This is a genomic window from Amycolatopsis sp. FU40 (assembly GCF_021903635.1).
Classification (GTDB): Bacteria; Actinomycetota; Actinomycetes; order Mycobacteriales; family Pseudonocardiaceae; genus Amycolatopsis; species Amycolatopsis dendrobii.
In genome coordinates, this window is sequence record NZ_CP091381.1 from 564,928 (window position 1) to 680,270 (window position 115,343).

Sequence of the window (115,343 nt, forward strand, 5' to 3'; positions counted from 1 at the left end):
CTGCTGGTGTTGCTGAGCCTCGAATCGCTCCACGGTCTCGTCGGGCAGGCCTTCCTGGTGACCCTCGCTGGTTCCGTCGTCGCGACAGCGGTCGGCTGGCGCTGGGTGTGGCAGCTGGGTTCGGAACGCAGGCGGGTGCGGGCGCGCGAGGAGATGCGCAGGCGGGCGTACGAGAACATGCGCGAATTCGGGCGGGAGAACCTGCGCGAACCGCGGATAGCGGCGCGGATATGACCACCGTGCTGGCCGCCGCGCAGGGCGGCGGGCAAGGCGTGCCGGCTGCGGTGCTCGTGCTCGCTTTGATCGTGCTGATCGCGGTGGTCCGGGTGCTGCGCTGGATCGCCGGGCTGGCGGTGCGGCTGGCCGCCTCGGTCGCGGCGATCGCCGGTCTGGTCGTCGGGGCGGTGGGGGTCGGCGGGCTGGCGACCCTGACCGCGGTGGCGATGGCGGCCTCGAAGTGAGTGTGGACACCGGTTCCGCCGCGGGGCAGACTCGCCCGCATGCCCACGACCGGAAAGCGAATCCTCGCGGTGCTCTCCGTGGCCGCTCTGGTGTCCACGGCCGGGGCGGCCAGCGCCTCGGCCGCCGTTCCCACTCCCAAATCGCCTGTCGCGACCGGCTACCTCGGCGCGGTGTCGAGCATCGACGCCGACGCCACGGCCATCGGCACGCAGGTGCTGCGCGGCGGCGGAAACGCCGTCGACGCGGCGGTCGCCGTCGCGGCCGCGCTAGGCGTCACGGACCCGTTCTCGGCCGGCATCGGCGGAGGCGGGTTCTTCGTGTACTACGACGCGAAAACCGGCAAGGTCCACACGCTCGACGGGCGGGAGACCGCGCCCGAGACCGCGGACGAGAACCTCTTCGTGGAGAACGGCAAACCGTTGCCGTTCGCGGACGCGGTCACCAGCGGGTTGAGCGTGGGGGTGCCCGGTACTCCGGCTACGTGGCGCGACGCGTTGCGCAAGTGGGGGACGCGTTCGCTCGCGCAGTCGATCGCTCCGGCGGAGCGGTTGGCGCGCAAGGGGTTCGTGGTTGATCAGACGTTCCATGATCAGGTGGCGCACAACGCTGATCGGTTCGCTGCGTTTCCCTCGACTCGGTCGTTGTATCTGCCCGGGGGACAGCCGCCGGCGCCGGGGACGGTGTTCCGGAACCCGGATCTGGCCGCTACGTATGGGCAGTTGGCGCGGCGGGGGACCGATGTGCTGTACCGAGGGGAGGTCGGGGCGGATATCGCCCGGACCGTGCAGCGGCCGCCGGTGGATCCGGCTTCTTCGCTGAAGGTTCGGCCGGGGAAGCTTTCTGCTGCCGATCTCGCGGCGTATCAGGCTGTTGAGCGGGTGCCCACGCATACGCGGTACCGCGGGCTGGATGTCTACGGGATGCCCGCGCCTTCGTCTGGTGGGCTTACGGTGGGCGAGGCTCTGAATATTCTGGAGAATTACGATCTTCGGGGGGCGGGCAAGGCGGATTATCTGCAGTATTTTCTGGAGGCTTCGCGGTTTGCCTTCGCCGACCGGAATCGGTGGATCGGGGATCCTGCCTTTGTCGATGTGCCGGCTCGGGAGTTGCTCAGCCAGGAGTTCGCGGACAGCCGGGCTTGTCTGATCTCCAAGGACCACGCTGCGACCAGTCCGGTCGCGCCTGCTGATCCCCGGCGTCCGCAGCCTTGTGCGGCGGGGCCGACGGGGGCGCCCACGCCGTATGAAGGGGAGAACACCACTCACCTGACTGTGGCTGACCGGTGGGGGAACGTCGTTGCTTACACGTTGACTATCGAGCAGGAGGGTGGAAGCGGGATTGTTGTTCCCGGTCGTGGGTTTCTGCTCAACAACGAGTTGACCGACTTCTCGTTCGTGCCTGTCACTCCCGGCGTTCCCGATCCTAACCTGCCTGGTCCGGGGAAACGGCCTCGGTCGTCGATGGCTCCTACTGTGGTGTTGCGGGACGGGAAGCCGTTCTTCGCTGCTGGGTCGCCCGGGGGCGCTTCGATCATTACTACGGTGCTGCAGGTGGTTTTGGGGCGGGTCGATCGCGGGTTGTCATTGGAGGACGCGATTGCCGCGCCCCGGGCTTCGCAGCGGAATTCTGCCAAGGCTGATGTGGAGGCGGGATTCCTGGCCCAGCCGGAGACTGCGGAGCTGCAGCGGCGGGGGCAGGTGTTCTCGGCTTCTCCCGCGGAGATCGGGGCCGCTACCGGGGTTGAGTCTTTGCCGGACGGGCGGTGGGTTGCTGCGGCTGAGCCGGTGAGGCGGGGCCAGGGGGCGGCGCAGGTCGTGTTGCCTTGGCGGTGGCCTGGGGGCCGGTGATTCGGCTCGTCGCCTTGGCGGGCGACATTTGCGCTCGGGTGTGGGCCACCACCCCGAAGTTTGATTGTGCTGACGGGCGGCGGGTGCTGGTCAAGGCGGGAAAGATGCCTTGACCAGCACCCGCCGCCCGCAGGGAGCCTTCGGACCGGGGTCGGGGCGGTGTGGGTGCCTCGCTGGTTGGGTGCGTCGGCCGCGGTTGTGCGGTGGCGGGCCTAGCGCCCCGATGTGGCATTGGGTGCGTCAGATGCACCGAACGCCGCATTGGGGCGCATCCCGGCGGGGCGGCGGGAGGCGGCGGGGTGGGCTGGGAAGGGCTCCTTGCGGGAATCCAAGTCCGTGAAGGGGCCCCTCACCGCCGGGCGAGTGTCGTGAGGGGACCTCTGAGTTCCTGAAGGCGGCCCTCCCGGACAGGCCTCGCGGCCGAGGGGGCAGGCCAAGAGGGCGGCGGGCAAGAGTCAGTTGTTGGAGAGCTGGCGTTTTACCTCGGCTGCGACGCGGGAGCCTTCGGCGCGCCCGGCGATTTTCGGCTGCACGGCCTTCATCACCGCGCCCATTCCGGCCATCCCGGAGGCGCCGGTTTCCGTCACTGCCTCGGTGACCAGCGCGCGCAGTTCGTCGTCCGAGAGCTGGGCGGGCAGGTAGGCGGTGAGAACCTCTGCTTCGGCTCGTTCGCGCTCCGCTGACTCCGCGCGGCCTGCCTTGTCGAAGGCCTCGGCGGCGTCGCGGCGTTTCTTCACCTCTCGGGTGATGATTTTCAGTACCTCGTCGTCGGAGAGTTCGCGAGCGCTGTCGCCCGCGGTTTCTTCGTAGCCGATCGCCGAGAGGGTCAGCCGCAGCGTTGCCGAGCGCAGCTGGTCCCTCGCCTTGATCGCGGTCGTCAGGTCGTCGTGCAGGGTCGCCTTCAGCGTGGTCATGTACCCGATCCTGGCGCCCGCCGCGGCTGGCTGCCCGCGCCGCGCCGTCGATGCGGGGGTCTTCTAGACTCGCTTCCGATGTCCGACCAGCCTGAAATCCCCTTTTCCCTTCCGGAGGTGCGGTGATGCGTCTCGTTTTCGCCGGCACCCCGGAGCCCGCCGTGCCGTCGTTGCGCGCGCTGATCGAGTCCGAGCGGCACGAGGTCGTCGCGGTCGTCACGCGGCCGGACGCCCAGGCCGGGCGCGGGCGCAAGGTGCTGCGGTCCCCGGTGGGCGCGCTCGCCGACGAGCACGGCATCGAGGTGCTCACGCCCGCCCGCGCCGGCGACCCGGCGTTTCTCGCCAGGTTGCGCGAGCTGGCGCCGGACGTCTGCCCGGTCGTCGCGTACGGGGCGTTGCTGCCGCAGTCCGCGCTCGACATCCCGGCGCACGGCTGGGTCAACCTGCACTTCTCGCTGCTGCCCGCGTGGCGCGGCGCGGCCCCGGTGCAGGCGGCGATCCGGGCGGGGGACGAGATGACCGGCGCGTCCACCTTCCGGATCGTGAAGGAGCTCGACGCGGGCCCGGTGTTCGGCGTGGTGACCGAGACGATCGGCCCGGACGACACGTCCGGCGCGCTGCTCGGCAGGCTCGCCGAGTCCGGCGCGCACCTGCTGGTGTCCACCGTGGACGGCATCGAGGACGGCACGCTCCGCGCGGTCGAGCAGCCGGGCGAGGGCATGAGCTACGCGCCGAAGGTGACCGTCGAGGACGCGCGCGTGTCGTTCGCCGACCCGGCTTCCGCGGTCGACCGGCACATCCGTTCGGTGACGCCGGATCCCGGCGCGTGGGCGGAGTTCCGCGGCGAGCGGTTCAAGCTGGGGCCGGTCACCGTGCTCGACGAACCCGGTCCGCGGCCGGGCGAGCTGGTGGTCGAGCGCAAGCGCGTGCTCGTGGGCACGGCGACGAAACCGGTGCGGCTGGGCGAGGTCCAGGCGGCCGGCAAGAAACGGATGGCGGCCACCGACTGGGCGCGCGGCACGAGGATCGACGAAGGAGAGCGCCTCCAGTGAACGAGCGTGGAGAACGGCGGCCGTCACGGCCGCAGCGGGGCCGTCCGGCTCCGCGCAAACAGGGACCGCGGCGTCCGCCGGAGATCGACCCGGCCCGCCAGGTCGCGTTCGACGTGCTGCGCGCTGTCCGCGAGAAGGACGCGTACGCCAACCTCGTCCTCCCGCAGCTGCTGCGGGAACGCCGGGTGAGCGGCCGCGACGCCGCGCTGGCCACCGAACTGACCTACGGCACCGCTCGGGCGCAGGGCCTGCTCGACGCGGTGATCGCCGCGTGCGCCGACCGGCCGATCGAGAAGACCGACCCGGTGGTGCTCGACGCGCTCCGGCTCGGCGCCTATCAGCTGCTGCGCACCCGGATCCCGGAACACGCCTCGGTAGGGTCCACTGTGGACCTCGTCCGCGCCGAAGCCGGTTCGTGGGCAACGGGATTCGCGAACGCCATCCTGCGTGCGGTGTCGGCAAAGGACGAGACGCAGTGGCTCGACGAACTGACCCCGGACGAGGCCGCCGACCCGATCGGCGCTTACGCGCTCCGCACCGCGCACCCGCGCTGGGTCGCCCGGTCGTTCGCGGAAGCACTGGGGGACAAGGGCGCCGAGCTGAAGGCCGCCCTCGAAGCGGACGACGCCCGCCCCGCGGTGCACCTGGTCGCGCGCCCCGGCGAGATCAGCGCCGACGAACTGGCCGCCATCACCGGCGGCGACCCCGCGCCGTACTCGCCCTACGGCGTGCACCTGCCCGCAGGCGCGGGCGACCCGGCCGACGCGGAACCAGTGCGCGAACGCCTTGCCGCGGTGCAGGACGAAGGCAGCCAGCTGTGCGCCATCGCCGTCACGAAGGCCCCGCTGGAAGGCTCCGACGAACGCTGGCTGGACCTGTGCGCGGGCCCCGGCGGCAAAGCAGCGCTGCTCGGCGCGCTGGCCAAGATCAGCGGCGCGCACGTGGACGCCGTCGAGAAGGCGCCGCACCGGGCCCGGCTGATCGAGAACGCGACCGAGGGCCTGCCGGTCACCGTGCACGTCGCCGACGGTCGCGAGACCGGCCTCGAACCGGGCTACGACCGGATCCTGGTCGACGCCCCGTGCAGCGGCCTCGGCGCACTGCGCCGGCGCCCCGAGGCCCGGTGGCGCCGCAAGCCGTCGGACGTCGCGGACCTCACCAAACTGCAGGGCGAACTGCTGATGGCGGCACTGGACCTGGTGCGTCCGGGCGGCATCGTCACGTACGTGGTGTGCTCGCCGCACCTGGCCGAAACCGAAGGCGTGGTAGGCGAAACCGCCCGCCGGACCAAGTCCGAGATCGTGGACGCCCGCGAGTTCTTCCCGGACGTCCCGCAGCTCGGCGACGGCCCGTACGTCCAGCTGTGGCCCCACCGACACGGCACCGACGCGATGTTCTGCGCGGTGCTGCGCAAGCCGTGACGGATCTAGGTTTGGTCGCCAGCTCGTGCGGCGGACTGGACACCCGGTTCACCGACGAGCTGGCGAAACCCGCGGTCGCCCGAGGCTGGCGGCTCGCCATCACCCTCACGCCGACTGCCTGGGGCTGGCTGAAAGCGACCGGCGGACTGGGCGAACTCGAAGCCACGACGGATCTTCCGGTGCGCGCCGCGTCCCGGCTCCCCGGCGAACCCCGGCCGCATCCGGACCCGAAGGTGTTCCTCTTCGCTCCCGCGTCGGCGAACTCGGTGGCGAAGCTGGCGCTGGGGATCGCGGACAACCAGGCGCTCACGCTGCTCGGCGATGTCCTTGGCGCGCCGGGGAGCACCATCGTCGTGGCCTATCAGATCCAGCCGGCCCGGGAGCACCATCCGGCCTGGCGGCGGCATCTGGACACGTTGACCGAAGCTGGCGTCCGGCTGCACCGGCTGGACCCGCGCCGGCCTTGGTCGGAGCCTCTCGACTTGCTGCCCTCGCCTGCGTAAAAAGCCGGGAAGAGCTCCTTGCGGGAATCAGATTCCCGCAAGGAGCCCTTCCCGGACCTCAGCGGCTCAGCGCAGGCGAAGAGCGCGCTTCACCGTGCCGAACAGGTCGGTCTGGTTGGTCAGCCCGACGACATTCGCCGCCTGCGGCCCGTAAGCCGCGATCCGGACCTGCGTCCCGGTGTGCTCCATCGAGGAACCCGGCAGCGCAGTCCCGTAGTTGAGGGTCATGTTCGCGCCCTCGTTGGTGATCAGGGTGGCAGTCTGCCCCGGCGTCTTGGCGTCGTTGGACACGATCTGACTGGTGTGCCCGTGGTCCGCGGTCACCACGACCAGCGTGTCGGTGTGGCTGCGGGCGTAAGCGAGCCCGGCGGCGACGGCCGCGTCGAAGTCGATCGTCTCGCCGATCTGGCCGCAGGGGTCGGCCGCGTGGTCCTGCTTGTCGATCGAAGCACCCTCGACCTGCAGGAAGAATCCCTTGTTGCTGCGCCGGTCATCCAGCAGCTGCAACGCCTTCTGGGTCTGCGCCACGAGCTTCGGCTGCGTCTTCGGCAGCGCCGGGTTCGCGGTGCAGCGGGTCGGCGCGGTGCCGCCCTGCGCCGCCTTCGGGCCGGTCCAGTTCACCGGCATGTTGCCCGGCGCGAACAGGCCGAGCAGCGGCTTGCCGGGACGGGCCTTCGCCAGGTCGTCAGCGGTGTTGACCACGTTGTACCCGGCGGCCTTGGCCTGCTCCAGGACCGGCTTGCCGTTGAACTGCCCGGCGGTCGCCTTTTGGTCGAAGTACTTCGCGCCGCCGCCGAGGAGGACGTCCGGGCGGGTCTGCACGAGCTGCTCGGAGATCGAGCCCGCGCCGCCGTTCTCCTTGGCGTTCTGCGCGCACTTCTTGGTCGTCTCGTCCGGGCCCTTGCAGTCGCGGTCGACGACGTGCGCGCCGAGCACGGCCGGGGTCGCGTCCTGGACCTCGGCGGTGGTCACGTCGCCGGTGCGCAGGCCGCTGCGCTTGGCGAGTTCGAGCAGCGTCGGGACCGGGTTGCCGTAGGCGTCCACGGAAATCGCGCCGTTGTAGGTCTTCGTGCCGGTCGCCCAGCCGGTGCCCGACGCCGCGGAGTCGGTGACGTAGTCCGGCTTAGCCGGGTTGCCCTTCTCGACCGCGTACGTGGTGTAGTCGCCGGTCAGCGGGAACTCGTCCATCGCGAGCCGGCCTGCCGCGCCGCGCTCGTAGTTGCGCGCCGAGGTGATCTCGGACTGGCCCATGCCGTCGCCGATGAACAGGATGACGTTGCGCGCGTGCCCGCCCTGGATCGCCTGGCGGACCTCCTGCGTGCGGTCGCCCGCGCCGGCCGAAGCGGTGCGCGCGCCCTGGTCGTCCTGGTTGCCCTGCGCGGCGATCGCGACCGGGGCGGCGGCGACCATCGCGACGCCCAGCGCGCCCGCGGCCAGCCACTTGCGGCGGCCTGCCAAGACGGTTCTCATGATTCTCCTCGGGGTGCTTCTCGTCCGGAACTTCCGGAGGTGACCCATTAGTGCTCGCCGATGTGTTCGATACGGAGAATCCGGATGAGCGCCCGGTGTCCGGAAAGCGAACTCCGGTGCGGTCACGGCCGGTGAACAGGGCGGAACCGGGTCCTTTTACACTCGGCTCGTGGCTTCACCTCTCATCGCACCCAGCATCCTGTCCGCCGACTTCGCCAAGCTCGGCGAGGAGATCGCGGCCGTCGCGCACCCCGGGCAGACCCGGGCCGACTGGGTGCACGTGGACGTCATGGACGCGCACTTCGTGCCCAACCTGACCCTCGGCCTGCCGGTGGTCCAGTCGATTCTCAAGTCGACCGACCTCCCCGTCGACTGCCACCTGATGATCGACGACCCGGACCGCTGGGCGATCGGATACGCCGAGGCCGGCGCATACAACGTCACGGTGCACGTGGAAGCCGCCAAGGACCCGGTCATGCTGGCGAAGAACCTGCGTGCCGCGGGCGCGAAGGCCGGGCTGTCGATCAAGCCGGGCACGCCGCTCGAACCGCACCTGGAGACCCTGAAGCACTACGACACGCTGCTGGTCATGTCGGTCGAACCGGGCTTCGGCGGGCAGTCGTTCATCGCCGACGTGCTGGAGAAGGTGCGCACCGCGCGCCGGCTCGTCGACACCGGGCACCTCAAGCTGATCGTCGAAATCGACGGCGGGATCAACTCCGACACCATCGAACAGGCCGCCGAAGCGGGCGTCGACTGCTTCGTCGCGGGGTCGGCCGTCTACGGCGCCGAAGACCCGGGCCGCGCCGTCGCCGCACTGCGCGAACAGGCCGCCCGCCTCCGCGTCGGCTGACCTTCCGGCCCGGGAAGCTCCCGGGGCCGCGCGGGTGTTGGATGGAGGGGTCACCGAAGACGGTGGCCGGGCGAGGAGGCAGCAGTGTTCACGGGAATTGTCGAAGAGGTCGGCGAGGTCACCGCGGTCGAGCAGCTCACCGACGCGGCTCGGCTCACCGTGCGCGGCCCGCTGGTCACCTCGGACGCGGGCCACGGCGATTCGATCGCGGTCAGCGGCGTCTGCCTGACCGTCGTCACGGTCTCCGGCGGCGAGTTCACCGTGGATGTGGTGAACGAAACACTCCAGCGTTCGAGCCTCGCGAAGGTGGCCGTCGGCGACGCGGTGAACCTCGAGCGCGCGACCCCGGCGGGCGGACGGCTCGGCGGGCACATCATGCAGGGCCACGTGGACGGCACCGGCGTCTTCATTTCTCGCGACGAGCGCGGCGTGACGACGTTCTCCCTGCCCCCGGCCTTGTCGCGGTACGTCGTGGAGAAGGGGTCGATCGCCGTTGACGGCGTTTCGCTCACTGTCGCGAGCATCGCCGAGGACCGGTTTTCCGTCGCGTTGATCCCCACCACGCTCGAGGCGACGACTCTCGGCAGGCGGGAAGAAGGCGACCACGTGAACCTCGAAGTGGACGTCGTCGCGAAGTACGTGGAGAAGCTCACTGCGCCACACGTGGCGGCGAACGCGCACAATGTGTGACATCCACCCGGCGGCGGCAGCGAAGGAGCACCCGTGAGCGAGACGAAGGCGGCCGAGCCGCAGACCGGATGGACCCCGTGCGGAGCAGGCGCGGCGGTCGACGTGGACGCCATCGAGGCCGCGATCGCGGACATCGCCGCCGGGCGTGCGGTGGTCGTCGTCGACGACGAGGACCGCGAGAACGAGGGCGATCTCATCTTCGCCGCGGAGAAGGCGACGCCGGAACTGCTCGCGTTCATGGTGCGCTACACCTCGGGCTACGTGTGCGTCGCGCTGACCGAATCCGAGGCGGACCGGCTCGACTTGCCGCCGATGTACCACACGAACCAGGACCAGCGCGGCACCGCCTACAGCGTCACGGTCGACGCGGCCGACGGCATCACCACCGGTATCTCCGCCGCCGACCGCGCGCACACCACGCGGCTGCTGGCCGACCCCGAAGCCACCGCGAAGGACTTCCGCCGCCCCGGCCACGTCGTGCCGTTGCGCGCCAAGGAAGGCGGCGTGCTGCGCCGTCCCGGGCACACCGAGGCGTCGGTCGACCTGGCCCGGCTGGCCGGGCTGCACCCGGCCGGCGTGCTCTGCGAGATCGTGTCGCAGAAGGACGAGGGCGACATGGCCCGGCGCGACGAGCTGGAAGTGTTCGCCGCCGACCACGACCTGAAGATCATCTCGATCGCGGATCTGATCGCCTACCGCAGGCGCACCGAGAAGCAGGTCGAGCGCGTCGCCGAGGCGCGGATCCCGCTGGCCGCGGGCGAGTTCCGCGCGGTCGGGTACGACAGCCTGCTCGACGGGATCGAGCACGTCGCCTTCGTCTACGGCGAGATCGGCGACGGCGAGGACATCCTGGTCCGCGTGCACTCCGAATGCCTCACCGGCGACGTCTTCGGCTCGCTGCGCTGCGACTGCGGCCCGCAGCTGGACGCAGCGCTGCAGAAGGTGGCCGACGAGGGCCGCGGGGTCGTGCTGTACATCCGCGGGCACGAAGGCCGCGGCATCGGCCTCCTGCACAAGCTTCAGGCGTACCAGCTGCAGGACGCGGGCGCGGACACCGTCGACGCGAACCTGGCGCTGGGCGTCCCGGCGGACGCGCGCGACTACGGCACCGGCGCGCAGATCCTGTGCGACCTCGGCGTCCGGTCGATGCGCCTGCTCACGAACAACCCGGCGAAGCGGGTCGGCCTCGAGGGCTACGGCCTGCGCGTCACCGGCCGGGTCGCGCTGCCGATCTCGCCGAACCCGGAAAACCTGCGGTACCTGCGCACCAAGCGCGACCGGATGGGGCACGACCTCAGCCAGCTCGAGCACTACGACCAGGTCGGCGCGTCCGACGCGGGCACGGAGGAGGACACCACGCGATGAGCGGCGAGGGGCGGCCGGAAGCCGCGCTCGACCTGCGCGACTGCAAGTCCTTGCGGCTGGCGGTCGTCGCGACGCGGTGGAACGCGAAGATCACCGACGTGCTGCTGGAGCGCGCGCTCGCCGCGGCGAAGGACGCCGGGCTGGAAGAAGAGCCCACGGTCATCCGTGTCGCGGGCGCGGTGGAGCTTCCGGTCGCGGCGCAGGCGCTGGCCCGCAACCACGACGCGGTCGTCGCGCTCGGGGTCGTGATCCGCGGCGGCACGCCGCACTTCGAGTACGTGTGCGACGCGGTCACCGCTGGTCTCACCCGGGTCGCGCTCGACGAGAGCACCCCGGTCGGCAACGGCGTTTTGACCTGCGACACCGAGCAGCAGGCCCTGGACCGCTCCGGCATGCCCGGCTCCGTGGAGGACAAGGGCTACGAGGCGGCCGTAGCGGCGCTCGACACCGCGCACGTGCTGCGCGGCCTCGGCAAGCCATGGACCGAGCGGGGATTCGTGTGAGCGTGATGACCGAGCAGCAGGCCACTTTGGTGATCCGCCCGCGCCGGGCGCTGGTCATGTGCAGTGTGCTCGCCGTGGCGCTGCTCGCGGCGTTCGTGGTCGTGGCGGTCCTGCTGCGCAGTTCGCACACCGGCGTCGTGTTCGAGGCGTCGGACCAGATCGCGATGATCGGCATCGGCGTCGCGCTGTCGGCGGGCACGATGCTGTTCGGCAACGCCCGCGTCCGCGCGGACGCCACCGGCATCGAGGTCCGCAACGTCCTCGCGCGGCGGGTGTTCACCTGGGACCAGGTGCTGTCGATCAGCTTCCCGGACGGCGCCTCGTGGGCCCGGCTGGAACTGCCGGACGACGAGTACTTCTCGGTGATGGCCGTGCAGGCGGTGGACCGCGAACGCGCGGTGACGGCGGTGCGCGCGCTGCGGAAGCTGCACCGCGCCGCCACCGAGGCCTGAGTTCCCTTACAGCTCCAGATCCACGACGATCGGCGCGTGGTCGGACGGCTGCTTGCCTTTGCGGGCTTCGCGGTCCACGTAGGAATCGGTGACCGCTTTGGCGAAAACCTCGTTCCCGTAGACGAGGTCGATGCGCATTCCCTTGTTGTTCGGGAAGTTCCCGCCGCGGTAGTCCCAGTACGTGAACGGGTGGTCGTACTTCAGCGGCCGCGGGAACACGTCGGACAGCCCGGCGTCGCGCAGCTTCTTCAGCGCCGCCCGTTCGGGTTCGGTGACGTGCGTGGATTCGGCGAACAGCGAGATGTCCCAGACGTCTTCGTCCGTCGGCGCGACGTTGAAATCCCCGAGCACGGCGAACGGACGGGCATGCCGCAGTTCTTCGCCGACGAGGTCGCCGAGCTTCTCGAACCACTCGAGTTTGTAGGCGTAGTGCGGGTTTTCCGGCTCGCGCCCGTTCGGCACGTACACCGACCAGACGCGGATCCCGCCGCACGTCGCGCCGATCGCCCGCGCCTCGGCCTGCCCGTCGAAACCCGGTTCGCCCGGCAGCCCGCGCACCACGTCGTCGAGCCCGATCTTCGAGAGGATCGCGACGCCGTTCCACCGCCCCAGCCCGTAAGCGGCGACCTCGTACCCGCGCGCGGTGATCTCGTCGGCGGGGAAGGCTTCGGTGGTGTTCTTGAGTTCCTGGAGGCAGAGCACGTCCGGAGCGGTGGTGTCGAGCCAGTCGAGCACGCGGGGCAGCCGGGGAACGATGGAGTTGACGTTCCAGGTGGCGACGCGGACGGTCATGGCTGCTCCCTGATCGTTCGGCGGGCCGGCGAGGCCAGGCTACGGCAGGCCGGTTTCTTCCGGCGAAGACGGGGAGAAGCGATGGCGGAAGTCAGAGTCACCTACGACCGGGCAGCCGACGCGGCCTATATCTATTTCGTGGCTCCGGGTGATTCCGCGAAGTCGGCGTACATGTATCCGTGCGACCCGGTCGCGGTCGACGGGATGATCAACCTCGATTTCGGCGAGAGCGGGCAGTTGGTGGGCGTCGAGGTCCTGGCCGCGAGCAGCAAGCTGCCGCGGTACCTGCTGGACTCGGCGGAGCAGCTTTCCTGAGAGGTCGGAGCCGCCCGCATCAAGGGGTCTCACGGAAACTGTCGGACCCTCGCCATACAGTGGGGCACGTGGCTGATCCGACCACCTACCGACCTCAGCCGGGGAGCATCCCGGACTCGCCTGGCGTGTACAAGTTCCGCGACGACGCCAAGCGGGTCATCTACGTCGGCAAAGCGAAGAGCCTGCGCAGCAGGCTCAACTCGTACTTCGCCGACCTGTCCGGCCTTCATCCGCGCACGCGGCAGATGGTCACCACCGCGGCGAGCGTCGAGTGGACCGTCGTCGGCACCGAGGTCGAGGCGCTCCAGCTGGAGTACAACTGGATCAAGGAGTTCGACCCCCGGTTCAACGTCCGCTACCGCGACGACAAGAGCTACCCGGTCCTCGCGGTCACGCTGAACGAGGAATTCCCCCGGCTGCACGTCTACCGCGGCGCGCGCAAGAAGGGCGTCCGCTACTTCGGGCCGTACTCGCACGCGTGGGCGATCCGCGAGACGCTCGACCTTCTCCTGCGCGTTTTCCCTGCCCGCACCTGTTCCGCGGGCGTCTTCCGGCGGCACGGGCAGATCGGGCGGCCGTGCCTGCTCGGCTACATCGACAAGTGCTCGGCTCCGTGCGTGGGCCGGGTGTCCGCCGACGAGCACCGGGCGATCGTCGAGGACTTCTGCGACTTCCTCGCCGGGCGCACGGACGCGATGGTGAAGCGGCTCGAACGCGAGATGGCGCAGGCGTCCGAAGAGCTGGAGTTCGAGCGGGCCGCGCGGCTGCGGGACGACCTGGGTGCGTTGCGGCGTGCGATGGAGAAACAAGCCGTGGTCTTCGGCGACGGCACGGACGCCGATGTCGTCGCCTTCGCGCACGACGAACTGGAGGCCGCCGTCCAGGTGTTCCACGTGCGCGGCGGGCGCGTGCGCGGGCAGCGCGGCTGGGTGATCGACAAGGCCGAGGAAATGGACGTCCCGGCACTGGTCGATCATTTCCTCACCCAGTTCTACGGCGAGGAATCCGACCGCGCGGGCCGCGACGACGTCGAGACCGGTCCGGTCGTCCCGCGCGAGGTGCTGGTGCCGGAGCTGCCCGGGGACGCCGACGCGGTCGCCGAATGGCTGTCCGGCCTGCGCGGGTCGCGGGTGCGGCTGCGGGTCGCGCAGCGCGGCGACAAGAAGGCGCTCGCGGAAACGGTGGAGCGCAACGCCAAGGAAGCGTTCACCCAGCACAAACTGCGCCGCGCGGGCGATCTCACCGCGAGGTCCGCGGCGCTGCAGGAACTTCAGGACTACCTCGCGCTCGACAGCGCGCCGCTGCGCATCGAATGCATCGACATCAGCCACATCCAGGGCAGCGACGTCGTGGCGTCGCTGGTGGTGTTCGAGGACGGCCTGCCGCGCAAGTCCGAGTACCGCAAGTTCGCGCTGCGGGAGGCGGCGACCGAGGGCGACGTGGCATCCATCGCCGAGGTCGTGCGCCGGCGATTCCACCGCTATCTCAAGGAAACGGCCGAAAACGCCGCTGAGGCAACGGAAACCGGCTCGGACACCGCTTCGGACACCGTGGCGGGAGCGGGGGACGAGGCAATCCGGCCGGTGCGCGCCGGGATCGACCCGGAGACCGGCCGCCCGCGCAAATTCGCGTACCCGCCGAACCTGCTGGTCGTCGACGGCGCGGGCCCGCAGGCCACCGCGGCCGCGGACGTGCTCGCCGAACTGGGCATCACCGACATAGCCGTCGTCGGGCTCGCGAAGCGGCTCGAGGAGGTGTGGCTGCCGGGCGAACCGGATCCGATGATCCTGCCGCGCACGTCCGACGCGCTGTATCTGCTGCAGCGGCTTCGCGACGAGGCGCACCGGTTCGCCATTCGCTACCACCGCGAAAAGCGCGCCAAGCGCATGCAGACGTCCGAATTGGACAGTGTGCCCGGACTCGGGCAGGCTCGGCGCACCGCGCTGATCAAGCACTTCGGCTCGGTGAAGAAGCTCAAACAGGCCCGGGTCGAGGAAATCGAAGCGGTGCCCGGTTTCGGCAGGCGCACTGCCGAGGCCGTGGTGGCGGCACTGGCCGGGGAGACCGGCGCCGCACCGCGGGCAGTACCGGGAGGGGACCAGGGGTCGTGATCGGGAAGGAAGCACAGACGTGAGTGCGGAAGAGGAAAAACGGGGCAGCGGGATGGAGGTCGCGGTCGTGTCCGGCCTGTCCGGCGCGGGCCGCTCCACGGCGGCCAAATGCCTGGAGGACCTCGGCTGGTTCGTGGTCGACAACCTGCCGCCGGAGCTGATCGCCACGATGGTGGAGCTCGGCGCGCAGGCGCGGGGGGCGATCACCAAGGTGGCGGTGGTGATGGACGTGCGCTCGCGCGCGTTCACCGACGACCTGGCCTCGGTCATCAAGGACCTGGACGCGCGCGGGTACAAGCCGCGCGTGCTGTTCCTGGAGGCCACCGACGCGGTGCTGGTGCGCCGCTTCGAATCGGTCCGCCGCGGACACCCGATGCAGGGCGACGGCAGGCTCGCCGACGGCATCACCGCCGAGCGCAAACTGCTTTCGCCGCTGCGCGAGGAAGCCGACCTGGTGCTCGACACGTCCGCGCTGTCGGTGCACGACCTGCGCGCGAAGATCGAGGACGCGTTCGGTTCCGAGGCCAGCACGCAGACCCGCGTCACCGTGCTGTCCTTCGGCTACAAGTACGGTTTGCCGATGGACGCCGACCTGGTGATGGACGTGCGGTTCCTGCCGAACCCGTTCTGGATCCCGGAGCTGCGCGAGCACACCGGCCTCGACGGCGAGGTGCGCAATTACGTGCTGTCGCAGGAAGGCGCCGAGGAATTCCTCGACCGCTACCACCAGCTGCTGCGGCTCATCGGCGCCGGCTACAAGCGCGAGGGCAAGCGGTACCTGACGCTCGCGGTCGGCTGCACCGGCGGCAAGCACCGCAGCGTCGCGATCTCCGAGGAACTCGCCCAGCGACTGTCCAATGAGGACGGCATGGCAGTAAAGGTGGTGCACCGGGATCTTGGCCGGGAGTGACGTGCGCGCGGTGGCGCTGGGCGGAGGACACGGGCTGCACGCGACGCTGACCGCGCTCCGGCGGATCACCCGCGCCGTCACGGCGGTGGTGACGGTGGCCGACGACGGCGGGTCGTCCGGCAGGCTGCGGCGCGAACTGGGGCTGCTGCCGCCGGGCGACCTGCGCCAGGCGTTCGCCGCCTTCGCCGCGGAGGACGGCGGGCGGCTGTGGGCGGAGGTGTTCCAGCACCGCTTCGGCGGCGACGGCGCGCTCGCCGGGCACGCGGTCGGGAACCTGCTGCTCGCCGGGCTGTTCGAGGTGCTCGGCGACCCGGTGGCCGCGCTGGACGAGGCGAGCAGGCTGATGGGCATCTCCGGCCGGGTGCTGCCGATGTCGCCGGAGCCGCTGGAGATCGAAGGCGAGGTCAGCGGCCTGGACAGCGAGGACCCGGACGCGATCCGGCGGATCCGGGGCCAGGTCGCCGTCGCCAGCACGCCCGGCCAGGTGCACCGCATCACGCTGCACCCGGCCGGACGCCAGGAGCGCCCGCCGCGCGGTTGCGCGGAGGCGATCGAGGCGGTGCTGGAAGCGGACGTCGTTTTCCTCGGCCCCGGCTCGTGGTTCACCAGCGTGCTGCCGCATGTGCTGGTCCCGGATCTGCACGACGCGCTCGTGCGCACCACGGCGACGAAGGTCGTCGTGCTGAATCTTGTCCCCCAACCGGGGGAAACCGGCGGATTCTCCCCCGAGCGGCATCTGGACGTACTCTTCGAGCACGCGCCCGCGCTGCGGGTCGACGCCGTCGTCGCGGACCGTGATTCCGTCCCTGACCCGGCAAGCCTGCGCCGGGCGGCCGAACGCCTCGGAGCCAGGGCCTGCCTGGGGGCGGTGGCCGACCCGGTCGTGGCGGGACGGCATGATCCTGGTGCGCTCGCCCAGTGCATGCGAGAGGCACTCGGCCTCGGCGGGGAGCACTGTGGGTGACGGCGGGCGCGCAGCGAAAGGCAGGAGGGGCAGTACATGGCGATGACCGCCGCGGTGAAAGACGAACTGAGCCGGCTCGAGATCACGAAGATCGGGCCGCGCCGGGCGGAGGTCGCGTCGCTGCTTCGCTTCGCGGGCGGGCTGCACATCGTGGCCGGCCGGGTGGTGGTCGAAGCGGAGCTGGACACGGGTTCGGTCGCGCGGAGGTTGCGCAAGGAGATCCACGAGCTGTACGGACACCATTCGGACGTCCACGTGATCACCGCGAGCGGCGGCCTGCGCAAGGGGACGCGGTACGTCGTGCGCGTGGTGAAGGACGGCGAGGGCCTGGCGCGCCAGACGGGTTTGATCGACCAGCGCGGCCGCCCCGTGCGAGGACTGCCCGCCGCCGTGGTGTCCGGCGGAGTGGCCGACGCCGAAGCAGCCTGGCGCGGTGCCTTCCTGGCCCACGGCTCGCTGACCGAACCGGGCCGCTCGTCGTCGCTGGAAGTGACCTGCCCCGGCCCGGAAGCGGCCTTGGCCCTGGTCGGCGCGGCCCGGCGGATGGGCATCCAGGCGAAGTCCCGTGAGGTGCGGGGCGCGGACCGCGTCGTGGTCCGCGACGGCGACGCCATCGGCGCCCTGCTGACCCGCCTGGGCGCGCACACGAGCGTGCTGCAGTGGGAAGAGCGCCGGATGCGCCGCGAGGTGCGAGCGACCGCCAACCGCCTCGCCAACTTCGACGACGCGAACCTGCGCCGCTCGGCCCGCGCCGCGGTCGCGGCGGCCGCCCGGGTGGAACGCGCCCTGGAGATCCTCGGCGACACCGCCCCGGACCACCTGCTCGCCGCCGGCCGTCTGCGCCTGTCGAACCGCCAGGCGTCGCTCGAGGAACTGGGCCAGCTGTCCGATCCGCAGATGACGAAAGACGCGGTGGCCGGCCGGATCCGCCGGCTGCTGGCGATGGCGGACAAGCGGGCGAAGGAACTGAGCATCCCGGACACCGAATCGGCGGTAACCCCGGAAATGCTCGAAGAAGAAGCCTGACGCGGCGGTCGGCGGGGCGCTGCCGCTCGGCGGCCCGCCGGGATCAGCGCCGCCGGAAGTCTCGTGAGTGCCTATGCCGGTGGGAACCGGCCTGAACACTCACGAGGGTGCGCCTGCCGGCGGATCCCCGCCGCGCTGGACGGGCCCGGGACCATCGCTCGTCCCGCGAGCGTTCTGCTACGCCTTCCGCGGCGCTGACTGCTCCGTCCTGCGCTTTCCGCAAGGCACCCGCCCAGTGGGCGCCCCTCCAGGCACGCGCCCCCGGCCCCGCGGCGCCCGCCCCGCCGTCAAGAGTGCGTCCACAGTGGACAAATCACCCCCGCCACACCACCGTGTTCGCTACCGTAGGGGGCATGATCGATCTGCCGCTCTCCGTACTTGAACTCGCGCTGGTCGAGGCCGGGCAGTCGGCCACCGCGGCGCTCGAACCGCTCTCCGCTGTCGCGCGCAGGGTTGACGAGCTGGGCTACCGCAGGCTCTGGTTCGCCGAGCATCACGGTTCGCCGGCCATCGCCAGTGCCTCCCCGCAGGTGCTCGCGGCGCACGCGGGCGCGGTGACGTCGCGGGTCCGGGTCGGGTCCGGCGGGGTTCTGGCGCCCAATCACGCGCCGTTCGCGCTGGCCGAGCAGTTCGGCACCTTGTCGGCGCTCAACGGCGGCCGGGTCGATCTCGGCGTGGGCCGCGGGCCCGGTGCGCTCGATCCGGACATCATCCGGGCGCTGCGCCGCGGAGCGGAGCCGGCTCAGGAAGCCGACTATCACGCGGACGTCGACGAGCTTCTGCAGCATCTCGGCAGCGACAAGGTGCTCCCCGGCGGCGTGACCGTGCCGGAGCCGTGGCTGCTCAGTTCCAGCCCGGCGGGGGCGGAGGTGGCGGCCGAGCGCGGGTTGCCGATCGCGTTCGCGCATCACATCCGGCCGGACAACACCGCGGTCTCGCTGGAGCGTTACCGGGAGAAGTTCCAGCCGTCGAAGTGGCGTTCAGCGCCGTACGTGCTGCTGTGCGTCGAGACGATCTGCGCGGACACCGAGGCCGAAGCCGAGTACCTGTCCGGGCCGATGAACGTCCTCAAATCGCACCTGCTCGCCGGCGGCGGGGGAGACCAGCCGATGCTCACGCCGGAAGAGGCCGCCGGGTACGAGTTCGCGCCGGAGATGGTGCCGCAGCTCGAACACTTCCGCGCGGCTCAGGCGTACGGCGAGCGGGAGCAGGTCCAAGCGCGGCTCTCGGAGCTGGCGAAGCAGACCGGCGCGGACGAAATCATGGTCACGGTGCCCGTTTTCGACGCGAAGGCGCGCATCCGCTGTTACGAACTGGTGAAAGAATGAGGTGCGGCAGGGGTGACCGGCGCCGCTCCGGTCACCCCTGCCGCGGCTTTATCCGGCGAGCCCCGCGCCGGGGAACTTCAGCTGCACCACCACGTTGTCGATGGTGTCGGGCGTGCCGCCGAGCTTGTCGTTGTTCGTCGAGGTCACCCACAGGTGCCCGTCCGGCGTCTTGGTCACCGAGCGCAGCCGGCCCCAGCGGCCGGAGAACACCGCGGACACGTCGCCGACGCTGTCGCCCTTGATCTGCGTGACGAACAGCTGCTTGCCGGTCACCGCCGCGATGTAGATCCAGTCGTTCACGATCTCGATGCCCGACGGCCCGGCCTGCGAGGTCGGCCACGTCTTCTTCGGCGCGATCGTCCCCTTGCAGTCGCCGATCGTGCCCTCGCAGGCCGACCAGCCGTAGTTGCCGCCCTTCTGGATCAGGTTCAGCTCGTCCTGGCTGCTCTCGCCGAACTCCGACGACCACAGCCGCCCCTGCGAGTCCCAGGCGAGGCCCTGCGGGTTGCGGTGCCCGTAGCTCCAGACGTACCGGGCGTTGCCGCCGGTGGCGTAGAACGGGTTGTCGCTCGGCGCGGAACCGTCCGGGTTGAGCCGCAGGATCTTGCCGTTGAGCGAGCTCTTGTTCTGCGCGTTGGCCTTGACCTTCGCGTCGCCGACAGTGGCGTACAGCTTGCCGTCCGGGCCGAACGCGATCCGGCCGCCGTTGTGGTACTGGTTCTTCGACATCCCGGTCAGCACCGGCGTGGTGGTCTTCGACAGCGTGGTGCCGTCGTAGGTGACCTTCACGATCCGGTTGTCGCTGGAGGACGTGTGGTACAGGTACACCGCGTGATCGGTGTTCCACTGCGGCGAAATCGCCAGCCCGAGCAGCCCGCCCTCGCCGTTCGTGGTGACCACGCCGGGGATCTTGCCGAGCGTCGTCTTCTTGCCGTCCGGGGTGATCTGCAGCAGTTCGAACCGGTCCCGTTCGGTCACCAGCGCGTTGCCGTTCGGCAGGAAACCGACCGCCCAGCCGAGGTCGACCTTCGCGATGTCCTTGTCGTACGACGGGATTCCGCCGCCCGCACCGCTGCTGCTGGTCGTCTTCGCGGTGACCGCGTTGCTCGCCGCGGAGGCGTTCCCGTTGGGGTCACGCGCCTTCACGGTGAATGTGTAGGACGTGTTCGGCTTGAGGTCGGTGACCGTCGCCGAAGTCTGCGAGGTGGTCGAGACGATGTCGTTGCCCTGGTACACGTCGTAGCCCGCGATCGAGCCGCTGTCGTCGGTGGAAGCCTTCCAGGACAACGAAATGCTGTCCGAAGTGCTGCCGGTGACCTTGAGCGAACCGGGCACGCTCGGCGGGGTTTTGTCGTCGCTGGGCGGGGTTTTCACGCCGACCACGTTGCTCGGCTGCGACGGGTTGCCCGCCGCGTCGTAGGCGATCACCGAGATGTCGTAGGAGGTGTTCGGCGTCAGCTGGTCGACGGTCGCCGAGGTGGTCTTGCCGTCCACGACCTTCAGCGTGTTGCCGCCGCGGTTGATCTCGTACCGCGTGACGCCGACGTTGTCCGTCGCCGCGTCCCAGCGGAAATCGGCCGCGGTCGGCCGGATGTTCGACGCCTGGAAGTTCTTCGGCGGCGTCGGCGGCTCGGTGTCGGCCGGGGCGGAGAAGCTGTCGGTGATCTTGTCGGTGTTGGGCCCGCCGTTCGCGGACGCCGAAACGGTGCGCACGTGGTTGACGCCCGCGGTGAGCTGGACGGTCGCGGTGACGGTCTTCCACGTCGTCCAGGAACCGGTGCCGGGGAAGGAAACCGTGCCCTTGTCGCCTCCGTCGACCACGAGCTTCATCGGCCGGTCGTCGGCGGTTCCGTTGGCGTAGCGGAAAGTCAGCGTGTGCGTGCCGGCCTGTGCCGCGTTGACCGAGTAGTCGGCGTAGCTGCCGACGAGGTTGTCGAAGTCCACGAATCCCTTGCCGGAGTAGCCGGAGTGGTTCGTGGCGATCTTGGCCTGGGAGAGCGTCGCGTCCTCGGACTCGTAGTCCCCGGTGGCCGCGGTGGCGGTCACGGGGGTCAGCAGTGCGCAGCCGAGCGCGGTCGCCGCGGTACCGGCGAACAGCGCGCTCAACGTCGAGCGTCGTGCCACGGGGGCCTCCTGCTTGAGGGGGATCGGGGCGGCGGCGGGGAACTGCACAGTCTTCGTTAGGAAACTTTCCTATTTATCGGGACAGATCACACACCCTCGGCAGGTGCGGTGTCAATAGTGCGATCGCGGCATTACGCTCCGCAGCCGTGGCCGCGGAGCGTGCGCCGAAAGAAGCGACGGGTCAGAACCCGGCGATGTCCGCCCGCGCGATCACCTTCGTGATCCTCGCCCGGACGAGGGATTCTTCCGGGACGGCGTTGCGCCTGCCGTAGGCCAGGCCGTTCTCCTCGCCCATGTACCGCGCGCCGAGCCGGGTGGCCCACTCCAGCATTTCGTCGAGGTCGTGGTGCAGTTCGGCCTCGGCGGTGAACTGGACGTACGAGAACGGCGGCCGCTGGTCGTCCACGGCGAGCGAGATCCGCGCGTCGCGGCGCAGGGCCTTGCCCTTGAGCGTGTCCGTGCCGGTGGTGAAGATCAGCTCGTCGCCGTCCGGGCCCTCGTTCAGCAGGAACCACACGGGCGTGACGACCGGGGCTCCGCTGGCCCGCACGATCCCCAGCATCCCGGTCCGCGTGCCCTCGCTCGCGAACTTCCACCACTCCGCCCTGGTCATCTCCCGCATGCCCGCCACGCTAGCCGTCCGCGTGTGCGGGCGCTCGGGCAGGCCGACTAGCCTGACCTGCTGTGCGATACGACGAGATGGGCGCCGCTGGGCTCGCCGACGAGGGGCTGACCCGTCGGCTGAAGGCGCTCGCCTGCACCGCGCCGTTGCACGACCTCGACGCGCGCAAGGCGAAGCTCGACTGGGCCGACGCCACGGTGTACCAGATGGCCGAGATCGCGCTGCACACGATCGACCAGGTCACCATCGCGATGGACTTCGACACCGGGGCGGGCCACGACCAGGTCATCGACCGGCTGCTGCCGTTCATCTCGCTGCAGGCGCCCTCGCGGATGCCGGAAGAGCACGTGCGCGTCGCGAAGTGGGTGCTGGACAACCTGATCAACGTCGGCACGACCGACCGCGGCTTCCGGCGCGTGTACGGCTCGCTCGGCCCCGGTGGCTACCAGCGCCGCCAGTTCGACTTCAAGCTCCTGGTCGAACTGGCCGCCCCGGACGGCGAGGTGTACCTGCGCGCCACCGACGAGGCGATCAACGTGCTGGTCGGCGCGCTGGACACGGACGTCGAATCGGCGCAGATCGCGGCCGAGGTGAAGCTGGAGAACCTGATCAACCGCGGCCGCCTAGCCGACGCGAAGCTCGCCGCGGAGCAGGCGCGCTACCGCACCGTGCAGTACGGCGAGACGCTGCGCGCGAAGCTGGACGCCACCCGCCGCGACGTGCGCGCGGTCGACTGGGAGAGCGAGGTGCCGGAGCTGATCGAATCGGCGCTCGGGCACATCGAGTCCCGGTTCCGCGCGGAGAACGCGATCCTGAAGAACATCACCACCGCGCGCGACGAGTCCGAGGACGCCGACCACAAACGCCGCGCGGCCGAACTGGTCGACATCGTCGCCGACTGCATCCGGCGGCACACCAAGCTCCAGTCGCGGATCGCCGACGCGGGCGCGGTCTTCCGCGCCGAACAAGACCGCCAGCAGTTCTCCGGACCGCCGCAGCGGGCCACGATCGACCTGTTCGGCCAGCTCCTGATGCCGACGCTCGGCCTGCCGCTCGCCGACGCCACCGCGCCCGCCGAGCACTTCTTCCACGCCGTCGCGGGGATCGCGACGCCGGTCGTGCCGTCGCTGTCCTCGCTGGTGTCGCTGCTGCTGCGGCCCGCCCCGGAACGCGACCAGCTGGTCGGCGAGGTGCCGGAGCCGGAGCTGGTGCCCGCCGAGGTGACCGACCGCTTCGGCGACGACGTGTGGCGGCTCGCCGACGAACTGCTCGACCTGCCCGATGTCCCGCGCCGGCTGTCCGGGCTGCTGGAGGACGCGCGCCGCTCCGGGCAGCCGCACCTGGCGTCCCTGGTCGCGCTGCGTGCCCTGCACGCTTACAGTCCCGAGGTCGGCGCGGCGCGCCGGCAGGGGGAACGCCACGTGCTGCTCGCCGTCGACGACGGCACCCTGCTCGACGACCCGGAGTTCGGCGGGGCCGATCTGCTGCTGTCCACCGCGGAGGTCGAACGAGCTGACGACGAGACCGAGGAGGTCGCTTGAGCACCTTTCTCTCGGAGCGCCTCGAACGCCCCAATGTGGCGTTGGGTCCATGTGACGCACCCAATGCCACATTGGGGCGCTTTGCGGCAAGCCGCGACGAGACCGAGGAGGTCGCCTGATGCCGGTGACGCACACGAGCGTCGACGCCGAGGCCGCCGCGCGCCTCGTCGCGTTCGGGATGCGCCCGAAGCAGCTGCCCGCCCGCGACGTCGTGTACGGCGAGCTGGTGCGCCGTTACGGCGAGGACAACGCGTTCAAGGCGCTCACCCACGCGGTCGCGTCCGGTCTCGGGCTGATGGTGCTGGAGGTGACGCAGCAGGCCGGCTGCGTGCTCGCGGCCACCGACGAGTCCGTCTTCGAGATCAAGATGGACAGCTACGCGCGGCAGGCCAAGATCCGCGAACGGCGCGAGACGGAAAAGGTGCTGCACGGCCTGATCCATCTCGCGACGGCCGCGCTCGGCTATCCGCGGCCGGACGACCTGGCCAACGACACCTACATCGGCCGGGTGAGTGTCGAGCAGGTCGACGCGATGGTTCGCGAAGCGGCGCGTGTGCTCGACGAGCGCGCGCAGTTGGCCGAGGCGAACAACGACCCGCTCGCGGACGCGCCGGAGCTGGAGCAGGCGTGGCGCGCGTACGCTCGTCGGCCGGCCGCCGCGGCGACGAAGGACGGCCGGATGGCGGCGGACACGACGCGCGGCATGGTGTCGCGCGCGCTGCGATTCCTTGCCGATCAAGGCTTTTTGGTGCAGGTGAGCGACGAGCAGGGCGGCACTTACCGCACGACGCCGCGGTACCAGATCCAGGTGCGCGAACTGGCCGCGGACGCCGCGTTCGACGACCTGCTCGCGCTCGACGTCGTCGCGGTCGCCGGGGCCGGGGGAACGCTGCGCGCGACAGCCTCGGACACGCTGCAGTAAGAGGGGACGGGAATGTACGAGCTTTCGCGGGTCCGCCTGCATTCGGTGGGCCCGGCGGGCGCCCGGTACCAGGACGTGGTGCTGGACTTCAGCGGCGTCGGGGCCACGATCACCGCGCCGAAGCAGGACGCGCTGTTCTCCGCGGGCATCCACGCCGGCGGCCCGGTGCGCCGCCCGTCGCCGGCGAGCGTGCTGTTCCTGGAGAACGGCGGCGGCAAGTCCGTGCTGATCAAGCTGATCTTCTCGGTGATGCTGCCCGGGCGGCGCCAGGTCGTCGGCACCACGAGCACGAAGGTGCTGGAGAAGTTCGTGACGGCCAAGGACGTCGCGCACGTGGTGCTGGAGTGGCTGCACGTCGAGACCGGCCAGCGGGTGATCACCGGCAAGGTGTCGGAGTGGCGCGGGCACGTGACGTCCGCGGACTCGGAGAACCTCGTCGACTCCTGGTACTGCTTCCGCCCGACCGCCGACGTCGCCCTCGATTCGCTGCCGCTGACCGAGGACGGCAGGCTGCTCACCATGTCCGGGTTCCACGACCGGATCGCGGGCGCGGCGATGGCCGAACCGGAGCTGGAGCTGTTCTGGACGCGCCGCCATCACGAATGGACCGGGCGGCTCGACCAGCTCGGCCTCGACACCGAGCTGTTCCGCTACCAGCGCGCGATGAACGCGGGCGAGGGCGAGGCGGCCGATGCGTTCCAGTTCTCCACCGACGAGGCGTTCGTGGAGTTCCTGCTGCGCGCGGTGCTGTCCGAGGACGAGCCGAAGGACCTCGCCGAGGTCGTGTCGACGTACGCGAACAACCTCGCGCAGCGCGGCGATCTGATGGCGGAGAAGGAATTCGTCGAGGGCGCGCTGGAACTGCTCGGTCCGCTGGCCGAGGAGGAAGGCGTGGCCGCGGCTTCGCGGCGGATCGCGGATTCGGCGCGCGAGGATCTCGGCGAGCTGGCCGGGCGGATCCACGCGCGCAACGAGCTCGAGAACGCGCGGCTGTCGGGGCTTGAAGAGCACGTCGAGGAAGTGCGGAGTGCGGAAAAGCTCGCCGAGGGCGATCATCGGCGGCTGACCGCGGGTGTGACCGAGCTGCGTCGGCTGGTCGCGGTGCTGCGGTTGGAAGAAGCACAGATCGAACGCGAGCGCGTCGACGGCGAGCTGGCCGAGGCGAAGACGCAGGCTGAAGCGTGGCGCGAAACCGCGACGGTGCTGAACCGGTTGAACGCGGCGCGCAAGGCGAAAGACCTGCGTGAACTGGTCGGAAACCGCGAAGAGAAGGCGAAGCCCGCGTTGGCCGCGCGGGATGCGGCGGCGGTCGCGTTGGGGCGCGGTTTGCTTTCGCTGGCGCGTGACGCGCAGCGGCAGGCGGACAAAGCCGAGGCGCACGCGGACGCGTTGCGCGCCGAAGCGGAGAAGGCGCAGACCGAGCGGGACGAGGCGGCGAACCTGGCTGCTGGCCGCCGGGCCGAGGCGCGCGGGTTGTCGTCGCGGATCGCTGAGCTGCGCGAGGAAATCTCCGAGTCGGTCCGAAGCGGACTGTTGACCTCTGGGGCGGACGTCGCGGAGGCGGCTCGGTCGGCGCGGGCGGAAGCCGAGGCCGCGGCGGCGGAATCCGTTCGCCGGGAACAGGAACTCGACCGGGTCGGCGAGGATCTGCAGGCGGCGCAGCGTTCGGTGAACGAGGCGCACCAGCTCGCCGGGTCCACTCAGGATCGTCTCGTGCGGGCGGCTGAAGACCTCGAACGCGCGCATCGGCGGACCGACGCGTTGGCCGCGGAACCGCGGTTGATGGAGTTGCTCGGCGCGGACGACGTCAAGCTGGAGAGCGACCTTCCGGTGCTGCTGCAGCGTTTGCGCGACGCGAGCGCGGCGGTGGAGAAGGAACAGACCGCGCTTCGGATGGAGGAGTCTGCTGACGAACGGGCGCTGGCCGCGCTCGGGTCGGGCGGGCTGCTGCCGCCGCCGGAGGACGTCCAGGCGGCGCTGGACGCGTTGGAGCAAGCCGGGATCACCGCGTGGTCGGGCTGGCGTTATCTGTCCAAACTGGACTCCGTGCGGCGTGACGAAGTGCTGGAGCGGATGCCGCAGCTCGTCGCTGGCGTGCTGCTGAACGATGCGGCACAGGTCAAGCGGGCGCGCGAAGTGCTGGCGGCGTCGCGGCTGTTGCCGAGCGCGGTGATCGCGGTGGGGACCACCGATGCGTTCCAGAAGGACGGTCCGGCAGCGGCGGGCGTTGAGTTCCTCGTGCCGCCGAACCCGGCGATGTACGACGAGGAAGCCGCCGACACCGAGCGGGAAGCCGTAGCGCAGCGGCATGCCGAACGGCAGCGTCGGCTGGAGCAGCTGTCGGAGTCGCTGGCGGCCGACGGCGCGTTGACGTGGAAGCTCACCACGTGGCGCGAGGACTATCCGGCCGGCGCGATCGGGACGCTCGCTGAGCAGGCCGAAAGCGCTCGCGTCGCCCGGGAGACCGCGCAGGCCGCGCTCGCGCGGGCCGAGGCGGAATTCGCCCGGTTGAGCGAAAAAGTCACCGCCTTGCGTGAGCGAGTCCCGGCGTTGCGGACCGCTTCGGCGGAGGCCGAGGAGAAGGCGCGTCGGCTCGGCGAGCTGTCCACGCGGGCCGCGCGCGTCGCCGAATGGACCGAAGAAGTCGAGCGGGCAACGGAAATCGCGGAACGCGCGGAGACGTCGGCGGCCGAAGCGTCGGCCCGTGCGGCTCGGTTGCGCGAGCAGGCGGCGGAGGAACAGCGGACCGCTGACGGACACCGTCGCACGGTCACCACCGCGCGGTCCGAGCTGGCCGAGGTGCCAGGTGCATCCGAGCTGCCGGAGGACGTCGAGGCGCCTTCGGAACCGGTGGACGCGTTGCGGCGTACCTTCGCGTCGGCTTCGGAGGCGTACGCGAAGGTCGAGGTCGGCAGCGATCTCCGGGCCGAGCTGGAGCAGGCCGAATCCGCCGAAGCGGCGGCGTCGTCCGCGTTGGAGGCGCTGGACGAACAGGTCCGGGTGCGCGCTGCGGCATTGCTGGAGACGCCGGACGGTTCGGACGCTTCCGCCCGGGCGGCGGCATTGGCGCGGGCGCGACGAGTCGTCGATGCTTTGGAAGAGGAACGCACCGAGGCGATCGGCCAGGTGTCGACGCGTCGGGCGGAGCTGGACGTGCTGCCGTTGCAGACCGGTGTCGCCTCTCCGGCCGAGCGCCCGCGCGATATCGAGCACGGCCTCGAGCTGATCGACGCGGCCTCGCTGGAAGTGTCCGCGGCGGCCCGGAAGTGGGAAGAGCTGCAGGAACGCCGAGCGGCGGCGGAAGCGACGCTGGACGCGGCCAAGGCTTCGGCGTCCGGTTTCGGGCTGCTGTCGGAATCGCTGGCGCACTTGCGCTCGGACGAGCCAGCGGAAGCCTACGACGGCGATGTCGAGTCCGCGCGGACCCGGTACAACCAGCTCAACACCGTCCTGAACGACGCGCAGTCGGCGGCCGATTCCGGCGACCGCAGGGTACGGGCGGCGGCGGACCAGCTGGCGCAGTACGCGACCGAGAAGCGGTTCGAAAAGCTCAGCACGCCGGTGCGGCAGCAGGTGATTTCCGTGAAGCGGGACCAGCTTCCCGCGCACGCGGCGGAATGGGGCGAGGCGCTGCGGCCCCGGCTGCGGACGCTCACCGACGACCTCGCGCAGATCGACCGCCACCGCGGCGGCATCATCACGCGGCTGCAGGGGATGGTCGAAGGCGCGCTGCGCACCCTGCGGTCGGCGCAGCGCGTCTCGCGGCTGCCGGACGGGCTCGGCGACTGGTCCGGCCAGGAATTCCTGCGGATCCGGTTCACCGAGCTGGAAGACCACGTGCTGGCGGAAAAACTGGGCGAGGTCGTCGACGAGGCAGCCGCGGGCAAGACCGCCGACGGCCGCGACGTGAAGCGCGACGGGCTGTCGCTGGTGCTGCGCGGGGTGCACGTCGCCGCGCCCAAGGGGTACCGGGTCGACATGCTCAAGCCGGATTCCGTGCTGCGCACCGAACGCCAGCGGGTGTCGGAAATCCGCGACGTGTTCTCCGGCGGCCAGCAGCTGACCGCGGCGATCATCCTGTACTGCACGCTGGCGGCTTTGCGCGCCAACAACCGGGGCAAGGCGCGGAACCGGCATTCGGGCGTGCTGTTCCTGGACAACCCGATCGGCCGGGCGTCCGCCGGGTATCTGCTGGAACTGCAGCGGGCCGTCGCGGAGGCGCTGGGCGTGCAGCTGATCTACACGACGGGCTTGTTCGACGCGGGCGCGCTGGCGGAATTCCCGCTGATCGTGCGGCTGCGCAACGACGCGGACCTGCGGGCCGGGCGGAAGTACCTGTCGGTGGACGCGACGATCCGGAATTCCCTCGACGACCTCGGGGATCCGGACGGGGTGGCGCGGCTTTCGGCGACGCGGATGTTCAGCCGTTCGTCTGTCGTGGCGGATCCGGCTGCCGAAGAAGAACAACCGGCTTGACGGCTGGCGCGCGGTCTGCTCGGATGGCATACCGCGCGCCGGACCCGTCAGTCGACGGGCAGGTACGCCAGCCCGTGGCCGCCTGCTTCGGTGTCCAATGCGGTCACCAGAGCGCGGGTCTCGGATCGACAGCCTCCGCTGGCGCGGCCCGCCACTGTCAAGGTCCACAAAGGACACGAACGGCGCTTCCTTGTCCGCCGGGGCACGCGACAAGGCGCGATCGACGCCGCACTCGCCCAGCTGAGCTTGCGCCGCTGGGTAGCCGTGGTCGTGCCCGAGGCCTCGCGCCTTGGTCTTGGCGAGCGAAAGCGACCTGGTGACCATCGGCATCGCAGGCTGGCCGGATCCTGGCTGCTTTGGACCCGCGAACCTTCCCGCTCCCGCTCGTCCGGCCATGCGTCGAACTGGGCCTCGCACCCCCCCCCTTGCCCGGCCCGGGTCGGGTTCCGGAGCCCCGTGTGCACCGCGCTGCTCGCGTGCCGCTGACCAGCACAGATCCGTTTTTGTCGGACCTTGCTGGTAGGAATCAAGCCGTGAAGATGACCCTCGCCCAACGCCGGGCCCGCCTCGGCGTACGCCACCATCTAGCGGCACGGGCGACGACCGTCGAGGAAGCAGTCGACGGCGTCGTCGCGCTGCATGCCACCGATCCCGCTTCCGTGTACCTGTCCGTCTGGTCGCGCGTGCGCGACGTCTCGGTCGCCGACGTCGAGGACGCGCTGTACTCCCGGCGCACCCTGCTGCGCATCCTCGGCATGCGGCGCACCGTTTTCGTCACCGACGTCGCCACCGCCGGTTCGGTGCAAGCCGCGTGCTCGTACGACATCGCCGCCCGCCAACGCCGCCTGCTGGAAAAGCAATTGGGCACCCTCGGTCATCCGGAGAATGTGCCGCGTCCCGCCGAATGGCTGGACGAGGTCATGGCGAGCGTCGAAAAAGCCTTGCGCGCCAGGGGATCGGCGACCGCCCAGCAGCTGGCGGAGGACGAACCGCGCCTGCGGCAGCAACTGCTGATGGCGAAGGGAAAACCGTACGAGTCGATCGGCAACGTCACCAGCCGGGTGCTGTTCCAGCTGGCCGCGGAAGGCCGCCTCGTACGAGGACGCCCGCGGGGGAGCTGGCAAAGCACGCAATACCACTGGTCCCCGCTGACCGATTGGCTTGAGAGTGCTTCCGGCTCTGGCACCGGAACCAAGTCCAGCGTTGCTGCCGACTGGCCCGGCCTCTCCGAAGACGAAGCCCGAGCCGCCTTGGCCCGGCGATGGCTGCACGCCTTCGGCCCCGCGCCGGTGGCCGACCTCCGCTGGTGGACCGGCTGGACCGCGGGCCAAACGAAAAAGGCACTGACCGCCGTCGCCCCCGCCGAGGTCGACCTGGACGGCGAACCAGCGATCGCCCTGCCCGGCGACCTGGCCCCGGTCGGCGACCCCGCCCCATGGATCGCCCTGCTGCCAGCCCTGGACTCGACCGCGATGGGCTGGCAGTCCCGGGACTGGTACCTGGGCCAGCACCGAACCGCCTTGTTCGACCGCAGCGGCAACATCGGCCCGACGGTCTGGAGCGACGGGCGGATCGTCGGAGCATGGGCCCACCGGCCGTCGGGCGAGGTGGCTGTGCGCCTGCTGGAGGACATCGGAACCGAGAAGACGGCAGAGGCGGAGTCCGAGGCGGCACGGCTGAGCGCATGGCTGGGGGAGGCGCGGGTGGTGCCGAAGTTCCGCACTCCGGCGGAGAAGGAGCTGGCCGGGTAGCCACAGGTGTGCACGCCGCCGCCAAGACCGCGGTCGGGCGGCGGGAGGGATCACTGGCCGAATGCCTCGGCGGCCCGGCCTGCCCGGTGGCTGGGCTGCTTGGCGATCGGGTTGCTGGTGGCTGGGCAGCCTGGCGATCGGGTTGCTGGTGGCTGGGCTGCTCGGCGATCGGGCTGCTGGTGGCTGGGCAGCCCGGCAGTTCGTGTTCCGCGCAGTTCTCTCTCCGGCGCCGGAGAGAGAACTGCCGTCCTCCCAGCGCCGGAGAGGTGAGCGCCGGACTGATGCCGTCGCCGAAGCCAGTCGCCCTCTGCTCAGCGCCGCCTGGTCGCTCTCGGCCGTTCTTAGCCTCGACGGCCTGACTGCCCGCCCTCATGCCTGGTCAGCCCCCGGCTGCCCGCGCCCAGCCTCGGCCGCCTGCGGTGCCGTGCCCCATCGCGATCTCCGGGACCGGCCCGTCCGCGCCGAGCCTGTCCGCTTCGTCCCAGCCATTCGCCCGCGCGGTCTCCGAGGAGCAAGCCGCGTTCGCGCCGAGCCTGTCCGCTTCGTCTCGGCCATTCGCCCGCGCGGTCTCCGAGGAGCAAGCCGCGTTCGCGCCGAGCCCGTCCGCTTCGACCCAGCCACTTGCCCGCGCGGCCTCCGAGGACCAAGCCCCGTTCGCGCCGAGCCCGTCCCGAACCCCGCCCCGCCGAGCCCTCTCGGCCGAAACCCCCGCCGCACCCCGCGCGCCACCTCGCCCGGCGAAACCGTCCCGACAGCGTGAACCGGGGCACCAAGACCGATCAAGCCACTGGTCCGCTCCCGCCGCCCGGCCCCGGGGGAGCGCTCGCCCCGTTTTCGCCCCTCACCCGGCTGAGCTGGGTTCTTAATCGATTCTTGACGTCTCCCGGCAGTGGTGGAAGTCTCGTCAGGGCAGTCCGGGGCAACGGGGCCCGCACGCTAGGGTTGCACCGATTCCGGAAGTCGCAGAAGTCGTCCGGGGCGGGCGCCCCGGGGAACTTCCGCAGTGACCAACTTCAGCGGTCGGCGGCCGGCGCGCCGCCGCCGTGATCAACACCAGAGGAGTGGCAGCAGTGACCGTTCGCGTAGGTGTCAACGGCTTCGGCCGGATCGGCCGCAACTTCTTCCGTGCCGTGAAGGCGAGCGGTCACGACATCGAGGTCGTCGCGTTCAACGACCTCGGCGACGTCGCCACCATGGCCCACCTGCTCAAGTACGACTCGATCCTCGGCCGCTTCCCGGGCGAGGTCAGCGTCTCCGACGAGGGCATCGTCGTCGACGGCAAGACCATCAAGGCCCTCGCCGAGCGCGATCCGGCCAACCTGCCCTGGGGCGACCTGGGCGTGGACGTCGTCGTCGAGTCGACCGGCTTCTTCACCAACGCCGACGCCGCCAAGGCGCACATCGCGGGCGGCGCGAAGAAGGTCATCATCTCCGCGCCCGCCAAGGGCGAGGACCTGACCGTCGTCCTCGGCGTCAACGACGACAAGTACGACGGCTCGCAGACGATCATCTCGAACGCGTCCTGCACCACCAACTGCCTCGGCCCGCTGGCCAAGGTCCTCAACGACGCCTTCGGCATCGAGCAGGGCCTGATGACCACGATCCACGCCTACACGCAGGACCAGAACCTCCAGGACGGCCCGCACAAGGACCTGCGCCGCGCCCGCGCCGCCGCCCTGAACGTCGTCCCGGCCTCCACCGGCGCGGCCAAGGCGATCGGCCTCGTGCTGCCGGAGCTGCTCGGCAAGCTCGACGGCTACGCGCTGCGCGTCCCGGTCCCGACCGGCTCGGCCACCGACCTCACCGTGACCCTCAAGAAGTCCGCCACGGTCGACGAGATCAACGCGGCGTACAAGGCCGCTGCCGAGGGCCCGCTGGCCGGCATCCTGAAGTACTCGGTCGACCCGATCGTGTCCTCGGACATCGTCACCGACCCGGCGTCCTGCATCTACGACTCGCCGCTCACCAAGGTGATCGGGAACCAGGTCAAGGTCGTCGGCTGGTACGACAACGAGTGGGGCTACTCCAACCGCCTCGCCGACCTGATCAAGCTCGTCGGCTCGAAGCTCTGAACCTGATGAGCGTCAAGAACCTCGACGACCTGCTGGGTGAGGGCGTTCAGGGCCGCTACGTGCTGGTGCGCAGCGACCTGAACGTCCCGCTCGACGGGTCGGCCATCACCGACGACGGCCGGGTCCGGGCCGCGCTGCCGACGATCAAGAAGCTCGCCGACGCGGGCGCGAAGGTCGTCGTCACCGCGCACCTCGGCCGCCCCAAGGGCGAGCCGGACCCGAAGTTCACGCTCGCGCCGGTCGCGAAGCGGCTGGGCGAACTGCTCGGCTCCGAGGTCCCGCTGGCCGGCGACCTCGTCGGCGAGTCGGCGAAGGCGCTGGTGGCCGGACTGGCCGACGGCGATGTCGTCCTGCTGGAGAACGTGCGCTTCGATGCGCGCGAGACCAGCAAGGACGCGGTCGACCGGTCCGAGCTGGCGGCTGAGCTGGCCGCGTTGACGCCGGGCGGGGCATTCGTCTCCGACGGCTTCGGCGTCGTGCACCGCAAGCAGGCCTCGGTCTACGAGATCGCCGCGGTGCTCCCGGCGTACGCGGGCGGCCTCGTGCTGGCCGAACTGGACGTGCTGAAGAAGCTCACCGACGACGTCAAGCGCCCCTACGTGGTCGCGCTCGGCGGCTCGAAGGTGTCGGACAAGCTCGGCGTCATCGCGAACCTGCTCACCAAGGTCGACCGGCTGCTCATCGGCGGCGGCATGGCGTACACCTTCCTCAAGGCCAAGGGCTACGAGGTCGGCACGTCGCTGCTGCAGGAGGACCAGCTGGAGCAGGTCAAGGGCTTCCTCGCCGAGGCCGAGAAGCGCGGCGTCGAACTGGTGCTGCCGGTCGACGTGCTCGCCGCCGACGGGTTCGCGGCCGACGCGGCGCACGAGGCCGTCGACGTCACCGCCATCCCGGCCGACCGCATGGGCCTCGACATCGGCCCGCGCAGTGCCGAGCTGTTCGCGCAGAAGCTCGCCGACGCGGCGACCGTCTTCTGGAACGGCCCGATGGGCGTCTTCGAATTCGAGGCGTTCGCGGGCGGCACCCGCGCGGTGGCCGAGGCGCTCGTGAAGAGCGACGCGTTCACCGTGGTCGGCGGCGGAGATTCGGCCGCCGCGGTGCGGCAGCTGGGCCTTCCCGAGGACGGCTTCTCGCACATCTCCACCGGCGGCGGTGCCTCGCTGGAATACCTGGAAGGCAAGGAGCTGCCCGGCGTGGCGGCGCTGGAGGGGAAGAACTAAGTGGCACGCAAGCCCCTGGTGGCAGGCAACTGGAAGATGAACCTCAACCACCTCGAGGCCATCGCCCTGGTGCAGAAGATCGCCTTCGCGCTGCCGGAGAAGTACTACGCGAAGGTGGACGTGGCCGTGCTGCCGCCGTTCACCGACATCCGCAGCGTGCAGACCCTGATCGACGCCGACAAGCTCTCCCTGACCTACGGCGCGCAGGACCTGTCGCCGCAGGACTCGGGCGCGTTCACCGGCGACATCTCCGGCCCGATGCTGGCGAAGCTGGGCTGCAGCTTCGTCACCGTCGGGCACTCGGAGCGGCGCGCGATCCACGGCGAGACCGACGAGCTGGTCAACAAGAAGGTCAAGGCCGCGCTCAAGCACGGCATCACGCCGATTCTGTGCGTGGGCGAGGAACTCGAGATCCGCGAGGCGGGCGAGCACCTCGAGCACACCCGCAACCAGCTGATCGAGGGCCTCAAGGGGCTCAAGGCCGAGCAGGTGCAGGCCGTCGTGATCGCGTACGAGCCGGTGTGGGCCATCGGCACCGGCAAGGTCGCGACCGCCGCCGACGCCGAAGAGGTCTGCAAGTCCCTGCGCGGGACGCTGTCGGAGAAGTACGGCGACGAGGTCGCCACCGCGGTCCGGGTGCTCTACGGCGGCTCGGTGAAGTCCGGGAACGTCTCCGAGCTGGTGGCCGCGGACAACATCGACGGCGCGCTGGTCGGCGGCGCGAGCCTGGACGGCGAGGAGTTCACCAAGCTCTGCGCGCTCGCCGCCGGTGGCCCGCTGCCCTGATCGTGGGCACTACCGGGTAGCCTGTGTGTTCGGTCCGTCACTAGAGCAGTGGACGAGTCCAGGGGTACGGTGAAGATCCGCACGCTGGTGCGGGTCCGGCCGTACCCCTGCATGCTCCGACAAGCACAGAGGATGACATGAAGCTGTTCCTGCAAATCCTGTTGATCGCCTCCAGCGTGCTGCTGGTGGTGGCCGTGCTGCTGCACCGCGGCCGGGGCGGCGGCCTGTCGTCGCTGTTCGGCGGGGGGATGCAGTCGAGTCTCGCGGGGTCCAGCGTCGCCGAGAAGAACCTCGACCGGATCACGCTGCTGCTCGGAGCCATCTGGCTGATCAGCATCGTGGGTCTCGGCCTCCTGCTCAAGGTCTGACCGGGTCCCCGGAAGGGGACTTGCGATCGGCGTGCCTATTGGGGGGCGCGCCGCCGATTCCAACGGGTGAGGATTCATGGTTGGCGGTAACGCGATTCGCGGCACCCGCGTGGGTGCCGGTCCTTCGGGCGAATCGGAGCGGGGTGAATCGGCGCCACGGCGCCGGGTGTCGTATTGGTGCGCGAACGGGCACGAGGCTCGCCCGTCGTTCGCGATGGACGCGGAAATCCCCGACGAATGGGACTGCCCGCGCTGCGGGCTCCCGGGCGGTCAGGACGAGCAGAATCCGCCCGCCGCGCCTCGTACCGAGCCGTACAAGACGCATCTGGCTTACGTGAAGGAACGCCGCAGCGACGCCGACGGCGAGGCCATCCTCGCCGAAGCGCTCGAGCGCCTCCGCCAGCGCCGCGAATTGATCTGAGGCACGGTTTCTCCGGGACCACCGGCTTCCCCGTCCGCGAGGGCGAGGGCCGGTGGTTTTTTAGTTCCCGAGGCACTGGGGCGGCCTGACCGGGGCAGGTCCAGACCACTGCGGCACGGTCAGGAACCGGTTGCGGTGCGTGAGAGGAACCCTGAGGGAATCAGATTTCGTCAGGGTTCCCCTCACGTACCGCCAAAGAGGCTCAGTCCGGCGGAGACACTCCCGTTCGGGGCGTATCGCTCAAGTGGTCCAGACCGGCGAGGAGCAGGTCTAGACCTTCGGAAGGCCGGTTTCCGGCCGGGCGCGAGCAAGCTCTCGGCAGGGCCAGGTTTCTTGACCGGTCCGGACCAATTTCAGGGTCCGGCCAGGCTCAGCGATCCAGCGGATACCGCGCCCGAACCCGGAATCCGCCGTCCTCCGTTCCGGACGTTTCGAAGCTTCCGCCCAGGAGCCGGGCGCGTTCGGCGAGGCCCGTGAGCCCGTGGCCGCCCGACGGGAAAGCCTCGCCCGCGCGGCAGGCGCGGGCGTTCTCGACCTCGATGTCCAGCGCGCCGCTCGCCGCGTGGATGCGGATCGTCGCCGTCGCGCCGGGGGCGTGTTTGTGGACGTTCGTCAGGCATTCCTGCACCGTCCGGTACGCCGCCGCCGAGACCTGGCTCGGCAAGGTGTCCGGGAGCTGCTCGACGGTCAGCTGCACCGGGACGTCGCACTCGCGGATCAGGTGGTCCAGCTCCCCGATGCCGGGGCGCGGGCCGTCGTCGCCGGAGCCGGAGCGCAGGACGCTCACCAGCGAGCGCAGTTCCTCGAGCGTCCGCGTCGACAGCTGGCGGATGACCTGCGCCGTCTCCAGCGCCGGGCCTTCCTTCGCCTGCGCCTGCAGCGCGCCGGCCTGCATGGCGATCAGCGTGATCTGGTGCGAAACCACGTCGTGCATCTCGCGGGCCAGCCGGGCGCGTTCCTCGGCGCGCACCGCGTCGGCGTGGAAGCGGCGTTCGCGGTCGCGGCTCTTCGCCAGTTCGCGCAGTTTCGCCGAGATCTCCGCGCGCGCCCCGATCAGCAGGCCGATCGCGATCGGCATTCCGGCCACCAGCACGCCGTAGATCCCGTCGAGGACGTGTTCGCGCCAGCTCAGTTCCGCGAACTCCGGCAGCGGCCACCGCACGAACCGGCAGGTGAACACCAGTCCGGCGCCGACCCAGGTCTGCCAGTGCAGTTGCCGCCGCGTCGCGAGCATGCCGAGGTTGAGCATCGACGCGAGCTGCGCCCATCCGGCGAAGAATCCCGGCACCGCGGCGAGCACCGCGAGGAACGGGAACCGCCGCCGCACCACGACCGCGAGGCACGCGGCGGCCGACAGGTACAGCGAATAGGGCTGTGCTTTGGGCGGCACGACGAGCCAGACGTCGAGCACCGCCAGCAGCACGACCACCGCTTCGACGGCGATCGTCGCGACGAGGGGCTTCCGGAACACGGCGAACGCCCCGGTCAGGCTGGCACGCCTGGCTCGCCGGGCGGCTCCCGCGGCGGAGCTGCTCATCGAGATGCCAGGAATCGAGAGTCCCTCAGTGCTCATCGCGGCGACCCCATTCGTCTTGTGGACTTAGTGATGAGATGCTCCGGCCACCCGATCGGGACGCGCGGCGGTGAACAAATGTGCGGATGCTAACGGGAACATGTGTGTTGCCAGTAAGTTTCACCCAGAGTGGTTCTAGTGGTGTTGTAATCTCCACGACTGCTCCAACAGGATGAACGAAGCGCGGTCGACATCACCTAGTGTCGATCACATCACCTTATGTTCACCATACGGCGGTTCCCACATACTGGTGAGCCGCTTTTTGGCCGAGTGTCAGTTGCTCCGTTTGCCGCCCAGGTCGACGCTGAGTCCGTGCCACGCGTACAGGGGAGAGATCACCCGTGCGGGTGGGAGGAAAGTGTCGCTGCGCAGTCGAAGGCCGCCGCGTCGTGGCGAGCACGGACGCGGCGGCCGGAGTGAGCGGGCGGCTGGGGTTTACGCAGGCGTCTCCGCCGTCGCGACGAGAACCGCACGGCCGAGCACGTGGCCGAACATGGTGAACCCGAGTACGGCGGGGGTCGCGTCCGCCGGGACGCCGATCGATGCGACATCCAGGGCGTGCACGACGACGAAGTAGCGGTGTTCGCCGTGGCCGGCGGGCGGGGCCGCGCCGATGAAGCGTGCGGCGCCCGCGTCGCCGCGCAGCTGGAAGGCACCCTCGGGCAGAGCGGAGCCGATGTCGTCGCCCGCGCCTTCCGGCAGGTCGGTGACGGCGGCGGGGATGTCGGCGACTGCCCAGTGCCAGAAGCCGGAGCCGGTCGGCGCGTCGGGGTCGTAGACCGTGACGGCGTAGCTCTTCGTGCCTTCCGGGGCGCCGGACCAGGACAGCTGCGGCGAAATGTCCTTGCCGCCGGGCACGCCGAAGATCCCCGAGAACTGCTCGGCGGACCAGGCCGCGCCATCGGCGACGGTCGTGCTGGTGACGGTGAAGCTCGGCGCCTCGGGAAGGCGCGCGAACGGGGAGTTGGCGGACATGGGTTCCTCTCGATGGAAGCGGGATACTATCGACTATAGCACTAATAATCGATGATTTTAGGGATCGTCTATCCTGAGACCATGAAGCAGATGCTGTCCGAGCAGATCTACGACCAGGTCCGCGACGCGATCATGCGCGGCGAGGTCGAGCCGGGGCAGGCGCTGAAACCGCAGGAACTGGCAGCGCGGTACGAGGTCAGCCTGGCCGTGGTGCGGGAGGCGCTGGTGCGGCTGGTCGGGGAGGGGCTGGCGGAACGGCTCGCGAACCGCGGCTTCGCGGTGCCCGCGATGGCCGATCGGCGGTGGCAGGAGATCGTCGAGGCGCGTCAGACGGTCGAGCCCGCGATGCTGCGGTTGTCCGTCGCGCGCGGAGACCTGGAGTGGGAGACGCGAGTGCGCGCGGCGGGGCACCGGCTCGCCCGGACGCCGATGTATGTGCCGGACGAAGGCAGCTACTACTCCGCTGCTTGGGCTGAGGCGCACCGCTTGTTCCACCGCACGCTGCTCGACGGCTGCGGGAACGCGGTGCTGTTGGAGAATTTCGACCGGATGTGGAGCGCGAGCGAACTGGCCCGGCGCTGGACGGTGCACCCCGCGTACCGGCTGCCGGCGGAGGACGTGCTCGCCCAGCACGAGGAACTGGAGCGGGCCGCGCTGAGCCGGGACCCGGAGGAGGCGGCGGGGTTGCTGATGGATCATCTGGCGGCAACGGCGGAGCTGTTGACCGGTGCGGGGGACTCGTGAGTGTCTGCGCCGGTTCCAACCCGGCGCGAACACTCACGACCGCCCGCCCGCTTCCCTTGCCCCGCAACGAAAAAGGCTCCCCGCGTCATCACGCGAGGAGCCCTTCCCGGCAACCGTCTTACTCAGCCGGCGGCTGGTACACCTTCGTAAGCTTCCCGGCCGCCTCGCGATCGAGGAGCCACAGCGTCCGCCGGTACCCGCGGGCGCCCGAGACCGGGATCTGCGTTTCCGGCGCACCCGCCAGTGCCTGCGCGACCGCGTCCGCCTTGGCGGTGCCCGCCGTCATCAGCCACACCTCGCGGGCACGGCGGATGGCAGGCAGCGTCAGCGACACGCGCGTCGGCGGAGGCTTCGGGCAGTCGCGGACCGGCACCACCGAACGCTGGGTTTCGCGCACCTCGGCGGTTTCCGGGAACAGCGACGCCGTGTGGCCCTCGCCGCCGAGGCCCAGCAGCATGATGTCGAACTCCGGCACGTCCGCGCCGGGGCCCGCCGCGTCGGAGAGGACCTTCGCGTAGGCCTCGGCGGCCGCGTCGACGTCGTCGCCGAATTCGCCGTCCGACGGGGCCATCGCGTGCACCCGCTCCGGAGCCAGCGGAACGTGGTCGAGCAGGGCTTCGCGCGCGCCCTTCTCGTTGCGCTCGTCCGAATCCGCCGGGACGAACCGTTCGTCGCCCCAGTAGATGTCCAGCCGCGACCAGTCGATCGCGTCCCGTGCGCTCGATTCCCGCAGTTCCCGCAGCACGGCGATACCCGTGCCGCCGCCGGTGAGCACCACCGACGCCGCACCGCGGGCTGCCTGCACGTCGACGATCCGCGTCACCAGGCGAGCCGCGGCGGCCGCGGCCAGCAGGTCCGGGTTTTCGTAGACGACGACCTCGGTCCGGCTCATGACGTGCTCTTTTCCGCGGTCTTGCGGGGCGTCTTCGGCTTCGCGGCGGCAGCGGGCTTGGCCGAAGCCTTGGCGGCAGCGGGCTTGGACCCGTTGGACGCGGCGATCTTGTGCAGCCCGTGCAGCGCCGCCTCGTAGATCTCGTCCGGGTCGAGCCGGCGCAGTTCCTCCACGAGACACTCCGGGTTGCTGCGCCGCTGCAACGCGATCCGCCGCGTCGGCTGGCCGGGCTGGGTCAGCGTGCCGACCCGTCCGTCCGGCCGCGTCAGCTCCACCGCGCCCGATTTCCGCTCCAGCTTCACCGAGATGATGCCCTGCGCGCTCGAGCTCTTGACCCGGTGCACCGGAGCCTTGAGGTACTCGGCGAGCCAGCCCGCGAGCAGTTCGGTGGACGGCGAATCGGCCTCGCCGGTCACCGTCGCGCTCGTGATCTTCTCGTACGGCGGGAGATCCAGCGCCGACACCAGCTGCGCCCGCCAGCGGGTCAGCCGGGTCCACGCCAGGTCGGTGTCACCCTCCACATAGGACTTCGCGCGCGTGGTGAGAGACCTTATCGGGCTCTTTTCCGCGGCGGAGTCGGTGATCCGCCGCTGTGCCAGCTGGCCGAGCGGGTCCTCCGCGGGGGCCTTCGGACCGGCACCGGGCCACCAGGTGACGATCGGCGCGTCCGGCAGCAGCAGCGGCACGACGGCGCTCTGCCCCTGCGCGGCCAGCGGGCCGTACAGCCGCAGCACGATGACCTCGCTCGCGCCCGCGTCGCCGCCGACGCGGATCTGGCCGTCTATGCGCGGCGCGGCCGTGCGCGCGCCCTTCGCCACGACGATCACCCGCGACGGGTGCTCGCGGCTCGCGTCGTTCGCGGCCTCGATGGCGTCCTCGAGCTTGGCGTCGTCGTCCGCGACGATCACCAGCGTCAGCACCCGGCCGAGCGCGACCTGGCCGCCCTGCTCGCGGATCTCCACCAGTTTCTTGTTCAGCGCCGACGTCGTGGTCGACGGCAGGTCGATGATCACGGACGCCTCCAGTGCCTGCCGGTACGCTCCAGCATTTCGTCAGCCGATTTCGGTCCCCAGCTGCCCGGCGGGTACTGCTCCGGCGCGGTGCCGAGCTTCGCCCAGTGCGCCAGCACCGGGTCGAGGATTTCCCACGACAGCTCGACTTCCTCGTTCACCGGGAACAGCGACGGCTCGCCCAGCAGCACGTCCAGGATCAGCCGCTCGTAGGCTTCCGGCGAGGATTCGGTGAACGCGTGGCCGTAGCCGAAGTCCATCGTGACGTCGCGGACCTCCATCGTGGTCCCCGGCACCTTCGAGCCGAACCGCAGCGTGATGCCCTCGTCCGGCTGCACGCGGATGACCAGCGCGTTCTGCCCCAGCTCCTCGGTGGAGGTGGAATCGAACGGCAGGTGCGGCGCGCGCTTGAACACGACCGCGATCTCGGTGACCCGGCGGCCGAGCCGCTTGCCGGTGCGCAGGTAGAACGGCACGCCCGCCCAGCGTCGGTTCTGCACCTCCAGCGTCACCGCGGCGTACGTCTCGGTGGTCGAGTCCTTCGCGAACCCGGCCTCCTGCAACAGGCCCGGCACCTTGGTGCCGCCCTGCCAGCCGCCCGCGTACTGCCCGCGCGCGGTGGTCTCGTCCAGCGGCAGCATCGGCTTGGTCGCCGCCAGCACCTTGGCCTTCTCCGACCGCAGCGCCTTCGGCTCGAACGACAGCGGCTCGTCCATCGCGGTGAAGGCGAGCAATTGTAGCAGGTGGTTCTGGATGACGTCGCGTGCGGCGCCGATCCCGTCGTAGTACCCCGCGCGGCCGCCGAGGCCGATGTCCTCGGCCATGGTGATCTGCACGTGGTCGATGAAGTTCGCGTTCCAGATCGGCTCGAACAGCTGGTTCGCGAAGCGCAGCGCCAGGATGTTCTGCACCGTCTCCTTGCCGAGGTAGTGGTCGATGCGGAACACCGACTCCTCGGGGAAGACGTCGTTCACGATCGCGTTGAGCTCCTTGGCGCTGCGGAGATCGTGCCCGAACGGCTTCTCGATGACCACGCGCCGCCAGGTGTTCTCGTCGGCCTGCGCGAGGCCCGAACGCGCCAGCTGCTTGGTCACCACCGGGAACGCGCCCGGCGGGATCGACAGGTAGAACGCGGTGTTGCCGCCGGTGCCGCGTTCCTCGTCCAGTTCGCGCACGGTCTTCGCGAGCCGGTCGAAGGCTTCGTCGTCGTCGAAAGTGCCCTGGACGAACCGGATTCCTTCGGCGAGCCGGTTCCACACCGACTCCTTGAACGGCGTCCGCGCGTGCTCGCGCACCGAATCGTGCACGAGCTCGCCGAAGTCCTGGTGCTCCCAGTCCCGGCGGGCGAAGCCGACCAGCGAGAACCCGGCGGGCAGCAGCCCGCGGTGCGCGAGGTCGTAGATGGCGGGCATGAGCTTCTTGCGCGCCAGGTCGCCGGTGACGCCGAAGATCACCAGGCTCGACGGCCCGGCGATCCGCGGCAGCCGCTTGTCGCGGGGGTCCCGCAGCGGGTTGCGCCAGGTGGTCACTGAGCGGCCTCCTGCACTGCCCGCACGAGCTCGGCGAGCCCGGCGGCGCGGTCGGTCAGGTGCAGCCGCAGCACCGGGCGCCCGTGCTCGGCGAGCACCTGGCCGTCGCCGAGCGCCTGCGCGTGCTGGAGCTGCCCCAGCGTGTACGGGCGGTCCGGCACCGACAGGTCCTCGTCGACGGCTCCGGTGATCTGCAGGAAGCTGCCGTTCTGGTGGCCGCCCTTGTGGTACTGCCCGGTGGAGTGCAGGAACCGCGGGCCCCAGCCGAACGTGGTCTGCACGCCGGTCCGCTTGGCGATTTCGCCGCGCAGCAACGAAGTCGACGCGTCGTCCAGCCGGTCCAAGTAGGCCTGCACCGCGATGTAGCCGCCGTCGGCCACCGAACCGAAGAACGCGCGCAGCACGTCGGCGAGCTTGCCGTCGGTCGAAACTCCTTCGCTGCCAAAGACTTCGACCGCACCGTCCACAGTGGCCGGCGCCTCGCCGCCCTTCAGCTTCTCCGGGTCGTCCAGCAGCGCGCGCGCCGCCTTCTTGGCCGCTTCGACGTCCGGCTGGTCGAACGGGTTGATCCCGATCAGCCGTCCGACGAGCGCGGTCGCGAACTCCCACAACAGGAACTGCGCGCCGAGCGGGCCGGTCACCGAGATCTGCGCCGCACCTTCCGCGGCGCCGATCGCGACGGCGGTCGCGTCCTTGCCGTGGTCGGCGAACCCGGGCGCGTCCGGGCCGTCGACCGCCACCGGCAGCAGGCCGGTGCCGAGCTTGCCGGTGGACTCGGCGATCAGCTGCTCCGCCCAGTCCGGGAATCCCTTGATGCCGGAACCGGTGTCGGCCAGCACCACCTTCTCCGCGCCCGCTTCGTGCGCTGCGCCCCAAGCCGCCGCGAGCTGCACGGCCGGGTTCTCCGCGGTGTCCTCGGCGAGCGTTTCCGCCACCGACGCGGCCTGGTCGAGCAGCCGCGCGACGTCCGCGCCCGCGAGACCGGCAGGCACGAGGCCGAACGCGGTCAGCGCGGAGTATCGGCCGCCGACGTGCGGGTCGGCCAGGAAGGTCTTGCGGTAGCCCTCTTTCTCCGCCAGTTCGGAGAACGGGGAGCCGGGATCGGTGACGACGACGATGCGCCGCGCCGCGTCGATCCCGGCGTCCGCGAACGCCTTGGCGAAAATCCGGCGGTGGCTGTCGGTTTCGACGGTGCCGCCGGATTTCGACGACACCACGATGACGGTGCGCTCGAGGTCGCCCGCGAGCGCGTCGGCCACCTGGCCGGGGTCGGTCGTGTCGAGCACCGTGAGGGGGACGCCGGCGGTGGCGGTGATGACCTCCGGCGCGAGCGACGAGCCGCCCATGCCGGCGAGCACCACGCGGTCCACGCCTTCGCTGTGCAGTTCCGCGCGCAGCGTTTCGATTTCCCCGATCAACGGACGCGACGACTTGTGCAACGTCGTCCAGGACAATCGGATCGACGCTTCGGACTCGGCGTCCGGACCCCACAAGGCGGAGTCCTTGGCGGCGAGCTTGGCAGCGGCGCCGTCGGCGGCCAGCCGCTGCGCCAGCGGCGCTGCCTTTTCTGCCAGTTCGGCGTCGACGATCACGACGCCGGTTTCGTCCCCGCTCATGGTCTCTGGTTCAGCCCCTCGCTTTGTTCAGCTGCCCGGTCACCGTGTCCAGCAGTTCCTGCCAGGACTTCTCGAACTTCTCGACGCCTTCGGTCTCCAGCGTCACGAACACGTCGGGCACGTCGATGCCCGCCGCGGACAGCTTGTCGAAGATCGCCTGCGCCTGCTCGCCCTTTCCGGAAACCGTGTCGCCGGTGATCTCGGCGTGGTCGGCGACCGAGTCCATGGTCTTCTCGGGCATCGTGTTCACGACGTCGGAGACCACGAGCTGGTCGACGTAGCGGGTGTCGGAGTAGGCCGGGTCCTTCACGCCGGTGGAGGCCCACAGCGGACGCTGCGCGTTCGCGCCCGCCTCGGCGAGCGCCTTCCACTGGTCCGTGGCGAACAGCTTCTCGAAGGCCGCGTACGCGAGCCGCGCGTTGGCGATGGCCGCCTCGCCCAGCAGCGCCTTGGCCTCGTCGGTGCCGATCGCGTTCAGCCGCTTGTCGACCTCACTGTCCACACGGGACACGAAGAACGACGCGACCGAGTGGATGCCCTTGAGGTCGTGGCCGTTGGCCTTCGCCTGCTCCAGACCGGCGAAGAAAGCCTTGATGACGGCCTCGTAGCGCTCGACGGAGAAGATCAGCGTGACGTTGACGCTGATGCCCTCGGCGAGCACCGCGGTGATCGCGGGCAGGCCCTCTTCGGTCGCCGGGATCTTGATCATCACGTTCGGCCGGTCGACGGTCTTCCACAGGTCCTTGGCCTCGGCCACCGTCTTGTCGGTGTCCTTCGCCAGGCGCGGGTCCACCTCGATGGACACGCGGCCGTCGACGCCGTTCGTGGCGTTGTACACGTCGCGGAACAGGTCCGCGGCGTTGCGCACGTCGGTGGTGGTCAGCTCCCGGACGGTGCCGTCGAGGTCCGCACCGCGCGCGGCGAGGTCGTTGACCTGCTCGTCGTAGGCGGCGCCCTTCGACAGGGCGTTCGCGAAGATGGTCGGGTTGGTGGTCACGCCGACGACGTGCTTGTCGCGGATGAGCCCGGCGAGGTTGCCCGAGTTCAGGCGCTCCCGCGAGAGGTCGTCCAGCCAGATCGAGACGCCTGCTTCGGAGAGCTGCGCGAGTCGGTCAGTCATGAGTGCACTCCCTTCAATTCAGTTCTTGGTGTTGGCGATCGAGCGGCGGGCGGCGTCGACCACGGCTTCGGCGGTGAAACCGAACTCGCGGAACAGCGTCGCGGCGTCGGCCGAGGCGCCGTAGTGCTCGATCGACACGTTCTCGCCGGCGTCGCCGGTGAAGCGCTGCCACGGCATCGCGATCCCGGCCTCGACCGAAACGCGGGCCTTGACCGTCGGCGGCAGGACGGCGTCCTTGTAGTCCTGGTCCTGCGCGTCGAACCACTCGACGCACGGCATCGAGACCACGCTGGTGGGGATGCCGTCGGCCTCCAGGGTCTTGCGCGCCTCGACCGCCAGCTGGACCTCGGAACCGGTCGCGATCAGCACGACTTCCGGGGCGCCGTTGGACGCCTCGGCCAGCACGTAGCCGCCCTTCTTGACGCCCTCGGCGTTCGTGCCCTCGAGCACCGGCACGTTCTGCCGGGTCAGCGCGAAGCCGGACGGGTGGTGCACGTCTTCCAGAACGGCCTTCCACGCGTACGCGGTCTCGTTGGCGTCCGCCGGGCGGACGACGTTGAGGCCCGGGATGGCGCGCAGCGCGGCGATCTGCTCGATCGGCTGGTGCGTCGGGCCGTCCTCGCCGAGACCGATCGAGTCGTGCGTCCACACGTAGATGACCGGGGCCTTCATCAGCGCGGCGAGCCGGACCGGCGGGCGCATGTAGTCGGAGAAGGTGAGGAAGGTCGCGCCGTACGGGCGGGTGCCGCCGTGCAGCGCGATGCCGTTGAGGATCGAGCCCATCGCGTGCTCGCGGATGCCGAAGTGCAGCGTGCGGCCGTACGGGTTGGTCTTCCACATGTCGGTGCCGGCCTCGGCCGGGCCGAACGAGTCGGCGCCCTTCATGGTGGTGTTGTTGCTCTCCGCGAGGTCCGCGGAACCGCCCCACAGCTCGGGCAGCGGCTCGGCCAGCGCGTTGAGCACCTCGCCGGAGGCCTTGCGGGTGGCGATGCCCTTGGCGTCGGGCTCCCACGACGGCAGGTTGTCCGCGAAGCCCTCGGGCAGCGTGCGGGTCGACAGCCGGTCGGCCAGCTTCTTGCGCTCCGGGTTCGCCGCGGCCCACGCCTCGAAGCGCTCCTGCCACTCGGCGCGCTGCTTCTCGCCGCGCTCGATCGCCTGGCGGGTGTGCGCGAGCACGGCCTCGTCGACGTCGAAGTTCTTCTCCGGGTCGAAGCCCAGCGCCTTCTTGACGCCCGCGACCTCTTCCGCGCCCAGCGCCGCGCCGTGCGCCTTGCCGGTGTTCATCTTCGTCGGGGCCGGGTAGCCGATGATCGTGCGGAGCTGGATGAACGACGGGCGCTCGGTCTCGGCCTGCGCCGCCTTGATGGCCGCCTCGATCGCGACGACGTCCTCGCCGCCCTCGACGGTCTGCACGTGCCAGCCGTAGGCCTCGTACCGCTTCGCGACGTCCTCGGACAGCGCGATGTTGGTGTCGTCCTCGATGGAGATCTTGTTGTCGTCGTAGAAGACGATCAGGTTGCCCAGCTGCTGGCGGCCCGCGATGGACGAGGCCTCGGAGGTGACGCCCTCTTCGATGTCGCCGTCGGAGGCGATCACGTAGATGTGGTGGTCGAAGATGCTCTCGCCGGGGGCGGCGTCCGGGTCGAGCAGGCCGCGCTCGCGCCGGGCCGCCATCGCCATGCCGACGCCGTTCGCGAGGCCCTGGCCCAGCGGGCCGGTGGTGGTCTCGACGCCCTTGGTGTGGCGGTACTCCGGGTGGCCCGGGGTCTTGGAGCCCCAGCGGCGCAGTTGCTCGAGGTCTTCCAGCTCCAGGCCGAACCCGGCCAGGTACAGCTGGATGTAGAGGGTCAGGCTCGAGTGCCCGGCGGAGAGGACGAACCGGTCGCGGGCGGGCCACTCCGGGTCGGCCGGGTCGTGCCGCATGGTGCGCTGGAACAGCGTGTACGCCAGCGGCGCCAGGCTCATCGCAGTGCCCGGGTGCCCGCTGCCGCAGTTTTCGACGGCGTCCGCGGCAAGCACGCGGGCGGTGTCTACGGCGCGGGTGTCGGTCTCGGTCCAGTCGGCCGGCACGTTGCGCCGGAGCAAGGGGTTGGTCTCGCTGCTAGAGGTTTCGGACACTGAACTCGAACTCCTGCGTCGGTGAAGTGGTGGCTGTATTCCGTGCGTGCCGCTCAAGTGCTGCGGTGTGCGCCCTCAGTTATCTCAATCGATCCCGAAGGGACGATATTCCTGCTGGCGGCGCTGTGCAGGCGGAGCGAGCGGCCCGTCGCTGTCACCCTAGTGCGTACGCGTGCGCGCGAGCGCGGGCGCGCACCCTGCGGGTGAGGTGATCCTGCCCGCCTGTCCTTCCCCGGCTACCCGCCGAAGGCCTTCGCGACTCACGGGGCGACGTGACGGACGAGACACCGCCGGGCGTGTCCCGGACCCGCGGGCGCTGAGCCAGTCCGCCACGTCTAACATCGATCGCGGGCCAGGCACGGGAGTTCCCCATGAGCACCACCTCTTCTTCCGCGCCGCCCGGCCCAGGACTGACTCAGGGAGAGAAATGTCGTTGGTGAACGCTGCGCACGGACGCAGTGAAGACACCAGCGCCGTACCCCCGGACGGCGGACGGCCGAGCGGGGCCCGGCGAAGCTTCCGCCAGGTGGCCGGCGCGTACGCCGCGCTGGCGAAGCCGCGCGTGATCGAGCTTCTCCTCGTCACCACGATCCCCGCGATGTTCCTCGCCGGGCGCGAGGTGCCGAACCCGTGGCTGGTGGTCGCGACGCTGGTCGGCGGCACCATGGCCGCGGGCAGCGCGAACGCGCTCAACTGCGTGATCGACAGCGACATCGACAAGGTCATGAACCGCACCAAGCGGCGCCCGCTGGTGAAGGACGCGGTGCCGCGGCGCAACGCGCTGATCTTCGGCCTCGTCCTGGGCATCGCGTCGTTCGCCGTCCTGTACTTCACGGTGAACCTGCTGGCGGCGGTCCTCGCGATCGCGACCATCCTGTTCTACATCTTCGTCTACACCCTCGGCCTCAAGCGGCGGACGTCGCAGAACGTGGTCTGGGGCGGAGCCGCGGGCTGCATGCCGGTGCTGATCGGCTGGGTCGCGGTCACCGGCACCGTGCAGTGGCCCGCGTTCGTGATGTTCGGCGTGATCTTCTTCTGGACCCCGCCGCACACGTGGGCGCTGGGCATGAAGTACCGCGACGACTACGAGCGCGCGGGCGTGCCGATGCTCCCGGTCGTCGCGACCGCCGAGCACGTGGCCCGGCAGATCGTCATCTACTCGTGGGTGATGGTCGCCTGGACGCTGCTGCTGCTCCCGGTCACCAGCTGGCTGTATGCGACCTTCGCGATCCTCGCCGGCGGCTGGTTCCTCTTCTACGCGCACCGGCTGCAGGCCGCCGTGCACCGCGGCGAGGAGACCAAGCCGATGGCGCTGTTCCACCGGTCGAACACGTACCTGATGATCGTGTTCGTCGCGCTGGCGGTCGACTCGGCGATCGGCTTGCCGGTCCTCGGCCTCCCGTTCTGACCCGTTCTCCGACCCGTTCCGCGCCGGGCAGGAATGGCCCGGGATCCTCGCCGGTTGCACTCTTCCGGCCCCGATCCCGACCTGAAAGCAGGACCTTTCCTTGCCCGAGGAACCGGCCTACGAAGCCGAGCTGCGCCACGAACAGGCCTACGTCGACGCCCTGTTCGCGAAGCTCGACGCCGAACGCACCCAGACCCAGCGCCGGCTGGACGAGACCCTGCGCCAGACCGGCGGGACGCCGCAGGCGCGGACCGAACGCGAAGCCGCCACGACCCTGCACAGCGACCGGCTCGCCCAGCTCGGGTCGGTCGAGCAGGGCTTGTGCTTCGGGCGGCTGGACTTCGTGCCCGGCAGCAGCGACGAGGAAACCGCCTACATCGGACGGCTCGGCCTGTTCGACGAGGACGACGACTACCGGCCGCTGCTGATCGACTGGCGCGCCCCGGTCGCGCGGCCGTTCTACCTCGCCACCGCCGCTTCGCCGGACGGCGTGCGCCGCCGTCGCCATCTGCGGTCGCTGAGCCGTCGCGTCACCGGCTTCGACGACGAGATCCTCGACCTGACCGCCGCCGACCAGGGCCAAGACCTCGGGCTGGCCGGCGAGGCCGCGTTGCTGGCCGCGCTGGAGCGCCGCCGGACCGGCGAGATGGCCGACATCGTCGCCACCATCCAGGCCGAGCAGGACCGGATCATCCGCGCGCCGCTCGGCGGGGTGATGGTGGTGCAGGGCGCGCCGGGCACCGGGAAAACCGCGGTGGCGCTGCATCGCGCGGCGTATCTGCTTTACACGCACCGCCAGCAGCTGACCACGCGCGGCGTGCTCGTCGTCGGCCCGAACTCGACCTTCCTGCGCTACATCGGCCAGGTGCTGCCGTCGCTCGGCGAGACCGGCGTGCTGCTGTCGACCATCGGGCAGCTGTGGCCGGGTCTGGACGCGGACGGCGCCGAGTCGCCGGAAGCGGCCGAGGTGAAGGGCCGCCTGGTGATGGCCGAGGTGCTCGCCAAGGCCGTCCGGGATCGGCAAGGTGTACCCGATCCGGTGATCGAGATCGAGCACGAACGCGAGATCCTGAAGCTCGACCGGAAGACCTGCACGCAGGCCCGGGCCCGGGCCCGCCGTTCGCGGCGCCCGCACAACCTCGCGCGGCGGCTGTTCGTCTCCGACGTCCTCGACGCGCTCACCCGGCAGGCCGCCCGCGCTTTGGGCGAGGACCTGTTGGACGCCCAGGACGTCCAGGACATCCGCGCCGAGCTGGCGTCGAGCCCCGCGGTGGCCGCCGCGCTGAACTCGCTGTGGCCGAAACTCACGCCCGCGGGCCTGCTGGACGACCTGTTCGCCGAGCGCGAACACCTCGACCGGGCGGCGGGCGAGCTGCTGTCCGAAGAGGACCGGAAGCACCTGGAGAGCGGCCGCGACGCGAAGTGGACGCCCGCCGACGTGCCGCTGCTCGACGAACTGGCCGAACTGCTCGGCAGCGACGACTCCGAGGAGGAGGCCGAGCAGAAGCGCCAGGAACGCGTCGAGCGGGCGTACGCCGAGGGCGTGCTGGACATCCTCGACCAGGATGAGGAAATCCAGGACGAGGAGGTCCTGCGGGTGTCCGACGTGCTGGACGCCGAACTGTTCGCCGAACGGCAGCAGGCGCGCAGCCAATTGACCGCGGCGCAGCGGGCGGCGCAGGACCGGACGTGGACGTTCGGGCACGTGATCGTGGACGAGGCGCAGGAACTGTCCGCGATGGACTGGCGGCTGCTGATGCGCCGCACGCCGAACCGGTCGATGACACTGGTCGGCGACGTCGCGCAGACCGGGGCCGCCGGGGGAGCACGGACCTGGGACGAGGTGCTGTCGCCGTACGTCGCGGACCGCTGGCGGCTGGAGCAGCTGACGGTGAACTACCGGACCCCGGCGGAGATCATGGCGGTCGCGGCGGGCGTGCTCGCCGAACTCGACGTCGATCTGGCCGCGCCCGCTTCGGTGCGGGAGACCGGGGTGCCGCCGTGGGGCGTGGAAGTCGTTTCGCTGGACGAGGAACTGCCGTCGCTGGTGGCCGCGGAACTGTCCGCTGTGGACGGTGGGACCGTGGCGGTGCTGGTGCCGGGCGGTCGCTTCGACGAGGTGCGGAAGCTGCTTCCGGAGGACGAGCGGCTGAGCGTGCTGACGGTCGATCGTTCCAAGGGGCTGGAGTTCGACGGGGTCGTGCTGGTGTCGCCGGACGAGATCGTGTCGGGGTCAGCGCGTGGGCTCAACGACCTGTACGTGGCGTTGACTCGGGCTACGCAACGGCTCGGCGTGGTGCGGACTGGTCCGGCGGTGCCCGCGCTCGGCGGGCTTGGTTAACCCGGACCCCGCCCCGCCGCCACCCTCAACGGAACGGCTGCGCCGTGCGGATACATTCAATCATGCAGAACATCGGCAGGACAGCCGTCATCGGCGCGGTCGCGGCAGTCGCCGCGTTCGGCCTCACGGCCTGCGGCGGCGACAGCAGCGCGGCTCCGGCGACCCCGAGCCGCGAGTGCACCGCGGACGACATCAAGACCACCGGGAACTTCGGCCAGGTGCCGACGATCACCGTCCCGGACGACTGCGCCCCGCCGAAGAAGCTGCTCACCAAGGATCTGTCGGAGGGCACCGGGAAGGCCGCGGCCGCCGGGTCGAAGCTGTCGATGAACTAGCTGGTCGTCACCTGGTCGAACAAGAAGAAGCTGGACAGCTCGTTCGACCGCGGCGAGCCGTTCGGCCTCGACCTCGGAGCCGGCCAGGTCATCGACGGCTGGGATCGGGGCCTGGTCGGCGTCAAGCAGGGCGGACGGCGGCTGATGATCATTCCGTCCGCCCTCGCCTACAAGGACGGCGGACGCGGCATCGCGCCCAACGAAACGCTGGTGTTCGTGACCGACGCCCTCTCCGTTTCCTGAGTCAGGGGATCAGCAGCAGCTTCCCGGTCGTCCGGCGGCCCTGGAGGTCCTCGTGGGCCTTGCGGGCGTCGGCGAGCGGGTAGCGGCCGCCGATGCGGACGTTCAGCGAACCGTCCTGCACGGCGGCGAACAGTTCGCCTGCGCGCCAGTCCAATTCCTCGCGCGTGCGCAGGTAGTGGCCGAGCGTCGGGCGGGTCAGGAAGAGCGAACCGCCGGAGTTGAGGCGCTGCGGGTCGAGCGGCGGCACCGGGCCGCTGGCCGCGCCGAACAGGGCCAGGGTGCCGCGGATCTTCAGGCTGGCGAGGCTGCCGTCGATGGTGTTCTTGCCGACGCCGTCGTAGACCGCGGCGACGCCTTCGCCGTCGGTCAGCTCGCGGGTCGCGGCGGCGAAGTCCTCGCGGTCGTAGCGGATCACGTGGTCCGCGCCCGCGCCACGGGCCAGCTCGGCCTTCTCGTCGGTGGACACCGTGGCCAGCACTCGCGCGCCGCGCGCCTTCGCCAGCTGCACCAGCAGCAAACCGACGCCGCCGGCCGCCGCGTGGACGAGGATGTCGTCGCCTTCCTGCACTTCGTAGGTCGAACGCACCAGGTAGTGCGCGGTCAGGCCCTGCAGCATCGTGGCGGCGGCGATCTCGTCGGACACGCCTTCGGGCACCTTCACCGTGGCGCCGGCCGGGACCACCGCGCGCTGGGCGTAGCTGCCGAGCACGCCCTGCCAGGTCACGCGGTCGCCGGGGGCGAATTCGGTGACGCCCTCGCCGGTCTCCACGACCGTCCCGGCGCCCTCGGAGCCGAGGACGAACGGCAGGTCGATCGGGTAGATGCCCTGGCGCTGATAGGTGTCGATGTAGTTGACGCCCGCCGCGGCGAGGTCGACCAGCAGTTCGCCCGCGCCGGGCGGGCCGGGCTCGATCTCGGCCAGTTCCAGCACTTCCGGGCCGCCGGTCCGGGTCACCTGCACTGCGGTCGGCATGGTTCCTCCTCGAGATGTGCGCGTCTGGCGTCCACTATGGCCGAGAACACGGTCGGGCCGCGGGGGCGGGGGTCTCGGGTTAAGCTCCGGACGTGGCTGAGGAGACCGAAAACACGCCGACCGCGCCGACTGCCCGCCAGCTGGCCTCCGCCCGCGGTTTCGTGGCGAAGCACGGCAAACCGTCGCGCGCCGTGGTCGAGAACATCGGGCTGGCCGGCGCACGCGTCGTGCTCGTGGGCCCGGACGGGGCGATGGGCGACGTGCTGGTCGCCGGGGTCGAGACCGGGACCGCGCTGGTCGAGCAGGTCGACGACCTCGAGGCCGCGGAGTGGGACAGCGAAACCGTGAAGACGGTCAAAATCGGTGCCGCGCACCGGCGCAAGATGGCCGGGCCGCGAGCGGGCCGGTGACCCGTTCGGCGATTTTCGTCGGCTGCGCCGCGCTGCCCGAGGGCGACGGCGACGAGGCCGCGGTGCTGCCCGCGCTCGCGGACCTCGGATTCGCGGTGAGCTGGGCGGCCTGGGACGCGGCCGCCGATTTCGCTTCGGCGGACATCGTCGTGCTGCGTGCGGCCTGGGACTACCCGGAGCGCCGGGAGGAATTCCTCAGCTGGTGCGAGGACGTGCCCGGGCTGAGCAATGCGGCCGCGGTCGCGCGGTGGAACACGGACAAGACGTATCTCGGCGAACTGCTCGACGCGGGTGTGCCGACGGTGCCGGTCGAGATCGTGCCGCCGGGGGAGAAGCCGCGCTGGCCGAAGAAGCCGTTCGTGGTGAAGCCTTCGGTGGGGGCGGGAGGTCGCGGCGCCGCTCGGTTCGCCTCCTCCGGTGCGGACGCGGAGCGGCATCTGCGCGCTTTGCACGAGGACGGGCGCACCGGTCTGATTCAGCCGTATCAGTCCAGTGTGGACACTCAAGGCGAGATCGCGGTCGTGTACTTCGGCGGCGTTTATTCGCACGCTTTCACGAAATTCGCACCGCTGGAGTCCGAAGTGGACGCTTCCGGGCTGTACCGGGAAGAGCGGCTGGCGGCCGCTGTTCCGGCTCCCGAGGTGCGTGCGGTGGCCGAGGACGCGCTGGACGCCGCTTGCGGGTTGCTCGGTATTTTGCGGGCGGAACTCTTGTACGCGCGGGTGGATCTGGTCCGCGGGGACGACGGCCGTCCGTTGGTGCTGGAGCTGGAGCTGACTGAGCCGTCGCTGGGGTTCCGGCACGCGGACGCGGGTGCTCCGTTGCGGTTCGCGTCCGCGGTGCGGCAGCAATTGGCCTAGCTCGTTCGCCGCTTCGCCGCCAACCGTTCTGCCCGGGGCCAGCGGACGTCGCTTGCCCAGCCGAGCCGTTCGAACGCCCAGATCACCCGGGCCGAGACGTCCACCTGTCCGCGCAGCACGCCGTGCCGGGCGCAGGTCGGGTCGGCGTGGTGGGAGTTGTGCCACGACTCGCCCATGGACAGCAGCGCCAGCGGCCAGAAGTTGGCCGCGCGGTCGCGGCTCGCGAACGGGCGGTCGCCGATCAGGTGGCACACCGAGTTCACCGACCAGGTCACGTGGTGCAGGAACGCGATCCGGACCAGCCCGGCCCAGAAGAACGCCGTCAGCGCGCCCTGCCAGGTGCCGCTGAAGGCCCAGCCGAGCGCGGCGGGCAGGGCGAGGCTGAGGGTGATCCACAGCCAGAAGAACCGGTTCACCAGCCGCAGGTCGCGGTCGCTGACGAGATCCGGCGCGAAGCGGTCGGCGTTGGTGACCTCGCGCTGGAACATCCAGCCCATGTGCGCGTGCCAGAACCCGCGCAGCAGCGCCGACGGCGACGTGCCGAACAGCCACGGCGAATGCGGATCACCGTCGCGGTCGGAGAACGCGTGGTGGCGGCGGTGGCTCGCGACCCAGAAGATCACCGAACCCTGCACGGCCATGCTCCCCGCGATCGCGAGCGCGATCCGCAGCGGGCGGCTCGCTTTGAAGGCACCGTGGGTGAAGTAGCGGTGGTACCCGACGGTCACGCCGAGCGTCGCGAGCACGTAGAAAACAGTCGCGAGGATCAGGTCGGTCCAGCCGATGCCCCACCCCCACAGCAACGGCACGGCGGCGATCAGCGCGGCGAACGGCACGAGCAGGAACGTCTTGAGCACGATCATTTCGGCGGTCCCGCGCCTGCCGGATAGAAGGGGCTTGGCGGCACGGGCAGGGGCGGTCGGCATGGCGGCACCTCGGGCTTTTCGGGGCTTTCGGAAAGCCGGTCGGCGACGACGGTAAGCCGCCGACCTGTCCGCCGGGCCGACGCGCAGTTACGCCCGGATGACCGTCAGTTCGCGGTGGCGAGTTGGTCGTCGAGAGGAGGCCGAGCGGAGAGCGGGCGTTTTTGTCCCCGCTGTTTCCGGCTGATGCTCGGCAGCGCGAAGCCGTCGGTTTCGCGATGGCAAGTTGGCTGTGGCCTGAACACCAAGAGGCGAGGCCGAGCGGAGAACCGGCGCTTGGGCCGATGGTTCCCGGGCCGATGCCCAACGGCGCGAAGCCGTCAGTTCGCGGTGGCGAGTTCGCGCTTCTCCGCGGGCTCCAGCGACGTGACCGGGCCGCGGTCGCGGGTGCCCGTCCACAGCACCGCCGTCACCACGATCACGAGCGCCGAGCCGAGCACGTGGAACGACACCATCGCCTCGGGCACGCCCAGCGCGTACTGCACCGTTCCCAGCACGCCCTGCAGCAGCGCGACGACCCACGCCCACGCGTACCGCTGCCACACGCTCTTCGGCGCGCCGACGCGCATCAGCGTGAGCCCGAAGACCCCCAACACGACCAGGTACGCGATCAGCAGTCCGCTGTGGATCCGCGCCAGCTGCTCGATCGGGGCGTCGAGCCGATGCGTGTTGACGTCGCCGCCGTGCGGGCCCGCTCCGGTGACCGTCGTGCCGGCGATCAGGACCGCCCACATCAGCACCGTCAGCAGCACCAGCATCTGCCGTCCCAGCTTCGGGACCAGCGGGCGCGCCGGTTCGTCTCCCTCGCGGAAGGCCTTCAGCAGCAGGACCGCCAGCCATACGAGCGGCGTCGAAGCGAGGAAATGGATCGCGACCGTCCACCATTCCAGTTTCGCCAGCACCGTCAGCCCGCCGATGACCGCTTGCAGCACGACGCCGCCGGGCATCGTCCAGGCGAGCTTCACCAGGCGCTTGCGCTCCGGGTGGTCGATCTGGATCCGCCACGCGGTGAGCACGGCCAGCGCCGCCACCACGATCACGACGCCGGTCAGCATCCGGTTCGAGAACTCGATCCACTGCGTGACCGCGTCGATGCCGGAGCGCCGCACCGGCACCAGGCTGCCCGCGACGCACTGCGGCCAGGTCGGGCATCCCAGCCCGGACCCGGTCACCCGCACCACGGAACCGGTGACGCCGATGCCTGCCTGCGTGACCACCGCGGCGATCCCGACGCCGCGCTGGACCGCGGCGGAGGGATACGGCAGGCGGGCGATCAAACTGCGAAGGGACACGCGGAAAGAATACTCGCGCGCGTTTTCCCGCCTTCACGCGGCGGTATTGTTCCGCCCGGATTTGCCAGCGTGCGCAAGGAATCGGGTGCGGCGGCGGTCACATTTCCCGGGGATTTCCGTGCGGTGTTCCGGAAATCGGCGGGTGAGATTCAGGTGAGTTTCGTGGTCCGCGTCGCCAGCACTCCGGCCACCGCCGCCCACACCACCAGCACCGCCGCCGGACCGAGCGGGAACTGGCCGTCCACCAGCGCCGCGCGCATGCCTTCCGCCAGCGCACCGGAAGGCAGCAGCGACACCACCAGACCGACCCCGGACGGCAGCGCCGACGGGGCGAGCAGAATCCCGCCTGCCAGCAGCAGGACGAACCACACGATGTTCGCCAGCGCCAGCACCGCTTCCGCCCGCAACGCGCCGCCCAGCAGCACGCCCAGCGCGCCGAAAGCCAGCGTCCCCAGGATCAGCAGCACCACCGCCGAACCGATCCCGGCGGCCGACGGGGACCAGCCCAGGAAGGCCGCGACGACGCCGAGCACCACGGACTGCAGCGCCACCACGACGAGCGCCGCCACGACCCGTCCGGCCACCAGCAGCCAGCGCGGCAGCGCCGTCGCCGAAAGCCGCTTCAGCACGCCGTACCGCCGGTCGAAGCCGAGCGCGATCGCCTGGCCGGTGAAGGCCGACGACATGACCGCCAGCGCGAGGATCCTCGGCGTCATCCAGTCCACTTTGGACGTCGAACCGAGCTGGCTCGCGGGAAGGATGTCCAGCAGGCTCAGCCCGATCAGCAGCGCGAGCGGGATGATGAGGGTGAGCAGCAGCTGCTCGCCGTGCCGCAGGGTCAGCGCGGCCTCGACGCGTGCGTGCGTGCGCAGCATCTTGCCGAGCGAACCGCGGCCGGGCGCGGGGGCGAAAGTGCCCGCGGGGAACGGAGAACTCATGCGCGCAGCTCCCGTCCGGTGAGTTCGAGGAACACTTCTTCGAGCGTCCGCCGTCCGACTTGCAGTTGTTCGGGCAGTACGCCCTGTTGCGCGCACCAGGCGGTGACGGCGGAGACCACCTGCGGGTCGACCGCGCCCTCCACCAGATACGAACCGGGTGCGGTTTCGCTGACCCGGTACCCCTCCGGCAGCGCGGCTTCGAGCAGCGTCGTGTCGAGTTTCGTCCGGGCGCGGAACCGCAGCTGCGCCGCCTCGCCCGCCTCCAGGGTCAGCGAATGCGGCGTGCCTTCGACGACCACCTTGCCGTGGTCCACGATCACCACCTGGTCGGCCAGCGTCTCCGCTTCCTCCATCAGGTGGGTGGTGAGCAGGACGCTCACGCCGTCCGCGCGCAAGGCCGCGAGCAGGTCCCAGACCAGCCGCCGCGCCTGCGGGTCCATGCCCGCGGTGGGCTCGTCCAGGAACACCAGCTCCGGACGGCCGACCAGTGCGCATGCCAGCGAAAGCCGTTGCTGCTGCCCGCCGGAGAGCCGTTTGAACGGGGTCCGCTTCGCGCCGGCGAGCCCGAGCACGTCGAGCAGCCACGCCGGATCGTGCGGGTTCGCCGCGCAGGAAGCCACTAGCCGCAGCATTTCCTCCGCGCGCACGCCCGGGTACGCGCCGCCGCCTTGGGGCATGATCCCGACGCGCGGGCGGAGCCGGGAACTGTCCGCGACGGGGTCGAGGCCGAGCACGCGCACCTGGCCCGCGTCAGGTCTGCGGAAACCCTCGCAAATCTCGACAGTGGTCGTTTTTCCGGCGCCGTTCGGCCCGAGCAGGGCCAGCAGGGAACCACGCTCCATGCGCAGGTCGATGCCGTCGACCGCGGTGGTGGAGCCGTAGCTTTTCGCCAAGCCGGAGATCTCGACGGCGGGGTTGTCCACAGCGAATCACGATACGACGTCAGCGGGCGCGCGCGGTGCTGGGGACGCCGGAGGTGTCCTGGACAACAGCAGCGGCGAAACCCGGTACACGATCGCGAGGCCGCCGAGGGTCACCAGAGCGGCCGCGCCGTAGGCCCACGGCAGGACGTACGAGCGGCCGTCGAAGGTGCCGCCGGTGGGCGGCAGCAGGAACGGCAGCCCGGCGCTGATGACCGTGGCGACCACCCGGAACCGCGACGTCCCGGCCGCGGCGGCGAGCGGGATCACCGCCCACAGCAGGTACCAGGGCTGGAGGTTGATCTGCAGGATCATCGCCGCGCCCAGCGAGACGCCGAGCCCGATGATCGGCCGGTACCGCCATTTGAAACTGGCCCACAGGAATTTGATCGTCACCGCCGCGGTGATCACGTTGCCGAGCGTGCCGAGGATCGGCACCAGCGCGTCGGTGTGGTTGCCCAGCCCGAGCGTGATGCCGAGGACGCCGCTGAGGTTCGCGATCTCCGCGGTGGGGGAGATGAACGACCGCACCAGTCCCGGCGTGCTCGCCGTCGCGCCGATCCAGCCGAAGCCCAGTCCGGTGCCGACGCAGATCGCGGTGAGCACCACGCCGAACAGCACCGCCATCGGCGTGCCCGCCCACACCAGGTCCTTCAGCCGCCCGTGCCATCTGCGCGCGACCATCACCGACAGGAACGGCAACGCCAGCACCGCCGGGATCTTCACGGTGGCACCGATCGTTATGATGACGACCCCGAGCGCGATGAAGAGCAATTCGCCCTTCGCCAGCGGCGGCGGGCTGTCCCCCTTCACCCGCACCGGCAGCCGCCGGATGCCGATCTCCAGCCCGGCCACCATGAGCCCGATGGCCAGCGAATCGTTGTGCGCGCCCGCGACGAAATGGAAGATCAGCAACGGGTTCGCCGCGCCGAGCCACAGCGCGGTGGCCGGCTGGACGCCGAACCGTCGGGCCAGCCGCGGCACCGCCCACACGATCAGCAGCACGCCGACCATCGCGAGGCCGCGCTGCAGCAGCACGCCGACGACGATGTTGTTGCCGCCGACCGGGGCCAGCCAGCCGCCGAGCCGCAGCAGCAGCGGTCCGTACGGGGCGGGTGTCTCGCGCCAGATGTTGGTGACGCCCGCGGTGAGCGGGTCGGCGACGCCGAGCGCCTGCGCCGGGCCCAGCTGGTACGGGTCCATGCCGCGGTGCACGATCTCGCTCTGCGCGAGATAGCTGTAGACGTCGCGGGAGAACAGCGGCGGGATCAGCAGCAGCGGCGCGACCCACATCGCGACGGTGCGGGCGAGCTGCCCGCTGGTGGCCAGCCGCGCGCTCGCCGGACGGGCGAACCGGGCGAGCATGAGCCAGCTCAGCACCAGGATGCCCATCCCGGAGAACGCGATCGCGAGCGAGACCGTCGGGATCCGGACGAACAGCCGCAGCACCGGCAGGTCCTGCACCGGGTTGATCACCGGCGCGGCCCCGGCCCCGAGCGAGCCGAGCGCGAGGAACAGGGAGCCGACGGTGCCGAAGCGGCGGACCACGTCGAGGCCGCGGGTCTCGGCGGCGTTCAGCGGATCGGTGCGGCGCGGGCCGACCGGGGACGGCGCGGCTTCGGGGGCAGGGGGAGCGGCCACGGCGCCGTCAGCGTCGCCCGGTTCGCCGGATAAGTCCGGTTCCGGTGCCCGCTGCTCCGGGTGTTCGCCGATTGCCACGCCCGGAAGCGTATCGACTCCGGTTCACGCGGCGTATCGAGCCATTCGGTCCCCCGGCGACGGGATCGCTCCCGTTGGGCCGGGCGCCGCGGTGGCGAGGTGAGTCGGGTCACTGGGCGGCACCCCGCCTTTGCCCGGCGGCCGGAAATAAGACACACTTGTGTTGTGAAAAAGAACGGGACCGTCGGCGAGGGGCGCGGCGAGCAGCCGCGCACCGCGGCCGTCGGCGTTCCCGTGCAGGTCAGCGCCGCGAACGTGGCCGAGGGCCGCACCCGGCACGAGGTCGCCCGGCTGTTGCTGGAGCAGGGCCCGATGACCGCCGTGGTGGTCGCCGAGCAGCTCGGGATCAGCCCGACGGCGATCCGGCGGCACCTCGACGCGCTCCAGGCCGACGGCGAGGCCGAGACCCGCGACGCGCCGCGCAAGGGCCCGCGCGGACGCGGCCGCCCGGCCAAGCTGTTCCTGCTCACCGAAGCGGGCCGGGCCCGGTTCGGGCACGCCTACGACGACCTCGCGGTCTCGGCCATCCGCTTCCTCGCCGAGCACGCCGGCCCGGACGCGGTGCGCGCGTTCGCCGAGCGCCGCGTCGAAGGGCTCGTCGGGCCGCACCGGCAGGCGATCACCGGATCGGCTGATCCGGTCGAGCGCGCCGAGGCCCTCGCGGCCGCGCTGAGCAGGGAGGGCTACGCTGCCTCGACCCGCCAGGTCGGCGCGGAGAACCCCGCCGCGCACGTGGGCGCGCAGCTGTGCCAGCACCACTGCCCGGTCGCGCACGTCGCCGCGGAATTCCCGCAGCTGTGCGAGGCCGAAACGGAAGCGTTCGCGAAACTGCTGGGCACCCACGTCCAGCGGCTGGCGACCATCGCGCGCGGAGACAACGCGTGCACCACACACGTACCCGCCGGACCGGCGGGTATCCCGGCCCATCCCGAGCCGGACCGCACGACGCCCGGACAAGCGGCCCCGCCGCCCGAAGGGCACGCACCACGGATCCCGAATGGAGGGAAACCCGCATGACTGCCGCTGCCGAGCAGCGCACTCCCACCACCGAGCCGTTGAGCCAGGAAGAGACCATCGCGTCCCTTGGCAACTACGCCTTCGGCTGGGCGGACTCCGACGAGGCGGGCGCCAGCGCGCGCCGCGGCCTGAACGAGGATGTCGTCCGCGACATCTCCGAGAAGAAGTCCGAGCCCGAGTGGATGCGCGACGCCCGATTGAAGGCGCTCAAGCTGTTCGACCTCAAGCCGATGCCGAACTGGGGCGCCGACCTCTCGGGGATCGACTTCGACAACATCAAGTACTTCGTGCGGTCCACCGAGAAGCAGGCGGCCAGCTGGGAAGACCTGCCCGAGGACATCAAGAACACCTACGACAAGCTGGGCATCCCCGAGGCGGAGAAGCAGCGCCTCGTGGCGGGCGTCGCGGCGCAGTACGAGTCCGAGGTCGTCTACCACCAGATCCGCGAGGACCTGGAGGAGCAGGGCGTTCTCTTCCTGGACACCGACTCCGCGCTCAGGGAGCACCCGGAGATCTTCCAGGAGTACTTCGGCTCCGTGATCCCGGCGGGCGACAACAAGTTCTCCGCGCTGAACACGGCGGTGTGGTCCGGCGGCTCGTTCATCTACGTGCCGAAGGGCGTGCACGTCGAGATCCCGCTGCAGGCCTACTTCCGGATCAACACCGAGAACATGGGCCAGTTCGAGCGGACGCTGATCATCGTCGACGAGGACGCCTACGTCCACTACGTCGAGGGCTGCACCGCGCCGATCTACCAGTCGGACTCGCTGCACTCCGCGGTCGTCGAGATCATCGTGAAGAAGGGCGCCCGCTGCCGCTACACGACGATCCAGAACTGGTCGAACAACGTCTACAACCTGGTCACCAAGCGCGCCAAGTGCGAAGAGGGCGCGACCATGGAGTGGGTCGACGGCAACATCGGCTCCAAGGTGACCATGAAGTACCCGTCGGTCTTCCTCATGGGCGAGCACGCCAAGGGCGAGGTTCTCTCGGTCGCGTTCGCGGGCGAGGGCCAGCACCAGGACGCCGGGGCCAAGATGGAGCACCTCGCGCCGCACACCTCCTCGACCATCGTGTCGAAGTCGGTCGCGCGCGGCGGCGGCCGGACCTCCTACCGCGGCCTGGTCAAGGTCGCGAAGCGGGCGCACCACTCGCGCTCCAGCGTGGTCTGCGACGCCCTGCTGGTGGACACCATCTCCCGGTCGGACACGTACCCGTACGTGGACATCCGCAACGACGAGGTGTCCATGGGCCACGAGGCCACCGTGTCCAAGGTCAGCGAAGAGCAGCTGTTCTACCTGATGTCGCGCGGCCTCGACGAGGCCGAGGCGATGGCGATGATCGTGCGCGGGTTCGTCGAGCCCATCGCGCGCGAGCTGCCGATGGAATACGCGCTCGAGCTGAACCGCCTGATCGAGCTGCAGATGGAAGGGTCCGTCGGCTAAATGTCCGTGGCAGAGAACAACGTTTCCGAGTCGCTCCGCGAGGGGGCCGTCATTCCGGCGGCCTCCCGCGCGGAGCGGTTCACCTCTTACGACGTCGAGGCCTTCGAGGTCCCGGGCGGGCGTGAGGAAAACTGGCGCTTCACTCCGATGAAGCGCCTGCGCGGCCTGCACGACGGGTCCGCCGTCGCCTCCGGCGAGATCACGCTGGAGACCGAGGCCGCGCCCGAGCTGAAGATCGAGACCGTCGGCCGCGACGACGCGCGCCTCGGCGAGGCGGGCGTGCCGAGCGACCGCATCGCGGCGCAGGCGTACTCGTCCTTCGCCAAGGCCACGATCGTCACCGTGCCGAAGGAGACCGAGGCGTCGAAGCCGTCGGTGCTGCGCATCCACGGCCCCGGCGAGGGCAAGGTCGCCTACGGCCACCTCCAGGTGCGCGCCGAGGCGTTCGCCAACGCGGTGATCGTGCTCGACCACGTCGGCTCCGGCACGTACGCGGACAACGTCGAGTTCGTCATCGGCGACTCGGCCAAGATCACCGTGGTCAGCGTCCAGGACTGGGCCGACGACGCGGTGCACGTGTCCGAGCAGCACCTGCGGCTCGGCCGCGACGCGACGCTCAAGCACACCGTGGTCACCCTCGGCGGCGACCTGGTGCGCGTGTCCCCGACGGCGACCTTCGCCGACCGCGGCGGCGACGTCGAGATGCTCGGCCTGTACTTCGCCGACGCGGGCCAGCACCAGGAACACCGGCTGTTCGTGGACCACGCGGTGCCGAACTGCAAGTCCAACGTGATGTACAAGGGCGCCCTGCAGGGCGACGACGCGCACACGGTGTGGATCGGCGACGTGCTGATCCGGGCGGCCGCCGAGGCCACCGACACCTACGAGCTGAACCGCAACCTCGTGCTCACCCCCGGCGCGCGCGCCGACTCGGTGCCGAACCTCGAGATCGAGACCGGCGAGATCGAAGGAGCGGGCCACGCGAGCGCCACGGGAAGGTTCGACGACGAGCAGTTGTTCTACCTCCAGTCGCGCGGGATCGGCGAGGAGGCCGCGCGGCGGCTGGTCGTGCGCGGGTTCTTCCACGAGATCCTGGCCCGCATCGGCGTGCCCGAGGTGCGCGAGCGCCTCGAAGCCGCGATCGAGGCCGAGCTCGAAGCCGTGGGCGCCTGAGCCCGTCGTCCGTCCCCTTCAGACTCTTTAGGAAAAGCAGAATGGCTACCCTGGAAATCAAGGACCTGCACGCGTCGGTGAACACCGACGAAGGCGCCAAGGAGATCCTCAAGGGCGTCAACCTGACCATCCGGTCCGGCGAGACGCACGCGATCATGGGCCCGAACGGCTCCGGCAAGTCCACCCTGTCCTACGCGATCGCCGGCCACCCGAAGTACACGGTGACCTCCGGCGAGGTGCTGCTGGACGGCGAGAACGTGCTCGAGATGAGCGTCGACGAGCGCGCCCGCGCGGGCCTGTTCCTCGCCATGCAGTACCCGGTCGAGGTGCCCGGCGTCTCGATGTCGAACTTCCTGCGCACCGCGGCCACCGCGGTCCGGGGCGAGGCTCCCAAGCTTCGCCACTGGGTCAAGGAGGTCAAGGAGGAGATGGGCAAGCTCGGCATCTCGAGTGAGTTCGCCGAGCGCTCGGTGAACGAGGGCTTCTCCGGCGGCGAGAAGAAGCGCCACGAGATCCTGCAGCTGGCGCTGCTCAAGCCGAAGTTCGCCATCCTCGACGAGACCGACTCCGGCCTGGACGTCGACGCGCTGCGCGTCGTGTCCGAAGGCGTCAACGAGTACAAGGCGGGCAACGAGGTCGGCGTCATGCTGATCACGCACTACACCCGCATCCTGCGGCACATCACCCCGGACTTCGTGCACGTCTTCGCCGACGGCCGCATCGTCGAGTCCGGCGGCCGCGAACTGGCCGACGAGCTGGAGGAGAACGGCTACGTCAAGTACGTCGGCTCCGCCGAGCCCGCCAAGGCCTGACGTTCCCCGCGCCCCGTTCCCGACGACACCGAGAGAGAGGAGTTGGCTCGATGACCACCACGGCTTCGAACAGCCCGACCAACTCTGTTCCCCTTGACGTGGCGGCACTGCGTGCCGACTTCCCGATCCTGACGCGCACCGTGCGCGACGGGAAACCCTTGGTGTACCTGGACTCCGGAGCGACCTCGCAACGGCCGGTGCAGGTGCTCGACGCGGAACGGCGGTACGTGTTCACGTCGAACTCGGCCGTGCACCGCGGCGCCCACCAGCTGTCCGAAGAGGCCACCGACGCCTACGAATCCGCGCGCGCCAAGACCGCGGAATTCGTCGGCGCGGACCCGGAAGAGCTGGTGTTCACCAAGAACGCGACCGAGGGCATCAACCTCGTGGCGTACGCGATGAGCAACGCCGCCACGGCCGGTCCGGAGTCCGAACGGTTCCGGATCGGCGAAGGCGACGAAATCGTCATCACCGAGATGGAGCACCACGCGAACCTGGTGCCGTGGCAGCAGTTGTGCCAGCGCACCGGGGCGACGCTGAAGTGGTTCAAGGTCACCGCCGAGGGTCGGCTCGATCTGTCCGATCTGGACAGTGTGATCACGCCGCGCACCAAGGTGGTCGCGTTCGCGCACCAGTCCAACGTGCTCGGCACGGTCAACCCGGTGGCGAAGCTGGTGGCCAAGGCGAAGGAGGTCGGCGCGCTGACCGTCCTCGACGCCTGCCAGTCGGTGCCGCACTTCGCGGTCGATTTCCACGCGCTGGACGTCGACTTCGCGGTGTTCTCCGGGCACAAGATGCTGGCTCCGTCCGGGATCGGCGTGCTGTACGGCCGGACCGAACTGCTCCAAGCGATGCCGCCGTTCCTCACCGGCGGCTCGATGATCGAGCTGGTCACCATGGAGCGCACCACGTTCGCCGCGCCGCCGCAGCGGTTCGAGGCGGGGGTGCCGATGACGTCGCAGGCGATCGGCCTCGGCGCGGCGGTGGACTACCTGTCCGCCATCGGGATGGACCGCGTCGCGGCGCACGAGCACGAACTGGCCGCGGCGGCGATCGCGGGCATCAGCGCGATCCCGGGCGTGCGCATCGTCGGGCCGACCGACCTCGAAGACCGGGGCGCGACCGTCGCGTTCGTGATCGACGGCGTGCACCCGCACGACGCCGGCCAGGTGCTCGACAGCCTCGGCATCGCGGTGCGGGTGGGACACCACTGCGCGTGGCCGCTGCACCGGGCCTGTTCGGTGCCCGCGACCGTGCGGGCGAGCTTCTACCTGTACAACACGCTGTCCGAAGTGGACGCTCTGGTCGCCGGGATCCGCGAGGCGCAGAAGTTCTTCGGGGTGGACCAGTGAACCTGGAGAGCATGTACCAGGAGATCATCCTGGACCACTACAAGAACCCGCACGGGCGCGGCCTGCGCGATCCGTTCGACGCGGAGTCGTTCCAGGTCAACCCGACCTGCGGCGACGAGATCACCTTGCGGGTCAAGGTCAGCGACGGCAAAGTCGAGGACGTGTCCTACGACGGGCAGGGCTGCTCGATCAGCCAGGCGTCCGCGTCGGTGCTGACCGACCTGGTCGTCGGGCACACCGTCGACGAGGCGTTCACGACCATGGACGCCTTCGTGGAACTGATGCAGGGCAAGGGCAAGGTCGAACCGGACGAGGACGTACTGGAGGACGGCGTCGCGTTCGCCGGCGTCGCGAAGTACCCGGCGCGCGTGAAGTGCGCCCTGCTCGGCTGGATGGCGTTCAAGGACGCGGTGTCCAGCACCACCACAGGAGCTGAGAAGGCATGAGCGCAGCTTGCAAGCGAATCATGGTTGTTCATGCCGTCGCCTCCCAGGCAATGAGCGTGAAACTCCTTAAGGAGGCGACGGCATGAGCGAAGAGACGGCCACCGACCCGCGCGAGGGGCGCACCGCCGCGGACCTGCCCGAGCAGTCCGCCGCCGTCCCCGCCGACATCGCCAAGATCGAGGACGTCGAGGAAGCGATGCGCGACGTCGTCGACCCGGAACTCGGCATCAACGTCGTGGACCTCGGCCTGGTCTACGACATCCGGGTCGAGACCGACAACACCGCGACGATCGACATGACGCTCACGTCCGCGGCCTGCCCGCTCACCGACGTGATCGAAGACCAGACGTCGGCGGCGCTGACGTCCGGCGGCCTCGTGAACGACTTCCGGATCAACTGGGTCTGGATGCCGCCGTGGGGCCCGGAGAAGATCACCGACGACGGCCGCGAGCAGTTGCGGGCGCTCGGTTTCACGGTCTGAGGCTTTTCGAAGGCCGCTCCCGGTATCGCCGGGGGCGGCCTTCGGCGTATCCCGGATTGGTGCGTTCGGGCGCATGCGGGCGGAACGCCGGTTTCTGTCGGTCCCGGGTGCTATGACTGGTCGATGACCGAACCTGATTCCGCATCCGTGTCCTCTCCCGGGGACAGACCCGGGCGCGGCCTGGCCGTCGCGGCGGTGTCCGTGGCCGCGGTGAGTTTCGCGCTCGGGGTGGCGACCTGGCTCGCCTGGCTCCTCGTGCGCCCGAGGCTGCTCATGGGCGGCATCTACCCGATCGTGGCCGAGGTGTTCGTCCTGGTGCTGGGCGCGCTGTGGTTCCTGGCGGTGCTGGCCTCGGTGCTGGCCGTGGTCTTCGGCCTGCTCGCGGGAGCGCGGCGCTACGGCGCCGATCTCGCCAGGCTGGGCGCACTGCTGGGCGGGCTGGCGTTCGTGGTGGCGCTGGCCGGGACTGTCGCGTTCACGTCGAATCCCGGGTTCACGACCGGACAGTTCGATGTCCGGCCTACGCATGCGACGCTGGGGCGGTGAAGTCTGTATAACGACCTATACGGCGGCGCGGAGCCGTGCGAGTCCATTGTGGACGGAATGGCCCGATCCGCCTGGGCGATGCCTGGCTGGGCAGGGAGAGCTGTCGATCCTCGTGCGGTGATGGATGGTTTCTCGGCCCCGCTGTCAGGTTTCCGCTTGGCTCGCGACCGGGGGCGCACGCCGCCCCGGCGACGGCGTCCGCGGCCGTGAGATTGCCGAGTGCGCCAGAGGGGACCTAGGCGGGAGCTCTCCGGCGCAGGCTGATGCCCTGCGAGCCTGCCAGGTAACGACTGTCCGAATCCATCCGATGATCGCTTCGTGACAGAAGGCTTCCCTGCCGCTCCGCCTCCGGCCGGGCGTGCGCCGCGCCGGTTTTCCTGGGTGCTCGCTGCTTTCGTCGTGGTCGCGCTCGCGGGCTCGGTCGTGGCGGTGACCGGGCTCCTCAAGGTGTTCAGTTACCGGTCGCTGACCGTGACGGGCGGGTCGATGGCGAATACCGTCGTGTCGGGCGAGCGGGTCGTCTTCGGACTGCGCGAGGGCCAGGAGATCCACCGCGGCGACCTTGTCGTGTTCGACGCGAGCGCGTTCGGCGACGGACGGCGCGGGACGTTCCTGCAGCGCGTGATCGCGGTCGGCGGCGACGAGGTCGAATGCTGCGACCTGGAGCGCCGGATCAAGGTGAACCGCAAGTCGATCGACGAGCCTTACGTGGCCGGCGAGCAGACGCCCTTCTACGCGAAAGTGCCGACGGGCGCGGTTTTCCTGGCGGGGGACCGGCGGGACATCGCGGACGACTCCCGGTGGCGGGTCAACGAACCCGGCGGCGGAGCGGTGTCGTTGTCCGCGGTGCACGGCGTCGTCTCGGCGACCGGGAATCTGTTCTGGGTCAGGCAGATCCCGGCGACGACCGCGTTCACCGCCGCCGGGTTTCCCGGGACGACGGAGCCGGATTCCGGACCGGTCACCGGCCGGATCACCGCCGGAGCCGGGGCGGGGCTGTTCCTCATCGGGTTCGCCGGTCTGCTCGGGACCGTCGTCCGGAGCGCCGGAAGACGACGAAAAGCAGCCGCAGTCCCGCCAGCGCGCTGATCATCAGCAGGTTGTAGCCGAACACGTGGTTCAGGGTCAGCCCGGGCACCACCTGCGGACCGCTGGAACTGCCCAGCAGCAGCACGGCCATGAGCCCGGTCGCGATGCCGACCAGCGCCAGCAGCACCTCGTGCACCAGGCCGGTCACCAGGTCGCGGTCGCGTTCGTCGGAGAACAGCCGCATGTTCACCGACAAGCGGCCTTCCTCCAGTGCCGCGCCGATCCGGTCGACCCGGCGGGGGAGGCGGCGCAGGACCGGAAGCAGCGCGGTGAATTCGTCGGTGACGGTGCGGCGCAGGGTTTCCGGGCGCAGGCCGATGCGTTCGGTGGCGAACGCGCGGGATTCGGCGACCAGGTCGAAGTTCGGCGCGAGCGTCGCGAGCGTGCCTTCCATGGTCGCCAACGCGCGGAACACCGCGGCGATCGGCGGCGGGACGGCCAGGCGGAAGTCGGCGACGACTCGGAACAGGCCGGTGAACAGGTCGAGACCGGGCGTTCGGCCGGGGCCGAAGTGCCGGGCCAGCAGGGCGCCGAGCGCGCGTTCCAGGCGTTGTTCGTCGAGGTCGTCGGGGCGGTTGACGATTTCCAGCAACCCGTCGCGCACGCCGGCGGGGTCGCCGCGGTCGATGGCTGGCAGCAGGGCTTGCAGGCCGGCGCGCAGGCCGGTGTCGAGGCGGCCCACGGAGCCGAAGTCGAGCAGGCCGAGGGTGCCGTCTTCGAGCAGCAGAACGTTGCCCGGGTGCGGATCCGCGTGGAACACGCCGCCCAGCAGCACCTGGTCGAGCAGGCCGCGCAGGAAGGTGCGGGCGAGTTCCTCGCGGGAGCATGCGGAACCGGCGGAAAGCGGTTTGCCGTCCAGCCGGCGCATCACCAGGACACGTTCCGTGGACAGTACTTTGTGGACAGCCGGAAGGGTGACGCCGGGGACCGGATGCGCGGCGATCGCCTCGATGTTCGCGGCTTCGGTGCGGAAATCGAGTTCGTCCTCAAGGGATTCGGCGAAGCCGTCGGCCAGTTCCCGCACGCCGAGCGAACGTGCCCAGCCGGCGCGTACGTACAGCACGTCGGCGAGGCGGCGGACGATGTCGATGTCGCGTTCCACTTGCTCGCGGATCCCGGGCCGCTGCACCTTCACGACCACCTCGGCGCCGGACCGCAGCCGGGCCCCGTAAACCTGCGCGATCGACGCTGCGGCAAGGGGTTCGTCGTCGATGTGGGCGAAGGCAGTCACGTCGATTTCCTCCCGCAGCAACGCGCGCACCTCGTCTTCGGGTGCGGGCGGGACCTGATCGTGCAGCTTGCTGAGTTCGCGGATGTACACCGGCGGCAGGAGATCGGCGCGCGTCGAAAGCAGTTGGCCGAGCTTCACGAACGTCACGCCCGCTTCTTCAAGCGCCAGTCGTAGCGATCGAGCGAGTTTCGCCGAGCCGTCGGGGCCCGCGGTGCGCCGGCCGGTGAGGAACGAGCCGAGACCGTGGCGGATCGCGATGCGCATGATGCGCGAGTAGCGACGGGCGCGGGCGGCGCGGGAGCGCAGCGACCGCATCCGGGCGAACAGGCCCGGCCCGCCGGACGGAACCGCGAGTTCGGCGACGAAAAGGACCAGCAGGGTCACCGCGAGCGCGCTGCCCGCCAGCGGGATCAGCAGTCCGATCGCGACCCCGGCGTTGGACAGCACGGCGATCGGGAACAACCGGATGACGGTGCCCGCGACGAGCCAGCCCGCGAGCGCGGCGCCGAGCGCCCGGACGAGACCGACGCGCACACCGAGCACCTTGCGGGCCGCGGCGACGAGCGGCCACAGCACGACGACGTAGGCCAGCAGGCCGAGCAGCAGCGTTTGCATGCCGACGAGCACACCAGCCCGGCGGCGCCCGCGGATCCAGCCGGGGCGGGACGGGCCTCCCTCTCGCGGGGGAGCGTCCTACTTTCGGACGTAGTCGCCCGCGGCGGTGAACTTCTAACGTCATCCAGCGGATAAAGGGTTGCTTGCTTTCCCGATGACGTACGGAGGACACGATGCACGCACGAGGGTTCCGGCGGATCGCCGCACTGGCCGCGGCGACCGCCGCTCCGCTGGGCTTCGGCCTGGCGACCGCACCCGCCGCGTCCGCCGCCGCGGCGACCACCGTCTACTACAGCTCGGCGGGCGCGCCGGACTACGTCGCCCAGATCGACCAGGGCGCGGCCAACTGGAACGCCGCGGTCAGCGACGTGCGGCTGGTCAAGGACGAGGGCAAGGCCACGGTGAAGATCCACGAGGTCAACAGCGGCGGGTCGTACACGCAGACCGACGGGCACGGCAACGGAGACGTCTACCTGGACACGAGCCAGGTCGCCGAGGGCTACGACCCGACCCGCATCGCCGCGCACGAACTCGGCCACAACCTCGGGCTGCCGGACCACTACGAGGGGCCGTGCACGGAGCTGATGTCGGGCCACGGGCCGGGCACCTCGTGCACCAACGCCAAGCCGGACGCGCAGGAATCGGCGAAGGTGCAGCAGTTGTGGGCCAACGGGTTCCGGATCGACGGCACGCGGGTCACCAAGACCGTCTACTGAGGGCCTCGTGAGTGGCGATCACGGTTCTAACCGGGATTGCCACTCACGACCTCCTACTCCGCCTGCAGCAGGAAGAACAAGAAGCTCGGGCTGACGCACAGCATCCGGTAGTCCTCCGGGAACAGCTTTTCCGCCTCCGGCACCGGTTTCGGCTCGCTGATCGTCGAGATCCGGAACCCGGCCTCGGCGAACGCGTCGGTCATCGCGTGCAGCGGGCGGTTCCAGAAGCTCATCGGCGTCGTCCGGCCGCCGACCTCCCAGTCCTCGGTCCATTCGTAAGTCGCCGAGTAGTCCGTCTGCTGCCCGGCCTGGCGTTGCAGCAGGTGGATCGCGTACGGATGGTCGACCACCACGATCAGCCGTCCGCCGGGCCGGAGGACACGGTGGAATTCGGTGAGCGTCGGGCCCCAGTCCTTCAGGTAGTGCAGCACGAGCGAGGCGATGACGTCATCGAAAGCGTTGTCGGCGTAGGGGAGTGGCCCGGCGACGTCGGCGACGCGCAGGTCCACGTCCGGGCCTAGCCGCTGGCGGGCGATCTCGAGCATGCCGCTGCTCAGGTCGAAGCCGGATACCTCGGCGCCGCGTTCGCGCAGTGCGACGGTCAGCGGTCCGGCGCCGCAGCCCGCGTCGAGAATCCGCCGTCCGGCCACGTCTCCGGCCAGCGCCAGCACGGCGGGCCGCTCGTAGTAGGCGTTCTGGATCTCCGTGTCCGACATGGCGGTGTAGGTCTCGGCCAGCAGGTCGTAATCGTTGATCACGGTGCTCTCTTCCGAAGGCATGCGATCCAGGCTGCCAGAAAACCGCCGCCAGGGTCCCGCCCTGGAGGGAGGCGTCCGCCGGGACCGCCTGTCAGGATTGGCGGGTGCGTTTCCTTCGTCCGCTGGTCAGCGGGGTCACCTATCGCCGATGGGTGTACCTGATCCTCGGCGCCGCGCTCAGCGTGCCGTACCTGCTGCTCGCGATGATCGCGATGCCGTCGCTGATGCCGTTCGCGACGACGATGGGATGGGCGAGCGTCGCCGGATTCGTCGTGATGCTCGTCGTGCTGGCCGCGACCGCGTTCCTGCCGGCGGTGCGGGTGCTGGAGGCGGCGGCGGTGCGGGAACTGCTCGCCCAGCCCGCGCCGGGACGCGGACGGCTGCGGTGCGCGACGATGTTCGTGCTGCACGTCGTGGCCGGTTTGTTCACCGGGCTCGCGACGCTCGCCCTGCCCGCCGGATTCGGGTTCGCGATCAACGCGGTCTTCACCGGTCGGCTTGTCGACACTCCGGATTTCCATCTGACGGTTCCGCGCGGCTGGGCTTCGGCGTGGCTGCCCGCGGCGTTCGTGGCGGCTTTCGTCGTGCTGATCTACTTCGTGTGGGCCCTCGGCGGAGTGCTGCGCCGCGCGGCGGCCCGGTTGCTCGGCTGGTCCGCCGCCGAACGCATCGCACAGCTCGAACGCCGCACCGACCAGCTCGCCGAACGCACCCGGCTCGCGCGCGAACTGCACGATTCCGTCGGGCACGCGCTTTCGGTGGTCACGCTGCAAGCCGGGGCCGCACGGCGGACGCTGCACACCGACCCCGGCTTCACCGAGGAAGCGCTCACCGCGATCGAGGAATCGGCTCGCACCGCGCTCGACGACCTCGACCACGTGCTCGGCCTGCTCCGCGACGAAGCACGCGACCGGACGCCGCACGCGGGTCTCGCCAACCTGCCCGCGCTGATCACCGTGACGCAGCAGTCCGGGACGGAGTGCCGCGTCGAGGTGCAAGGCGATGTCGGCGCGGTGCCGGCGGTGGTTTCCCGCGAGGTGTACCGGATTTTGCAGGAATGCCTCACGAACGCGGTGCGGTACGCGGGCAAGGTGCCGGTCACCGTCGCGCTGGCGGTCGCGGACGGGCAGTTGCGGGCCGCGGTCGCGAACCCGCTCGGTTCGGCCCGTCCGTCGCGCGTCCGCGGCGGACGCGGTCTGCGGGGCATGGCGGAGCGGGCGGAGCTGGTGGGTGGCAAGCTGTCCGCGGGACCGGTGGGCGAGAACTGGGAGGTCGTGGTGACGGTGCCGTGGGGGAACCGGTGAGCGTGCGAGTCCTGCTGGTGGACGACGAACGGCTGATCCGGGCGGGGCTGCGGGCGATCGTGGACAGCGAACCGGATCTGACCGTGGTCGGCGAGGCGTCCGACGGCTCGGAGGTGCCGGGTCTCGTCGGCCGGCTGCGGCCGGACGTCGTGCTGATGGACGTGCGGATGCCCGCGGTGGACGGGATCCGCGCGACCGGGCATCTTCTGTCCACTGTGGAGGATCCGCCGAAGGTGATCGTGGTGACCACCTTCGAAAACGACGACTACGTGTACGACGCGCTGCTCGCCGGCGCGAGCGGATTCCTGCTGAAACGCGCGCGTCCGGAGGAGATCGTCGCCGGGATCCGCACGGTGCTGGCGGGGGATTCGCTGCTGTTCCCGGCCGCGATCCGGGGCATGGCCGCCCGCCGCGCGCCGGGTGCCGCCGCGCCGCTGGACTTCCTGACCGAACGGGAACGAGACGTACTGCGGCTGATGGCGGCGGGACTGTCCAACGGGGAGATCGCGGCGGAGCTGTTCCTGGGGCTGCAGACGGTGAAAACGCACGTCGGGAACGTGCTGTCGAAGCTCGGTGCGCGGGACCGGACGCAGGCGGTGATCCGGGCTTACGAGTCGGGCTTCGTCAGGCCGACCGGCTGATGGCGACGTCCCTGCCGATGCCGCGCAGGACCTCGACGCGGTCGCTGCCGGGGCGGCTGAGGACCCAGCTGGAGCCGGGAACGGCCTTGGCGCGTTTCTTGAGCGGCGCGAGCAGCCGGGAAGCGTCCCGATAGGACGGAATCGTGCCGCTGCCGCACACGAGCGTCGCCAGGGAAACCGTGACCGGCATGCCCTCGGCGGACCAGTGCGTGTCCAGCAAAGCCGCGGCGACGGTGCCGATCTCGTCCACGTCGCACACGATCAGGAAGTCGTCGCCGCCGACGTGGCTCACGCGCATCCGCGGCAGCCGCCGGGAAAGGTCGGTGAGGGTTTCGCCCAAGGCGCGGATCAGATCGTCTCCCGCGGCGAAACCGGCGTTGTCGTTGACCGACTTGAACGCGTCGACGTCCAGCCACGCCGCCACGAACTGCTCGCCGCTCGCGATCCGGCGTTCGACGTCGCGCGCCGCCGCTTCGCTGCCCGGCAGCCGGGTGAGCGGGCTGAGCGTGACCGCCTCTTCGACCTTCGCCTCGGCGACCCCGCGCACGACCTCGGTCACCAGCACGACGCCGAGACAGCGCCCGGACGCGTCGACCACCACGACGTCGTCGCCGGTGCGGCCCCAGTCGGCGTCGGTGACCAGTTCGAGGAATTCCAGTGCGCTCGCGCCGGCCTCGATCAGGCGCGGTTTGTCCGCCAGCCGCGCGGCGGACCGCTTCGCGTGCAGGGCATGTCCGTACGGACCGGTGATGGTGACGAGGAATCGCGTCCGGTCGACTGACCATTGTGGACGGTTGTCCGCGTCGACGCCGACCACGCCGCTCGGCGCGTCCGCGGCGGCGAGGACCTCGCGGACGTCGTCGCAGGTGGCGTCGACCGGCAAGGTGGTGGCCGGGCGCAGGAAATCGCCGACGCGCGGGGCCTGCGGCGGCGCGGGCGTGCGCCGGTCCTCCGGGATGACCGCGCCGGAGGCGGGCGCGGACCGGTGCGCGGCGGGCGGTGCGAGCAGATTGCCCTGCGCGATCCGGACGCCGAGGCTCTGCGCCGCGTCCAGCTGCGACTCGGTCTCGATCCCGGTCGCGACCAGCCGGATGTTCGTGCGCGTCGTGTAGTGCAGCAGCGCCTCGACCACCGCCGTCGCCGCCGGGTCACCGGGAAGGCCGCGCAGCACGCTGCGGTCGAGTTTCACCAGGTCCACCGGGGACTGCGCGAGCAGCGCCAGCGGCAGGTCGCCGCGGCCGAGCCCGTCGAGCGCGAGCCGGAAGCCCTGTTCGGTGAGCGCGCGCATGCCGTCGAGCAGGCGGCCGGTGGGCAGGTGCGTGAACGGCGGCCCGACCTCCAGCACCACGTCGCGGGTGCGCCGTCCGGCCGCGCCGAGTTCGGCGATCAGTTCGTCGAACGCCTCCAGCGGCGACGCGAGCGTGCGCGCGGAGACGTTGAGGTGCAGCGGAAGCGCGCTGGGCCGCTCGGCCTCCTGGCGTACCGCCGCGGCGGCCAGCCCGAGGTCGACCTCGGTGAGCCTGCCCTCGCGGCGGGCCTCGGCGAGCAGTTCGTGCGCCGTGCCCCGGCCCGGCCGGGCCAGCGCTTCGTACGCGACGACCCCGCCGGTGTGCAAGCTGTACATCGGCTGGAAGGCGAATCGGACCGCACGCAGCGTCGTCACGGACGCGATACTCGCACCGCCGGAGGGGGCTGCGAAACCGTTGTCAGCTGATGTTCACCAGCGCGGCACTTTGGCCACCGGAACGGAGTAACAAAATGCTTTTCGCGTTCGCTCGATCGGGCAAGGCAAAATTCCCGGCACGGGCTCAGCCCAGCAGCAGGCGGCGGAGGCGGGCCGGGGCGGCGCGGAACAGGTTTGCCATGGTCGAGGCGGTGCCGGGCAGGTCGGTGCGGCCCGAGGTGAACGCGCGCTGCGCCGGGATCGGAAGGTCGAAGAACAGGTCGAAAAATTGCGCTGACTGAGCGGGTGACATTCCGCACAATGCACGGAGTCCGTGGCGGCGCAAGGCATGCACAGCACGGGCTTCGGGCGGCCACAATGCCTTCCGGGCAGCACTGGCCGCGGCCGCCGGACCTGCGTCGAACGCGTCCGCGAGAGCCTGCGCGACGCGAGGCGCGAGCTGCAGCGCGGTCGCGAGGCTGTAGCCGGTCGCCGGGTGGACGAGCGCGCCCGCAACCCCGAACGGCACCGACTGGCCGCGCTTCGGCAGCGGGACGTCGAGCACGATCCGCACCTGTTCGACCCGGCCTGCGGGACGGATTCCCGCCGCTTTGAGCCGGGCGTGCAGCCGCTGGGCCAGTTCGGCCACTGGGAGCCCGGGTTTGCGCGCGAGCGACGTCTCTTCGACCAGTACGGAGCCGTCGCCGAGGGGCAGTGCATACCGGAAGCTGTCGGTGCCGTCGCGCCAGTCCATGAAGACAGCTGTGTCGGGCGGGGCGAGCCGCTCAGCTTGGTCCGCGGGCAGCACGAGCCCGTACGCGGTCTGCTCGGCGCGTGGAGCCCGCAGCTTGGGTGCTCCGGACGCGTCGACGAACACTGCGGCGGCGAGGCGTCGACCGTCGGCGAGCAGGACCGTCGTACCGTGCGGACCGTGTTCCGCGCCGGTCACCTTGCCGGTGACGACCTGGACGCTCGGCTCGGTGAGCCACTCGCGCAGCCCGGCGTTGTCGATTACCCGATACGCCCGGTCGACGCGGTGCTCGCGGGTTCCGAACGCCAGCGTCGCCGCCGGAGCCGCGGCGATCGCTTCGCCCGGCAGCTCAGGCGCCTCGTCCGCCCACATTCCGTAAGTATTCGGCCACTTTCGGTGTGGATCCGGGTCGAGCACGGCCGTTTCCAGGCCTCGCCGGGCGCACGCGGCCGCCAGCGCCCGTCCGGCCGGGCCGCCGCCCGCCACCAGCACGTCGGTCATCCCGCAATCCTGCCGGACGGCCGGATACGGTGGGACACATGGACGAGACCGATCCGAGGGCAGCGCGGCGGGACCCGGCGAACGGGGCGGGCGGGTTCACCGACCTGGCGACCAGCCCGTTCCGCGTCGACCGCGACCGGATCACCGCGTCGCCGTTCTTCGCGCGGCTCGGCGGGGTCACCCAGGTGGTCAGCGCGGGCGGCGCCGGGCTGCTGCACAACCGGCTGACGCACAGCCTGAAGGTCGCGCAGGTCGCGCGCGGGATCGCGGAGCGGATCACCGGATCGAGCGAGTCGGCCGAACTGGCCGCGAAACTCGGCGGCTGCGACCCGGACGCGTGCGAGGCGGCCGCCCTGGCGCACGACCTCGGGCACCCTCCGTTCGGGCATCTCGGCGAGCAGACCCTGGACCGGATCGCACGGCACCGGTTCGGCCTGGCCGACGGTTTCGAGGGCAACGCGCAGTCGTTCCGCATCCTCACGACGACGGACGTGCGCGGCCCGTCCGCCATCGGGCTGGACCTGACGACCGCGGTTCGCGCCGCGGTCCTGAAATACCCGTGGGCGCGGCTGCATTACCCGCAGCCGCATCCGACCGCGATGCCCCTGCCGCCCCGCGGCGCCGCCGAGCCGGACGACGCTCCAGGCACCGGTGCGAGCAAGTTTTCCGCGTATGTCACGGAATTGGACGACTTCGAGCAGTCGCGGGCCCCGTTCGCCGGGCGGATCGAGCCGTGGCAGCAGACGGTCGAAGCGTCCGTTATGGACACTGCCGACGACATCGCGTACGCGATCCACGATCTGCAGGATTTCCACCGCATCGGCGTCCTGCAGCACGCCCCCGTCGCCGCCGAACTGGGGGAGTGGCTGGCGCACGCCGTCGATCTGGCCTCTTTGGACGATGCCCGGCTGACCGCGGAAATCCGCCGCCCAGGCCGTTCCCTGGAGCGGATGCGCCGCCGCATGCACCTGAAGGACAGCTGGATTGTGGACGACGACGCCTTCGCCGCCGCCGTCGCCCGAGTCCAACGAGAACTGGTCGACGGCCTGCTCGCGGACGGCTTCGACGGTTCGACCGAGGCCGAACAAGCGACGGCGGCGTTCTCGGCGAACTGGATGGCGCGATTGGTGGACGGGGTTTTCGTCCTGTCGTCGCCGCCGACCCGGTCCGGGCACGTCTCGCTGCGTCCCGCGCAGTGGCACGAGGTGCAGGTCCTGAAGTTCGTCCACCGGCGGTTCGTGCTCCTGCGCCCCGATCTCGCCCTGCACCAGCGCGGCCAGGCCAGCCTGGTCACGACGTTGGTCGACGCGCTGGACGCGTGGCTCCTCGACCGCGACGAGGCTTCCCGCTTGCCGCGCCGGCTGCACGACCTGATGGAACTGGCGCACGGCGAATACTCGGACCTCGCGCGGACCGCGCCGGAGCTGCTGGTGGGCGCGACAGGCGAGCGGATCGAGGGCGCGGACGCGGTGCGCGGGCTGGCCCGGGGCCGGGCGGTCGTGGACTTCGTGGCTTCGCTGACGGACAAGCAAGCGGTGACGTTGCTGGACGCTTTGTCGGGCCGGTCGAGCCAGCCCTGGTCGGATTCCTTCGTGCTCTAAATCGGTTGCGGGACGGGTGCCTGGTCAGCACGGTAGGCAGATGCCTGTGACGATCCGGGAAGCCGGCGCGGACGATTGGCCGGGGATCTGGCCGATCGTCCGGGACGTGGTGACCGAGCAGCGGACGTTCCCCTACGACCCGGCCATGAGCGAATCCGAAGCACGTCGGCAGTGGCTGGTTCCCGCCCCCGCGCGGGTCGTCGTCGCTGCCGAAGGAGACCGGGTACTGGGCACGGCGAACATGTACGCCAACCGGCCGGGTCCGGGCAGCCATGTCGCTTCGGGAAGCTTGATGGTGTCCCGGGACGCACGCGGTTCCGGCGTCGGGAGGGCCTTGGTGCTGGACCTGATCGCTTGGGCCCGGCGGGCTGGTTTCGCGGCGATTCAGTTCAATGCGGTGGTCGAGACCAATGTCCATGCGATCCGGCTGTACGAGAGTTTGGGGTTCGTGACGCTGGGGGTCGCGCCGGGGGCTTTCCGGCATCCGGTCGAGGGGCGGGTCGGGTTGCGCATCATGTGGCTGGAACTGTGACTCGGTTCGCGGAGGTTTTCACTCTCGGCGCGAGGCTGCCGGGGCAGGTTTTCCGGGAGCCCCGCGGGGACTCGCTGTTCTGCGAGTACGACGTGGTGCTGGCACCGGAAATCTGGCCCGCGCTTCGCGAGATGGCCCGCTGGCACGGCGACGACCGGGTCGACCTTCTGGTGCTCGAACCCGGCGCGCGTCAGACGGTTTCGGCGCCCGTCGGCTCGGAGGGTTACTGGTCGGCGATCGGACACGAATCGGACGACGAGTTCCTGGACTCGATCGCTGTGACGGCTGATGTCATCGCGGTGACGGGGCCGTCCGGGAAGTGGGGCTGCTGGGGAGAACGCGGTCCCGAGGTGGCGGTGTTCCAAGGCTTCCCGGACGCCGCGGCCCGCGAGGAATGGCGCGAGCGGTTCGGCCCGTTCCTGGACGCGGCGGAAGCGGTGGAGTCGTATGTGTGGATGGCATTCGGCGGACGGCGGCCGGTTCCGGATGAATACGCGGCTGCGTTGGTGGCCGACTACGGGATCGGGTGAACGGTTTGCTCCGGCGGGGGAGATCTCAGGTGCCGATGTATCGGGTCGTCTCCGAGGAGAGCCGTCCGGGTTTCGCGCTCCCCTTCGAGCCACTGCACGGATTCTTTGCCGACGAGGAGACCGCCGGAAAGGTGACCTTCGCAGGCATCATCGGCGCAGCCGACGCACGACCGGTGACTGTGGACGATGCGGAGCTCGAGGTGCTCGATGATTCCGGCGACGCGATCGGCAGGTATTGGTTAGGCCGGTTCGAACTGAAGCCGAAGAACATCTCCCCGGCGCCGGGCGGGTCAGCGAGTCTCGAAGTTCCGTCGTGCGGCGGCGAGCCTTGTCCCCACGAGCAAGCGATCTGGTCGCGTTGGCGCCGCGGCTCGATCCTGCTCGGCGAGTGGACGCGACATCCCGCGACCCAGCACGGCAACTGGCTGCACGTCGTGCAAAACGCGTGGTTCACCTCGGGGAAGCACGCGATGCGCTGCGACACAGGCGACATCGTCATCGACGGACAGCACTGGTCCTCGAAGGACTCGTTCTCTTGCGCCATCGGCGAAGCGGCGAATGGCCCAGGCGGTTGCTTCGGCAGCAACTTGGCCGCGCTCCACGACTGCGTCCGAAGCGGATCGAAGGCAGCTCAGCGCTATTCAGTGAGCTGGAACGCCGTGGAGACTTCCCGCCGAGCCCTCGGAGATGCCTTCGTGACCGCGGTCACGGAAATCTTCGGCCAGTACAACGTCGAACCGCGCTGACCGGCGACTCCGGCTCCCGGCCGTGCGCGCGAAAGACGGCAAGCTCCGCCGAACGGCCTACGACGTCCGGCTGGCAACGGATATTGCCTGACCAACGTCACCCCAACGGCCGTTTTTCCCGGACAGAAGTGGTACTTAGCTGGATCCAGCCGGTGATCACCGGCGTTGGCCAGCGTGAGTCGGGGCACGCGGTGTGAGATCGGAGGACGCACGTGCGTCGTACCCGTTCACCTGGAGCCTCGACAACAACCGCGAGAAGACGGACGGGCGTGGTCGCCGCGGCGGTGCTTGCCGCCGGGCTGGCGACACCGCCCCTAGCGGAAGCGCAGGAGTCCACTGTGGACTCCACGGCGAACAGTCAGATCGCCGCTTTGCAGGCGGTGAAAGCAGGACAGACCGCGACTGAGTCCAAAATAGACAGCAAGCTGCTCGTCCAGGAGAAGATGCGCACGCGGAGCCTGAGCGCGGCCGCGTTGCCGGGAATCGCCAGGATCGCGGACAAAGCACTCGTCGACATCCGGGTCACGAAGGTCAGCGACGGGCTCGTCAACGACCTGCGCAAGGCCGGAGCCGAGGTGCGTGCGATGTCGAGCACGGCGGCGAGCATCCGGGCCGAGGTGCCGTTGACCGCATTGCCGGAGATCGCGAAACGCGGCGACGTGAAGCACGTCGAAACCGCGGATCAGGCGATGACGGCGCGGCAGCGGGAAAACAAAGAAGGCTCGGAAACCAAGCAGCAGAAGGCCGACCGGATCGACCGGCAGCTCAAGGAAGCGATCGGAACCAAAACGCAGGTGGTCAGCGCGGGCGACCGGGCGCACAACGCGGACACCGCGCGCCAGCAGTTCGGCGTGACCGGCACCGGCGTGAAGGCGTGCGCGCTGTCCGACGGCGTCGATTCCCTGGAGGTTTCCCGGACCAAGGGCGAGCTTCCGGCGGTCGATGTCCTGACCGGACAAGCGGGCAGCGGCGACGAGGGCACCGCGATGCTGGAGATCATCCACGACCTCGCCCCGAACGCGAAGCTCGGTTTCGCCACCGCGTTCACCTCCGACGCGAGTTTCGCCGACAACATCCGCAAGCTCCGTTTCGAAGCGCATTGCGACGTCATCGTCGACGACGTCATCTACTTCAAGGAATCCCCGTTCCAGGACTGGATCATCGCGCAAGCGGTGAACGACGTGACGGCCGACGGCGCGCTCTACTTCTCCTCCGCGGGCAACGAGGGCAACGTCGCCGACGGCACCGCCGCGCATTGGGAAGGCGACTTCGCCGATTCGGGAATCTCGATCGGCAAGTACGCCGGCACCGCGCACAACTTCGCGGGCGCGGCCGGAAAGCAGGCGTTCGAGCCGATTTCGGACGCGTCGTCGGCGAACATCCCGGTGACGCTGCACTGGTCCGACCCGATCGGCGCGGCCGCGGACGACTACGACCTCTACCTCCTCGACGCGCGCGGCAACGTCGTGAGCTTCAGCCAGGACGTCCAGAACGGCACTCAGGACCCGTACGAGCAGCTGGCCACCCCGTTCTTCGGCGGCACCGGGCTGCGGCTCGCCGTGGTGAAGTTCTCCGGGGCGAGCCGGTACCTCTCGCTGACCGCGTTCGGCAGCCGGTTCCGCGATTCCGCGGACGGGCTCAAGGCGTACTCCACGCCCGGCGCGGTCGTGGGCCACGCCGCGGCGCGCAAGGCGTTCGCGGTCGCCGCGGCTCCGGCCGAGGCGGCGTTCGGCCGTCCGCTCGAACCGGGCGACCCGGCGAACCCGACCGGACCGTATCCGGCGGCGTATTCGGCGACCAGCAAGGCGGAACGGTTCAGTTCGGACGGTCCGCGGCGGGTGTTCTACGAAGCCAACGGAACGCCGATCACTCCGGGCGACGTGTCGTCGACCGGGGGAGAGGTCCGGCAGAAGCCGGAAATCACCGCGGCGGACGGCGTGCACACCTCGGTGAGCGGATTCGACCCGTTCTTCGGCACTTCGGCGGCCGCGCCGCACGCGGCCGCGATCGCGAGCCTGGTGCTGTCCGGCAATCCCGGACTGTCCTCTTCGGACATTCGCGAGGCGTTCCTCAAGACCGCGGTGGACATCGAAGCTCCCGGCACGGACAACCTCACCGGTGCCGGAGTGTTGCTGGCGGACAAGGTGCTCGCGTACACCGGTGCCAGCCCGCAGCCGTACGCGGAAGCGGGACAGCCGACGGTCCGCGGACCCAACGGCGGCAGCACGCTCAACCCTGGTGACATCGCGACGGTCACGCTGCCGGTGAAGAACACCGGCGACGGCACGGCGGTGTCCACGAGCGTCGTGCTCACCTCGCCGACCCCGGGCGTCGCGATCGAGCCGCGGGCGAAGTCGTACGGCACGATCAGCCCGGGACAGACCGGAATCAACGACTTCACCGTCACGGTTCCGGCCGGCCAGCAGCTCGGCTCGCCGGTGGTGCTCAACGCGAAGGTGACTTTCGCGGGCTCGTTCTCGCCGCGCACGAGCACGTTCTCGCTGCCGGTCGGCACACCGTCGCCGGTTTCGCAGGCGTTCGCCTACGCCGGTCCGGCGGTCGCGATCCCGGACAACTCGCCGCTCGGCGCGTCGGTTCCGCTCGTGGTGAGCGGCGTCGGTCCCGCGTCGAAGGTGTCGCTTTCGATCGACGGCACCGCCTGCACCACCGCGGAGAAAGCGACCACGGTCGGCATCGACCACACCTATGTCAACGACCTGGTCGGCACGCTGACCGCGCCGTCCGGCGCGACGGCGACGCTGTTCCAGAAGGGCGGCGGCAGCGGCAACAACCTCTGTCAGGTGGTGTTCGACGATTCCGCGACCAAGCTGTTCAGCACGACCGGATCCGCGGACGCGCCGTACACCGGCACCTACCGGCCGGTCACGCCGCAGAGCCAGCCAGGCGCTTCGGCGGACGGCACCTGGACGTTCAAGGTCGTCGACACCACGGGCGGCGACACCGGTTCGATCCGCAGCGTTTCGCTGCACGTCAACGGGTACGCGACGGCCGGGCGTCCGGCGGATGTGCACAAGACGGTGACCGCGGGGCCGGTGCGGCCTCAGCTGGCCTGAGCGGTGCGGGACCGTCGCGCTGCGCGGCGGTCCCGTACCGTTTCCCCATGGCACGGCAGGTCGCAGGCGGCGGACGGGCGGTGGAAGTCCCGCCCGAACGGCTCGACGGCTGGTTCGCCCGCTTCGCCGAACGCAACGGCGGCGTGCGCGCCACGGTTCTCTCCGCGACGCAAGTGCGTGTCACCGCCGGGAACGGCACCACGGCCACCGCGACTGTCCCGTTTGGACCGTTGAAGGAGCAAGGCGAGTACCCCGGACTGGCCGTCGGGCCATTGCTCCACCACGTGCGAACGCCGCGGCTGATCGCACTGCTGCTGGTCCGAAAGGGCGGGCACTCGCTCGGCCTCGCCTACGACGGCCGCGTGGTCCTCTCCCGAACCGACCGCCATCACGTGCAGGGCCGGACCGCGGCGGGCGGCTGGTCGCAGCAACGCTTCGCGCGCCGCCGCGAAGGCCAAACCCGAGCCGCGCTCCAGTCAGCCGCCCAAGACGCGTACGAGGTTCTGCTGCCCCGGCTGTCCGAAGTGGACGCTGTAGTGCTCGGCGGAGACCGTCGTGCGCTGGACGAACTGCGCTCCGACCGGCGGCTCGCCGAGCTGTTCGACCGGGCCGAGCCGCGAGTGCTGGACCTCCCCGAACCCCGCCACGAGGTGCTGGCCGACGCGGCACAGCGAGCGCGTGCCGTGGAGCTGGTGGTGCGGGATCGGACAGCGGGGCGCGAGTGAATCCGGACACGGCCGCGAAAACCGTTCGACGCCGACCCGTACACTGGGTTCGTGGTCAACAGGGCATTGGTGCGGATCCAGAGAGAGTAGCCGCCCGCCCCGCATCGCACGCGGTGCCGGGGCGCTCCAGCACGTCCACCTGACCGCCCCCGTATCCGGGAGTTCTCTTGATCACGGCCACTGGCCTTGAGCTGCGCGCCGGTTCGCGCATCCTGCTCAACGGCGCCACCCTCCGCATCCAGTCCGGCGACCGCATCGGCCTCGTCGGCCGCAACGGCGCGGGCAAGACCACCTCGCTGAAAGTCCTCGCGGGCGAGGGCGAACCGCACGCGGGCGACGTCCGGCGCAGCGGCGAACTCGGCTATCTGCCGCAGGACCCGCGCGAGGGCGACCTGTCGGTCACCGCGAAGGACCGCGTGCTGTCCGCGCGCGGGCTCGACACCCTGCTGCGCGACATGGAAAAGGCGCAGACCTCGATGTCCGAGCTGGTCGACGACAAGCAGCGGGACAAGGCGATCAACCGTTACGCGCGGCTCGAAGAGCGGTTCTCCTCGCTCGGCGGGTACGCCGCGGAGAGCGAGGCGGCGCGGATCTGCTCGAACCTCGGGCTCGCCGACCGCATCCTGTCCCAGACGCTCAGCACGCTGTCCGGCGGTCAGCGCCGCCGCGTCGAGCTGGCGCGCATCCTGTTCGCCGCCGCCGAGGCGGGAGCGGGCGGCAAGTCCGAGACGATCCTGCTGCTGGACGAGCCGACCAACCACCTCGACGCCGACTCGATCAACTGGCTGCGCGGCTTCCTCAAGCAGCACGACGGCGGGCTCGTGGTGATCAGCCACGACGTCGAACTGCTCGGCGACGTCGTGAACAAGGTGTGGTTCCTCGACGCCACGCGCGGCGAGATCGACATCTACAACATGAGCTGGCAGCGCTATCTCGACGCGCGCGCCACCGACGAGAAGCGCCGCCGCCGCGAGCGCGCGAACGCCGAGAAGAAGGCGTCCGCGCTGCAGGCGCAGGCCGCCAAACTCGGCGCGAAGGCGACCAAGGCCGTCGCGGCCAAGAACATGGCCCGGCGCGCGGAGCAGATGCTCTCCTCGCTCGACGAGACGCGCCAGGCGGACAAGGTCGCCCGGATCAAGTTCCCGGAGCCCGCCTCGTGCGGGCGCACGCCGCTGACCGCGGACGGATTGTCCAAGTCGTACGGTTCGCTCGAGATCTTCACCGGCGTCGATCTGGCGATCGACCGCGGCTCGAAGGTCGTGGTGCTCGGATTGAACGGCGCCGGAAAGACGACATTGCTCCGGCTGCTCGGCGGAATGGAAACGCCGGACACCGGATCCGTCGAACCGGGTCACGGATTGCGTTTGGGCTATTACGCACAGGAACACGAAACTCTCGACCACGAAGCGTCGGTGTGGGAAAACATCCGCCATCTCGCGCCGGACACCGGCGCGCAGGAGCTGCGGAACCTGCTCGGCTCGTTCCTGTTCACCGGCGAACAGCTCGACCAGCCCGCCGGAACCCTGTCCGGCGGCGAGAAGACCCGGCTCGCACTCGCTGGACTCGTGTCCAGCCAAGCCAATGTGCTGCTGCTGGACGAACCGACGAACAACCTGGACCCGGCCAGCCGCGCCCAGGTTCTCGACGCGCTGCGCAGCTTCGCCGGCGCGGTCGTGCTGGTGACGCACGACCCGGGCGCGGTCGAGGCGCTCGAACCCGAGCGCGTGATCCTGCTTCCGGACGGAACCGAGGACCACTGGTCCGCGGATTATCTTGAACTTGTCCAGCTTGCCTGACCGAGTGCGTCCGTTCGGGTGCTTACCGTGTCGGGCAAAGCACTGGAATGGCCCAATGTGATCGCGGTTTCGATCGTTTTAGCGCTGTCGTCTGGCAATCCGGCGCGTAGTGTTCGATCATTGCCCCGGCAGGGGCCGCGAATGGCCCGGAACAACCACTCGGCGGGAAGGCGATCGACGTGGCTGATCTCAAGAAAGGCGCGCGGATCACCGGCAACACGCGCGACAAGCTGGCCGCTGACCTGAAGAAGAAATACGAGAAGGGCTCGAGCATCCGGGCGCTGGCCGAATCCACCGGACGGTCCTACGGGTTCGTCCACCGGGTGCTGTCGGAGTCCGGGGTCCAGCTGCGGGGGCGCGGCGGGGCCACGCGAGTCAAGAAGAAGTAGCGTCAGCGCGGCCGCTGCGCGGGGGGCGCACGGTCGAAGCGGTCGTCCGGAAGGTCAGCGCGGCGCCGAGGAGTACCAGCGGGTACACGAGGTAGCCGTACCGGGTGGCCGGAGTAAGCAGGATCAACGCGCCGAGTCCGACGGCGGTTCGCGTCAGTGCAGCGGATCCCGTCGCGGGGGGCCGGCGCGCCAGCCAGATCAGCATCGCCACTGCCGCAACACCCACCAGCACCAGGGAAATCACGGTGCCGGCCGGTCCGGTCTGTGCGATCAGATGCCCGGGCAGCGGGCTCGCCGCGGGGGAGCGGACCGCGCCCATGCCGAGCGGGAAGCGGATCACGTGCTCGGTGAACGCCGCCGGGTTCGCCAGATACACCGGCAGATGCAGCGCGATCGTCGTCGCGGCCAGCGCGCCCGCGAAGCGACCCGTTGCCGCCCAAGGATTTTCGCCGCGCGCACGCCGGTAAACGAATACCGCGAGCACCGCGGCGGCAGGCGCGACGATGAGTTTCGCGCTGATCACCAGCGCCAGCACGAACCCGGTCCATCCGGGACGCCCCGATGCGGCGAGCGCGAAGGTCAGCACGAGCAGGCCGACGATCGCGAGGTCCGGACCGGCCACCGCCCAGGTCAGCGCGGTCAGCGGACACGCGATCGCGAGCTGTGCGGCGAAAACCGGGATCCGGGGCCGGTTCAGCAGCCGCCAGGACGCGTACGCGCAGATCACCGCGGCCAGCGCGAACATCCAGCGCGCGTCGGTCAGTGCATTGAGGACTGGAGTGCCGCCGAACAACGCGCGCGGCAGCCCGAAAACGGTCATCACCGGGCCGTACGGCGTGTAATCGTTCACTTCCGGTGCGCGGTGGAGCGCGGTGATGTCGATGTACGGGGTTCCGTGCCGCAGCAACAGATCCGCACTGCGTTCGATCACCCACACCTCGGGCTGCGCGGCCCAGGAGAACGGAGTGATCAGCCAGTCCGTTCCGGTCAGCCGCCGGATCACGAGCATCAGCAGCGGCGCGCACATCGCGAGCACGATCACCGCGCCGATACCGATCCAGCGCGACCCGAATTTGCCGTTAGTTTGCATTCCGCGGCGCGCGGAAATCGTCAGCCAGGCACTGTGCGCGGCGGCCAATCCGTATCCGGCGACGGCGAAATCGCCCCAGATCCGGTAGCCGTAGAACTCCGAAGCGAGCGCGGTGCCGAGCGCGAAGGCGAAGCAGCCGAGATAAAAGACGAGATCCCAGCCGGCGACGCGCACGGGATGGGCTTCCTCGGCGCGCGCAGGGGCCATCAGCAGTTGCACCCGCGTTTCCTCCCCGGCTCGCCGACCCCGAAACGCCAGGCTACCGAGCCGGGCCGCGCCGGATCCCACCGCCCGTGGCCCGTGCGGGCCCAAGGTCCGTGATGGGCTGCTCCAGGAAATCCGGGTCCGTCGGGGAGCCTGGCGCGGACGTCGGGAAGAATGCCGGGCGTCCCGGTGTTGTGCAGGGCATCTCCGGAAAAAAGTTCAACTAAACTAGAGGTTTTCACCAGCTGGGGGACACTCCGATGGACAACACCTGGGCGCTGCTCAGTTCCGCGATGCGAGCTGGCGACGCGCCGAAAGCACTGACCCGGGGCACGGTTCGCCGGGTCGCGCGGTTCGCCCGCCCGCACTGGGTGCGGCTGCTGGCCTTCCTGGTGCTCACCGTGATCTCGGCGGTGCTGGCGGTGACGACGCCGGTGCTCGCGGGCAAGGTCGTCGACGCGATCGTCGGCGGGCACGAGCTGAACGTGGTGATCTGGCTGTCGGTGGTGATCGCGGTGCTCGCGATCCTCGACGCCGGGCTCGGCCTCGCCGAACGCTGGCAGTCCGCGCGGATCGGCGAGGGGATCATCCTCGACCTGCGCGTGGCGGTGTTCGAGCACGTGCAGAAGCTGCCGATCGCGTTCTTCACGCGCACCCGCACCGGTGCGCTGGTCAGCAGGCTCAACAACGACGTGATCGGCGCGCAGCGCACCTTCACCGCGACTTTGTCCGGTTTGGTCACCAATGTGATCCAGCTGGCGCTGTCGCTCGTGGTGATGGTGTCGCTCTCGTGGCAGGTCACGCTCGTCGCGCTGGTCCTGTTGCCGATTTTCGTGCTGCCCGCCCGCAGGCTCGGCCGCCGCATGGCCGGATTGCAGCGCGAGGCCGCGCAGCTCAACGCCGGGATGACCACGCAGATGACCGAGCGGTTCTCCGCGCCGGGCGCCACGCTGGTGAAGCTCTTCGGGCGGCCGCGCCAGGAGGTCGCCGACTTCGGCCTCCGCGCCGGTCGGGTGCGCGACATCGGCGTCCGCACCGCGATGCTGACGCGCTGGCTCATGACCAGCCTGACCCTCGTGTCCGCGCTCGCGCAGGCGCTCGTCTACGGCCTCGGCGGCTACCTGGCGCTCACCGGCAAGCTCGAACCGGGCACCGTGGTGGCGCTGGCGCTGCTGCTGACCCGGCTGTACACGCCGCTGACCGCGCTCGCGAACGTGCGCGTGGACGTGATGACCGCGCTGGTGTCGTTCGAGCGGGTCTTCGAGGTGCTGGACCTGGAACCGATGATCAAGGAGCCGGCCGAGCCGAAGAAACTGCCCGAGGGCGGGGTTTCGGTCGAGTTCGCCGACGTGAAGTTCGGGTACCCGGCTGCGGACAAGTTCTCGCTCGCCTCGCTGGAGGACGTGGCCACTTTGGACAGCCGGGGCGGCGAGGAAGTGCTGCACGGCATCAGCTTCCGCGCCGAAGCCGGGCAGATGGTCGCGCTGGTCGGTTCGTCCGGTGCGGGCAAGTCGACGATCGCTTCGCTGCTGCCGCGGCTGTACGACGTGGACGCCGGCTCGGTGCGGCTGTCCGATGTGGACGTCAAGGACCTCAGTTTCGCTTCGCTGCGCGAAACCGTCGGCGTGGTGACCCAGGACGGGCACCTGTTCCACGACACGATCCGCGCCAACCTGAGCTACGCGCGCCCGGACGTCACGGACGACGAGATCTGGGCCGCGCTGGACAAGGCACGGCTGGGCGACCTGGTGCATTCGCTGCCGGACGGACTCGACACGACCGTCGGCGAACGCGGCTACCGGCTTTCCGGCGGCGAACGGCAGCGGCTCACCATCGCGCGATTGTTGCTGGCGCAGCCGAAGGTCGTAGTGCTGGACGAGGCGACCGCGCACCTGGACTCGGAATCCGAGGTCGCCGTGGGAGAAGCGCTCACCGGCGCGCTGGAAGGCCGGACGTCGCTGGTGATCGCGCACCGGCTGTCGACCGTGCGGGCGGCGGATCTGATCCTGGTGGTGGAAAACGGGGACATCGTGGAGCGCGGGACGCACGACGAACTGCTGGCGAAGGAAGGCCGGTACGCGGAGCTGTACCACACGCAGTTCGCGGAGGAGCCTGCTGCGGCGTAGGGGGGTCGTGAGTGTTGATCACGGTTAGAACCGTGATCAACACTCACGACGTCCTCAGCGCAACGCAGGCACTCGCGGCCCGTACTTGGCCAGCAGCGCCGCGTTCGCCTCGTCGCCACCCTCCACATTGGAGCTGCGCCACAACGGAACGTCGAGCCCTTCCGCGGTGCCCCGGTCGTAAACCTCGGCCAGAATCAAGTTCCACAAGAACGCATTGACCACAGTGGACAGGGGGCCAGTGCGCGGCGCGGCCGCCGGATAGCTGGCATCGCCGGGAATCACCAGCGAATCCAGCACCACAGTGCCTTCCTCGACCAGCGTCGTGGCGGAGCGACGCGGCGCGGCGGCCACGCACGCCCTCGACGTCACGGCGATCACCGAGGCGCCCCGGCGGCGCGCGCCAGCGGCCAATTCGACCGGGTACGGATTCACGCCGGACGTGGAAAAGACGACCAGCACGTCCTCCGGCCCCGGTGCGCGCTCGGCCAGCACCTCCTCGGCGAGCCCGGAACGGCGCTCGGTCCGCGTGCTCTGCTGCGCGCCGTGCAGCGGCAGCAGCTCCGGGTGGTACACGGGATACACGCAGGCGAGTCCGCCCGCGCGGTAGAACGTCTCGGCGACCGCCGCGAGCGAATGCCCGGCGCCGGCGGTGAAGACCAGCGCGTCGGCCCGGATCACCCCCAGCAGCAGATCGGCGGCGGCGGACACCTGCGCGGCGTTGGCCTCCGCGGCCGCCGCAAGCTGGTCCGAAGTGCTCTTCACGAGATCCGTGGCGCTCACCACACCTGCCCTTCCTCGCGGGTCCGGGCACCGAATCTATCGGGTGGACACGCTTCGTGGTGGATTACCGTGGAGTTGATCGAAATGGGGGTGCCGGTGAACGGGAAGCGGCAAAACGGCGGGCCGGATCCGGCCGTGCGGACGTGGCGGGCCCCCGGACAGACCCGCGCGGTGGCGCTCGTGCTGCACGGCGGGGCCGAACGCAGCACCGCGGTCGTCCAGCCGTGGCGATTGGCGTACCAGCGGATGGTGCCGCTGGCCCGCTCGCTGCGCCGCGCCGGAGGGCGGCACGGGCTGGAAGTCCGGCTGATGCGGAACCGGCTGTACGGCTGGAACGGGCGGATGGAAAGCCCGGTGCCGGACGCGCGCTGGGCCCTGGAACACATCAGAGCCGACCATCCCGGGCTGCCGGTGGTCCTCGTCGGCCATTCGATGGGCGGCCGCGTCGCGCTGCGGGTCGCCGACGATCCGGCGGTGACCGGGGTGTGCGCGATGGCCCCGTGGACGCCGCCGGGCGAGCCGGTGGACGCGGTGGCGGGCCGCGCGGTGCTGATCGCGCACGGCACCCGCGACCGGATGACCTCGCCCGCCGAGTCCTACGCCTTCGCCGCGCGCGCCCGCGAGGTCACCGACCTGGTCGCGCGATTCGAGATCGCGGGCGAGGGCCATTCGATGCTCCGCCGTCCCGCGGTCTGGACCCGGCTGATGTGTGCTTTCACACTGGACCGGATCGGAGTGGGCGAGACGGACGAGACTCTTCGTCAGGCCTGGTCCCGCCCTTCCGGCGACCGGTTGCGCATTCCGGGGTAACCGGAGTGCGCGGCCCGGTCGCGAAGGCACCGGGGACGAAGCGGGAATATCATGGGGAAGGGCTCGAAAGCCCGTTCGGAGGGAGTGTCTTGTCCACGTCACGAGTCGATCCGACAGTGGTCTCAGCGGTCTCGCAGCCGGTGCCCGACGCATCCCGATGGCCCGGCCTCGCCACGCCGCCGCACTCTCCGCTGCGGGCGCGCGCGGCCGAGGCACTGTTCCGGCACGCGGTGAAAACGCTGGACGTGCGGGTCTCGTTCCCGGACGGCACGGTGCTCGGCGCGGGCGGCCCGGACGCGCCGGAGATGCGCATTCACCGGCCCGCGGCGTTCTTCCACCGGCTCGGAGCCGACGCGAAGATCGGCTTCGGCGAGGCGTACCTGGTCGGCGACTGGACCGCGGAGGACCTGGCAGGCGTCCTCACGCCGTTCGCCGAGCGGCTCGCCACGCTCGTGCCGCCTTTCCTGCAGCGGTTCCGCCGGTTCGCGGAGCGCGTGCAGCCGACCGCGGAAGAGAACACGATCGAGGGCGCGCGGTCGAACATCCACCGGCACTACGACCTGTCGAACGACCTGTTCAGCGCGTTCCTGGACGAGTCGATGATGTACTCGTCGGCGCTGTTCGGGCCCGGGGACACGCTCACCCAGGCGCAGCACCGCAAGCTCGACAGCGTGCTCGACTACGCCGGCGTGCGCAAAGGCAGCGAGGTGCTGGAAATCGGCACCGGATGGGGCGAGTTGTCCATCCGCGCGGCCTCGCGCGGCGCGAAGGTCACGTCGCTGACCATCTCGCAGGAGCAGAAGGTGCTCGCCGACGCCCGGATCGCCGAAGCGGGCTTTTCCGACCGCGTCGACGTGCGGCTGTGCGACTACCGCGAGGCCACCGGCGAATACGACTCGGTGGTCAGCGTGGAGATGATCGAGGCGGTCGGGGCGTCCTACTGGCCGACGTTCTTCTCCACGATCGGCAAGCGGTTGCGCCCGGGCGGGCAGTTCGGCCTCCAGGCGATCACCATGGACCACGACCGGATGCTGGCCTCGGCCAAGTCCTACACGTGGATCCACAAGTACGTCTTCCCCGGCGGCATCATCCCGTCGGTGCAGGCGATCGAGGACGGGATGCGCGAGAACACCCGGCTGAAGCTGGCCGGGATGCGCGAGTTCGGCCAGGACTACGCCCGCACGCTCAAGCTGTGGCGGGACCGCTTCCAGCAGCGCTGGGACGACATCCGCGGCTTCGGGTTCGACGAGGTGTTCCGGCGGATGTGGGAGTTCTATCTCGCCTACTCCGAGGCCGGGTTCCGGTCGGGGCATCTGAAGGTCCACCAGTTCGGGTTCGCCGACCCGCGCTGAGGCCGTCTCACCTCGCCGGGACAACCCGCGTAGGGTCCCGCACGTCCACCGCAGGAGGACCGTGCAGGACTCTGCGCGGCCGCACACCGGATCGGGGAGACAGGCCCATGACGTACGGAGGCGACGACGGCAGGCGGCGCATGCCGCCCAGGCCACCGCAGCCACCCGCACGCCCGCGCCAGCAGCAGCGGGCGCAGATGCTGCCGCTGCCGGGGAGAGGGCAGAGCCCCTACGACGCCCGCACCCGGCCGATGGGCGCGCGCGGCGAGGCCCCGGCCCCGCCGCCGCCCGCACCGCCGAGGCAGGACCCGCCGGAGTACGGGGGCAGGCAGCCGCGGCCGCGCCGTCGCCGCCGGTGGAGCGTCGGCAAGATCCTGATGACGCTGCTCATCGTGTTCGTGCTGTTCGTGGGCGCGATCTGGGCGTATCTGGAGTTCAGCATCAACCGGGTGGACGCGATCGGCGACTACTCCGGGCGCCCGGCCGCGGCGTCGGGCACGAACTGGCTGATCGTCGGGTCGGACAGCCGCCAGGGCCTGAGCGCGGCGGACGAGGAGCGGCTGGCCACCGGCGATTCCGGCGAGGCGGGCGGGCAGCGCACCGACACGATCATGATCGCGCACCTGCCCGACAATTCGACGAAGCCGACGCTGCTGAGCCTGCCGCGCGACTCGCAGGTGAAGATCCCCGGCCACGGTACGAGCAAGATCAACGCCGCGTTCGCGCTCGGCGGCCCGAAACTGCTGGTCCAGACGGTCGAACAGGCCACCGGCCTGCGCATGGACCACTACGCGGAGATCGGCTTCGGCGGCTTCGCGAACATCGTCGACGCGATCGGCGGCGTCGACATGTGCATCGACAAGGACATGAGCGACCCGATGACCGGCATCGACATCAAGGCGGGCTGCCAGAAGCTCGACGGCCGCTCGGCGCTCGGCTTCGTCCGGATGCGGCACGCCGAGGCGACGCCGCGCTCGGACCTCGACCGGGTCGCGAACCAGCGGAAGTTCATCGGCGCGCTGGTGAGCCAGGTGGCGAGTCCCGGGACGCTGCTGAACCCGTTCGACTTCTTCCCGCTGCTCGGCTCCGCGCCGGACGCGCTGACCATGGACACCGGCGACCACGTGCACAACCTGGTCGGCCTGGCGATCGCGATGCGCGGTATCTCGTCGGACGGCGTCACGACCACGACGATGCCGATCACCGACGCGTCGGCGCAGCATTGGGACAAGAAGAAGTCCGCGCAGCTGTTCGACGCGCTGAAGAACGACAGCGAGGTGCCGAAGGACATCGTGCTGAACTGACGCTCTGTGGTGCGGCGGCGGCAGGCTCCGGGAAATTCGCGAGCCTGCCGCCGTTTCTGCTGTCAGGATGGCTCGCATGGAAACTCTTGCCGACGGTGTGGTCACCCTCGTTCGCTGGCGCCCGGAACATCGCGACGCTCAGGTGGCGACCGTCGTGGGATCCCTGGACCACCTCGCCGCGTGGATGCCCTGGGCGATCGACGGCTACGACCAGGCCAAGGGAGACGAGTTTCTGGCGCGCGTGGCCTCGCAGTGGGAGAGCGGGGAGGAGTACAACTACGCGATCTACACCCCGGACGACGAACTGGCGGGCAGCTGCGGCCTGATGCGCCGCGGGGACGGGTGGGAGATCGGGTACTGGCTCGCCAAGAGCCAGACGGGCAAGGGGTATGTGACGCGGGCGAGCGCTCTGCTGGTCGCTTTGGCTTGGCGGCTGGAGGCAGCGTTTGTGTTGATCAAGCACGATTCGGAGAATGCCCGCAGCGGCGCGGTTCCGGAGCGGTTGGGGTTCTCCCGGATGGGGGAGGAGAAGGCCGAGGGGCGGCTTCCGTCGGCCTGCAGCGGGGTGAATGTGGTGTGGCGGCTTGATCGGGCCGCTTGAGTGCCCGGCTGATCGGCACGGGGCAGGGCGAGAAACCCTGGCGCTGCTGTGCTTGAGAGCGCCCCACTGTGGCATTGAGTGCGTCGCATGCACCCAATGCCACAGTGGGGCAATCCTCGGCTGAGGCGGGGCTTCCGGGTGGCGCCGGTCAGGCGTCCGCGCGCTCCCGAAGCACCTTCAACGCCCGGTCAGCATGCGCCGTGAAGTTCAGCTCGCTCTTGATCACGTCCAGCACCCGCCGGTCCTCCGCGATCACGAACGTCTGCCGTTTCGTGTGCAGGGGCAGGATTTTGCGCCACACGCCGAACTGCTTCGCCACCGTACCGTCCACATCGGACAGAAGCGGATAGTCGAAATCGTGCTTCGCGGAGAACTCGCGCTGCTTGCCGACAGCGTCCGGGCTGATGCCGACCCGCTGCGCGCCCGCCTCGGCGAATTCCGCGGCGAGGTCCCGGAAATGGCAGCTTTCAGCGGTGCAGCCGCTCGTCATCGCGGCCGGGTAGAAGAACAGCACGACCGGTCCGTCGGCGAGGAGGGCGGACAGGGTGCGGTCGACGCCCTGGTCGTCGGGGAGGGTGAAGTCGGGGGCGAGGTCGCCAGGCTGCATCGGGGTAACCTTTCGGTCGTCGGCAACGCCATTTTGCCTGGGTGCCGGACACGTAGTCGCGGCGACCTCGGCAAACGACCGCGAGACCGCCTGAACCTTCCTGCTCACCAGCCCTGCTCGCCCCGGTTCCTCCAGGGCGCGTGCTGGCCGTCGCCTGATCGAGATCAGCTGTCCGTAACTTCTGAGCCGCTGAGACCGACAAGAAAGGACGTCAACTGGGACTGAAGTCGATTGCGGAGGAAATTGTGGTGCTGCTCAAGAAGAAGACGCCCGAAGAGGCAGCCGCGGAAGCCGCGGCGAAGGAGCAGGCACGCCGTGCGGCGGAGGATCGCAAACGCCAGGCGCAACTGGAGAAGGAAAGGCAAGCGTTTGAGCAGTCCCCAGCCGGGCGCGCCCGGGCGGCATTCAGGAAGGGCGACCACGTCTTCCAGTTCTCCATCGACGTAATGAACCAGAAGGCCGTCATCGTCGCGATGGTCGGCGGCACGACGACACAGCGGACGAGCGACCCTGTCGACGTGCTCAACTCCGTGTGCCGCGAAGGCTGGGACCTGGTCAACGGTTCGTTCGTCTTCGTCGAGCAGGGCCAGGAGAGCCGTGACAAGTTCATGTCGTCCGGACAGAACGTTGCGGTCAAAGGCGAAGTGGTGGGCTACTACCTGTTCAAGCGCTGCGAGGCGAACCGGCAGGCGGCATAGGCGCACGAAAGCCAGGGTCAGCCGGCGTGCCGGGCGATCATTTCGTCGACCTCGTCGCCCGTCGCGGACTCTGCCACGAACGAACCCCGCGCCGCCAGTACGCCCTGTTCCCGCAGCCGTTCCGCGTGGCCAGCGTCCCGAACGCCCTCCGCGCCGATGCGCAGCCCCAGCTCCTTCGCTCGCGTGACCAGCTGCGACAGGTGCCGCACGTCGGTCTCGGACGGGTCGGGGTCCGCCAGTGCGTCGACGACCGGGCCGCTCAGGATGACGTGTTTGACCGGGAGCTGGTAGCGCGGGATGAGTTCCAGGTCGGACGAGCCGGAGATGGTGAGCACGAGTTGTGCGCCCAGGTCGGCGAGCACGCTGAACGAGTCCAGCAGTTCGCCTTCGCCGTCGAACATCGACGCGCGGTCGGTGCACAGCCGCAGCGCTCGCGCGGGCAGGCGGTGCCGGTCTAGCTGATTCTTGACCAGCAGCACCAGATCCGGGTCGATGGCGAGCCGCTTCGGCAGGCGGATGCAGACGTCCGGCGCGGCGGGGCCGTACTGTTCGCGCCAGCGCGCGGTCGCGCCCAGCGATTCCTGCAGCAGCCATTTGCCGAGCGGCACGGTCATTCCGGTGGTCTGCGCGAGCGGGTAGAACTCCTCGGGCCCGAGTTCGCCGCGTTCGGGGTGGCTCCAGAGCAGCCCGGCGTTCACCGCGGCGATCTCGTCCGGCTTCGCGAGCTTGACCGTCGGCTGGTAGATCAGCGAGAACTCGCCGTTCTCCAGCGCACCGGCGATCACCGCGCCGAGCTGGTAGCGGTTGCGGTCCCGTGCGTCGAGCTGCGGGTCGAACAGCATCCACTGCGCCTTGCCCGCCTCCTTGGCGCGGTGCAGCGCCAGTTCGGCCGCGCGCAGCAGATCGCTGTGGCTGCCGTCGTTCGCCGGGCGCACGACGATCCCGATGCTCGCGCTCACGCCGATGCCGTGCCCGTCGACGTACACCGGCTCGCTGAGCTCCTCCAGCACCCGGTCGGCCAGCACGACCGTCTTCTGCGCGGTCAGCTCCGGGCCGCGCAGCAACACCGCGAAACCGTCGCCGGACAGCCGCGCGACGTAGTCCTCGTGCTGGCCGTCGAACACCGACTTCAGCTTCCTCGAGATCGCCTTCAGCACCTGGTCGCCCATGCCGGCGCCGAGTCCGTCGTTGATCACCTTGAACCCGTCGATGTCCAGGTACAGCAAGGCGATCTCGTCGGAACCGCCCGAGCCGAGGGCGAGTTCGAGCTGGGCGTTGAACGCGGCGCTGTTCGGCAGTCCGGTCAGCGGATCGTGCAGGTTCTGGTGGCGCAGCCGTTCGCCGAGCAGGTGCAGGTCGTCGTCATCGGCGGCCATGAACACCGGGAAGTACGTGCCCGGCCGGTCGCCGGGCAGCGACGCGAGCGTGACGTTCGTGGTCAGTTCGCCGTCGCGGCTGTGGCCGAGCTGCACACTTTGGACAGTCCGGCGGGCGTCGGCGGTGAGGGGCAGGCCGTCGAGCGCGGTGCGCAGCCGTTCGGCGTCCTGCGGGCCGGCGGCGAGATCCGCGATGTGCCTGTCCCGCAACGCTGTCGTGGAGGTGCCGAGCAGCCGAGCCAGCGCGCCGTTCGCCTCGACGACGTTCCCGGCCGCGTCGGTGAGCGCGATGCCGAGCGGCGCGGAGGAGAAGAGCGCGGTGAACCGGCGCGTGGCACCCGCGTCCTCGGGACGCGCGGCGACCTCGCCGGCGAAGTCGAGCAGGAACCGCTCCACCTCGGCGGGAGGGAGCGTTACTCCGTTGGTGTCAGTCAGCGCCGCCGCGTACTTGCGCGCGACGTCGACCAACCCTGGCATGGCACCAGGCTCCGGCACACTCCACCTCTTCACACGCGGACAAAGACCAGCTCAGGCCCGGTGCGGAGGATCCGAAGACCCACACTGGGTACGAGTTGGCCATAAGTGATGCCACGGCATCACGGACCAAACAGGGTGTCTACCGGCTGAACGAGTGATGGGCACTACACAACTGGTGACATCAAGTCACCTTGAGTACACGAAGGTGGCCTGTACTGCGGTTTTGTCTCCAGCTGTCGACCTTTCTGTCCCGCTCGGCGGCCGTCAACGATAGGCCAACCGGGCGGGCAGTCCGTCGGCGGGCACCGGAAGCGAGACGTAGTCCCACTTGGCGACGTAGTCCTCGGGCACCGACCAGCGGTGCGCCCGCAGCAGCTCGTGCATGAGCGCTTTCACCTCAAGGCCGCCGAACTGCAACCCGATGCACTTGTGCGCGCCGCCGCCGAACGGCATCCACGCGAACCGGTGCGACTTGTCCTCGCGGCGGTCCGGCCCGAACCGCTCGGGGTCGAAGCGCAGCGGATCGGTCCAGTGCTCGGGGGAGTAGTGGTTCAGCGTCGGCGAAACCGCGACCATCGTGCCTTCCGGCAGGTAATGGCCGAGGACGGCAGTGTCCTTTGTGGTCTTTCGGGCCAGCGACGGCACCGGCGCGCGCAGCCGCAGCGCCTCCTTCATCACCAGATCCAGCGTTTCGAGGCTTTCCAGCGCGTCGAGGTCCGGCAGATCGTCGCCGAGCCGCAGCGACTCCTCGCGGGCGCGCTCCTGCCATTCCGGGTGTTTGGCGAGGTAGTAGGCCATCGCGCTGGCGGTGATGGTGGTCGTGTCGTGCGCGGCCATCATCAGGAAGATCATGTGGTTGACGATGTCGGCGTCGCTGAACCGGTCGCCGTCCTCGGAGACCGCGTGGCAGAGCGCGGAGAACAGGTCGTCGCCGTCCGCGTCGCGCTTGGCCGCCAGGTTCTCGCCGAAATAGCGCTCCAGCGTCCGCCTGCCGCGCAAACCCGCGGCCCAGCGACCGCCGGGCACCGGATATCGCACCACGGCGGTACCGGCGCGCACAGCGGCCACAAACGCGCGGTTGATGCGCTCGGCGTCGGAGGCGGAGCGCATGCCCATGAAAACCTGCGTCGCGACGTCCAGCGTCAGCTGCTTGAACGCCCAATACAGCTGGGGGCGGCCGGACGGCAGCGCGGCGACGCCTTCGCGCAGCGCCGGACCCATCTGCGCGACGTAGCCGCGGAGCCGGTCGCGGGTGAACGCCTCCTGCATGATCCGCCGGTGCAGGTGGTGCTCGCCGAAATCGAGCAGCATGAGCCCGCGCTCGAAGAACCGCTCGATGAAGAACTTCCAGCCCTCCTGGGAAAACGCCTTGTCCTTGTTCACGAGCGCGGCCTGGGTGGCTTCGGCTCCGGACAGCGTCACGATCCGCTGGCCGAACACGCCCATCCACGACACCGGGCCGAACTGCTCGAAGCGGTGCAGGCTGAAGTCGAGGCCGAACCGCATCCCGTCGAGCGTGTGGCCGATCAGCGGCGGCCCGTCGTCGCCGAGCACCGGTTTCAGGCCGCTGCCCGCCGGGGGAGGCGCGAGCTCGCGGACCGGCCAGCGCGCGCCGAGCCATCGGTCGTCCACCTTGCGCGGCAACGGGATCATGGTCAGCGGCGGCATCCGGCCGCGCAGGTTCTCCGACAGCCGCGTGACGCCGTCGCTCCCGGCGTGGGCGACCCTGCCGAGCGCGCCGCCTGCCGTCGGGAGTCCCGTCTTTCCGGTCACGTCCGCCATGGCGACCACCTCCCGGCAAGGGTATCGGTCGCGTCCACGGTCCCCTGTTATTGACGCGATGACAATACCTTGCGGGCCTGCCGTTCGGGTGATCCTCGGACCGGTGCCGGGCGGCGCGGCCGGCCGCCCGGCGCCGGGGTGGGTCAGCGAGGTTCGGCGCGCAGTTCCCGGGCCGCGTCGACCAGGTGCCGCAGCGCCGGTTCGACCTCGGCGTAACCGCGGGTCTTGAGGCCGCAGTCCGGGTTGATCCACAGCCGTTCCGCCGGAACCGCGCCGAGCGCCGTGCGCACCAGGTCGGCCATCTCGTCCTGGTCCGGCACGCGTGGCGAGTGGATGTCGTACACGCCTGGACCGACGCCGCGGCCGAAGCCCGCTTCGTTCAGATCGGCGAGCACTTCCGTCTTCGAGCGGGCGGCCTCGATGCTGGTGACGTCCGCGTCGAGGGCGTCGATCGCGGGCAGCACGTCGCCGAATTCCGAGTAGCACATGTGCGTGTGGATCTGGGTGGTTTCCGCGGCGCCCGAGGTGGCCAGCCGGAACGCGGGGACTGCCCAGCCGAAGTACGCCTCGCGGTCCGCCGCGTGCAGCGGCAGCAGTTCCCGTAATGCCGGTTCATCGACCTGCACGATCCGGATCCCGGCGGCTTCCAGGTCCGCGACCTCGTCCCGGACCGCCAGCGCGACCTGGCGTGCGGTGTCGGCCAGCGGCTGGTCGTCGCGGACGAACGACCACGCCAGGATCGTGACCGGGCCGGTCAGCATGCCCTTCACCGGGCGGTCGGTGCGGCTTTGCGCGTACTGCGCCCATTCGACGGTCATCGGTCGCGGCCGGGAGACGTCGCCGAAGAGGATTGGCGGGCGGACGCAACGGGATCCGTACGACTGGACCCAGCCGAGGGCGGTCGCCGCGAAGCCGGTGAGCTGTTCGGCGAAGTACTGGACCATGTCGTTGCGCTCGGGTTCGCCGTGCACGAGGACGTCTAAGCCCAGGTCTTCCTGCAGCCGTACGACGCGGTCGATTTCGGTGCGCATCGCGGTGCGGTAGGCGGTGTCGTCGAGTTTGCCCGCGCGATGTGCGGCTCGGGCTCGGCGTACCTCGCTGGTTTGCGGGAAGGAGCCGATCGTGGTGGTCGGCAGCGGCGGAAGGTTCAGCGCTTTCTGTTGTGCTGCAGCGCGTTCTGCATACGGCGCGCGGACGGTGTCTTCTGGTTGGAGGGCTCCGACGCGGGCTCGGACGTCGGTGTCGTTGAGTTCGGCGGCTCCGGCCCGGTCGGCGACTGCGGCTCGTGCCGGGCCGAGGTCGACGTTCTCTCCGCTGAGCGCTCGGCCGAGCAGCACGACCTCGTCCACCTTTTGCCGGGCGAAGGCCAGCCAGTTCTTGAGCCGCGGGTCGAGGTCTGTTTCCGCGCGCACGTCGTAGGGGACGTGAAGGAGCGAGCATGACGTCGAGATGCTCACGTGTGCTGCGGTGTCCCTCAGCCGGGCTGCGCGGGCCAGAGCGACGCCTGGGTCTGTGCGCCAGACATTCCGGCCGTCGACGACCCCGGCTAGGACTTCCTTGTCTCGCAGCGCTCCTTCCTCGGCGACTTTGTCCACAAAGGATTCATCGGTCACCAGATCGACGGCTATCGCTTCGATGGGGGAGCGGGCCAGGACGCCCAGTGCCCGGCCGAGGCCGCCGAAGTATCCGGCTGCCAGCAGCTTCGGGCGGTGGTTTTCCTTGGCCAGCCAGTGGTAAGCGCGGGTGAGCGCGTTGCACTCCGGCGTGGTTCGGTCGGCTGCGAAGGCCGGTTCGTCCAACTGGACCCATTCGACGCCCTGGTCGGCCAGTTTGCCCAGTAGCTCGGCATATGCGGGCAGCAGTTCGTCCAGCAGGTCCAGCGGGGTGAAGCCGGGTTCGGCCGACTTCGCCAGCAGCAGGAAGGTGACCGGGCCGACGAGCACGGGGCGGGTGGTGATGCCGAGCGCCTTTGCCTCGCGGACCTCGTCGACCGGTGTGGTGCCGGTGAGTGCGAAGCGGGAGTCCGGGCCCAGTTCCGGGACGAGGTAGTGGTAGTTGGTGTCGAACCATTTGGTCATTTCGAGCGCGGGCGCGTCCGGCACCCCGCGTGCTGCGGCGAAGTAGGTGTCCAGTGGCGACAGGCCCAGCCGGGTGAAGCGTTCCGGCAGGGCGCCGAAGAGGGCGGCGGTGTCCAACACCTGGTCGTAGAGCGAGAAAGTGCTGGACGGGATCGAGTCGAGGCCCTGGTCCCGCAGGGTCGTCCAGGTTTGCTCGCGCAGCTGCCGTCCGGTGGCTCGTAGTTCTTCCTCGGTGCTCTTTCCCGCCCAGCAGGCCTCGAGCGCTCGCTTCAGTTCGCGGGCCGGGCCGATTCGCGGGTAGCCGAGAATCGTGGTGCCGATCGTGTTCACAGCATGCATCCTCACGTGCTCGCCGGAAGAGCCCGGGCACGCGGAAACGCCGTGCTTCGGTCGGCGCCTTGTCCCGCGAGGCCCGGACTCACGCACGCCGTCGGCGTGCGTGCCATTGGCAGGTATTCGGACTCGTGGGCGTATCGCTCGTGCCTACCGGCTGTCGCTTCCCGGGCTTGGCGCCCAGTGCTTTACCGCGTTTCGCGGTGACAGCTTTCGTTCCCACATACCGCTGCGGGGCAGTCCCGGAATCGCACCGGGTTCCCTGTTGCCTCGTCGGGACGCGGCTGCGTCCTGGCGAACCAGTGGCGGGGTCAGCTTACCGGGTCCGGGGCCAGGATGCGGGTGTCCCAGGGTTCGGGAGGGATCGTCGTGCTGCTTGCCGGAGCAGGAGGGAGCGTTGCGAGACGAACGGAGGAGCTGCACCGTGCTGTCTGGCGTCAAGCATGGTGCAGCTGATGTTTTTGGTGCACCGTCCGTTAACGCCTGGCCATTGCTCACTGACGGGCCATATTTTCTGCTTATTTTTCAGTCTCTGCTCGAAATTGCTGTGCACACCAGGGAACATCCGTTGACTGGGTTGTCGCCCGGTCGGCGGTTTCTTGCGTGCAACAGCCAGGATAAGGTGTGGAGTTGCTGGTGACGCGCCAACATTCGGGAGACTCAGTTCGTGACTTCGCAAGGGAGGGGCGATGCGAATTCTTTCTCCTGCTCGATCATTTTCTGCGGTTTTAGTGCTTATTTCTTCGACGTTCGCGGCGAGCGTCAGTCAGGCAAGCGCGGTCAGTCAACCAGCGTGCACGATTTCGGATCACTGCTACGCTGTGGGATTCATCGGATCCAAGCAGCAGCCGTTGTGGATGAACGGGGTCGGTTCGGATCTGACGGTTGGTTGTCTTCATGTGGACAACCGAGATGCCGAGTTCGCCAACTGGGAGCAGTGGCTTCTCACCAACCTCAACAATCCGAAGCTGGACACCTGGGTTGAAGCGGGAATGACCGCGGGAACACTGTACAGTTCCCCGGGGCGCGAGAAAGGATTTCTGTGGTGCTGGGCCGATCAGCGGCCAGGGGTGCCGTACCGGGAGTTCTACATCAAGTCCGCGCATGAGCTCGCCAGCGAGAACGTGACCTTCCGCTGGGTTCCCGGCAGTCCCAATTGGGAGATTCGCCAGAATGGGAATCTTGTCGGAATTTCCGAAGGCAACGGGGCATTCGGCGGCCAAGCGGACAATGTACTCGAGGTAACGGTCCCGAGTGCTCGAGTGTTTGCCAACTCTTCAAAGTTTCAATACCAGGATACCGGCAACCAGTGGCATCCCGCTCAAGCGGAACTGGTCAACGATCGACCAGATCTGTTTCTTATGTACACAAACGGGCAAAACATAACGGGTGCAACGCGCAAGCCTTGCGTAGACAAGACGGAGAAGATGTCTGCCGAAAGCAACGTCACGCCGCCTACTTCCGCCGACCTGCTGGGTGTGGCGAAGAGGTTGGCTGCCGCGAATGGCGAGAGCAGCCCGGCCGATATTCGATATGTGAAAACCGACCGCAATGCTCTTAAGCATATTGACGGAACGCAGCCCAAGGCCAATGATCCGGTGTACTTGATTCAAATGACCGGTAACTTCGTGGGGTACGCCGCCAAGATCCCCAGGGGAAGCAATGCTCCCAGGGGAAACGTGCTCACCGTAACGGTAGACGCGAAATCCGGGCACATGCTGGGCTGGTCGATCCTGGTGGAGCCGCACGACCTTGCGACGTTCGGAGTGGTGTCGGCACTGCGGTAGCGAAGGGGCCTGGCAAACGAACTCGGCCGCACCCTGGACAGGGTGCGGCCGAGTTCCAGCAGGTGTCTTGAGGTGGGGATCAGTCCCAGTCGAGCGCGCCGCCGGACTGGTATTCGATGACGCGGGTTTCGAAGAAGTTCTTCTCCTTCTTCAGGTCCATCGCCTCCGACATCCACGGGAACGGGTTCTCGTTCTCGCCGTAGATCGGGGACAGGCCGATCTGCTGGGCGCGCCGGTCGGTGATGAAGTGCATGTACTGCTCGCACAGGTCAGCCGACAGGCCCAGCATGCCGCGCGGCATGGTGTCGCGGGCGTACTTGACCTCGAGTTCGCACGCTTCCTGCAGCATTCCGCGCACCTCGGCCTGGAATTCTTCGGTCCACAGGTGCGGGTTCTCGATCTTGATCTGGTTGATGCAGTCGATGCCGAAGTTCAGGTGGATCGACTCGTCGCGCAGGATGTACTGGTACTGCTCGGCGATGCCGACCATCTTGTTCCGCCGGCCGAGCGACAGGATCTGCGCGAAACCGGTGTAGAACCACATGCCCTCGAAGATCACGTAGAACGCCACGAGGTCGCGCAGGAACGCCTGGTCGGCTTCCGGCGTGCCGGTCTCGAAGTCGGGGTTCTCCAGGTTCTGCGTGTACTTCAGCGCCCACGCGTCCTTGTCCGAAATGGACGGAACCTCGCGGTACATGTTGAACAGCTCGCCCTCGACCAGGCCGAGGCTTTCGCAGATGTACTGGAAGGTGTGCGTGTGCACGGCCTCCTCGAAGGCCTGGCGCAGCAGGTACTGGCGGCACTCCGGGTTGGTGATCTGCCGGTACACCGCGAGCACGATGTTGTTGGCCACCAAGGACTCCGCCGTGGCGAAGAAGCCGAGGTTGCGCTTGAGCATCTGCCGCTCGTCCTCGGTCAGGCCGTCCGGAGACTTCCACAGCGCGATGTCGGCCTGCATCGCGACCTCGGTCGGCATCCAGTGGTTGTTGCAGGCCGCGAGGTACTTGTCCCATGCCCACCGGTACTTCATCGGCAGCAGCTGGTTGACGTCGGCGCGCGCGTTGATCATCCGCTTGTCGTCGACGTTGATCCGGGCCGCGCCGACCTCGATCTCGCCGAGGCCGGTCGCGTCGGTCGTTTCCACGTTGGTCATTCAGGGTCACCTTGGGAGTTGGGGGTCGTGAGTGGCGATCACGGTTCTAACCGTGATCGCCACTCACGAGGCGTTACTGGCAGGCTTCGCAGTCGGGGTCGTCGATCCGGCAGGCAGCGCCCTCGGTCGCGACGAAATCGACGTCGGTCTTCGGCATCTCCTTCGGCTCCGCCGGAACGGCCGCGGCGGGCGACGGCGACGGCGCGGGGGAGGCGGCCGGGACCGCGGCGGACGGCGACGGCGACGGAGAAGCAGCCGGGGCCGCGGCGGGGGCGGCGGCCGACGGAGCGGCCGGGGCCGGGGTGGCGGAGACGGCGTTCAGCTTGCCGTCGGTGCCGCGCAGGGTGCTCTTCTCCACGTGCGTCGCGGACTGCGCCCGCAGGTAGTACGTGGTCTTGAGGCCCTTGTGCCAGGCGTAGCGGTACAGCTCGTCGAGCTTGCGGCCGCTCGGGGCCGCGATGTACAGGTTCAGCGACTGTGCCTGGTCGATCCACTTCTGCCGCACCGAACCGGCGTCCACGATCCACTTCGACTCGATCTCGAAGGCGGTCGCGTACAGCGCCTTGAGGTCGTCGGGGACCCGGTCGATCTGGCCGACGCTGCCGTCGAAGTACTTCAGGTCGCTGACCATGACCTCGTCCCACAGGCCGCGCGCCTTCAGGCTCTTGACCAGGTGCGGGTTCACGACGGTGAAGTCGCCGGACATGTTCGACTTGACGTACAGGTTCTGGAACAGCGGCTCGATCGACTGGCCGACGCCGGAGATGTTGGAGATCGTCGCGGTCGGCGCGATCGCCATCACGTTCGAGTTGCGCATGCCGACGGTCTTGACGCGCTCGCGCAGCGGGGCCCAGTCCAGCGTGGTGGAGGTGTCGACGTCGAGGCCGTCGCCCTGGCGGGCGTCGATGAGCAGTTGCATCGAGTCGATCGGCAGGATTCCCTTGCTCCACAAGGAACCCTCGAACGTCTGGTACTGGCCGCGCTCCTGCGCGAGATCGGTCGAGGCCGAGATCGCGTAGTAGGAGAGGTGCTCCATCGACACGTCGGCGAACTTCACCGCGTCGGCGGACGCGAACGGCACGCCCAGCTCGAACAGCGCGTCCTGGAAGCCCATGATGCCAAGGCCGACCGGACGGTGGCGCAGGTTGGAGCGGCGCGCCTCCGGGATCGTGTAGAAGTTGATGTCGATCACGTTGTCGAGCATCCGGACCGCGGTGCGCACGGTCTTCTCGAGCCGCTTGGTGTCGAGCCCTTCAGGGGTGACGTGCTTGAGCAGGTTCACCGAGCCCAGGTTGCAGACCGCGACCTCTTCGGTGTTCGTGTTCAGCGTGATCTCGGTGCACAGGTTGGACGAGTGCACGACGCCGACGTGCTGCTGCGGCGAACGCAGGTTGCACGGGTCCTTGAAGGTGATCCACGGGTGGCCGGTCTCGAACAGCATGGTCAGCATCCGCCGCCACAGCTCGACCGCGCGGACCTTGCGGAACACCTTGATCTCGCCGCGCGCGGCGGCCGCCTCGTACTCGCGGTAGCGCTGCGCGAACGCGTTGCCGTAGAGGTCGTGCAGGTCCGGCGTCTCGTTCGGCGAGAACAGCGTCCACTCGGCGTTCGCCTCGACGCGGCGCAGGAACTCGTCCGGGACCCAGTTGGCGGTGTTCATGTCGTGCGTGCGCCGCCGGTCGTCGCCGGTGTTCTTGCGCAGGTCGAGGAATTCCTCGATGTCGACGTGCCAGGTCTCCAGGTACGCGCAGGCCGCGCCCTTGCGCTTGCCGCCCTGGTTGACCGCGACCGCGGTGTCGTTGGCGATCTTCAGGAACGGCACGACGCCCTGGGACTGCCCGTTGGTGCCCTTGATGTGCGCGCCGAGGCCGCGGACCGGGGTCCAGTCGTTGCCGAGGCCGCCGGAGTACTTGGCCAGCAGCGCGTTGTTCTTGTACGCCTGGAAGATCGAGTCCAGGTCGTCGTCCACAGTGGTCAGGAAGCAGGACGACAGCTGCGCGCGGTTGGTGCCGCTGTTGAACAGCGTCGGGGTGGACGCCATGAAGTGGAACGTCGAGAGCAGTTCGTAGAACTCGATGGCGCGGGCTTCGCGGTCGTCCTCGCGGATCGCCAGGCCCATCGCGACGCGCATGAAGAACGCCTGCGGCAGCTCGAACCGCACGCCGTTGTGGTGCTGGAAGTACCGGTCGTACAGGGTCTGCAGGCCGAGGAAGCCGAAGTCGAGGTCGCGCTCGGGGCGGATCGCGGCGGTGATCTTGTCCAGGTCGAACGTGGTCAGCTCGGCATCGACCAGTTCGAGTTCGACGGCGCGGCGCAGGTAGGCGCGGAAGTACGGCGCGTACTCGGTCGCCATCTCGTCCTGGCTGGCCTGGCGGGGAGTGCCGGCGAGGTAGCTCAGCGCCTCGCCGCGCAGCTTGTCCAGCAGCAGCCGGGCGGACACGAACGAGTAGTTCGGCTCCTGCTCGACGAGCACGCGCGCGGCCATGATCTGCGCGAGCGCCAGTTCGTCGGCGGTGATGCCGTCGTAGAGGTTGCGCTTGGCCTCGGCCAGCACCGGCTCGGCGGACACGTCTTCGAGCCCGGCGACAGCCTCGCCGACGACGTGCGAAACGCGCGCCCAGTCGAGCGGGCGCAGCGTCCCGTCGGCGCCCTTGACGCTCAGCGCGACTTCGGCGGACGCGGGCGCGGCGGCCTCGCGGGCCTTTGTGCGCTCGTCGCGGTAAAGCACGTAGGCGCGGGCGACTTTGTGGTGCTCGCCGCGCATCAGGGCGAGTTCGACCTGGTCCTGGATCTGCTCGATGTGCAGCGGGGTCTCCGGGCCGGTGTGGCGCAGCAGCGCCGCCTCGACCTGCCCGGTCAGCTCCGCGACCACGTGGTGCACGCGGGAGGACGCGGCGGCGTCGCCGCCCTCGACCGCGAGGAAGGCCTTGGTCAGCGCCACCGAGATCTTGCCCGCGTCGAAGGGCGAGACGCTTCCGTCCCGCCGGATGACGCGGACCGCGCTCGGGGCCCCCTCCGCCGCCGACGGCGGCCGCTGACCGGTTTCCACTGACATGCGTGTCTCCAACAGATCCTCGAAATGGGCGCGTTCGAGCGGCACACAGCCGGTCAAGGCCATGCGCTGCGGTTTCGTCGAAACAGCCCGGCCGCCCTCGTCAAGCGGTCTCCCCGTCGCTGGGGGCTGCCGGTTCCCAGAGACTACATGTTGGGGTGGGGGCTCGCACGGGCCCCAAGGTATGGCGTGTCGGTCTCACCCTGGCGGGTTATCCGATCACCGAGGGCAAGATCCGAAACGCAGCTTCGTGGCGGCCAGTGCGGCACTGGCCACGGGCCGTTTCCCGGCCAGGTACGCCAGTGGTCCGGTGGGGTTGACCGACCAGTCCGCGGCTGCCGCCCGGGGCTTCGAACGCCACTCGACCGGGGTACGCAGCGGGTTGCCGTTTCGGGCTTGAGCGATCTCGAAGCGTACCGGGAGTGTGATCGGCAGCCCGAGGCGCGGGGTGAAGGCGGCGGTGGCGATCCAGTCGTCGGAGGTCGCCGCGGTGAAGGTGCGCCCGCCGGTGAAGGTGAAGGCCGCGAGTTCCTTCGGAATGCCCCAGAGTTCGCGCCCGCCCGCGCGCGAGACCTCGCTGTCGACCCAGATGTCGGTGATCGACGCGGCGAGCCCGCGGCCGCGCACGGCGACGCAGGACAGGAGCTCGTGGTAGCTCAGCCGACCGGACGGCAGGTAGTCGATCCAGGCGGTGAAGACGGCGGCCTGGTTGTCGAGGAGCAGCGGTTCGGCGCCGGCGGGAAGCTTGGGCAGCTCGTCGATGGGGACTCGCCACATCGAGATGCAGGCGTCGGCGGCGAGGTGCCACGGTTCGGGCGGGTACTCGGTCATTCGCTGGTCCACGGGAGGTACGGCGGCAGGTCGCGGTCCACGCGCAACGGGAACTCGGGCGGGCGTTTCTGGAAGAACGAGGCGATGCCTTCTACGGCGTCGGGGTTCGAGCCCAGTCGGGAGATGAGCTTCGAGTCCACCTGGTGGACGTCGAACGGCGACGGTGCTGAGGCCATCCGGTAGAGCAGTTGCCTCGTGACCGCTACCGCGACCGGGGCGGTGGTCTCGGCGATCTCCTTCGCTTTGGCCTGTGCTTGCGCGAGGACGTCGTCGGGACCGTGGATCTGGTGGACTAGCCCGGTCTGGAGTGCTTCGTCGGGTCCGAAGAGTCGTCCGCTGACCATCCAGTCGACGGCCGCGCCCATGCCGACTAGGCGGGGGAGGAACCACGCGGACGCGCCTTCGGGGTAGATGCCGCGGCGGGTGAAGACGAAGCCGAACTTGGAGTCGGTGGAGGCGAGGCGGTAGTCGCAGGAGAGGGTGATGGTGATTCCCGCGCCTACGGACGCCCCGCGTAGTGCGGCGATGACTGGCTTGTTCATGGTGAAGATTCGCTTCGAGACGCGGCCGGCTGGTTCCTGCCAGTCGTCCGGCGGGCGGTCGCCGAAGTCGAAACCGCCGGAGGAGAGGTCGGCTCCTACGGAGAAGTCCTTGCCGGTGGCGCCTAGTACGACTGCGCGGACGTTCTCGTCCCGGTCGGCTCGGTCCAGGGCGTGGGCTAGTTCGTCGGCCATCCGGGTGGTGTAGCCGTTGCGGGCCTCGGGGCGGTTGAGGAGGACGGTCGCGACCTTGGCGGCGACCTCGTAGGTGATCTCCGCGTAGGAGTCCATGTCGGGACGGTAGGGGGGTTGTTTTCGTGGTGTCAATAGCGGGGTGGCTCGTCGCCTGGCGGCGACATCGGGCGTCTTGGGTTGCGTGGGGCACCCCGAAGTTTCATTGTGCTGACGGTTCGGGGGTGCTTGTCAAGGCGGGAAAGATGCCTTGACAAGCACCCCCGAACCGCAGGGCGGCTTCGTATCGGGGTGCGGGGGCGGTGTGGGTGCCTCGCTGGGTGGGTGCGTCGGCTGCGGTGTCGTAGGTGGTGGGGGCTAGCGCCCCAATGTGGCATTGGGTGCGTCTGACGCACCCAATGTGGCGTTCGGTGCGTGGGACGCACCCAATGTGGCATTGGGGCGCATCCGGTGGGCGGGCGGTGGTCCGGGAAGGGCTCCTTGAGGGAATCCACATCTGGGCAGGGGTCCCTCGCGGGCTTGGTGCGGGTGGGCAAAAACAATCAGGCGCGCTTGATTTTTCTGTCGCCAGGGGTCACGCTGGGTCCGCACGAGGTGGTGCGGCGGACGCAGGGAGGCGCAGGAATGGCTGATCTCGCGGGGATCCTCCGGGATCTCGCGGCCGAATCGCAGGCGGTCGACGACCTGGTTGCCGGGTTGCCCGCCGAGGGGTGGGCGCGGCCGACGCCCGCGCCTGGCTGGAGCATCGCGCACCAGGTGGCGCATCTGGCGTGGACCGACGGCAAATCGCTGATCTCCGCGAGCAGGCCGGAGGACTGGCAGTCCGAGGTCGAAAACCTGTTGAGCATCGGCGAAAACTACGTCGACCAGGGTGCCGAGGACGGGGCTCAGCTGCCGCCGGACGAGTTGCTGGCGCAGTGGCGCGCGGGACGGGCCGCGCTCGCCGAGGCGCTTGCCAAGGTGCCGGAGGGGCAGAAGCTTCCCTGGTACGGGCCGCCGATGAGCGCGGCGTCCATGGCGACCGCGCGGATGATGGAGACCTGGGCGCATGGACAGGACATCGCCGACGCGCTCGGCGTCACTCGCGAACCTGCCGAACGGCTGTGGCACATCGCCCGGTTCGGCACGCGTACGCGCGATTTCGCGTACAAACTCCACTCTCTCGCGCCGCCGACCGAGGAGTTCCGGGTCGAGTTGACCGCGCCGGACGGCAGCACCTGGGCGTTCGGGCCGGAGGACGCGGAGCAGCGGCTGACCGGCAGTGCGCTCGACTTTTGCCTGGTCGCGACGCAGCGGCGGCATCCGGCGGACACTGATCTCGTCGCGACCGGTGCGGATGTCGAGGAATGGCTGGGCATCGCGCAGGCGTTCGCCGGGCCGCCCGGGGCGGGGCGCGAGCCGGGGCAGTTCGCGTGAGCGCGCCGTTGCGCGTCGGGAACGCGTCCGGGTTCTACGGCGACCGGTTCTCCGCCGTGCGGGAAATGCTGACCGGCGGCCCGCTCGACGTCTTGACCGGCGACTATCTCGCCGAGTTGACCATGCTCATCCTCGGCCGAGACCGGATGAAGGACCCGGCGCGCGGCTACGCCAAGACGTTTCTCCGGCAGATGGAGGAGAACCTCGGGCTGGCCAAGGAAAAGGGCGTCCGGATCGTCGCGAACGCGGGCGGGCTCAATCCGGCCGGGCTGGCGGATGCGTTGCGCGAACTGGCCGCGAAGCTCGGTCTCGACGTGAGCGTCGCGCATGTCGAAGGCGACGACCTGATCGCGCGTGCGGAAGAGTTCGGCTTCGAGAAACCGTTGACTGCCAACGCTTATCTCGGCGCTTGGGGCATCGCGGAATGCCTCAAGGCCGGTGCGGAGGTGGTGGTGACCGGGCGGGTCACGGACGCGTCGGTGATCGTCGGACCGGCGGCGGCGCATTTCGGCTGGGCTCGCGACGACTACGACGCGCTCGCCGGGGCGGTCGCGGCGGGCCACGTCATCGAGTGCGGTGCGCAGGCGACTGGCGGGAACTACTCGTTCTTCCGGGAACAGCCAATCGGAGTGCCGGGATTCCCGCTCGCGGAGATCCACGCGGACGGGTCGAGTGTGATCACGAAGCATCCGGACACCGGTGGCGTGGTCAATACCGGGACCGTTACGGCGCAGCTGTTGTACGAGATTACCGGTGCGCGGTATGCGAATCCCGATGTGACGGCGCGATTCGACACGCTGTCATTGTCGGACGACGGGCCGGACCGGGTGCGGATCAGCGGGGTTCGCGGGGAAGCGCCGCCGCCGACGTTGAAGGTGTGCCTCAACCGGCTCGGCGGCTTCCGGAACGAGACGACGTTCGTCCTTACTGGACTGGACATCGAAGAGAAAGCCGCGCTGGTAAAGGAACAGCTGGAGGGTGCGCTGGCGAAGCGTCCGCCCGCGGAGGTCCGGTGGACCCTTGCCCGCACTGATCACGCGGACGCCGACACCGAGGAACGCGCCAGCGCGCTGCTGCACGTCGCGGTGAAGGACAACGATCCGAAGATCGCCGGACGCGCGTTCAGCGGAGCGGCGATCGAGCTGGCGCTCGCGAGCTACCCGGGATTCCACGTCACCGCACCGCCTTCGGACGCTGCGCCGTTCGGAGTCTATTCGGCGGCCTTTGTCGACGCTGCCGCGGTTCCGCACGTCGCGGTGCTGCCGGACGGGTCCAAGGTGGACATCGCGCCCGCTTCCGAGACGGTTGCTCTGTCTGAAGCGGACGAACCGGCGCTGCCGGAACCGTTGCGGGCGGACAAGGTGCGCCGGGTTCCGCTCGGGCTCGTCGCCGGGGCGCGCAGCGGCGACAAGGGCGGCAACGCGAACCTCGGCGTATGGGTGCGCTCCGAGGAAGCGTGGCGCTGGCTCGTGCACCGGCTGACGGTCGGGGAATTCCGCCGTCTGCTGCCGGAAACCGAAGGACTGCCGGTCACCCGGCATCTGCTGCCGAACCTGTGGGCGATGAACTTCGTGGTCGAGGGCATTCTCGGCGACGGCGTCGCTTCGCAGGCCAGGTTCGATCCCCAGGCGAAGGCGCTCGGCGAATGGCTGCGGGCGCGCGAACTCGACGTCCCGGAGGCGCTGCTGTGACCGAGGATCCGTTCCGCACGCCGGAACGCACCGAACTGCGCGCGACGGTGCGCCGGTTCGTGGAGAAGGACGTGCTGCCGCACCTGGACGACTGGGAGCGGGCCGGGGAACTGCCGCGCGACCTGCATCGCAAGGCGGGGCAGCTGGGCCTGCTCGGGGTCGCGTTCCCCGAATCCGCGGGCGGCGGCGACGGCAATTACCTCGACGCGCTCGTGGTCGCAGAGGAAATGCACTATGCGGGCGGGTCCGGCGGGCTGTTCGCGTCGCTGTTCACCTGCGGGATCGCGGTGCCGCACATTGTCGAGGCCGGCGACCCGGTGCAGATCGAACGCTGGGTGCGGCCGACGCTCGAAGGCGAGAAGATCGGTTCGCTGGCCGTCACGGAACCGGACGGCGGCTCCGATGTCGCCGGGATCCGCACCACGGCGGTGCGCGAGGGCGACGAGTACGTGATCAACGGGGCCAAGACGTTCATCACCTCCGGGTGTCGCGCGGACTTCGTGACCACAGTGGTCCGAACCGGCGAAGCGGGTGCGCACGGCCTTTCGTTGATCGTGGTGGAGCGCGGGACTCCTGGGTTCACGGTGTCGCGCAAGCTGGAGAAGATGGGCTGGGCGGCTTCGGACACCGCGGAACTGTCTTATGCAGACGTCCGGGTTCCGGCGGAGAACTTGGTCGGCGCGGAAAACAGCGGGTTCGCCCAAGTGGCCACGCAGTTCGTCACCGAACGGCTTTCGCTTGCGGTGCAGGCGTATGCGCACGCGCAGCGGGCACTGGATTTGACGCTGGACTGGTGCCGGATGCGCGAGACGTTCGGCCGTCCGCTGATCTCGCGGCAGCTGGTGCAGCACAAGCTCACCGAGATGGCCTGCAAGGTCGACGTCGCGCGGACGTACGCCCGGCAGGTCGCGCTCCGGCACGTGTCCGGCGAAGAAGTGATCGCCGAGGCGTGCTTCGCGAAGAACACCGCGGTGCAGGCCGCCGAATGGGTCGTGAACGAGGCGGTGCAGCTGCACGGCGGGCTCGGCTACATGCGCGAGTCCGAAGTGGAACGGCACTACCGCGACGTCCGTATTCTCGGCATCGGCGGCGGCACCACCGAAATCCTCACCGGACTGGCCGCGAAGCGATTGGGATACACCGCATGACCACTATCAGGTCCACAGTGGACACACGCGCCGACGAGTTCGCCGCGAACCGCGAGGCGATGCTGGAGAAGCTCGCGGAGATCGACGCCGAACAGGCCAAGGCGGTCGCCGGCGGCGGGGAAAAGTACGTCGAACGCCACCGCAAGCGCGGGAAACTGCTGGCGCGCGAGCGGATCGAATTGCTGCTGGACGAGGATTCGCCGTTCCTGGAGCTGTCGCCGCTGGCCGCGTGGGGTTCGGACTACCGGGTCGGCGCGAGCGTGATCACCGGGATCGGCGTCGTGGAAGGGGTCGAATGCCTGATCTCGGCCAGCGACCCGACGGTCAAGGGCGGCGCGAGCAACCCGTGGACGACGAAGAAGTCGTTCCGGGCGGCGGACATCGCGGCGCAGAACCGGCTGCCGGTGATCAACCTGGTCGAGTCCGGCGGCGCGGATCTTCCGACTCAGAAGGAAATCTTCATTCCCGGCGGCCGGATCTTCCGGGACATCACCCGGTCTTCGGCGGCGAAGGTGCCGACTGTCGCGCTGGTGTTCGGCAACTCCACGGCGGGCGGCGCGTATCTGCCCGGCATGTCCGACTACGTCGTGATGGTGAAGGAACGCGCGAAGGTGTTCCTCGGCGGACCGCCGCTGGTCAAGATGGCGACCGGTGAGGAATCCGACGACGAATCCCTTGGCGGCGCGGAAATGCACGCGCGGACCTCCGGGCTGGCCGATTACCTCGCGGTCGACGAGGAGGATGCGATCCGGCTCGGCCGCGGCATCATCAAGCGGCTCAACTGGACCAAACAGGGTCCGGCTCCCAAGCCGGACTACGCCGAACCGCTGTTCGACGCCGAAGACCTGCTCGGCATCGTGCCGACCGACCTGAAGATCCCGTTCGACCCGCGCGAGGTGATCGCGCGCGTCGTGGACGGTTCGGACTTCGACGAGTTCAAGCCGCTGTACGGGCCGAGCCTGGTCACCGGCTGGGCGAACATCCACGGGTATCCGGTGGGGATCCTGGCCAACGCGCAGGGCGTGCTGTTCGGCGAGGAATCGCAGAAGGCCGCGCAGTTCATCCAGCTGGCCAACCAGATCGACACGCCGCTGGTGTTCCTGCACAACACGACCGGCTACATGGTCGGCAAGGAATACGAGCAGAGCGGCATCATCAAGCACGGCGCGCTGATGATCAACGCGGTGTCGAACTCGAAGGTGCCGCACCTGTCCGTCCTCATGGGAGCGTCCTACGGAGCCGGGCACTACGGGATGTGCGGCCGGGCCTACGATCCTCGGTTCCTGTTCGCGTGGCCGAGCGCGAAATCCGCGGTGATGGGGCCGGCGCAGCTGGCCGGCGTGCTGTCCATTGTGGCCCGTGCCGCGGCGGCGAGCCGGGGCCAGGAGTACAGCGAGGAAAACGACGCCGCGATGCGCGCCATGGTGGAAAACCAGATCGAGGCGGAATCGATGCCGATGTTCCTTTCCGGCATGCTTTACGACGACGGCATCATCGACCCGCGCGACACCCGCACGGTGCTCGGGCTGAGCTTGTCGGCGATCCACAACGGACCAGTCAACGGCGTCGAAGGCGGCTTCGGCGTCTTCCGGATGTGAGGGCCATGATCCAGAATCTGCTGGTCGCCAACCGGGGCGAAATCGCCCGCCGGGTGTTCCGCAGCTGCCGGGACGCCGGAATCGGCACCGTCGCGGTGTTCTCCGACGCGGACGCCGACGCGCCGCACGCGCGGGAAGCCGACCTCGCCGTCCGGTTGCCGGGCAACGCACCGGGCGAGACGTATCTGCGCGGCGAACTGATCGTCAAAGCCGCGGCGGACGCCGGTGCCGACGCGATCCACCCCGGGTACGGCTTCCTTTCCGAAAACGCCGGCTTCGCCCGCGCGGTGCTCGACGCCGGACTGACCTGGATCGGCCCGCCGCCCGCGGCGATCGAGACCATGGGCTCCAAAGTGGAGTCGAAACGGCTGATGGCCGCCGCCGGAGTCCCGGTGCTGTCCGAATTGGACCCCGCGTCGGTGACCGACTCCGATCTTCCGTTGCTGGTCAAGGCTTCCGCCGGAGGCGGCGGCCGCGGCATGCGAGTGGTCCGCTCGCTGGACGAGATGGCCGAAGCCGTGGAAAGCGCTCGCGCGGAAGCTGGGTCCGCGTTCGGCGACCCGACGGTGTTCTGCGAGCGGTACCTCGAAACCGGACGGCACATCGAGGTCCAGGTGCTCGCCGACTCGCACGGCACTGTCTGGGCGGTAGGGGAGCGGGAGTGCTCCATCCAGCGTCGGCACCAGAAGGTGGTCGAGGAAGCGCCATCGCCCTTCGTGGACGATGCCATGCGGGCGGAGTTGTTCGACGCGGCACGCAAGGCCGCGCAGGCGATCGACTACGTCGGCGCGGGAACGGTCGAATTCCTGGCCGGTCCGGATGGCCGGTTCTACTTCCTGGAGATGAACACGCGGCTGCAGGTCGAGCATCCGGTGACCGAGAACGTCACCAGACTGGACCTGGTGGCGTTGCAGCTCTCGGTGGCCGAGGGGGATCGGTTGCCTGCCGAACCGCCTGCTGCCAACGGACATTCGATCGAAGTCCGCCTGTACGCCGAAGACCCCTCAGCTGGATGGCAGCCGCAGAGCGGAACGCTGCACACTTTCGAACTGTCCGGAGTGGACCGCGAGTTCATCCACGGTTCCGGACTGCGCCTGGATTCCGGCGTGGAATCCGGTTCGGTGATCGGCGTCCACTACGACCCGATGCTGGCGAAGGTCATCA

At 69.8% G+C, this 115,343-nt stretch carries 96 protein-coding genes, 2 pseudogenes and 1 riboswitch (2 of these 99 only partly in view); of the genes and pseudogenes, 65 read left to right on the forward strand and 33 right to left on the reverse strand.

The genetic code is table 11. The features are described 5' to 3' along the window. The 3 genes in view from L3Q65_RS03885 to ggt are tightly spaced (at most 39 nt apart) and all read left to right on the forward strand, a layout consistent with a single transcriptional unit that may run on beyond the window. On the forward strand, positions 1-234 hold the 3' portion of the coding sequence (locus L3Q65_RS03885; protein ID WP_237598801.1) for a hypothetical protein. It extends 99 nt beyond the left edge of the window; the window shows 234 of its 333 coding nt (coding positions 100-333); its start codon lies off the left edge, out of view; the stop codon is at positions 232-234. Next, positions 231-461 (forward strand): hypothetical protein, encoded by a 231-nt coding sequence (locus L3Q65_RS03890; RefSeq protein ID WP_182890430.1) that lies wholly within the window; start codon positions 231-233, stop codon positions 459-461. The genes L3Q65_RS03885 and L3Q65_RS03890 overlap by 4 nt, the downstream gene beginning before the upstream one ends. A 39-nt stretch (positions 462-500) precedes the next feature. Next, positions 501-2,309, forward strand: a complete 1,809-nt coding sequence (gene ggt / locus L3Q65_RS03895; protein ID WP_237598802.1) for a gamma-glutamyltransferase — start codon at positions 501-503, stop codon at positions 2,307-2,309. A gap of 455 nt (positions 2,310-2,764) precedes the next feature. Here ggt and L3Q65_RS03900 read toward each other — a convergent pair whose 3' ends face one another. Then, positions 2,765-3,223, reverse strand: a complete 459-nt coding sequence (locus tag L3Q65_RS03900; RefSeq protein WP_182896146.1) for a GatB/YqeY domain-containing protein — start codon at positions 3,221-3,223, stop codon at positions 2,765-2,767. Positions 3,224-3,348: 125 nt separating this feature from the next. Here L3Q65_RS03900 and fmt point away from each other — a divergent pair, with 125 nt between their 5' ends. From fmt to L3Q65_RS03915, 3 genes are read left to right on the forward strand one after another with little or no spacing between them, the layout of a single operon-like run. Further along, the gene (gene fmt, locus L3Q65_RS03905; protein ID WP_182896145.1) at positions 3,349-4,275 is read left to right on the forward strand and encodes a methionyl-tRNA formyltransferase; all 927 of its coding nucleotides are present in this window, start codon (positions 3,349-3,351) and stop codon (positions 4,273-4,275) included. Continuing rightward, positions 4,272-5,696 (forward strand): RsmB/NOP family class I SAM-dependent RNA methyltransferase, encoded by a 1,425-nt coding sequence (locus L3Q65_RS03910; protein ID WP_182896144.1) that lies wholly within the window; start codon positions 4,272-4,274, stop codon positions 5,694-5,696. Before fmt ends, L3Q65_RS03910 begins: the two co-directional genes overlap by 4 nt. Further along, complete coding sequence (locus L3Q65_RS03915; protein WP_182896143.1) at positions 5,693-6,199, forward strand: flavoprotein; 507 nt, start codon at positions 5,693-5,695, stop codon at positions 6,197-6,199. The genes L3Q65_RS03910 and L3Q65_RS03915 overlap by 4 nt, the downstream gene beginning before the upstream one ends. A gap of 66 nt (positions 6,200-6,265) precedes the next feature. Here the strand turns inward: L3Q65_RS03915 and phoA are convergent, their stop codons facing one another. Continuing rightward, on the reverse strand, positions 6,266-7,669 hold the full coding sequence (gene phoA / locus L3Q65_RS03920; RefSeq protein WP_182896142.1) for an alkaline phosphatase: 1,404 nt from the start codon (positions 7,667-7,669) through the stop codon (positions 6,266-6,268). Positions 7,670-7,838: 169 nt separating this feature from the next. Between phoA and rpe the strand changes: the two genes are divergently transcribed. The 5 genes from rpe to L3Q65_RS03945 all read left to right on the forward strand — a co-directional run bounded on the left by rpe (position 7,839) and on the right by L3Q65_RS03945 (position 11,532). Beyond that, entirely contained in the window at positions 7,839-8,522 is a 684-nt protein-coding gene (gene rpe, locus L3Q65_RS03925) for a ribulose-phosphate 3-epimerase (RefSeq protein WP_237598803.1), read from the forward strand. An 84-nt stretch (positions 8,523-8,606) separates the two neighbouring features. After that, complete coding sequence (locus L3Q65_RS03930) at positions 8,607-9,212, forward strand: riboflavin synthase (RefSeq protein WP_237598804.1); 606 nt, start codon at positions 8,607-8,609, stop codon at positions 9,210-9,212. A gap of 33 nt (positions 9,213-9,245) precedes the next feature. Then, positions 9,246-10,577, forward strand: coding sequence for a bifunctional 3,4-dihydroxy-2-butanone-4-phosphate synthase/GTP cyclohydrolase II (locus L3Q65_RS03935; protein ID WP_304504545.1), 1,332 nt, complete (start codon positions 9,246-9,248; stop codon positions 10,575-10,577). Next, complete coding sequence (gene ribH, locus L3Q65_RS03940; RefSeq protein WP_037814621.1) at positions 10,574-11,080, forward strand: 6,7-dimethyl-8-ribityllumazine synthase; 507 nt, start codon at positions 10,574-10,576, stop codon at positions 11,078-11,080. The genes L3Q65_RS03935 and ribH overlap by 4 nt, the downstream gene beginning before the upstream one ends. A gap of 5 nt (positions 11,081-11,085) precedes the next feature. Continuing rightward, entirely contained in the window at positions 11,086-11,532 is a 447-nt protein-coding gene (locus tag L3Q65_RS03945; protein ID WP_237598805.1) for a PH domain-containing protein, read from the forward strand. A gap of 6 nt (positions 11,533-11,538) precedes the next feature. On the opposite strand, the gene L3Q65_RS03950 is transcribed toward L3Q65_RS03945, so the two are convergent. Beyond that, complete coding sequence (locus L3Q65_RS03950) at positions 11,539-12,324, reverse strand: exodeoxyribonuclease III (protein WP_182896138.1); 786 nt, start codon at positions 12,322-12,324, stop codon at positions 11,539-11,541. Between the two features lie 81 nt (positions 12,325-12,405). Between L3Q65_RS03950 and L3Q65_RS03955 the strand changes: the two genes are divergently transcribed. From L3Q65_RS03955 to L3Q65_RS03980, 6 genes are all read left to right on the forward strand, one after another. Then, positions 12,406-12,639 carry a DUF2283 domain-containing protein gene (locus L3Q65_RS03955; RefSeq protein WP_182896137.1) on the forward strand — a complete coding sequence of 78 codons (234 nt, stop codon included), beginning with the start codon at positions 12,406-12,408 and terminating at the stop codon, positions 12,637-12,639. A 68-nt stretch (positions 12,640-12,707) separates the two neighbouring features. Beyond that, a complete protein-coding gene (uvrC, locus tag L3Q65_RS03960; protein WP_182896136.1) occupies positions 12,708-14,750 on the forward strand; it encodes an excinuclease ABC subunit UvrC in 2,043 nt (680 codons plus the stop codon). 52 nt (positions 14,751-14,802) lie between these two features. Beyond that, positions 14,803-15,660 (forward strand): RNase adapter RapZ, encoded by an 858-nt coding sequence (gene rapZ / locus L3Q65_RS03965; RefSeq protein ID WP_020658140.1) that lies wholly within the window; start codon positions 14,803-14,805, stop codon positions 15,658-15,660. 1 nt (position 15,661) lies between these two features. Beyond that, a complete protein-coding gene (gene yvcK / locus L3Q65_RS03970) occupies positions 15,662-16,624 on the forward strand; it encodes a uridine diphosphate-N-acetylglucosamine-binding protein YvcK (protein ID WP_182896161.1) in 963 nt (320 codons plus the stop codon). A 36-nt stretch (positions 16,625-16,660) separates the two neighbouring features. After that, a complete protein-coding gene (whiA, locus tag L3Q65_RS03975; RefSeq protein WP_093574335.1) occupies positions 16,661-17,650 on the forward strand; it encodes a DNA-binding protein WhiA in 990 nt (329 codons plus the stop codon). Between the two features lie 353 nt (positions 17,651-18,003). Further along, positions 18,004-18,978 (forward strand): LLM class flavin-dependent oxidoreductase, encoded by a 975-nt coding sequence (locus L3Q65_RS03980; RefSeq protein WP_182896135.1) that lies wholly within the window; start codon positions 18,004-18,006, stop codon positions 18,976-18,978. A gap of 48 nt (positions 18,979-19,026) precedes the next feature. On the opposite strand, the gene L3Q65_RS03985 is transcribed toward L3Q65_RS03980, so the two are convergent. Further along, on the reverse strand, positions 19,027-21,102 hold the full coding sequence (locus tag L3Q65_RS03985) for a PQQ-dependent sugar dehydrogenase (RefSeq protein ID WP_182896134.1): 2,076 nt from the start codon (positions 21,100-21,102) through the stop codon (positions 19,027-19,029). Positions 21,103-21,283: 181 nt separating this feature from the next. Further along, positions 21,284-21,724 (reverse strand): PPOX class F420-dependent oxidoreductase, encoded by a 441-nt coding sequence (locus L3Q65_RS03990; RefSeq protein ID WP_237598806.1) that lies wholly within the window; start codon positions 21,722-21,724, stop codon positions 21,284-21,286. A 77-nt stretch (positions 21,725-21,801) separates the two neighbouring features. Here L3Q65_RS03990 and L3Q65_RS03995 point away from each other — a divergent pair, with 77 nt between their 5' ends. The 9 genes from L3Q65_RS03995 to L3Q65_RS04040 all read left to right on the forward strand — a co-directional run bounded on the left by L3Q65_RS03995 (position 21,802) and on the right by L3Q65_RS04040 (position 35,281). Next, complete coding sequence (locus L3Q65_RS03995) at positions 21,802-23,265, forward strand: hypothetical protein (protein ID WP_182896160.1); 1,464 nt, start codon at positions 21,802-21,804, stop codon at positions 23,263-23,265. A gap of 118 nt (positions 23,266-23,383) precedes the next feature. Then, positions 23,384-24,187, forward strand: a complete 804-nt coding sequence (locus L3Q65_RS04000; RefSeq protein WP_037814632.1) for a hypothetical protein — start codon at positions 23,384-23,386, stop codon at positions 24,185-24,187. 12 nt (positions 24,188-24,199) lie between these two features. Next, positions 24,200-28,663 carry a hypothetical protein gene (locus L3Q65_RS04005; protein WP_182896132.1) on the forward strand — a complete coding sequence of 1,488 codons (4,464 nt, stop codon included), beginning with the start codon at positions 24,200-24,202 and terminating at the stop codon, positions 28,661-28,663. Positions 28,664-29,202: 539 nt separating this feature from the next. Beyond that, entirely contained in the window at positions 29,203-30,414 is a 1,212-nt protein-coding gene (locus L3Q65_RS04010) for a winged helix DNA-binding domain-containing protein (RefSeq protein WP_237601039.1), read from the forward strand. 1,070 nt (positions 30,415-31,484) lie between these two features. Further along, positions 31,485-32,486 (forward strand): type I glyceraldehyde-3-phosphate dehydrogenase, encoded by a 1,002-nt coding sequence (gene gap / locus L3Q65_RS04020; protein ID WP_182896131.1) that lies wholly within the window; start codon positions 31,485-31,487, stop codon positions 32,484-32,486. A gap of 5 nt (positions 32,487-32,491) precedes the next feature. Further along, complete coding sequence (pgk, locus tag L3Q65_RS04025) at positions 32,492-33,706, forward strand: phosphoglycerate kinase (protein WP_182896130.1); 1,215 nt, start codon at positions 32,492-32,494, stop codon at positions 33,704-33,706. Further along, positions 33,707-34,492, forward strand: a complete 786-nt coding sequence (tpiA, locus tag L3Q65_RS04030) for a triose-phosphate isomerase (protein WP_182896129.1) — start codon at positions 33,707-33,709, stop codon at positions 34,490-34,492. Between the two features lie 137 nt (positions 34,493-34,629). Next, positions 34,630-34,860 carry a preprotein translocase subunit SecG gene (secG, locus tag L3Q65_RS04035; protein ID WP_033292761.1) on the forward strand — a complete coding sequence of 77 codons (231 nt, stop codon included), beginning with the start codon at positions 34,630-34,632 and terminating at the stop codon, positions 34,858-34,860. Positions 34,861-34,936: 76 nt separating this feature from the next. Continuing rightward, entirely contained in the window at positions 34,937-35,281 is a 345-nt protein-coding gene (locus L3Q65_RS04040; protein WP_009075886.1) for an RNA polymerase-binding protein RbpA, read from the forward strand. Positions 35,282-35,651: 370 nt separating this feature from the next. Here L3Q65_RS04040 and L3Q65_RS04045 read toward each other — a convergent pair whose 3' ends face one another. Together L3Q65_RS04045 and L3Q65_RS04050 are read right to left on the reverse strand one after the other, a co-directional pair. Then, the gene (locus L3Q65_RS04045) at positions 35,652-36,854 is read right to left on the reverse strand and encodes a sensor histidine kinase (RefSeq protein ID WP_182896128.1); all 1,203 of its coding nucleotides are present in this window, start codon (positions 36,852-36,854) and stop codon (positions 35,652-35,654) included. 435 nt (positions 36,855-37,289) lie between these two features. Next, positions 37,290-37,829 carry a YbhB/YbcL family Raf kinase inhibitor-like protein gene (locus tag L3Q65_RS04050; protein WP_182896127.1) on the reverse strand — a complete coding sequence of 180 codons (540 nt, stop codon included), beginning with the start codon at positions 37,827-37,829 and terminating at the stop codon, positions 37,290-37,292. Positions 37,830-37,919: 90 nt separating this feature from the next. Between L3Q65_RS04050 and L3Q65_RS04055 the strand changes: the two genes are divergently transcribed. Continuing rightward, positions 37,920-38,573, forward strand: a complete 654-nt coding sequence (locus tag L3Q65_RS04055; RefSeq protein ID WP_220508587.1) for a GntR family transcriptional regulator — start codon at positions 37,920-37,922, stop codon at positions 38,571-38,573. Between the two features lie 118 nt (positions 38,574-38,691). Here L3Q65_RS04055 and pgl read toward each other — a convergent pair whose 3' ends face one another. The 6 genes from pgl to tkt are packed head-to-tail and all read right to left on the reverse strand — an operon-like array spanning position 38,692 to position 46,858. After that, a complete protein-coding gene (pgl, locus tag L3Q65_RS04060; RefSeq protein WP_037814650.1) occupies positions 38,692-39,465 on the reverse strand; it encodes a 6-phosphogluconolactonase in 774 nt (257 codons plus the stop codon). Continuing rightward, on the reverse strand, positions 39,462-40,478 hold the full coding sequence (gene opcA, locus L3Q65_RS04065) for a glucose-6-phosphate dehydrogenase assembly protein OpcA (RefSeq protein ID WP_182896125.1): 1,017 nt from the start codon (positions 40,476-40,478) through the stop codon (positions 39,462-39,464). Before opcA ends, pgl begins: the two co-directional genes overlap by 4 nt. Next, entirely contained in the window at positions 40,475-42,004 is a 1,530-nt protein-coding gene (zwf, locus tag L3Q65_RS04070) for a glucose-6-phosphate dehydrogenase (RefSeq protein WP_237598807.1), read from the reverse strand. The genes opcA and zwf overlap by 4 nt, the downstream gene beginning before the upstream one ends. Then, on the reverse strand, positions 42,001-43,620 hold the full coding sequence (locus L3Q65_RS04075) for a glucose-6-phosphate isomerase (protein ID WP_182896123.1): 1,620 nt from the start codon (positions 43,618-43,620) through the stop codon (positions 42,001-42,003). The genes zwf and L3Q65_RS04075 overlap by 4 nt, the downstream gene beginning before the upstream one ends. Before the next feature lie 10 nt (positions 43,621-43,630). After that, complete coding sequence (gene tal, locus L3Q65_RS04080; RefSeq protein WP_182896122.1) at positions 43,631-44,740, reverse strand: transaldolase; 1,110 nt, start codon at positions 44,738-44,740, stop codon at positions 43,631-43,633. 18 nt (positions 44,741-44,758) lie between these two features. Beyond that, positions 44,759-46,858, reverse strand: a complete 2,100-nt coding sequence (gene tkt, locus L3Q65_RS04085) for a transketolase (protein ID WP_237598808.1) — start codon at positions 46,856-46,858, stop codon at positions 44,759-44,761. Between the two features lie 427 nt (positions 46,859-47,285). Here tkt and L3Q65_RS04090 point away from each other — a divergent pair, with 427 nt between their 5' ends. The 3 genes and pseudogenes from L3Q65_RS04090 (at position 47,286) to L3Q65_RS04100 (ending at position 51,185) form a co-directional block, all read left to right on the forward strand. Then, positions 47,286-48,266, forward strand: coding sequence for a heme o synthase (locus tag L3Q65_RS04090; RefSeq protein WP_037814661.1), 981 nt, complete (start codon positions 47,286-47,288; stop codon positions 48,264-48,266). A 100-nt stretch (positions 48,267-48,366) separates the two neighbouring features. After that, positions 48,367-50,607 (forward strand): AAA family ATPase, encoded by a 2,241-nt coding sequence (locus L3Q65_RS04095; RefSeq protein WP_182896120.1) that lies wholly within the window; start codon positions 48,367-48,369, stop codon positions 50,605-50,607. A gap of 62 nt (positions 50,608-50,669) precedes the next feature. Beyond that, positions 50,670-51,185: pseudogene (locus tag L3Q65_RS04100) on the forward strand (FKBP-type peptidyl-prolyl cis-trans isomerase). 1 nt (position 51,186) lies between these two features. Here the strand turns inward: L3Q65_RS04100 and L3Q65_RS04105 are convergent. Next, positions 51,187-52,158: a quinone oxidoreductase gene (locus tag L3Q65_RS04105; RefSeq protein WP_182896119.1), complete on the reverse strand. Its 972-nt coding sequence runs from the start codon at positions 52,156-52,158 to the stop codon at positions 51,187-51,189. A gap of 92 nt (positions 52,159-52,250) precedes the next feature. On the opposite strand from L3Q65_RS04105, the gene L3Q65_RS04110 reads away from it, so the two are divergent. Then, entirely contained in the window at positions 52,251-52,568 is a 318-nt protein-coding gene (locus L3Q65_RS04110) for a hypothetical protein (RefSeq protein WP_182896118.1), read from the forward strand. Further along, positions 52,565-53,428, forward strand: coding sequence for a RimK family alpha-L-glutamate ligase (locus L3Q65_RS04115; RefSeq protein ID WP_182896117.1), 864 nt, complete (start codon positions 52,565-52,567; stop codon positions 53,426-53,428). The genes L3Q65_RS04110 and L3Q65_RS04115 overlap by 4 nt, the downstream gene beginning before the upstream one ends. Here L3Q65_RS04115 and L3Q65_RS04120 read toward each other — a convergent pair. The 5 genes from L3Q65_RS04120 to mptB all read right to left on the reverse strand — a co-directional run bounded on the left by L3Q65_RS04120 (position 53,425) and on the right by mptB (position 59,142). Beyond that, complete coding sequence (locus L3Q65_RS04120; protein WP_237598809.1) at positions 53,425-54,354, reverse strand: acyl-CoA desaturase; 930 nt, start codon at positions 54,352-54,354, stop codon at positions 53,425-53,427. The genes L3Q65_RS04115 and L3Q65_RS04120 overlap by 4 nt on opposite strands. A gap of 317 nt (positions 54,355-54,671) precedes the next feature. Beyond that, positions 54,672-55,643, reverse strand: a complete 972-nt coding sequence (locus L3Q65_RS04125; RefSeq protein WP_237598810.1) for a heme A synthase — start codon at positions 55,641-55,643, stop codon at positions 54,672-54,674. Between the two features lie 149 nt (positions 55,644-55,792). Further along, the gene (locus tag L3Q65_RS04130) at positions 55,793-56,581 is read right to left on the reverse strand and encodes an ABC transporter permease (protein ID WP_182896113.1); all 789 of its coding nucleotides are present in this window, start codon (positions 56,579-56,581) and stop codon (positions 55,793-55,795) included. Next, positions 56,578-57,504 (reverse strand): ABC transporter ATP-binding protein, encoded by a 927-nt coding sequence (locus L3Q65_RS04135; protein ID WP_037359205.1) that lies wholly within the window; start codon positions 57,502-57,504, stop codon positions 56,578-56,580. The genes L3Q65_RS04130 and L3Q65_RS04135 overlap by 4 nt, the downstream gene beginning before the upstream one ends. A 6-nt stretch (positions 57,505-57,510) precedes the next feature. After that, on the reverse strand, positions 57,511-59,142 hold the full coding sequence (gene mptB, locus L3Q65_RS04140) for a polyprenol phosphomannose-dependent alpha 1,6 mannosyltransferase MptB (RefSeq protein ID WP_370648250.1): 1,632 nt from the start codon (positions 59,140-59,142) through the stop codon (positions 57,511-57,513). A 243-nt stretch (positions 59,143-59,385) separates the two neighbouring features. On the opposite strand from mptB, the gene L3Q65_RS04145 reads away from it, so the two are divergent. From L3Q65_RS04145 to lepB, 9 genes are all read left to right on the forward strand, one after another. Beyond that, a complete protein-coding gene (locus L3Q65_RS04145) occupies positions 59,386-60,237 on the forward strand; it encodes a helix-turn-helix transcriptional regulator (protein ID WP_370648170.1) in 852 nt (283 codons plus the stop codon). Beyond that, positions 60,234-61,682 (forward strand): Fe-S cluster assembly protein SufB, encoded by a 1,449-nt coding sequence (gene sufB, locus L3Q65_RS04150; protein ID WP_182896112.1) that lies wholly within the window; start codon positions 60,234-60,236, stop codon positions 61,680-61,682. The genes L3Q65_RS04145 and sufB overlap by 4 nt, the downstream gene beginning before the upstream one ends. Next, positions 61,683-62,855 (forward strand): Fe-S cluster assembly protein SufD, encoded by a 1,173-nt coding sequence (sufD, locus tag L3Q65_RS04155; RefSeq protein WP_237598811.1) that lies wholly within the window; start codon positions 61,683-61,685, stop codon positions 62,853-62,855. A 41-nt stretch (positions 62,856-62,896) separates the two neighbouring features. After that, positions 62,897-63,667, forward strand: coding sequence for a Fe-S cluster assembly ATPase SufC (gene sufC, locus L3Q65_RS04160; RefSeq protein ID WP_237598812.1), 771 nt, complete (start codon positions 62,897-62,899; stop codon positions 63,665-63,667). A 50-nt stretch (positions 63,668-63,717) separates the two neighbouring features. Further along, positions 63,718-65,019, forward strand: a complete 1,302-nt coding sequence (locus L3Q65_RS04165) for a cysteine desulfurase (protein ID WP_237598813.1) — start codon at positions 63,718-63,720, stop codon at positions 65,017-65,019. Next, complete coding sequence (sufU, locus tag L3Q65_RS04170) at positions 65,016-65,465, forward strand: Fe-S cluster assembly sulfur transfer protein SufU (RefSeq protein ID WP_037814681.1); 450 nt, start codon at positions 65,016-65,018, stop codon at positions 65,463-65,465. Before L3Q65_RS04165 ends, sufU begins: the two co-directional genes overlap by 4 nt. A gap of 82 nt (positions 65,466-65,547) precedes the next feature. Beyond that, entirely contained in the window at positions 65,548-65,946 is a 399-nt protein-coding gene (locus tag L3Q65_RS04175; RefSeq protein WP_037814682.1) for a metal-sulfur cluster assembly factor, read from the forward strand. Positions 65,947-66,069: 123 nt separating this feature from the next. After that, positions 66,070-66,492 (forward strand): hypothetical protein, encoded by a 423-nt coding sequence (locus L3Q65_RS04180; protein ID WP_182896108.1) that lies wholly within the window; start codon positions 66,070-66,072, stop codon positions 66,490-66,492. Positions 66,493-66,810: 318 nt separating this feature from the next. Then, positions 66,811-67,581 carry a signal peptidase I gene (gene lepB / locus L3Q65_RS04185; RefSeq protein ID WP_237598814.1) on the forward strand — a complete coding sequence of 257 codons (771 nt, stop codon included), beginning with the start codon at positions 66,811-66,813 and terminating at the stop codon, positions 67,579-67,581. On the opposite strand, the gene L3Q65_RS04190 is transcribed toward lepB, so the two are convergent. Then, complete coding sequence (locus tag L3Q65_RS04190) at positions 67,496-69,427, reverse strand: AarF/ABC1/UbiB kinase family protein (protein WP_182896106.1); 1,932 nt, start codon at positions 69,425-69,427, stop codon at positions 67,496-67,498. The genes lepB and L3Q65_RS04190 overlap by 86 nt on opposite strands. A 173-nt stretch (positions 69,428-69,600) precedes the next feature. Here L3Q65_RS04190 and L3Q65_RS04195 point away from each other — a divergent pair, with 173 nt between their 5' ends. Beyond that, on the forward strand, positions 69,601-70,143 hold the full coding sequence (locus L3Q65_RS04195) for a snapalysin family zinc-dependent metalloprotease (protein WP_182896105.1): 543 nt from the start codon (positions 69,601-69,603) through the stop codon (positions 70,141-70,143). 53 nt (positions 70,144-70,196) lie between these two features. Here the strand turns inward: L3Q65_RS04195 and L3Q65_RS04200 are convergent, their stop codons facing one another. Beyond that, the gene (locus tag L3Q65_RS04200; protein WP_182896104.1) at positions 70,197-70,922 is read right to left on the reverse strand and encodes a class I SAM-dependent methyltransferase; all 726 of its coding nucleotides are present in this window, start codon (positions 70,920-70,922) and stop codon (positions 70,197-70,199) included. An 83-nt stretch (positions 70,923-71,005) separates the two neighbouring features. Here L3Q65_RS04200 and L3Q65_RS04205 point away from each other — a divergent pair, with 83 nt between their 5' ends. Both L3Q65_RS04205 and L3Q65_RS04210 read left to right on the forward strand, forming a co-directional pair. Further along, positions 71,006-72,205: a sensor histidine kinase gene (locus L3Q65_RS04205; protein WP_182896103.1), complete on the forward strand. Its 1,200-nt coding sequence runs from the start codon at positions 71,006-71,008 to the stop codon at positions 72,203-72,205. After that, positions 72,202-72,846, forward strand: coding sequence for a response regulator (locus tag L3Q65_RS04210; protein WP_182896102.1), 645 nt, complete (start codon positions 72,202-72,204; stop codon positions 72,844-72,846). Before L3Q65_RS04205 ends, L3Q65_RS04210 begins: the two co-directional genes overlap by 4 nt. On the opposite strand, the gene L3Q65_RS04215 is transcribed toward L3Q65_RS04210, so the two are convergent. Both L3Q65_RS04215 and L3Q65_RS04220 read right to left on the reverse strand, forming a co-directional pair. Beyond that, positions 72,830-74,509, reverse strand: a complete 1,680-nt coding sequence (locus L3Q65_RS04215) for a GGDEF domain-containing protein (RefSeq protein WP_237598815.1) — start codon at positions 74,507-74,509, stop codon at positions 72,830-72,832. The genes L3Q65_RS04210 and L3Q65_RS04215 overlap by 17 nt on opposite strands. Positions 74,510-74,654: 145 nt before the next feature. After that, entirely contained in the window at positions 74,655-75,761 is a 1,107-nt protein-coding gene (locus L3Q65_RS04220) for a lycopene cyclase family protein (RefSeq protein WP_237598816.1), read from the reverse strand. A 38-nt stretch (positions 75,762-75,799) separates the two neighbouring features. Here L3Q65_RS04220 and L3Q65_RS04225 point away from each other — a divergent pair, with 38 nt between their 5' ends. The 9 genes and pseudogenes from L3Q65_RS04225 to L3Q65_RS04260 all read left to right on the forward strand — a co-directional run bounded on the left by L3Q65_RS04225 (position 75,800) and on the right by L3Q65_RS04260 (position 85,154). Beyond that, positions 75,800-77,362, forward strand: a complete 1,563-nt coding sequence (locus L3Q65_RS04225; protein WP_182896099.1) for a deoxyguanosinetriphosphate triphosphohydrolase family protein — start codon at positions 75,800-75,802, stop codon at positions 77,360-77,362. A 40-nt stretch (positions 77,363-77,402) separates the two neighbouring features. Continuing rightward, positions 77,403-77,894, forward strand: coding sequence for a GNAT family N-acetyltransferase (locus L3Q65_RS04230; RefSeq protein WP_220508564.1), 492 nt, complete (start codon positions 77,403-77,405; stop codon positions 77,892-77,894). Further along, entirely contained in the window at positions 77,891-78,424 is a 534-nt protein-coding gene (locus tag L3Q65_RS04235) for a hypothetical protein (protein WP_237598817.1), read from the forward strand. The genes L3Q65_RS04230 and L3Q65_RS04235 overlap by 4 nt, the downstream gene beginning before the upstream one ends. A 35-nt stretch (positions 78,425-78,459) precedes the next feature. Then, complete coding sequence (locus L3Q65_RS04240) at positions 78,460-79,170, forward strand: barstar family protein (protein ID WP_237601041.1); 711 nt, start codon at positions 78,460-78,462, stop codon at positions 79,168-79,170. 269 nt (positions 79,171-79,439) lie between these two features. Beyond that, positions 79,440-82,244, forward strand: a complete 2,805-nt coding sequence (locus L3Q65_RS04245) for a S8 family serine peptidase (protein WP_237598818.1) — start codon at positions 79,440-79,442, stop codon at positions 82,242-82,244. A gap of 47 nt (positions 82,245-82,291) precedes the next feature. Beyond that, complete coding sequence (locus L3Q65_RS04250; RefSeq protein ID WP_237598819.1) at positions 82,292-82,969, forward strand: acVLRF1 family peptidyl-tRNA hydrolase; 678 nt, start codon at positions 82,292-82,294, stop codon at positions 82,967-82,969. 158 nt (positions 82,970-83,127) lie between these two features. Next, a pseudogene (locus tag L3Q65_RS47545) lies at positions 83,128-83,715 on the forward strand (ATP-binding cassette domain-containing protein); the annotation flags it as partial. A gap of 123 nt (positions 83,716-83,838) precedes the next feature. After that, a complete protein-coding gene (locus tag L3Q65_RS47550) occupies positions 83,839-84,765 on the forward strand; it encodes an ABC-F family ATP-binding cassette domain-containing protein (protein WP_370648251.1) in 927 nt (308 codons plus the stop codon). A gap of 179 nt (positions 84,766-84,944) precedes the next feature. Then, complete coding sequence (locus L3Q65_RS04260; protein WP_003071237.1) at positions 84,945-85,154, forward strand: helix-turn-helix domain-containing protein; 210 nt, start codon at positions 84,945-84,947, stop codon at positions 85,152-85,154. Here the strand turns inward: L3Q65_RS04260 and L3Q65_RS04265 are convergent. Next, the gene (locus L3Q65_RS04265) at positions 85,141-86,451 is read right to left on the reverse strand and encodes a glycosyltransferase 87 family protein (RefSeq protein ID WP_182896155.1); all 1,311 of its coding nucleotides are present in this window, start codon (positions 86,449-86,451) and stop codon (positions 85,141-85,143) included. The genes L3Q65_RS04260 and L3Q65_RS04265 overlap by 14 nt on opposite strands. Positions 86,452-86,708: 257 nt before the next feature. Between L3Q65_RS04265 and L3Q65_RS04270 the strand changes: the two genes are divergently transcribed. Continuing rightward, positions 86,709-88,574 carry an ABC transporter ATP-binding protein gene (locus L3Q65_RS04270; RefSeq protein ID WP_237598820.1) on the forward strand — a complete coding sequence of 622 codons (1,866 nt, stop codon included), beginning with the start codon at positions 86,709-86,711 and terminating at the stop codon, positions 88,572-88,574. A gap of 54 nt (positions 88,575-88,628) precedes the next feature. Here L3Q65_RS04270 and L3Q65_RS04275 read toward each other — a convergent pair whose 3' ends face one another. Then, entirely contained in the window at positions 88,629-89,357 is a 729-nt protein-coding gene (locus L3Q65_RS04275) for an SIS domain-containing protein (protein WP_237598821.1), read from the reverse strand. A gap of 81 nt (positions 89,358-89,438) precedes the next feature. On the opposite strand from L3Q65_RS04275, the gene L3Q65_RS04280 reads away from it, so the two are divergent. The 4 genes from L3Q65_RS04280 (at position 89,439) to L3Q65_RS04295 (ending at position 93,421) form a co-directional block, all read left to right on the forward strand. After that, positions 89,439-90,164 (forward strand): alpha/beta hydrolase, encoded by a 726-nt coding sequence (locus L3Q65_RS04280; protein WP_182896154.1) that lies wholly within the window; start codon positions 89,439-89,441, stop codon positions 90,162-90,164. A gap of 89 nt (positions 90,165-90,253) precedes the next feature. Then, entirely contained in the window at positions 90,254-91,516 is a 1,263-nt protein-coding gene (locus L3Q65_RS04285) for a cyclopropane-fatty-acyl-phospholipid synthase family protein (protein WP_237598822.1), read from the forward strand. A gap of 107 nt (positions 91,517-91,623) precedes the next feature. Then, positions 91,624-92,820 carry an LCP family protein gene (locus L3Q65_RS04290; protein ID WP_182896090.1) on the forward strand — a complete coding sequence of 399 codons (1,197 nt, stop codon included), beginning with the start codon at positions 91,624-91,626 and terminating at the stop codon, positions 92,818-92,820. A 76-nt stretch (positions 92,821-92,896) separates the two neighbouring features. Beyond that, positions 92,897-93,421, forward strand: coding sequence for a GNAT family N-acetyltransferase (locus tag L3Q65_RS04295; protein WP_237598823.1), 525 nt, complete (start codon positions 92,897-92,899; stop codon positions 93,419-93,421). 148 nt (positions 93,422-93,569) lie between these two features. Here the strand turns inward: L3Q65_RS04295 and L3Q65_RS04300 are convergent, their stop codons facing one another. Next, the gene (locus L3Q65_RS04300; protein WP_182896088.1) at positions 93,570-94,028 is read right to left on the reverse strand and encodes a peroxiredoxin; all 459 of its coding nucleotides are present in this window, start codon (positions 94,026-94,028) and stop codon (positions 93,570-93,572) included. Between the two features lie 248 nt (positions 94,029-94,276). Here L3Q65_RS04300 and L3Q65_RS04305 point away from each other — a divergent pair, with 248 nt between their 5' ends. Further along, a complete protein-coding gene (locus L3Q65_RS04305; RefSeq protein ID WP_237598824.1) occupies positions 94,277-94,726 on the forward strand; it encodes a hypothetical protein in 450 nt (149 codons plus the stop codon). A 17-nt stretch (positions 94,727-94,743) separates the two neighbouring features. Here the strand turns inward: L3Q65_RS04305 and L3Q65_RS04310 are convergent, their stop codons facing one another. The 3 genes from L3Q65_RS04310 to metE all read right to left on the reverse strand — a co-directional run bounded on the left by L3Q65_RS04310 (position 94,744) and on the right by metE (position 100,778). Continuing rightward, positions 94,744-96,579 carry a diguanylate cyclase domain-containing protein gene (locus L3Q65_RS04310; RefSeq protein ID WP_237598825.1) on the reverse strand — a complete coding sequence of 612 codons (1,836 nt, stop codon included), beginning with the start codon at positions 96,577-96,579 and terminating at the stop codon, positions 94,744-94,746. A gap of 264 nt (positions 96,580-96,843) precedes the next feature. Continuing rightward, entirely contained in the window at positions 96,844-98,247 is a 1,404-nt protein-coding gene (locus L3Q65_RS04315; RefSeq protein WP_182896153.1) for a cytochrome P450, read from the reverse strand. 257 nt (positions 98,248-98,504) lie between these two features. Beyond that, positions 98,505-100,778, reverse strand: coding sequence for a 5-methyltetrahydropteroyltriglutamate--homocysteine S-methyltransferase (gene metE / locus L3Q65_RS04320; protein WP_370648171.1), 2,274 nt, complete (start codon positions 100,776-100,778; stop codon positions 98,505-98,507). Positions 100,779-100,868: 90 nt separating this feature from the next. After that, a riboswitch (cobalamin riboswitch) is annotated at positions 100,869-101,091 on the reverse strand. 370 nt (positions 101,092-101,461) lie between these two features. Here metE and L3Q65_RS04325 point away from each other — a divergent pair. Next, positions 101,462-102,559 carry a hypothetical protein gene (locus L3Q65_RS04325; protein WP_237598827.1) on the forward strand — a complete coding sequence of 366 codons (1,098 nt, stop codon included), beginning with the start codon at positions 101,462-101,464 and terminating at the stop codon, positions 102,557-102,559. Positions 102,560-102,638: 79 nt separating this feature from the next. Here the strand turns inward: L3Q65_RS04325 and L3Q65_RS04330 are convergent, their stop codons facing one another. From L3Q65_RS04330 to L3Q65_RS04345, 4 genes are all read right to left on the reverse strand, one after another. After that, positions 102,639-103,712 carry a ribonucleotide-diphosphate reductase subunit beta gene (locus tag L3Q65_RS04330; RefSeq protein WP_182896083.1) on the reverse strand — a complete coding sequence of 358 codons (1,074 nt, stop codon included), beginning with the start codon at positions 103,710-103,712 and terminating at the stop codon, positions 102,639-102,641. A gap of 73 nt (positions 103,713-103,785) precedes the next feature. Next, positions 103,786-106,767, reverse strand: a complete 2,982-nt coding sequence (locus L3Q65_RS04335) for a ribonucleoside-diphosphate reductase subunit alpha (RefSeq protein ID WP_237598828.1) — start codon at positions 106,765-106,767, stop codon at positions 103,786-103,788. Positions 106,768-106,983: 216 nt separating this feature from the next. Next, positions 106,984-107,595, reverse strand: coding sequence for an acetoacetate decarboxylase family protein (locus L3Q65_RS04340; protein ID WP_237598829.1), 612 nt, complete (start codon positions 107,593-107,595; stop codon positions 106,984-106,986). Then, positions 107,592-108,425 carry an enoyl-CoA hydratase-related protein gene (locus L3Q65_RS04345; protein ID WP_237598830.1) on the reverse strand — a complete coding sequence of 278 codons (834 nt, stop codon included), beginning with the start codon at positions 108,423-108,425 and terminating at the stop codon, positions 107,592-107,594. Before L3Q65_RS04345 ends, L3Q65_RS04340 begins: the two co-directional genes overlap by 4 nt. A 525-nt stretch (positions 108,426-108,950) precedes the next feature. Here L3Q65_RS04345 and L3Q65_RS04350 point away from each other — a divergent pair. The 5 genes in view from L3Q65_RS04350 to L3Q65_RS04370 are tightly spaced (at most 5 nt apart) and all read left to right on the forward strand, a layout consistent with a single transcriptional unit that may run on beyond the window. Then, positions 108,951-109,742, forward strand: a complete 792-nt coding sequence (locus L3Q65_RS04350) for a TIGR03084 family metal-binding protein (protein ID WP_182896079.1) — start codon at positions 108,951-108,953, stop codon at positions 109,740-109,742. After that, positions 109,739-111,433, forward strand: coding sequence for an acyclic terpene utilization AtuA family protein (locus L3Q65_RS04355; RefSeq protein ID WP_237598831.1), 1,695 nt, complete (start codon positions 109,739-109,741; stop codon positions 111,431-111,433). Before L3Q65_RS04350 ends, L3Q65_RS04355 begins: the two co-directional genes overlap by 4 nt. Continuing rightward, entirely contained in the window at positions 111,388-112,581 is a 1,194-nt protein-coding gene (locus L3Q65_RS04360; RefSeq protein WP_237598832.1) for an acyl-CoA dehydrogenase family protein, read from the forward strand. The genes L3Q65_RS04355 and L3Q65_RS04360 overlap by 46 nt, the downstream gene beginning before the upstream one ends. After that, positions 112,578-114,179 (forward strand): acyl-CoA carboxylase subunit beta, encoded by a 1,602-nt coding sequence (locus L3Q65_RS04365; protein WP_182896076.1) that lies wholly within the window; start codon positions 112,578-112,580, stop codon positions 114,177-114,179. Before L3Q65_RS04360 ends, L3Q65_RS04365 begins: the two co-directional genes overlap by 4 nt. 5 nt (positions 114,180-114,184) lie before the next feature. After that, on the forward strand, positions 114,185-115,343 hold the 5' portion of the coding sequence (locus tag L3Q65_RS04370) for a biotin carboxylase N-terminal domain-containing protein (RefSeq protein WP_237598833.1). Its footprint extends 794 nt past the window's final position; the window shows 1,159 of its 1,953 coding nt (coding positions 1-1,159); it begins with the start codon at positions 114,185-114,187; the stop codon falls past the right edge of the window.

What these genes read in the sequence shown, in the direction of transcription:
- L3Q65_RS03890 (WP_182890430.1), top strand. Translation starts at nt 231, where the DNA reads ATGACCACCGTGCTGGCCGCCGCGCAGGGCGGCGGGCAAGGCGTGCCG.
- ggt (WP_237598802.1), top strand. Translation starts at nt 501, where the DNA reads ATGCCCACGACCGGAAAGCGAATCCTCGCGGTGCTCTCCGTGGCCGCT.
- L3Q65_RS03900 (WP_182896146.1), bottom strand. Translation starts at nt 3,223, where the DNA reads ATGACCACGCTGAAGGCGACCCTGCACGACGACCTGACGACCGCGATC.
- fmt (WP_182896145.1), top strand. Translation starts at nt 3,349, where the DNA reads ATGCGTCTCGTTTTCGCCGGCACCCCGGAGCCCGCCGTGCCGTCGTTG.
- phoA (WP_182896142.1), bottom strand. Translation starts at nt 7,669, where the DNA reads ATGAGAACCGTCTTGGCAGGCCGCCGCAAGTGGCTGGCCGCGGGCGCG.
- ribH (WP_037814621.1), top strand. Translation starts at nt 10,574, where the DNA reads ATGAGCGGCGAGGGGCGGCCGGAAGCCGCGCTCGACCTGCGCGACTGC.
- L3Q65_RS03945 (WP_237598805.1), top strand. Translation starts at nt 11,086, where the DNA reads ATGACCGAGCAGCAGGCCACTTTGGTGATCCGCCCGCGCCGGGCGCTG.
- L3Q65_RS03950 (WP_182896138.1), bottom strand. Translation starts at nt 12,324, where the DNA reads ATGACCGTCCGCGTCGCCACCTGGAACGTCAACTCCATCGTTCCCCGG.
- L3Q65_RS03955 (WP_182896137.1), top strand. Translation starts at nt 12,406, where the DNA reads ATGGCGGAAGTCAGAGTCACCTACGACCGGGCAGCCGACGCGGCCTAT.
- rapZ (WP_020658140.1), top strand. Translation starts at nt 14,803, where the DNA reads ATGGAGGTCGCGGTCGTGTCCGGCCTGTCCGGCGCGGGCCGCTCCACG.
- whiA (WP_093574335.1), top strand. Translation starts at nt 16,661, where the DNA reads ATGGCGATGACCGCCGCGGTGAAAGACGAACTGAGCCGGCTCGAGATC.
- L3Q65_RS03980 (WP_182896135.1), top strand. Translation starts at nt 18,004, where the DNA reads ATGATCGATCTGCCGCTCTCCGTACTTGAACTCGCGCTGGTCGAGGCC.
- L3Q65_RS03990 (WP_237598806.1), bottom strand. Translation starts at nt 21,724, where the DNA reads ATGCGGGAGATGACCAGGGCGGAGTGGTGGAAGTTCGCGAGCGAGGGC.
- L3Q65_RS03995 (WP_182896160.1), top strand. Translation starts at nt 21,802, where the DNA reads ATGGGCGCCGCTGGGCTCGCCGACGAGGGGCTGACCCGTCGGCTGAAG.
- L3Q65_RS04000 (WP_037814632.1), top strand. Translation starts at nt 23,384, where the DNA reads ATGCCGGTGACGCACACGAGCGTCGACGCCGAGGCCGCCGCGCGCCTC.
- L3Q65_RS04005 (WP_182896132.1), top strand. Translation starts at nt 24,200, where the DNA reads ATGTACGAGCTTTCGCGGGTCCGCCTGCATTCGGTGGGCCCGGCGGGC.
- L3Q65_RS04010 (WP_237601039.1), top strand. Translation starts at nt 29,203, where the DNA reads ATGACCCTCGCCCAACGCCGGGCCCGCCTCGGCGTACGCCACCATCTA.
- pgk (WP_182896130.1), top strand. Translation starts at nt 32,492, where the DNA reads ATGAGCGTCAAGAACCTCGACGACCTGCTGGGTGAGGGCGTTCAGGGC.
- secG (WP_033292761.1), top strand. Translation starts at nt 34,630, where the DNA reads ATGAAGCTGTTCCTGCAAATCCTGTTGATCGCCTCCAGCGTGCTGCTG.
- L3Q65_RS04040 (WP_009075886.1), top strand. Translation starts at nt 34,937, where the DNA reads ATGGTTGGCGGTAACGCGATTCGCGGCACCCGCGTGGGTGCCGGTCCT.
- L3Q65_RS04045 (WP_182896128.1), bottom strand. Translation starts at nt 36,854, where the DNA reads ATGAGCACTGAGGGACTCTCGATTCCTGGCATCTCGATGAGCAGCTCC.
- L3Q65_RS04050 (WP_182896127.1), bottom strand. Translation starts at nt 37,829, where the DNA reads ATGTCCGCCAACTCCCCGTTCGCGCGCCTTCCCGAGGCGCCGAGCTTC.
- L3Q65_RS04055 (WP_220508587.1), top strand. Translation starts at nt 37,920, where the DNA reads ATGCTGTCCGAGCAGATCTACGACCAGGTCCGCGACGCGATCATGCGC.
- pgl (WP_037814650.1), bottom strand. Translation starts at nt 39,465, where the DNA reads ATGAGCCGGACCGAGGTCGTCGTCTACGAAAACCCGGACCTGCTGGCC.
- L3Q65_RS04075 (WP_182896123.1), bottom strand. Translation starts at nt 43,620, where the DNA reads ATGAGCGGGGACGAAACCGGCGTCGTGATCGTCGACGCCGAACTGGCA.
- tal (WP_182896122.1), bottom strand. Translation starts at nt 44,740, where the DNA reads ATGACTGACCGACTCGCGCAGCTCTCCGAAGCAGGCGTCTCGATCTGG.
- L3Q65_RS04090 (WP_037814661.1), top strand. Translation starts at nt 47,286, where the DNA reads ATGTCGTTGGTGAACGCTGCGCACGGACGCAGTGAAGACACCAGCGCC.
- L3Q65_RS04105 (WP_182896119.1), bottom strand. Translation starts at nt 52,158, where the DNA reads ATGCCGACCGCAGTGCAGGTGACCCGGACCGGCGGCCCGGAAGTGCTG.
- L3Q65_RS04120 (WP_237598809.1), bottom strand. Translation starts at nt 54,354, where the DNA reads ATGCCGACCGCCCCTGCCCGTGCCGCCAAGCCCCTTCTATCCGGCAGG.
- L3Q65_RS04130 (WP_182896113.1), bottom strand. Translation starts at nt 56,581, where the DNA reads ATGAGTTCTCCGTTCCCCGCGGGCACTTTCGCCCCCGCGCCCGGCCGC.
- sufB (WP_182896112.1), top strand. Translation starts at nt 60,234, where the DNA reads ATGACTGCCGCTGCCGAGCAGCGCACTCCCACCACCGAGCCGTTGAGC.
- sufD (WP_237598811.1), top strand. Translation starts at nt 61,683, where the DNA reads ATGTCCGTGGCAGAGAACAACGTTTCCGAGTCGCTCCGCGAGGGGGCC.
- sufC (WP_237598812.1), top strand. Translation starts at nt 62,897, where the DNA reads ATGGCTACCCTGGAAATCAAGGACCTGCACGCGTCGGTGAACACCGAC.
- L3Q65_RS04165 (WP_237598813.1), top strand. Translation starts at nt 63,718, where the DNA reads ATGACCACCACGGCTTCGAACAGCCCGACCAACTCTGTTCCCCTTGAC.
- L3Q65_RS04175 (WP_037814682.1), top strand. Translation starts at nt 65,548, where the DNA reads ATGAGCGAAGAGACGGCCACCGACCCGCGCGAGGGGCGCACCGCCGCG.
- L3Q65_RS04180 (WP_182896108.1), top strand. Translation starts at nt 66,070, where the DNA reads ATGACCGAACCTGATTCCGCATCCGTGTCCTCTCCCGGGGACAGACCC.
- L3Q65_RS04190 (WP_182896106.1), bottom strand. Translation starts at nt 69,427, where the DNA reads ATGCAAACGCTGCTGCTCGGCCTGCTGGCCTACGTCGTCGTGCTGTGG.
- L3Q65_RS04195 (WP_182896105.1), top strand. Translation starts at nt 69,601, where the DNA reads ATGCACGCACGAGGGTTCCGGCGGATCGCCGCACTGGCCGCGGCGACC.
- L3Q65_RS04200 (WP_182896104.1), bottom strand. Translation starts at nt 70,922, where the DNA reads ATGCCTTCGGAAGAGAGCACCGTGATCAACGATTACGACCTGCTGGCC.
- L3Q65_RS04220 (WP_237598816.1), bottom strand. Translation starts at nt 75,761, where the DNA reads ATGACCGACGTGCTGGTGGCGGGCGGCGGCCCGGCCGGACGGGCGCTG.
- L3Q65_RS04225 (WP_182896099.1), top strand. Translation starts at nt 75,800, where the DNA reads ATGGACGAGACCGATCCGAGGGCAGCGCGGCGGGACCCGGCGAACGGG.
- L3Q65_RS04230 (WP_220508564.1), top strand. Translation starts at nt 77,403, where the DNA reads ATGCCTGTGACGATCCGGGAAGCCGGCGCGGACGATTGGCCGGGGATC.
- L3Q65_RS04240 (WP_237601041.1), top strand. Translation starts at nt 78,460, where the DNA reads ATGTATCGGGTCGTCTCCGAGGAGAGCCGTCCGGGTTTCGCGCTCCCC.
- L3Q65_RS04250 (WP_237598819.1), top strand. Translation starts at nt 82,292, where the DNA reads ATGGCACGGCAGGTCGCAGGCGGCGGACGGGCGGTGGAAGTCCCGCCC.
- L3Q65_RS04265 (WP_182896155.1), bottom strand. Translation starts at nt 86,451, where the DNA reads ATGGCCCCTGCGCGCGCCGAGGAAGCCCATCCCGTGCGCGTCGCCGGC.
- L3Q65_RS04270 (WP_237598820.1), top strand. Translation starts at nt 86,709, where the DNA reads ATGGACAACACCTGGGCGCTGCTCAGTTCCGCGATGCGAGCTGGCGAC.
- L3Q65_RS04280 (WP_182896154.1), top strand. Translation starts at nt 89,439, where the DNA reads ATGGGGGTGCCGGTGAACGGGAAGCGGCAAAACGGCGGGCCGGATCCG.
- L3Q65_RS04290 (WP_182896090.1), top strand. Translation starts at nt 91,624, where the DNA reads ATGACGTACGGAGGCGACGACGGCAGGCGGCGCATGCCGCCCAGGCCA.
- L3Q65_RS04295 (WP_237598823.1), top strand. Translation starts at nt 92,897, where the DNA reads ATGGAAACTCTTGCCGACGGTGTGGTCACCCTCGTTCGCTGGCGCCCG.
- L3Q65_RS04300 (WP_182896088.1), bottom strand. Translation starts at nt 94,028, where the DNA reads ATGCAGCCTGGCGACCTCGCCCCCGACTTCACCCTCCCCGACGACCAG.
- L3Q65_RS04310 (WP_237598825.1), bottom strand. Translation starts at nt 96,579, where the DNA reads ATGCCAGGGTTGGTCGACGTCGCGCGCAAGTACGCGGCGGCGCTGACT.
- L3Q65_RS04315 (WP_182896153.1), bottom strand. Translation starts at nt 98,247, where the DNA reads ATGCCGCCGCTGACCATGATCCCGTTGCCGCGCAAGGTGGACGACCGA.
- metE (WP_370648171.1), bottom strand. Translation starts at nt 100,778, where the DNA reads ATGCATGCTGTGAACACGATCGGCACCACGATTCTCGGCTACCCGCGA.
- L3Q65_RS04325 (WP_237598827.1), top strand. Translation starts at nt 101,462, where the DNA reads ATGCGAATTCTTTCTCCTGCTCGATCATTTTCTGCGGTTTTAGTGCTT.
- L3Q65_RS04330 (WP_182896083.1), bottom strand. Translation starts at nt 103,712, where the DNA reads ATGACCAACGTGGAAACGACCGACGCGACCGGCCTCGGCGAGATCGAG.
- L3Q65_RS04335 (WP_237598828.1), bottom strand. Translation starts at nt 106,767, where the DNA reads ATGTCAGTGGAAACCGGTCAGCGGCCGCCGTCGGCGGCGGAGGGGGCC.
- L3Q65_RS04340 (WP_237598829.1), bottom strand. Translation starts at nt 107,595, where the DNA reads ATGACCGAGTACCCGCCCGAACCGTGGCACCTCGCCGCCGACGCCTGC.
- L3Q65_RS04345 (WP_237598830.1), bottom strand. Translation starts at nt 108,425, where the DNA reads ATGGACTCCTACGCGGAGATCACCTACGAGGTCGCCGCCAAGGTCGCG.
- L3Q65_RS04350 (WP_182896079.1), top strand. Translation starts at nt 108,951, where the DNA reads ATGGCTGATCTCGCGGGGATCCTCCGGGATCTCGCGGCCGAATCGCAG.
- L3Q65_RS04360 (WP_237598832.1), top strand. Translation starts at nt 111,388, where the DNA reads ATGGCTGCGGGCGCGCGAACTCGACGTCCCGGAGGCGCTGCTGTGACC.
- L3Q65_RS04365 (WP_182896076.1), top strand. Translation starts at nt 112,578, where the DNA reads ATGACCACTATCAGGTCCACAGTGGACACACGCGCCGACGAGTTCGCC.